Consider the following 113,201-nt stretch of genomic DNA (forward strand, 5'->3'; position numbering starts at 1 on the left):
GGCCTCGGCCAGGTCGGCGATGAACGTGTCGGGGTCCAGCGGCGTCCCGGTGCCGTCCTGCACCTGCTCGATCGGCACGAGCCGGCCCGTCACGCCGTCGACGACGACTTCGGGGATGCCGCCGGTCGCGGTCGCCACGACAGCTGCGCCGCACGCCATCGCCTCGAGGTTGACGATGCCCAGCGGCTCGTAGATCGACGGGCACACGAACGTGGTCGCCACCGAGTTCAGCGCGCACAGCTCATCGCGCGGGAGGAACTCGTCGATCCAGACGACGCCCTCGCGCGTGGACTGCAGGCTCCGCACGAGACCCTGCACCTCCGCCATGATCTCGGGCGTGTCCGGCGCGCCCGCACACAGGATCACCTGCACGCCCTCGGGCAGGCGCTCCACGGCCCGCAGGAAGTACGGCAGCCCCTTCTGCCGCGTGATCCGCCCCACGAACACGATCGACGGACGCGACGGGTCGATGCCGTAGCGCTCCAGCACGGCAGGATCGTCGACCGGCCGCCACGCCTGCGTGTCGATGCCGTTGTGGATGACCCTGACCTTCTCGGGATCGAGGGCCGGATAGCTGCGCAGGATGTCGCGACGCATGCCGTCGCTGACCGCGACGATCGCGGCGGCCCCCTCGTACGCGGTCTTCTCGATGTAACCGGACACCGCATAGCCGCCGCCGAGCTGCTCGGCCTTCCACGGCCGCAGCGGCTCGAGGGAGTGCGCCGTCACGATGTGCGGGATGCCGTGGAGCAGCGATGCCAGATGCCCGGCGAAGTTCGCGTACCACGTGTGACTGTGCACGACATCGGCCCCGGCGACGTCGCCGACGATCGTCAGGTCGGTGCCGAGGGTCTGGATCGCGGCGTTCGCCCCCGCCAGTTCTGCCGGCACGCCGTACGAGGTCGTCGCCGCCTCCTCGCGCGGTCCGCCGAACGCCCGCACCTCGACGTCCATGCGCTCGCGCAGCGCCCTGACGAGTTCCGTCACGTGCACTCCGGCACCGCCGTAGATCTCGGGCGGGTACTCCTTCGAGATGATGTCGACGCGCATGCCACGAACGCTAGTACAGAGGCGACGGCGGGGCATAGTGTGGTGCCATGCCAGCAGCGCCCAAGGTCTTCGGAATCATCCTCGCCGGTGGTGAGGGCAAGCGTCTGATGCCCTTGACTGTGGACAGAGCCAAGCCCGCCGTGCCGTTCGGCGGGCAGTACCGGCTGATCGACTTCGCGATCTCCAATCTGCTCAACTCAGGGCTTCGCCAGATCGTCGTGCTCACGCAGTACAAGTCGCACAGCCTCGACCGTCACGTGTCGCAGACGTGGCGCATGTCGGCTCTGCTGAACTCCTACGTGGCCACGGTCCCCGCTCAGCAGCGGCTCGGCAAGCGCTGGTTCTCGGGCTCGGCCGACGCGATCCTGCAGTCGCTGAACCTCATCCACGATGAGAAGCCCGACATCGTCGCCGTCATCGGCGCCGACCATGTCTACCGCATGGACTTCCGTCAGATGATCGACGCGCACATCGAATCCGGCGCGCGGGCGACGGTCGCCGGCATCCGTCAGCCGATCGGGCTCGCCGATCAGTTCGGTGTGATCGACGTGGACCCGGCCGACAGCGTGACCATCCGCGAGTTCCTCGAGAAGCCGCAGAACCCGACCGGACTGGCCGACAGCCCGAACGAAGTGCTCGCGTCGATGGGCAACTACGTCTTCGACGCCGATGCGCTCATCGAAGCCGTCGAGACCGACGGCGAACTGCCGACGTCGAACCACGACATGGGCGGCGACATCATCCCCTACTTCGTCGGACGGGGCGAGGCGGCCGTGTACGACTTCCTGCGCAACGCGATTGCCGGATCGACGCCGCGCGACCGCGACTACTGGCGTGACGTCGGGACGATCGATTCGTTCTTCGACGCCCACATGGACCTGATCTCGACGCTGCCGATCTTCAACCTCTACAACATGGACTGGCCCATCCAGTCGCAGGCGATCAACTCGCCCCCGGCCAAGTTCGTGCGCGACAGCGTGGGCCGCATGGGCAACGCCATCGACTCGATCGTCTCGCTCGGCTCGGTGCTCTCCGGCACCCACCTCGAGCGCTCGGTCGTGGGACCCTGGACGCTGTCGGGCGGCGGATCGACCATCACCGATTCGGTCCTGTTCGACCACGTGCAGGTCGGAGCCGGGGCGCGGGTCCATCGCGCGATCCTCGACAAGAACGTCGCACTCGACCCGGGAGCGACCGTCGGGGTCGACCGCGAACGCGACCTCGCCCGCGGCTTCACGGTGACCGATTCGGGCATCACCGTCGTCGGCAAGGGCGTGCACGTCGAGCAGTGATCGGCCCGCTACCGTGGAAGCGTGCCTGTCGCCCGCTTCCTCGTCGTATTCGACGCCGATTCCACGCTGATCCGCAACGAGGTCATCGAGCTGATCGCCGATGAGGCCGGGCGCGGCGCCGAAGTGGCCGCCGCCACCGAGGCGGCCATGCGCGGCGAGGTCGATTTCGCCACCAGCCTGCGCTCGCGCGTCGAGCAGCTGCGGGGTGTTCCCGTGTCGGGTTTCGCCCGGGTGCTGGAGCGCATCGAGCCCACGCCCGGCGTGCGCGAGCTCATCGCCGCGATCCACGAGCGCGGCGGCATCGCGGCGGTCGTCTCGGGCGGGTTCCACGAGATCCTCGACACCGTCGCTCCGTCGCTGGATGTCGATGTCTGGCGCGCGAATCGGCTGAGTGTCGAGAACGGCGTCCTGTCGGGCGTCGTCGACGGCGTGATCGTGGATGCCGCGGGCAAAGCCGCCGCCCTGCGGGAGTGGGCGGCGCAGTACGGCGTGCCCCTGTCGCGCACGATCGCTATCGGCGACGGTGCGAACGATCTGCAGATGATGGATGCCGCGGGCCTGGGCCTCGCGTTCAATGCCAAGCCCGCCGTGCGCGCGCAGGCGGACCTCGTGGTGGGCCCGGTCGATCTGGCCGAGGTCATCGCGCTGCTGCCCTGAGCGTGCCGCCACGCGGATGACCTCCATCGACAGTGTCGGAGGCAGCACGTAGCGTGGCCGCCATGGACATCATCCTCATCCCGGGACTCTGGCTCGACGCGTCCTCATGGGACGACATCACCCCGGCACTGCGCGACGCCGGCGTGAATCCGCGGCCGCTGACGATGCCCGGAACGGGCGCATCGGGCAGCGACTCCGCCGCCGTCGGCATCGACACCTGGGTCGACGCCGTCGTCGCCGAGATCGACGCATCCGAGGAGCCCGTCGTGCTCGTCGGCCACAGCGGCGGCGGCAATGTCGCCTGGGGTGCGGCCGATCGCCGGCCCGATCGGGTCTCGCGCGTCGTCTTCGTCGACACCGTGCCACCACCGGACGGCGCCCAGATCTCGGAGTTCCCCCTGTCCGGTGGCGTCGTCCCGTTCCCCGGCTGGGACTTCTTCGACGACGAGGACGTCGCGGACCTCGACGAAGCCACGCGGCTGCGCACGGCGCCGCTCACTCACAGCGTTCCCGGCAAAGTGCCCACCGACCCGATCGCCCTGGGCGACGACAGCCGCCACCGGGTTCCGGTCACCCTGCTGAACGGCCGGATGGACGAAGCGACATTCCGCGCGGAGATCTCGCAGTGGGGACCGTTCGCTGCGGAGTTCGAGGCGATCGCCGATGCCGAGGTGGTGAGGCTGGGCACCGGACACTGGCCGCAGTTCTCGGCGCCGGAACGTCTCGCTCAGGCCCTCGTGGCTGCCATCCGGCGATGAGCCGGGCTCAGTGCCCCATGCCGAGGCCGCCGTCGACGGGAATGACGGCACCCGAGATGTAGGCGGCGTCATCGGATGCGAGCCATGAGACCACGCCGGCGACCTCGTCGACACCGCCGAATCGGCCCGCCGGGATGTTGCGCTTGTACTCGGTCTGGGTGTCTTCGGGCAGGACCGCCGTCATGTCGCTCTCGATGAATCCGGGCGCCACGACGTTCGCGGTGATGCCGCGCGAGCCGAGTTCACGGGTGAGCGAGCGGGCGAAGCCCACCAGTGCGCTCTTGGACGACGCGTAGTTGATCTGCCCGGCCGACCCGTACAGGCCGACGACGCTCGAGATGAGGATGACCCGGCCCCACTTGGCGCGCAGCAGCCCCTTCGCGGCGCGTTTGACGACGCGGAACGCACCACCGAGGTTGGTGGCCACGACGGAATCGAAGTCGTCCTCGGTCATGCGCAGGAGGAGGGTGTCCTTCGTGACGCCGGCGTTGGCGACGACGATCTCGACGGGGCCCAGCTGCTGCTCGACCTCGGTGAATGCGGCATCGACCGCGGCGGCGTCGGTGACGTCGGCGCGGACGGTCAGGGTGCCCGCCGGGCCTTCACCGGAACGCGCGGTGACGGCGACCTTGTAGCCGGCCGCCACGAACCGTTCGGCGATGGCGCGGCCGATGCCGCGGTTTCCGCCGGTGACGAGGACGACGCGATCGCTGGACATGAGTTCTCCCGGGGGACGAAGGTCTGGAACCGCACCAGCCTATCCGGCGCACCGCCGGCGCCCGATAGGCTGGACAGACCTGCCCAGAAGGAGTCCGACGTGAGCAACCCGACCCCCGGGAACCCCGAGCCCGGTCAGCCGCAGCCCCCCGCCTACGGCGCGCCGCCGCAGACTCCGCCGTATGCCGCACCCGGCGCCTACCAGCCCCCCGCATACCCCGGCGCGGCCCCGCAGTACCCCGGCGCTCCGCAGTACCCGGCCTACGGCTACGGTGGGTACCCGGTCCAGAAGAACAACGTCCTCGCGATCGTCTCGATGATCGCCTCGATCCTCGGCTTCATCTGGGTCCTGCCGTTCATCGGGTCGCTCGCCGGTGCGATCATGGGCCACATCTCGCTGAACCAGCTGAAGACCTCGGGCGAGAAGGGTCGCGGCATGGCCCTGGCCGGCGTGATCGTCGGCTGGATCGGGGTGGCCTTCGCCATCCTCGGCGTGCTCGCCTTCTTCGCATTCGTGGTCGCGACCAGCACGACCCGCGTGAACTCCTGAAGCGGCCGTCCTGAACCGCCGCCGCGGCCAGCCGCGAGCCTCGGTGAGGCGTACCCTGGAAGCACCGTGAAGACCAGCCATACGCCGCAGTCGGCGACGTCGCTCCCCCGCGCACCGCGCGATGAGGCGCACACCAGGATGACGAAGTACTTCGTCATGATGTCGGTGCGCGTCGCGTGCTTCGTGCTGATGGTGGTCGTCACCCCGTACGGCTGGTACACGTGGCTGTTCGCCCTCGGTGCGATCATCCTCCCCTACCTCGCGGTCGTCGTCGCGAACGTCAGTTCGGGCCGCGGGCAGGGCGGTGCCGTGTCACCCGAGCGTTCCCTGCCGGCCGCGCCGGCGGCATCCACCCCGCCGCCGAGCGGCGTGATCCGCATCCAGGAGTCCGACCCGACCGGGCCGGACCCGCAGTGAGCGAGCACATCTGCTCGCGCGCCGGCTGCCGGACCGACGCGCGTTGGCAGGTCATCTGGCGCAACCCCCGCATCCACGCACCCGAACGGCGCAAGATCTGGCTCGCGTGCGATGAGCATGTCGACTACCTGCGCGACTACCTCGCCGCACGGAGCTTCCCGGTGCAGGTCGAAGCCTTCGACGGAGCTGCCCCGTGAACCGCAAGAACCTGACCCGCTGGGCGGGCTACGTCGGCGTCGCGATCGTGTTCGCCATCGCATGCGGGTTCCTGTCGAACTGGCAGTTCACGCGCAGCGCCGAGCGCAACGCGCAGCTCGAACTGGTCGCGGACAACTACGACGCGGAGCCGGTTCCGCTCGCCGATCTCATCCCGGTGGACGGCGAGGTGGATGCCGGTGACATCTGGCACCCGGTCATCGTCACCGGCGAGTACCTCGCCGACCGGCAGGTGCTGGTCCGCAACCGGCCGCACGGCGGGACGAGCGCGTTCGAGGTGCTGGTGCCGCTGCGCACCGATGACGGGCGCGTGTTCATCGTCAACCGCGGCTGGGTGCCGCCCGGCGACGACCAGCCCGAGCCCGACGAGATCCCCGCGCCGCCGACCGGCGAGGTGACGGTCGTGGCGCGCCTGCAGGCCGGGGAACCGGCGCCGCGCTCGGGGCGGTCGGCACCCGACGGCCAGGTGCCCACGATCAACCTCCCCATGGTCGCCGACGCCATCGGCGAGCCCGACGCCACGGTCACGAGCGCCTACGGCCTGCTCGTCTCCGAGGATCCCGCGCCGGCCACCCGGCCGGCCGCGCCGGACTCGCCGTCCGAAGACCCCGGTCCCCACCTGTCGTATGCGATCCAGTGGATCCTGTTCGCGATCATGGGGTTCGCGTTCATCTGGTACATGATCCGCACCGAGCTGCGCCACCGGAAGGAGGATGCCGCCGAGCGCACTGCCGCGGCATCCACCCCTCGCCGCCGCGATCGCGACATGGAAGCCGAAGACGCCCTCCTCGACAGCGCCGGACGCTGATCAGGCCGGCGCGGCGGACCGCGTCACGCCAGGGTGATCAGGTCGACGTAGTCGCGACCCCAGATGTCTTCGACGCCGTCGGGCAGGATGAGCACGCGCTCGGGGTTGAGCGACTGCACGGCGCCTTCGTCGTGCGAGACGAGGACGACCGCGCCCTCGTAGTGCGCGAGCGCGTCGAGGATCTCCTCGCGCGAGGCCGGGTCGAGGTTGTTGGTGGGCTCGTCGAGCAGCAGCATGTTCGCCGACGAGACGACGAGCGTCGCCAGTGACAGCCGGGTCTTCTCGCCGCCGGAGAGGACGCCGGCGGGCTTGAGCACGTCGTCGCCGGTGAACAGGAACGATCCGAGCACCTTGCGCGCTTCGGTCGCGGTGATGTCGGGCGCGGCGGACATCATGTTCTCGAGCACCGACCGGCTGACGTCGAGGTTCTCGTGCTCCTGCGCGTAGTAGCCGATCTTCAGGCCGTGGCCGGGCTCGATGATCCCGGTGTCGGCTCTGTCGACACCCGCGAGAATGCGCAGCAGCGTCGTCTTTCCGGCACCGTTGAGGCCCAGTACGACGACCTTGGAGCCGCGGTCGATCGCGAGGTCGACGTCGGTGAAGATCTCGAGCGAGCCGTACGACTTCGACAGGTTCTTGGCCATGAGGGGCGTCTTGCCGCAGGGTGCGGGCTTGGGGAACCGCAGCTTGGCGACGCGGTCCTGTTGCCGCACCTCGTCGAGCCCGGACAGCATCTTCTCGGCGCGCGCGACCATCTGGTGGGCCGCCGCGGCCTTGGACGCCTTGGCCCCGAAGCGGGCAGCCTGCAGCTGCAGTGCGGTGGCCTTCTTCTCGACGTTGGCGCGCTCCTTCTTGCGGCGCTCCTCGTCGGCCACCCGCTGACGCAGGTAGTTCTTCCAGTTCATGTTGTAGACATCGATGACCTGGCGCATCGCGTCGAGATAGAAGACGCGATTCACGGTCTCGCCGACGATCTCGATGTCGTGGCTGATGACGATGAGGCCGCCCTTGTATCCCTTGAGGAACTCGCGCAGCCACACGACGCTGTCGGCATCGAGGTGGTTGGTGGGCTCGTCGAGGATCATCGTCCCTGCGTCCGAGAAGAGGATGCGGGCCAGTTCGATGCGGCGCCGCTGACCACCGGAGAGGCTCCTCAGCGGCTGGTCGAGAATGCGGTCCGGCAACGAGAGGTTGTGGGCGATCGATGCCGCTTCGGCTTCGGCCGCATAGCCGCCGAGTGCCTCGAACCGCTCGGTCAGGTTGCCGTAGCGCTTCATCGCCTTCGCAGCGACGACGGCGTCGTCATCGGCCATAAGCTGCGACGCCTCGTGCATGCCGAGGGCGAGGGTGCCCAGGCCCCGAGCGTCGAGGATGCGGGTCCGCGCGAGCATCTCAGGGTCGCCCGAACGCGGGTCCTGCGGCAGGTAGCCGAGCTCGCCGGACCGATCGACGCGGCCGTCGGCGGGCAGCAGGTCGCCGGCGAGCACCTTGGTCAGCGTCGTCTTTCCGGCGCCGTTGCGACCGACCAGGCCGATCTTGTCGCCGGCCGAGACGCGGAACGACACGTCCGACATGAGCGTGCGGGCGCCCACGCGGATCTCTAGGTCGTGCACGGCGAGCACAGCGAACGTCCGTTCTGGTGGAGGTGGGGGTGGCCGAAGACGGGCCAGCCTCCCATTATAGGTCGGCCGCCTGGAGGCGGACTGCGAGGCAAGACCCCTCTGCGGTATGACGCGCTCGATACCGCGGAGGGATGTGGGGTGGGCACGCCGATACGTAGGTTCTTCGGGTGGACGTCATCAACGAGCTCATTGTGCAGGCCGCAGCCTCGCCCTGGCTGTATCTCGTGATGTTCGCGACGGCCGTGATCGACGGGTTCTTCCCGCCGATCCCCAGCGAGACGGTGCTGGTGGCGGCGTCCGCCGTGGCCGTCTCGTCGGGCGGCACGAATCTCATGCTGCTGGCCGGCGTCGCCGCCGCCGGTGCACTGATCGGCGACAACATCGCCTACGCGATCGGACGCGGCGTCGGAACGACGCGGTTCCGGTGGATGCGCCGGCCCCGGGTGGCCGCGGTCTTCGACCGTGCCGAGCGGACGCTGCGGCACCGCGGGGCTGCGCTGATCCTCGGCGCGCGCTACATCCCGGTCGGGCGCGTCGCCGTGAACATGTCGGCGGGCGCCCTCGCCTATCCGTGGCGCCGCTTCCTCCCCCTCAGCGCGCTCGCCGCGGTCATGTGGGCCGTGTACAGCGCGGCCGTCGGCATCTTCGCCGGGCAGTGGCTGCACGATCAGCCTCTCCTCAGCGTGCTGCTGGGAGTCGGCCTCGCGCTGGCAGTGGGCATCGTCATCGACCGCGTCGGCGCCCGTCCCCGGCAGCAGGCCGAACCCACGACCTCGAACACCTCGGTGGGCGAACCCCTCCGGGCGCCGGTGGCAGGATGACGGACATGGCACGGACGAAGCGACGCCCCGGCGCCCGCACCATCGCGCAGGTGACGGTGCTGCCGGCCGTCCTCGTGCAGTACAGCGTCCTCGTGCCGATCCACGCCGCGGCGTACGGGGTGCCGGTCGCCCTGTCGTTCCTGCTCGGCGCGGCCGTCTGCGGGGCGCCGCTGCTGGCGATCACCCGGCCATGGTGGGCGATCGCCGTCTTCGCCGCGGGTGCCCTCACGCTGCCGCTGCTCGTCTCGCCCGGGCGCGACCCGTCGCTGCCGTGGCCGTGGTCAGTGCCCACGATGATCGCCTTCGCGATCCTGGTGGCCGTCGTCACCCTGCTCCACGGCTGGCGCCCGGGGCTGGCCGCGTATCTGGTGAACGTCGGCGTCTCGCTCATCGTGCTGCTGCTGCACCCGACCGCCGTCACCCCGAACGCGGCCACGGCCGACGTGATCGTCGCCACCTCCGTCGCCGGGCTCGTCTACCTCGTCGCCGTGCTCCTCGCCGGCCGGCTGCGCATCGGTCAGGAACTCAGCCGCGAACGCGAACTGTCGGCCGCCGAGCAGTCCCGTCGCGTGCAGGTCGAAGAGCGCGCCCGCATCGCACGCGAACTGCATGACGTCGTGGCCCACAGCCTGTCGGTCATCCAGGTGCAGGCCTCCACGGCCCGCTACCGGCTGCCCGGCCTCCCCGACGAGGCCGTCCGCGAACTCGACGACATCGCCGCGAACGCGCGCGCGTCGCTGACGGAGATGCGGCGTCTGCTGGGGGTCCTGCGCACCGAGGATCAGGCCGCCGAGCTCGCCCCGCAGCAGGGCATCGACGACATCGCCGCGCTGGTCGACAGCGTCCGGCGCGCGGGGGTCCAGGTCGGTCTGGGCATCACCGCCGCAGACGTGTCGGAGATTCCCGCGAGCGTCCAGATCGCGACGTTCCGCATCGTGCAAGAAGCCCTGAGCAATGCGGTCCGTCACGCGCCCGGCGCCGCCATCGCCGTCTCGGTGAGCGCCGACGACACCGCCGTGCGGCTGCGGATCCACAACGACGTCGGCGACGCGGCATCCGGTCAGGGCACCGGTCACGGACTGCGTGGGATGCGGGAGCGCGCGACACTGCTCGGCGGTACGCTGGACGCCGGCCCAGGCTCGGACGGCGGCTGGACGGTGAGTGCCGTGCTCCCCTGGCCCCGACAGGAGAATCCGTGACCATCGAGGTCCTCATCGCCGACGATCAGGCGATGGTGCGCGCCGGGTTCGCCGCGCTCCTCGACGCCCATGACGGCATCCGGGTGACCGGGCAGGCCGCCGACGGGTCGGAGGCGGTGACGCTCTCGGCACGGCTCGACCCCGATGTCATCCTGATGGATGTGCGGATGCCGCACCTCGACGGCATCGAGGCGACACGGCGCATCGTCGGGCCGACGTACCCGGCGGCGAAGATCCCGCGGATCCTGATGCTCACCACCTTCGACATCGATGACTACGTCTACGACGCGCTCGAAGCGGGCGCGAGCGGCTTCCTGCTGAAGGACGCTCTGCCCGAGGAGCTCGTGCACGCCGTCCGCGTCATCGCCGCCGGTGATGCCCTGCTCGCGCCCAGCGTCACGCGCCGCATGATCTCGCGGTTCGCCGCGCAGAAGCCCCGCACGTCCCTCGCCGCCGGCCGGCTCGCCGAGCTGACCGAGCGCGAGCGCGAGGTGCTCGTGCTCATCGGGCAGGGACGCTCGAACAGCGAGATCGCCTCGGCGCTGTTCATCGCGGAGCAGACCGTGAAGACCCACGTCGGCAAGGTGCTCGCCAAGGTCGGCGCGCGCGACCGGGTCCAGGCCGTGATCTTCGCCTACGACGCCGGCCTGGTCGAGCCGGCCTGAGCCGGACCTCACCCCTGGGTAGGGGTGCGGACGGCACCCCGGTGTGATGCGGCCGCCACCACGGCATCCATAACCTCGTCGGACATCCACCGAGGAGGACGCACATGTCGACGGTCCAGGCGGACACGCGCACCACGCCCCACATCCGGCGCGGCGCCACGCGCGACACCGGCATCGACTTCGTGCGCGCGCTGTGCGTCACGGCGGTGGTGGTCCTGCACGCGATGATGGTCGGCGTCACCGTCACAGGCTCCGGCCCCGTGTTCGAGAACGCCGCCGACGGCTCGACCTGGATCGCACCGCTGAGCTGGATCCTGCAGGTGATGCCACTGTTCTTCGTGATCGGCGGCTTCTCCGGACTGCTCGCCTACCGCCGGCAGCGCACGGCAGGCGGCACCGCCGCGAGCTTCGTCGCGGCACGGCTGCACCGGCTGCTGCGCCCCGCACTGGTCACGGTCGGGGTCGTCGGCGTGGTGCTCGTCGCACTCGCCGTCGCGGGCGTGCCGGCCGACCTGATCGCCGTCGCCGGGCACCGGTACGGCCAGCCGCTGTGGTTCCTGGGGGTGTTCCTGCTGTGCCAGGCTCTGCTGCCCGCGCTCGCCGCCGCGCACGAGCGTGCACCGGTGCGCACGATCGCGATCCTCGTGGTCGCCACCGTCGCCGTCGATGCCGTCCGCGCCGCGACGGGCCTCGACGCGGTCGGGTTCGTGAATCTGGCGTTCGCCTGGCTGGCGCTGCAGCAGCTCGGGTTCTTCCTCGCCGACGGCAGCCTCGACCGCATCCCGGCCGGGGTTCGCGTCGTCGCCGGCGTGACCGCCGTCGCCGCGTTGGTCACGAGCTGGGTCTCGGGGATCTACTCCCCCGATCTGATCGCGCACATCAACCCGCCCACGGCGGCGCTGCTGCTGGTCGGCGTCGCGCACACGAGCGCCCTCACGCTCCTGCGTGGGCGACTGCGGCGCCTCAGCCGCCGACCGCGTGCGGCGGCGTTCACCGACTTCGTCACCGCCCGCACGATGACCGTCTACCTGTGGCACATGCCGGTGCTGCTGGCGATGGCGGGCCTGTGCGCCGTGTTCGCGCTGTCCACCGGGGCCGCCCTGCCCACGCCCAGCAGCCTCGGCTGGTGGCTGACCCGGCCGCTGTGGCTGGCCGTCGCCCTCGCCTCGACCGCCGTGGTCGCCGTTGCGCTGGCCCGCTTCGAGGCGGGGCGGCTGCCCGCGACGACCGAGTCCGCCTGGCGCACCGGCGGCGAGGTGCTCACCGGACTGATCGCGATCGTGATGCTGCTGGTGCTCGGCACATCGCCGTCGACCGCGGCCATCGCGGTGCTGCTGATGGGCGCCGCCCTCGGCGGCGTCGGGGTCCTTCAGGCGCGTGCGACCGGCTGGCGCAGCACGGTGCGCAGTTTCTCCGGAGCCGTGCGGCGGGCGTCGCTCAGGTAGATCTCGTGGTGGATGCCGGTCATCCGCAGCCCCCGCCCCGGGATCACCCGCTCGTGCATCTCTGCCAGGACCGGCTCTTCGTCGTCGTAGGAGCCGATGTGCAGTGTCTGCACGCACAGACCCTCGTCGAGGACCTCGCACCGGAGGCGGTGGACCGCGGGTGCGCCCCCCGCCGCGGCCTTCGCACACGCGGCATCCACCTGTTCATCGGGAAGCCACTCCGGGACGAGGTTGAGCAGCGTCCAGCTCCAGCGGCTCTTGTCACGCTGCGTCGTGAACGCCATCGGGTCATCGGCCCACCAGAGGCCCTCGAGCGGCATGACGGTGTAGTCGCGGTCGAGTTCACGCTTGCTGAAGAACTTGAGGGCGTACGCCACCGGGTACAGCGTCTGCAGCGACTCCTGATACGCGGGCGCGGTGTTGGGATCGCCCGCGCCGTCGATCATCAGGTACCGCAGCGGCGGGACGGTCACGGTGTCGAAGCGGCCGCGGCGGGCCGAGTAGGTGGGAATCTCCGCCTTGAGGTCGACCTTCATGGGTTCAGGATGCCACCGAATCCCACAACGGATGCGGGATCTCCTGTGCGTCCTCCTACACCCCGCCCCGGGAGCGCCTCCCCATAGGATGAGTCCCGACGCACGACTGAACGCCCCTCGACGCCTAGGAGACCCGCATGTCCCTCACCGCCGCGACCCGCCGTCCGGTCCTCGCCGACCTGATCGCCCGACCGTCCGACCGCGCTCGCGCGTTTGCCGTCGACGCCAGCCTCGTTCTCGCCGGGGTGGCTCTGGTGGCCCTGCTGGCGAAGGTCTCGTTCTGGATCGGCCCGGTGCCGATCACCGGGCAGACGCTCGGCGTCATCGTCGTCGGCGCCGCGCTCGGTGCACGCCGCGGTGCGGCAGCGCTGACGACCTACATGCTGGTCGGACTCGCCGGGCTGCCTGTGTTCGCCGGCCCGATCGCCGGCCCCGCCTACGTGCTCTCCCCCTCGTTCGGGTTCGTCCTCGGCTTCATCCCCGCGGCCTTCGCCGCCGGGTGGTTCGCGGAACGGGCGTGGGACCGCAAGCCGTGGCTGGCCTTCATCGGCTTCGTCGCAGCGAGCATCATCCCGTTCCTGATCGGCGTCCCGTACATGGCGCTCATCCTCAGCACCGTCCTGGGTGCCGAGATCACCTTCCTGTCGGTCATGGAGGCCGGCGTGTTCCCGTTCATCGCAGGCGGCATCATCAAGGCGGCGGTCGCCGCCCTGGTCATTCCGCTGGCATGGGCGGGCGTCCGTTCTGTGGAACGGGCCGCGAACCGCCGGCAGTGATTCGCCGCACCTGACACCTTCAGTCGCACTGCAGCGAACTCGCGCGAAAAGGCATCGGGGCTATAAGGTAAGGCTGCCCTTATCGGCAGTTCCCGAATCCTTCTGGAGGCTTTCCCGTGCCACGTTTCCGCATCGCCGCCCTCGCCGCCGCAGGTGCTCTCCTGCTCGCCGGCTGCGCCACAACGTCGGCTCCCGCCGCTGACGGCGACACCGACGGCGCCGCGTCGGACGCCTTCCCCGTCACGATCGAGCACGCGCACGGCGAGACCACGATAGGCAGCAAGCCCGAGCGCGTCGCCACGATCTCGTGGGGCAACCAGGATGTCGCCCTCGCGCTGGGCATCGTCCCGGTCGGCATGGACACCCAGGTGTGGGCCTGGAGCGGTACGGCCGACCCGGGCGTGTACGAGTGGACCAGCGACAAGCTGACCGAGCTCGGCGCCGAGCTGCCCGTGCTGTTCGACGTGACCGACGGTCTCGACTTCGAGGCGATCGCCGACACCACGCCGGATGTCATCCTCGCCGCCCAATCCGGTCTCAGCGAGGAGGACTACACCACCTTGAGCGGCATCGCACCCGTCGTCGCCTACCCCGACATCGCCTGGTTCACCCCGTGGCGCGAGCAGATCACCCTCAACGCCGAGGCACTGGGCCTGAAGGCGGAGGGCGAGGCGCTGGTCGCCGACCTCGAAGGCCAGATCGCCGATGCCACCGCCGACGCCGGCTTCGAGGGAAAGACCGCCGCGTTCTTCTACGCTAGCGCCGCCGACCTGTCGACGGTGTCGCTCTACACCGGCGGCGACTCGCGCACCGCACTGCTGCACGATCTCGGCTTCGACCTGCCCCAGGTGGCCGTCGACGCCGCGTCGGAAGGCTCGTTCTACCTGGACTTCAGTGCGGAGAACGCCGACCAGCTCGCCGATGTCGACGTCATCGTGACCTACGGCGACGAGACGCTGCTGCCCGCGCTGCAGGCCGACCCGCTGTGGAGCACCCTCCCCGCCGTGCGCAACGGCGCCGTCGTCGCCGTCGGCGAAGGCGACGACTTCAGCGCTGCCGTGAGTCCCACCGCCCTGTCGATCCCGTGGGTGCTCACCGACTACGTCGCCGCACTCGAGGAAGCGGCAGCGAAGGTTCAGTGACAGGCACTGTCGCCCCCCTGCGCCGCGCGTCCACCAGACCGGTGGGCGCGCGGCGCCGCGTCGTGGTCCTCGTCGTCGGCGTCGCCGCGGTCGCGGTGTCGATCGTCATCTCGCTGTCGTTCGGCTCCCGCCCTGTCAGCGCGGACCAGGTCGTCTTGGGAATCTCCACGTGGCTGCGCGGGGAGACCCCGGCCGACATCGGAGCACTCGCCGTGCAGAGCCGCATCCCGCGTACGGTCCTCGCGCTCCTCGCCGGCGCGGCCCTGGCCCTGTCGGGCGCCCTCATGCAGGCGATCACCCGCAATCCCCTCGCCGACCCCGGCATCCTCGGCGTCAACACCGGGGCGGCGCTGGCCGTCGTGATCGGCATCGCGTTCCTCGGCGTCTCCAGTGCCTTCGGCTATCTCGGTCTCGCCCTCATCGGCGCGTTCGTCACCGCCTTCTTCGTCTACTTCGTCGGCTCGGTCGGTGCGGGCGGAACGACGCCGATCAAGCTCGCGCTCGCCGGGGCTGCGACCACCGCAGCGCTCTCCTCGCTCGTCGCAGCGATCCTCCTGCCGCGTCAGGCCGTCATGGACGAGTTCCGCTACTGGCAGATCGGAAACGTCGGCAGGGCCGATTGGGACACGATGAGCGTCATCGTCCCCGTGCTGCTGATCGGCACGGTCATCGCTCTGCTCTGCGCGTCAGCGCTCAACGCCCTCGCGCTCGGCGACGACGTCGCGGTCGGCCTGGGGGTTCACGTCGGCCGGATCCGCATCGTCGCCGCCGTCGCGGGAGTCTCGCTGTGCGCCGCCGTCACCGCGGTGGCCGGCCCCATCGGCTTCGTGGGCCTCATGGTGCCGCACGCGGTGCGATTGGCCGCCGGTTCCGACCAGCGCTGGCTGCTGCCTCTGTCGGCACTCGGCGGCGCGGTCCTGCTCACCCTCGCCGATACGATCGGGCGCGTGCTCGGCTCTCCCGGTGAGGTCGAGGCCGGCATCATCACCGCTTTCCTGGGCGCACCCGTGCTCATCGCGATCGCCCGCCGCACCCGGATGAGGGCGCTGTGATGTCCCAGGTCACCGCCACGGCGCTGCCGGCGGTCACTGCCGCACATTTCGACCGCATCCGCGCCGGCCGCCGCCACCGCTCGCGCCGCAGGGTCGTCGCGATCTCGGTGATGAGCGTGATCATCGCCGTGCTGTTCGGCGCGATGCTCATGCTGGGCAACACGATCTATCCGGTCTCGGACGTCCTGGCCGTGCTGACCGGCCAGCAGGTGCCGGGCGCCTCGTTCACCGTCGGCACGCTGCGCCTGCCCCGCGCGCTCACCGCCGTGCTCGCCGGCATCGCGTTCGGCGTGGCGGGATCGACATTCCAGACGATGCTGCGCAATCCGCTCGCGAGCCCCGACATCATCGGCATCACCTCCGGGGCGAGCGCCGCGGCGATCTTCTCGCTCCTCGTGCTGCACTGGAGCGGTGCTGCCACGATGGCACTCGCGCTCGCCGCCGGCATCGTCACCGCCGTCGTCATCTACCTGGCCGCTCGCGGCGGCGAGTCGACCGGCGGTCGGCTGATACTCATCGGCATCGGCGTCGGCGCGATGCTCGACGCCGTCGTCGGCTTCATCCTGCTGCGCGCAGCTGTCTGGGATCTCTCCGTCGCCGCCCGCTGGATGACCGGCAGCCTCAACGGCTCGCGGATGGAAGACGTCCCGCCGCTGGCGATCGCCGTCATCGTGCTCGTGCCGGTCGTGCTGATCCTCGGTCGCGATCTGCGAGCGCTCGAACTCGGCGATGCCTCCGCCATCGCGCTGGGCGTGCGCGTCGATCGCACACGGGTCCTCCTGGTGGTGGCTGCCGTCGCCCTCGCCTGCTTCGCCACGGCCACCACCGGCCCGATCGCCTTCGTCGCCTTCCTCGCCGGTCCCATCGCCGCGCGCATGGTCGGCCCCGGCTCGTCGGTGATCATCCCGGCCGCCCTGACCGGCGCCTGCCTCGTGCTCGCCGCCGATCTCCTGGGCCAGTTCGCGTTCGACACGAAGTTCCCGGTCGGCGTCATCACCGGCATCCTCGGTGCTCCGTATCTCATCTACCTGCTCATCCGAACCAGCCGCCGCGGAGGATCGTCATGACCGCACAGCACGTCATTCGCACCGAGGGGCTGGTCTCCGGATACGGCAGCCGGAAGGTCATCGACGGGATCGACATCGAGATCCCGGCGGGACGGATCAGCGTCATCGTCGGCGCCAACGCGTGCGGCAAGTCGACGCTGCTGAAGACGATCTCGCGTCTGATCCCCGTGCACAGCGGCGCCGTCGTCCTCGACGGCAAACGCATCGACCAGATCCCCACCAAAGAGCTCGCCCGCACCCTGGGCCTGCTCCCCCAGCAGCCGATCGCCCCCGAGGGCATCGTCGTCGCCGACCTGGTGGGCCGCGGTCGGCACCCGCACCAGAAGCTGTTCCGATCGTGGACCGCCGACGACGACCGCGCCGTTGCGGAGGCACTCACGGCCACCGGGGTCGTCGAGCTTGCCGACCGTGCCGTCGATGAGCTCTCCGGCGGGCAGCGGCAGCGCGTCTGGATCGCCATGGCACTCGCACAGGAGACCGCCGTGCTGCTGCTGGACGAGCCCACCACCTTCCTCGATGTGTCCCACCAGATCGAGGTGCTCGATCTGCTCACCGACCTCAACGCCGCTCGCGGTACGACCATCGTCATGGTGCTCCACGACATCAACCTCGCCGCGCGCTACGCCGATCACCTGTTCGCTCTCCGTGACGGACGGCTGATCGCCGGCGGCGCCCCCGCGGACGTCGTGACGAGCGAACTCGTCCGCGACGTGTTCGACCTCGATTCCGTGGTGATCTCCGACCCCGTGTCGGGATCGCCCATCGTGCTGCCGCGCGGCCGCCACCACGTGCTGCCCGACGGCATCGTCCGCGACGGTCACAGGCCCGCCGACCACCCCCTTCCCGGCACACCGACAGGAGAAACCCGATGACCGATGAGCGCCCGACGAGTCGCTTCTTCCGCGCCCGCGTCACCTCGATCACCGATCTGACCCCGAGCTTTCGACGGTTCACCTTCGGCGGCGACGACCTCGCCGACTACGGCGACCCCGGGTTCGACCAGCGCATCAAGGTGATCTTCCCCACGGCCGGGCTGAGCCTCGATGACATGCCCACCGGCGAGGACTGGTACGCGCAGTGGCGCGAGCTGCCCGAGCACGCGCGCCCGCCGATCCGCACCTACACGACGCGCTACGTACGCAACGAGGTGAGCGAAGTGGACATCGACATGGTGGCCCACGATGTGCTCGGACCGGCGTCGGACTGGATCGCGCGGGCCGTGGTCGGTGACGAAGTCCTCATCTTCGCCCCGACGACCGCACACCCCGATCTCAGCTACGGCATCGACTTCGTCCCGCCGGCCCGCAGTGAGCAGATCATGCTCGTCGGCGACGAGACGGCCGCCCCCGCGATCGCGGTGATCCTCGAGCAGCTGCCCCGCGACGCCCGCGGCGTCGTGGTCGTCGAGGTCCCCCACCCCGGCGACGCCGCCTACCTCCCTGTCCACCCCGGCTTCGAGTACCGCGTCGGGGCCCGCACCGACGGCGATCGGCACGCGCACCTCGTGTCCGTCGTCGAGGAGACGGCGGGCGTGATCGTGCCGGCAGGACGCGGCGCCGAGGTCGAGGAGATCGACATCGACCACGACATCCTGTGGGAGGTGCCGCGCACGGCGAAGGGCGGTGCGGCGCTCAAGAGCGCCCCGCTGTACTCCTGGCTCGCCGGCGAGGCGGGCGCCATCAAGGCGCTCCGCCGCCACCTCGTCTCAGGACTCGGCGTCGACCGGCGCGCCGTCGCCTTCATGGGCTACTGGCGACTGGGCAAAGCCGAGAACTGACCTTCGCGCGCGCCGAGCCGCAGCCCCGGCACCAGCGCCAGCAGCGCCAGGGCGGTCGCGATGAGGAAGACCGCCGGGTATCCGGCATCCGTCCCCGCCAGGGCGACGAAGGTGAGCCCCATCACGGCGATGGATGCCGCGGCTCCCACCGCGTCGAAGATCGACAGAGCCGCCGAGTTGAACCCCTGATTGTGAGGCGTCGAGTAGGCGAGCGTCAGCACGGTGAGGCGCGGATACATGAGCCCCATGCCGCCGCCGGCGAAGGCCCAGGTCACGATGACCACCCACGCCGGCAGGTGCCAGGCCGCGCTGAGTGCCGCTGCGGCCGTCGCCATCACCAGCAGTGCGACGCCGATGATCGCGATCCGGGTGCTGCCTATCCGCTCGCCGAACCTGCCCTGCACGTCGGCGCCGAGCGCCCACAGCAGGGCCGCCGCGGTGAGGCCGAGGCCGGCCCAGGTCGTCGAGAAGCCGTAGTCCTCGATCAGCAGGTACGGCACGTAGATCTCGGCGCCGAACAGGCACCCGGCGATGAGTCCGCGCATGAGCACGACGCTGGGCAGGCCGCGCCGAGAGAACAGCGTTCCAGGCGGCACGAGCGGGCGCACCGCCACGACGATGAGGACGATCGCGACGAGCACCACCAGCGGCGCGAAGGCGCCCGTCGTGCCGGCCAGGCTCAGTCCCAGTGCCCCGACCGCCAGGAGGGTGGCCCACGCCAGTCGTCCGGTGAACGGCTCGCGCGACGGATCGGCCGTCCTCAGCGGCAGGCCGTGCAGCCGCAGATAGACGATCGTGAACGCGATCAGGGTGAGAGCGGCGACCCCGAGGAACACCCAGCGCCAGTGCAGGTACTCGGCGACGGCGCCCGCCAGGAACGGCCCGACCAGCGAGGGCACCACCCACGCGGCGGAGAACGCCGCGAACACGCGGCCGTGCAGGGCACCGGGATACACCCGGGCGACGATGACATAGAGGGCGACGGTCTCTCCCCCGGTGCCGAGTCCCTGCAGCAGCCGCCCCACGACGAGGATCTCCATGGTGGGCGCGAGTCCGGCTATCACCAGGCCCACCGCGAACAGGGCGACCGCAGTGGCCAGCGGCAGCACCGGGTCGCGGCGGTCGCTCCACGCGCCGATGGCGACCATGCCGATGACGCTCGTGGCCAGCGTGCCGGCGAAGGCCACCGCGTAGAGCCCTGCACCGTCGAGCTCGGCGCTGACGACCGGCATGACGGTCGTCACGGCGAGCGACTGCATCGCCGCGAGGAAGATCATCGCGACCGCGCCGGCGGTCACCCATGCGAAACGTGGATGCCAGATCCCCGCCGCGCGGGTCGTGGTCACCGGCCGACGAGCGACCCGATGCGGGTCACCGCCTCGCTCAGCAGCTCGGGCGAGCACCCGAAGTTGAGGCGGACGTGGCCGCTGCCCTGGGTGCCGAACTCGGGGCCGTGGTGCAGCGCGACGCGCGCGCCGGCCAGGATGTGGCGCGCCGGGTCGTCACCCCAGCCGTAGGCGGAGAGGTCGATCCACGCCAGGTAGCCGGCATCCGGTTTCCGGTACCGCGCGAGCGGCAGGTGCTCGGCCAGCAGATCGCCCAGCAGGTGCCCGTTCTCGTCGAGTGTCACCAGCTGCGCGTCGAGCCACGGATCCGACTCCGGCGAGAACGCTGCGACGCCGGCGAGGGCCCCGAACAGGCCCGTGCGCCACTCGACCTCGGGAGACAGTCCGCGCAGCACCGCGGTCGTCCGGTCGGACGCGGTGATCATGAGCGCGCACTTCAGACCCGCGAGGTTGTACGCCTTCGACGCGCTCGTGACCGCGTATCCCACTTCGGCGGCGGTGGTCGATGCCGCAAGGAACGGCGTGTAGCCGATGCCCGGCTGCACGAGCGGCGCGTGGATCTCGTCGCTGATCACGACCGCACCGAAGCCGGCGGCGAGGTCGGCGAGGGCCGCGAGGCTCTCACGGGAGTGGACGGTGCCGGTGGGGTTGTGCGGGTTGCACAGCAGCACGGCCCGCGCACCACCGGCCAGGGCTGCTTCGATGCCGAGCAGGTCGAGTTGCCACGCCGCACCGGTGTCGACCAGCGGCACCTCCTCGACCACGCCGCCGGCTTCGGGGATGCAGATCGCGAACGGCGGATAGACCGGGGGCGCGATGACCACGCGGTCGCCGGGTGAGATCGTGGCGCGGAGCAGCTCGACCACGCCCATCATGACATCGGCCGTCGACCGGATGCGCGCCGGATCGATGTCCCACCCGAACCGGCGGGAGGCGAACGCGGCGTAAGCGTCGCGCAGGCCGGGGTCCGGGGGCGTGTAGCCGGTGTCGCCGATGGCGATCGCGTCGGTGAGCACGCCGGTGATCGGCTCGGCGAGCGGGAAGTCCGTCTCGGCCACGAACATCGGGATCACGTCGTCCGGGTACGCGCGCCACTTCGTGCTGTGCCTGCGGCGCAGCACATCGAGCGGCAGCGCACGCAGCGCCGTCAGCGGCGAGGTCGACACAGGAGGTCCTCCGAGTGATCAGATGGCGAAGCCGAGCGCGCGCATCATGTCGCGCCCGTCGTCGGTGATGCGCTCGGGGCCCCACGGCGGCATCCACACCCAGTTGATGCGGAACTGCTCGACGACGCCGTCCAGCGACTGGGCGGTCTGCTCTTCGAGCACGTCGGTCAGCGGGCACCCCGCCGACGTCAGGGTCATGTGGATGACGAGTGCGTCGTTCTCGTCGTCCCAGCCGAGGTCGTAGATGAGTCCCAGGTCGACGACATTGATCCCCAGTTCGGGGTCCATCACGTCTTTGAGCGCCTCGGTGACCTCGTCGTACTTCTCGGGAGTGAGGGTGGCGGTCATGGCTTGATCCTAGACCTCGGCGGAGGCGACGGCGTCGTCCTCCTCGGGCAGGAACCGGTCGTAGCCTTCGTCCTCGAGCCGTGCGGCCAGCTCGGGCCCGCCCTCTTCGGCGATGCGGCCGTTCACCATCACGTGCACGAAGTCGGGCGTGATGTAGCGGAGGATGCGTGTGTAGTGCGTGATCAGCAGCACGCCGAGGTTCGTCTCCTCCTTGGCGCGGTTCACACCCTCCGACACGATCTTCAGCGCGTCGACGTCCAGGCCCGAGTCGGTCTCGTCGAGCACGGCCAGCGCCGGCTTGAGAAGCTCGAGCTGCAGGATCTCGTGACGCTTCTTCTCCCCGCCCGAGAAGCCCTCGTTGACATTGCGCTGGGCGAACTTCGGGTCCATGCGCAGGTTCTTCATCGCGCCCTTGACGTCCTTGGTCCACGTGCGGATCGCGGGTGCTTCGCCGTCGATCGCGGTCTTCGCGGTGCGCAGGAAGTTCGTCACCGTCACGCCGGGGATCTCGACCGGGTACTGCATCGCCAGGAACAGGCCGGCGCGCGCACGCTCGTCGACGGACATCGCCAGGACGTCCTCGCCGTCAAGCGTGATGGTGCCGGAGGTGACCGTGTACTTCGGGTGACCGGCGATCGTGTACGCCAGCGTCGACTTGCCCGAACCGTTGGGGCCCATGATGGCGTGGGTCTCACCGGTGCGGACCGTGAGGTCCACGCCGTTGAGGATCGGGATCACTCCGGCATCCGTCTCGACCGTCACGTAGAGGTCGCGGATCTCGAGAACAGACATTGCTGCCTTCCTTCTTCAGTTCACTTCTTTGGTCACGGTCGGGTCGATGAGGATCTCATCGCCGTCGATCGTGACGACATATACGGGAACCGGCTCGTAGGCCGGCAGGTTCAGCGGACGGCCGGAGCGCAGCGAGAACTGCGATCCGTGTGCCCAGCATTCGAGCGTGTCGCCCTCCACGAAGCCCTCGGACAGCGAGACGTCGCCGTGGGTGCAGGTGTCGCCGATCGCATGCACTTCGCCGCTCGAGTCGAGCACGACCGCGATCGGCACGTCGTCGATGACGACGCGCACGGCGGTGTCCTGCTCGAGGTCGCTCAGGTTCAGCACCTTCTGTGCGGTCATGCCTCGGTGCCTTCGGCGAGTTCTGCCTCGACGGCGGCGAAGAGCTCGGCCTCGAACTCGGGGATGCCGAGCTTCTGGACGATCTCGCCGAGGAAGCCGAGCACGACGAGGCGTCGCGCCTCGTCTTCGGCGATGCCGCGGCTCTGCAGGTAGAACAGCTGCTCGTCGTCGAAGCGACCGGTGGCGCTGGCGTGCCCGGCGCCGACGATGTCGCCGGTCTGGATCTCGAGGTTGGGGATCGAGTCGGCGCGTGCACCCTCGGTGAGCACCAGGTTGCGGTTCGCCTCATAGGAGTCGGTGCCCACGGCATCCGGCCCGATCAGGACGTCACCGATCCACACGCTGCGCGCATCGGTGCCCTGCAGGGCGCCCTTGTACAACACGTCGCCGGTGGTGTGCGGTCCCTTGTGGTGCAGGAAGACCTGGCTCTCCAGGTGCTGTCCGGCATCGGAGAACGACAGCCCGTAGAGCTTGCCGTTCGCACCGGCGCCGGCGAGCTCGACCGAGGGGTTCACCCGCACGACGCCGCCGCCGAGACTGATGACGGCGTGCGTGAGGGTGGCGTCGCGGTCGACGCGCGCCTGGTGCGCCGCCACGTGCACGGCGTCGTCCTCCCAGCGCTGCGCCGTGATGACGGTGAGCTGTGAGCCGTCGCGGGCGATGATCTCGACGTTCTGGGCGTACTGCGCGCTGCCCGAGTGGTAGAGCAGCACGGTGCCACGCGACTGAGGCATGGCCTCGATGACGATGTGCGCGTTGCCGTGCCGGTCGGCACCGAGGCCCCGGATCGGCACGATGACGGGCTCGGCGAGCTCCGCCTCGGCCGGGATGCGCACGTGCAGGGCATTCGCGCCGCGCTTCCAGGCGATCGCGCTGACGAGGTCTTCGGGTGTGAACACCTCGCCGCGCACGTCCGCGTCGTGGCCCGTCGAATCGACGAGGTGGTCGGCGATCGCGTCGACGTCGTAGGCGACGCCGGCCTCGGTCTCCTCATCGACGAACAGCGCGGCCAGGCGCGCGACGGGAGTGTGCTTCCAGTTCACCTCGCGGCCGGTCGGCTCGCCGAAATCAGTGGGGTCGAACGATCGCGGGCGCTCCGAGCGGGTCTGCACGGGAACGAACGCGGCCGCAGGGTCGATGTGACCCTCCGCCGAGGTGGCGGGGGCCTGAGTCGCTGTCGTCATCAGCCGACGGATCCTTCCATGCCCATCTCGATGAGCTTGTTGAGCTCGAGGGCATACTCCATGGGCAGTTCGCGTGCGATCGGCTCGATGAAGCCGCGCACGATCATGGCCATCGCCTCGTCTTCGGGCATGCCCCGGCTCATCAGGTAGAACAGCTGCTCCTCGCTGACCTTCGAGACGGTCGCCTCATGGCCCAGCTGCACGTCGTCGACGCGGATGTCGATGGCCGGGTAGGTGTCGGAGCGCGAGATGGAATCCACCAGGAGCGCGTCGCAGCGCACGGTGTTGGCCGAGTGGTGGGCATTGGCATCGACGCGCACCTCACCGCGGTAGCCGGCCCGGCCGCCCCCGCGGGCGATCGACTTCGAGACGATCGAGGACTGCGTGTGCGGGGCCATGTGGACCATCTTGGCGCCGGCGTCCTGGTGCTGGCCGGGACCGGCGAAGGCCACCGAGAGCGTCTCGCCCTTGGCGTACTCGCCCATGAGGAAGATCGACGGGTACTTCATCGTCACCTTCGAGCCGATGTTGCCGTCGACCCATTCCATCGTGGCGCCCTCGTGGGCCACGGCACGCTTGGTGACGAGGTTGTAGACGTTGTTCGACCAGTTCTGGATCGTCGTGTAGCGGACGCGGGCGTTCTTCTTCACGATGATCTCGACGACCGCCGAGTGCAGTGAGTCCGACTTGTAGATCGGTGCCGTGCAGCCCTCGATGTAGTGCACGTACGAGCCTTCGTCGGCGATGATGAGCGTCCGCTCGAACTGGCCCATGTTCTCGGTGTTGATGCGGAAGTAGGCCTGCAGCGGGATCTCGACGTGGACGCCCGGCGGGACGTAGACGAACGAACCGCCCGACCAGACCGCGGTGTTCAGTGCCGCGAACTTGTTGTCGCCCGCGGGGATCACGGTGCCGAAGTACTCCTCGAAGAACTCGGGGTGCTCGCGCAGCGCGGTGTCGGTGTCCATGAAGATGACACCCTGCTGCTCGAGGTCCTCACGGATCTGGTGGTAGACCACCTCGGACTCGTACTGCGCGGCGACGCCGGCGACCAGGCGCTGACGCTCGGCCTCGGGGATGCCCAGCTTCTCGTAGGTGTTGCGGATGTCTTCGGGGAGGTCCTCCCACGATTGCGCCTGCTTCTCGGTCGAGCGCACGAAGTACTTGATGTTGTCGAAGTCGATGTCGCTGAGGTCAGCACCCCACGTCGGCATCGGCTTGCGACCGAACAGCTGGTAACCCTTGAGCCGGGTCTTCAGCATCCACTCCGGCTCATTCTTGAGAGCAGAGATGCCGCGCACGACCTCTTCGCTGATGCCACGCCGCGCGACGGCGCCCGCAGCGTCCGTGTCGTGCCAGCCGAACTCATACACGCCGAGGCTGTCGAGTTCGGGTCTGTCGATCAGGACATCCGACATGGAATTACCTCCTCTGGGCCCGGACGGTGTCATCCGCTCCGGCATTCCCGGTCCTCGTGGAGTGTGCGAGGGCAGGATGCCGCTTTCAGGGCCACATTGAATTCGTTGTCCGAACGCGCAGGGTTCGCGCGCCTAGACTTGGGGGGACGATCAGCGGCTCGAGCCGCGTCATCTCACCCCTCAACTCTACAGGCAACGCCCGACCCTCGGCGTGCCACCGCCCGCCTCACGGGTGCCACTCAGGAGGAAGCGCATGACCACCGCGCCGACCACGCCGACCGCCTCGACCGCGCCATCGCGGGCCGCGTGGCTCCCGGACCGCATCGATGGCCGCATCACGGTCGTCGCATGGCTGAACTTCATCGGCAACGTCCTGATCATCGCCACCGGCGGGGCCGTGCGGCTCACCGGCTCGGGTCTGGGCTGCCCGACCTGGCCGCTGTGCACTCCGGACTCGCTCGTCCCCACGCCGGCGCTGGTCGACGACGGCATCCACTCGCTCATCGAGTTCGGCAACCGGCTCATGAGCCCGCTGCTGGGGATCCTGGCCCTCGTCCTGCTCGTGCTGGTGTGGCGGCTGCGCCGCACCCGGCGCGACGTGTTCGTGCTGGCCTGGGTCGTCATGGGCGGCGTCCTCGCCCAGGCGGTCGTGGGCGGCATCACGGTCTGGACGGGCCTGAACCCTTTCATCGTCGGGTTCCACTACGTCGCCTCGCTCACCCTGGTCTGCGTCACCGCGGCCCTGCTCGTGCGGCTGCACACCGCACCCGGCCCGCGCGAGCGCGCGGTGCCGGCCTGGTACGCGATCACGACCCACGTGACCACACTCGTGCTGGCCCTCACGATCGCCTTCGGAGTGCTCACCACCGGCGCCGGCCCGCACTCCGGCGACGCGACCGCCGGCCGCAACGGCTTCGACGCGACGATCCTCGAGCACGTGCACGCCTGGCCCGGCTACGCGCTGCTCGTGCTGACCCTGGTGCTGACCGTCGCCGCCTGGCTGCGGCGTCTGCCCACGCGTCGCTGGATCACCGCGCTGCTGATCGTCGAGTTCGTCCAGATCGCCGTCGGCCTGTACCAGGCGCGCAACGGCCTGCCCGAGCTTGCGGTCGGCGTGCACATGGTGCTGGCGGCCCTGACGGCCGCGGCGATGACCGTGGTCGTGATGCGCCTGACGGCTCCGCGCACAGCGCGCTCATAGGAGTCACAAGGGGTTCACCCGGATCTGCGGGAGAGAGTGTCCGCAGCCGCTCTCCGCGGCTCCGCATGCCCCCGAGCGACCCCTGAGGAGTCTCATGAACACCCGTCCCCGCCTGATCCGCCGCATCCCCTTCTGGGTTCTTATCGTCGGCTCCCTCGCCTCCGCCGCCGGCGGCGCGTATCTGCTGGTGACCAAGCTCGGCACGATGGATGCCGGGCTGCTCGACGGCACGGCCACGACCAGCGATGTGTATGTGGGCCAGATCTGGGGCGTCACCGGTGCGATCCTCATCGGCGCGGGCATCGTGGGCCTGCTGCTCGCCCTGAGCGTCGCGTCGCTGCGTGCGTTCGCCCCGCAGGCGCCGGCAGTCGACGAGCCTGTCGCCGCGGCATCCACCGACGACGAAGGCGCCGATGCCACTGACGACGACAGCGCCGAGCCCACCGCCGACGCAGGCGAGAGCCTCGGTTACGACAGCGAGCTCGGCTACACGCCGGCCGAGACCGTCGCGACGCGCTGACTCAGTCGGCCCCGTCCGCTCACCGCAGTTCGCGGAAGGGCGACGGGGCCGCGTCGGTCGTCAGCCCGAACAGGCGCACGACCCGGCCGGAGTCCCGCTCGTAGGTGCGATAGCCCGGCCACTGCGCGACGGACGCCCACGCGATCAGAACGGCAGCAGCGGGTCGATCGCGATCGCGAGGAAGAGCAGGGTCAGGTAGGTGATCGACGCGTGGAAGACGCGCATCGGCTTGACCCGCTCGCCGCGCACCGCGCGGTTGTAGAGGACATGCGACTCGTAGATGAACCAGCCGCCGAACACGACCGACGAGACCGTGTAGACCAGGCCCATGTCGGCGACCGGGACCAGCAGCAGCGAGCACGCGACGGTCGCCCATGCGTAGAGGATGACCTGCAGCCCGACCTGCGAACCGTTCCGGGTCGCGCCGAGCATGGGCACGTCGGCCTCTTCGTAGTCGCCCTTGTACTTCATCGACAGCGGCCAGTAGTGCGGCGGCGTCCACAGGAACACGAGCACGAACAGGATCAGCGGCGCCCAGTCGAGCGATCCGGTCACCGCCGACCAGCCGATCAGCACCGGGAAGCACCCGGCGATGCCGCCCCACACGATGTTCTGCTCGGTGCGGCGCTTGAGGATCATCGTGTAGATCACGACATAGAAGAAGATGGCGGCGGCCGACAGGGTCGCGGCGAGCCAGTTGGTCGTCAGGAGCAGCCAGACGGTGGATGCCACGGCGAGCACCCACGAGAAGATGAGCGCCGCGCGCGGCGAGATCTCGCCGGTCACCAGCGGCCGGCCGGCCGTGCGCTTCATATGCGCGTCGATGTCGCGGTCGAGGTACATGTTGAACGACGCCGCCGAACCGGCGCTCATCGAGCCGCCGATCACGGTCGCGAGTACGAGCCACAGATTCGGGATGCCGCCCTCGGCGAGGATCATCACCGGAACGGTCGTCACCAGCAGCAGCTCGAGCACGCGCGGCTTGGTCAGCGTGACGTAGGCGGCGATGGTGCGCCGGATGCCCTTGCGCTGATCGGTCGTGGCGGGTGCCGCCCCTGAGACCGGCTGAGTGATGTCCATGACCCCCGCAATCGCTGCTCGCACAGTTCATTTCATTCTATGTCATCGGGTCGCAGCGGCCGGCGCGCACCTCACAATGCCCGGGCCGGACACGTGAGCACAACGTCACCGGCGGGAAACGGCGCCGACATCGCCGTCGCCCGGCGGTCGGCAAGACTCGTGGCAACACGGTGCACATGGCCGGGGCAGCATGCCCCTTCGCTATGCTGAGACCACACGCGCGCCCTGCGCCGACTCCTCCTTTTCCGCCCCGGACGAGGCCGCGGATCGGTTGGGTCTGGGCGCACTCTTGATGAAAGGCTGCCCGAGTGTCGGAACTGCTTTGGGATGAGATCGATCGGCGCGCGGTGGACACCGCTCGCGTACTGGCTGCGGATGCCGTGGAGAAGGTCGGCAACGGCCACCCCGGCACCGCGATGAGCTTGGCGCCGGCGGCGTACCTGCTGTACCAGCGGGTGCTGCGGCACGATCCGACCGACACCGGCTGGCTGGGCCGCGACCGGTTCATCCTGTCGGCCGGGCACTCGTCGCTGACGCAGTACGTGCAGCTGTACCTGGGCGGCTTCGGTCTCGAGCTCGACGACCTGAAGTCGCTGCGCACCTGGGGCTCGCTGACCCCGGGCCACCCCGAGTACGGGCACACCAAGGGCGTCGAGATCACGACCGGCCCACTGGGCCAGGGTCTGGCATCGGCGGTCGGGTTCGCGTATGCATCACGGTACGAGCGCGGTCTGTTCGATCCGGATGCCGCGGCGGGCACCTCGCCGTTCGATCACTTCGTGTATGTCGTCGCCGGCGACGGCGACCTGCAGGAGGGCGTCACCAGCGAAGCGGGAAGCCTCGCCGGTCACCAGAAGCTGGGCAACCTGATCGCGATCTACGACTCGAACCAGATCTCCATCGAAGACGACACCAACGTCGCGTTCTCCGAAGACGTCGCCGCCCGGTATGAGGCGTACGGCTGGCACGTGCAGACGGTGGACTGGAAGAAGACAGGCGAGTACGTCGAGGACGTCGCCGCCCTGCACGCCGCGATCGAGGCGGCCCAGGGCGAAATGGACAAGCCCTCGCTGATCGTCCTGAAGACGATCATCGGCTGGCCCTCGCCCGGCAAGCAGAACACCGGCAAGATCCACGGCTCGGCGCTGGGCGCCGACGAGCTGGCCGCCACCAAGAAGGTCCTCGGCTTCGACCCCGAGCAGAACTTCGTCGTCGCCGACGACATCCTCGCCCGCACCCGGGCCCTCGCCGACCGTGCCGCCGAGGCGCGCGCAGCCTGGCAGACTTCGTTCGATGCGTGGGCCGCCGCCAACCCCGAGCGCAAGGCGCTGCTGGACCGCCTCGAGTCGGGCGTGCTGCCCGAGGACGTCACCGTGCCGAGCTTCGAGGCCGGCAAGGACGTGTCGACCCGCGCCGCGTCCGGCCAGGTCATCAACGCCCTCGCCGACCAGCTGCCCGAGCTGTGGGGCGGCTCGGCCGATCTGGCCGAGTCGAACCTCACCACCATCAAATCGGCGAAGAGCTTCATCCCCTCCGAGTGGTCGACCCACGAGTGGTCGGGTGACCCGTACGGCCGGGTGCTGCACTTCGGCATCCGCGAGCACGCGATGGGCGCGATCGTCAACGGCATCAAGCTGCACGGTCCGACGCGTCCGTTCGGCGGCACGTTCCTGATCTTCAGCGACTACATGCGCCCCGCCGTGCGGCTGGCTGCCCTCATGGACATCGCGTCGGTGTTCGTGTGGACGCACGACTCGGTCGCCCTCGGCGAGGACGGCCCCACGCACCAGCCCATCGAGCAGCTGGCCACCCTGCGCCTGATCCCGAACTTCACCGTCGTCCGGCCGGCCGACGCGAACGAGACCGCCGCCGCGTGGCTCGAGATCGTCCGGCGCCAGGGCGGCCCCACCGGCATCGCACTGACTCGCCAGAACATCCCGACCTTCCCGCGCGGCGAGGACGGGTTCGCGACCACCGACGGCGTCGCCAAGGGCGCGTATGTGCTCATCGACGCACCGGACGGCGCGCCCGACGTGGTTCTCATCGCCACCGGCTCCGAGGTGCAGCTCGCCGTCGCGGCGCGAGAGACCCTGGCCGCCGAGGGCATCAATGCCCGCGTCGTGTCGGCGCCGTCGCTGGAGTGGTTCGCCGAGCAGGACGAGGACTACCGTGAGAGCGTCATCCCGGCATCCATCCGCGCCCGTGTCTCGGTCGAAGCCGGCGTCACGGGCCTGTGGCGCAGCATCGTCGGCGACACCGGCCGCACCGTCGGCATCGACCACTTCGGCGCTTCCGCCGACTACAAGACCCTGTTCCAGAAGTTCGGCGTCACCGCCGACGCGGTCGCCGACGCGGCCCGCGCAACCGTCAAGGAGAACGCATGAGCACCCCCACCCAGGCTCTGTCCGACGCAGGCGTCAGCATCTGGCTCGACGACCTGTCCCGCGCGCGGATCACGTCGGGCAACCTCGCCGATCTGATCAAGACGCGCAATGTCAGCGGTGTGACCACGAACCCGACGATCTTCCAGGGCGCGATCGGCAACACCGATGACGACTCGTATGATGACGCGATCGCCGCTCTCGCTGAGCGCGGCGCATCGGCGGACGAGGCGATCTTCGAGCTCACGACGAACGACGTGCGCGACGCGGCCGACATCTTCCGCCCGGTCTTCGACGCCACCGGCGGCGAGGACGGCCGGGTGTCGATCGAGGTCTCCCCCGACCTCGCCCACGACACCGAGGCGACCGTCGCCGAGGCGAAGAAGCTGTGGGCGAAGGTCGACCGCCCCAACGCGCTGATCAAGATCCCGGCGACCAAGGCCGGCATCCCGGCGATCACCGCGACGCTCGCCGCCGGCATCCCGGTCAACGTCACCCTGATCTTCAGCCTCGAGCGCCACGCCGACGTCATCGAGGCCTATCTCGCCGGCATCGAGCAGGCCCGCGAGAACGGCCACGACATCTCGAAGATCCACTCCGTGGCCTCGTTCTTCGTGTCCCGCGTGGACACCGAGGTCGACAAGCGACTGACGGCGATCGGCACCGACGAGGCCCTCGGCCTCAAGAGCCTCGCCGGCGTCGCCAATGCGCGCCTGGCCTACGAGCTGTTCGAGCAGAAGTTCGCCGAGGCGCGTGCAAAGTCGCTGACGGATGCCGGGGCGAACCTGCAGCGGCCGCTGTGGGCGTCGACGGGTGTAAAGGACCCGAACCTGCCCGACACGCTCTACGTGACCGAGCTCGTCGCCGGCGGCACCGTCAACACGATGCCCGAGAAGACGCTCGAGGCCACCTTCGACCACGGCGAGATCGCCGGCGACACCGTGACCGGCACGTACGCCGGTGCCCACGACGTGTTCGCCAGGCTCGCCGCCGTCGGCGTCAACTTCGACGATGTGACCCAGGTGCTCGAGGACGAAGGCGTCGACAAGTTCATCGCCTCGTGGCACGACCTGCAGCAGACGGTCGTGGCCGCCCTCGAGGGTGCGCGGTGAGCTTCGAGATCCACGTCTCGGGGCACGCCAAGCGTGCCGTCGAGCAGTCGCTGCCGGGGCTGGTCGACAGCCTCGTCGCGAGTGGGATCACGGCCGGCGACGCCGACCTCTGGGGCCCCGGGGCCGCGGCCGAGGCCGCCCAGCGCCTCGGCTGGGTGCAGGCCGTCTCGGTCTCCCGTCCGCTCGTGGCCGAGATCGTCGCGCTGCGCGAAGAGCTCATCGCCAAGGGGATCACCCGCGTGGTGCTGGCCGGCATGGGCGGCTCGTCGCTCGCGCCCGAGGTCATCACCCGGACAGCGGGCGTGCCGCTGGTCATCCTCGACTCCACCTCACCCGGTCAGGTGCTCGCCGCGATCGACGGCGACGCCGAGGCCGGCGGGCTGGAGCAGACGGTGCTCGTCGTGGCATCGAAGTCCGGCTCCACCGTCGAGACCGACTCGGCCCGCCGGGCTTTCGAAGCGGCGTGGACCGATCTGGGCATCGACCCCGCCGAGCGCATCGTCGTGGTCACCGACCCGGGTTCGCCCCTGGAGGAGTCCGCCCGCACAGCGGGCTATCGCGTGTTCTCCGCCGACCCCGCGGTCGGCGGTCGCTACTCGGCGCTGACCGCCTTCGGGCTCGTCCCGTCGGGCCTGGCCGGAGCCGACATCGAGGAGATGCTCGATGAGGCCGAGGCGACGCTGCTCGAGGTGGCGATCGACGACCCGAAGAACCCGGCGCTCGTGCTCGCTGCGGCCATCGCCGGCGGCGAGCCGCGCCGTGACAAGCTCGGCCTGATCACCGACGGCACCCACATCGAGGGCCTGCCGGACTGGATCGAGCAGCTGGTCGCCGAATCGACCGGCAAGAACGGCACCGGCATCCTGCCCGTCGTCCTGCTGCCCGTCTCCCCCGAAGTCGACCAGACCCCCGATGACCTCCAGCTCGTGCGCATCGTCGACGACGCCGTGCACTTCCAGATCATCGAGCAGCACCCCGGCGAGATCCTGATCTCAGGCTCGCTCGGAGCCCAGTTCGTCGTCTGGGAGTACGCGACCGCGATCGCCGGGCGGGTCCTGGGCATCAACCCCTTCGATCAGCCCGACGTCGAGTCGGCGAAGGAGGCGACCCGCGGTCTGCTCGACGCCCGACCCGACACCCCCGCTCCGGCCTTCGTGGAGCAGGGTGTCGAAGTGCGCGTCTCGGACCCGGCGCTGGCCGCGTCGGGCACCCTCGAGGGCGTGTTCGACGCCCTCTGGAACACGGTGCCCGCCGACGGCTATGTCGCCATCCAGGCGTACGTCGACCGTGTCTCGCTGCCGCACCTGTCGGGGCTGCGCGAGATGGTCGCCGCGGACTCGGGCCGGCCGACCACGTTCGGGTGGGGGCCGCGGTTCCTGCACTCGACCGGCCAGTACCACAAGGGCGGCCCGGCGCACGGCGTGTTCCTGCAGATCCGCGAATCCACCGATGTCGACCTGGAGATCCCCGGCCGCCCGTTCACGTTCGGCGAACTGCTGCGCGCGCAGGCCGACGGCGATGCCCAGGTTCTCGCCGCCCATGGCCGTCCGGTCATCACCCTGACCCTGACCGACCCCCAGGTCGAGGTCCTGACGCTGTTCGAAGCAGCACAGTAGGAGCACCCCGCCCCATGTCATTCGACACACCCGGAACGCTCGGAACCTCCGAGCCGGACGGCGTCGAGATCTCGCGTGGCAGCAACCCGCTGCGCGATCCCGACGACCGTCGACTCAGCCGCATCGCCGGCCCCAGCGCCCTCGTGATCTTCGGCGTGACAGGCGATCTGTCGCGCAAGAAGCTCATGCCCGCCGTGTACGACCTCGCCAACCGCGGCCTGCTGCCCCCGGGCTTCGCACTCGTCGGGTTCGCTCGCCGCGACTGGAAGGACCAGGACTTCGCGAAGGTCGTCTACGACGCCGTCCGGCAGCACGCGCGCACGCCGTTCCGCGAGGAGACCTGGAAGCAGCTGCTGCAGGGCATCCGCTTCGTCTCCGGCGAGTTCGGCGACCCGGCGGCCTTCCTGCGGCTGCGTGAGACCGTCGAGAAGCTCGACGTCGAACGCGGCACGATGGGCAACCACGCCTACTACCTGTCGATCCCCCCGAAGGACTTCCCGACCGTCGCCACCCAGTTGAAGAACTCGGGGCTGGTCGATGACACCGACGACGACAGCTGGCGGCGCGTGGTCATCGAGAAGCCGTTCGGCCACGACCTGCCCAGCGCCCGCGCACTCAACGAATCGCTCGAGGTCGCCTTTCCCGCCGACTCGATCTTCCGCATCGACCACTACCTCGGCAAGGAGACGGTCCAGAACATCCTGGCGCTGCGCTTCGCGAACGAGTTCTTCGAGCCGCTGTGGAACGCGAACTACGTCGACCACGTGCAGATCACGATGGCCGAGGACATCGGCGTCGGCGGTCGTGCCGGCTACTACGACGGCATCGGCGCAGCACGCGACGTCATCCAGAACCACCTGCTGCAGCTGCTGGCGCTGACGGCCATGGAAGAGCCCATCACCCTCGACGCCACGCAGCTGCGGGCCGAGAAGGAGAAGGTCCTCGCCGCCGTCAAGCTCCCCGACGACCTGTCCACCGCCACCGCGCGCGGTCAGTACGCGGGCGGCTGGCAGGGCGGCGAGCAGGTCACCGGCTTCCTCGACGAAGACGGCATGAATCCGCAGTCCACGACCGAGACGTACGCGGCCGTGAAGCTCGAGATCGCGACCCGCCGCTGGGCCGGCGTCCCGTTCTACCTGCGCACCGGCAAGCGCCTCGGCCGCCGCGTGACAGAGATCGCCGTCGTGTTCAAGGAGACCTCGCAGCACCTGTTCCGGCGCAGCCAGACCCTCGAGCACAGCCAGAACGCCCTGGTCATCCGCATTCAGCCCGACGAGGGCGTGACCATCCGGTTCGGATCGAAGGTGCCCGGAGCGGCGAACGAAGTGCGCGACGTCACGATGGACTTCGGCTACGGACACGCCTTCACCGAGTCGAGCCCCGAGGCCTACGAGCGCCTGATCCTCGACGTGCTGCTGGGCGACCCGCCGCTGTTCCCCCGTCATCAGGAGGTCGAGCTCTCGTGGCGCGTCCTCGACCCGGTCGAGCAGTACTGGGCCGCGCAGGGCGGACCGCTCGAGCAGTATTCCCCCGGTTCGTGGGGCCCATCGTCCGCCGACGAGCTGCTGGCTCGCGATGGCCGCGTCTGGAGGCGCCCATGATCATCGACCTACCCGACACCACGGTCTCGAGGATCGCCCGTTCGCTGGTCAGTGTGCGCGAAGAGGGCGGCGCCGTGGCCCTCGGCCGCGTGCTGACCCTGGTCATCGTCTCCTCGAGCGGACTCGAGGAAGACGTCATCGAGGCGGCCAACGACGCCTCGCGCGAGCACCCCATGCGCGTCATCGTGCTGACCGCCGACACGGCCGGTGAATCGAAGCTCGACGCCCAGATCCGCGTGGGCGGCGACGCCGGCGCGAGCGAGGTCATCGTGCTGCGCGCCTCGGGCGACGCGGCCGGCAGCGAAGAGGCTCTCATCACCGGGCTGCTGCTGCCGGATGCCCCGGTCGTCGCCTGGTGGCCCGACCATCCGCCGCTCGAGCCGGCGCGCTCGCCCATCGGGCGCATGGCGCAGCGACGGATCACGGATGCTGCGACGCGGCCGTACTCGCCCGATCGACTGGCGCAGCTGGCCTCCGGGCACGCTCCCGGCGACACCGATCTGGCATGGACGCGCCTGACCCACTGGCGCGAGCAGCTCGCCGCAGTGCTCGACCAGCCCCCGTACGATCGGGTGACCGCGGTCGAGGTCGTCGGCAGCGCGAGCTCGCCGTCGACGGCGCTGCTGGCGGCCTGGCTGCGGCTCAAGCTCGACGTGCCCGTGGAATGGCACTACGCCCAGCGCGAGAACTGGGAGCACGGCATCCAGAAGGTCCGCCTGACCCGCGCCTCCGGCGATATCGTCCTGGAGCGGAGCAACCCGATCGACGCGACGCTGACCCAGCCCGGACAGCCGTCGCACGACATCGTGCTGCCGCGTCGCACCCTGCGCGAGTGCCTCGCCGAAGAGCTCCGCCGTCTGGATCCGGACCTCCTGTATGGTCGAGTGATCACCGAGGGGTGGGAGCTTCTGGAGCCCCCGACGACCGCGGAGTAGGGCACAGGAGGCACCGTCGCATGGCTGAGTTCTGGACCGAGAAGCGTGTCGTCATCAGTCCGGACGCGGCCGAGCTGGTCACCTCCGTCGCGGCCCGCTTCTTCGACCGCATCGGCAAACGCACCGGCGCGGGCAAGACGGCGCATATCGCTCTGACCGGCGGTGTCATCGGCACCGAGGTGCTGCGTGCCATCGGCGCCGACCCGGCTCGCCATGACATCGACTGGTCGTCGGTGCATCTGTGGTGGGGCGATGAGGTGTTCGCGCCCTGGGACAGCGCCGAGCGCAACCATCACGCCGCCCGGGTGCTGCTGGATGCCATCGATATCCCGACGGCGAATGTCCACCCGATGCCGTCGTCCGACGACGTTGCGGACATCGACGACGCCGCGTCCGCCTACGCCGCCGAGCTCGCCCGGTTCGGCGACGACGAGCGGGCCTGGCCGACCTTCGACGTCTGCTTCCTCGGCGTCGGGCCGGATGCGCACATCGCCGCGCTCTTCCCCGATCGCGCCGAGATCCAGGTCGTCGATCGCGCGGTGGTCGCCGTGCGCGACTCCCCCAAGCCGCCGTCGCTGCGCCTCACGCTGACCCGCCCCGTCCTGAACTCGTCACGACGGGTGTGGATGGTGATCGCCGGAGACGACAAGGCTGCCGCGCTCGGGCTGGCGCTGGCCGGAGCGAGCTATGAGAGCGTGCCGGCAGCCGGGGCGAAGGGGCGCAAGCGCACCATCCTGTTCGTGGACCGCGCGGCTGCGGCTCAGGTCCCGGCCGAGCTCATCGACCAGGAATACTGACGCTCAGGCCTGGCCGCGGCGCTCGCGCAGCTGCTGCAGCGCGTCGTCGAGAAGCTGTTCGGCCTCGTCGTCGGAGCGACGCTCCTTGACGTAGGCGAGATGCGTCTTGTACGGCTCGGCCTTCGCGACGGCCGGCGGGTTCGCCTTGTCGCGGCCGGCCGGCAGCCCCGAGTGCGGGGAGTCGATGGTTTCGGGGATCTCTTCCTCGGCGATGCCCGCCGCGAAATAGCGGACGGTCTCGTTGCCGAGGGCGTCCCAGTAGGAGACGGAGACACGGTCGGCGTGGTGGCCGTGGTCCTGCTCGCCCATCGGGCCGGCACCCACGCGGGTGCCTCGGATTGCGTTTCCGCCGGTTGCCATCAGATCCCCTGGAACTTCGTGATGAGGCCGAGTGCGACGACCGTGATGAACCACACGAGTGCGAGCACGATCGTGAAGCGGTTGAGGTTGCGCTCCGCGAGCCCCGACGATCCCAGTGACGAGGTCATGCCGCCGCCGAACATGTCGGACAGGCCGCCGCCGCGTCCCTTGTGAAGGAGGATCAGGAGGGTCAGCAGGAGGCTGGTGATGCCCAGCAGCACCTGCAGGACGAACTCGATGGTCTGCACAGTCGTAGAAGCCTTTCGCTGCGACCGGTTCAGGTCGCACAAGGGTCGAGTATACCGGGTGGTGTGGCGCGGCACCGCGTCTGCACGACGGCGGGCCGCGCCACGCACTCACACGCCGACGTGCTTCTGGTAGCGGATGATCGCGGCGAACTCATCGACGAGGAGGCTGGCCCCGCCCACGAGCGCACCGTCGACATCGGGCTCGCGCATGAAGCTCGCGATGTTGCCGGACTTGACCGACCCGCCGTAGAGCACGCGGGTGCGCTCGGCGGCGTCGGCGCCGAGCTTCTGCCCGATCACCTCACGCAGCTTGGCGCACACGTCCTGCGCCTGCTGCGGCGTGGCGGCCTGGCCCGAGCCGATGGCCCACACCGGCTCATAGGCGACGACGATGTCGGCATCTGCCGGCACGCCGTCGAGCGCCTTCTCGAGCTGACCGACCGGCACGGCCGCCGCGCCGAACTCCTCGAGATCTGCAGCGGTCTCGCCGACGCAGATGACCGGAACGAGGCCGTGCCGGAGCGCGGCCTGCACCTTCTCGGCCACGATCTCGTCGCCCTCGTGGTGGTACTCGCGACGCTCGGAGTGTCCGATGATCACGTAGCGCGCGCTGAGCTTGGCGAGGAACGCCCCCGACACCTCGCCGGTGTAGGCACCGGCATCCTTCGTCGACAGATCCTGCGCGCCCAGGGCGAACGGGATCTTGTCGGCGTCCAGCAGCGTCTGCACGGTGCGGATGTCGGTGAACGGCGGAAAGACCGCGACTTCGACGCTGCCGTCCTCGTGCGCGGCGTCCTTGAGCGTCCAATGCAGCTTCTGGACGAACGCGACCGCCTGCAGGTGGTCGAGGTTCATCTTCCAGTTGCCGGCGATGAGCGGCGTCCGGCCGCCACCTGTCACTGCTGCCATCCGAGGACCTCCAGTCCGGGGAGTTTCTTACCCTCGAGGAACTCGAGGCTCGCACCGCCACCGGTGGAGATGTGCCCGAAGGCGTGGTCGGAGAAGCCGAGCTGGCGCACGGCCGCCGCGGAGTCGCCGCCGCCGACGACCGACAGGCCCTCGACCTCGGTGAGCGCCTGCGCGACCGTCTTCGTGCCGCTCGCGAACGCGGGCATCTCGAACACGCCCATGGGGCCGTTCCAGAACACCGTCTTCGCGGTGCGGACCGCGTCGGCGAACAGCTCGGCGGTTGCCGGCCCGATGTCCAGGCCCAGGCCGTCGGCGCCGAAGGCGGTGTCCTCGAGTGCGTCGGCGGGCGCCACGACGTGATCGGCATCGGCGGCGAAGGCGGCTGCCATCACGGCATCCACCGGCACGACGATGTCGATCCCGCGCTCCTGCGCGGTAGCGATGTACCCCTTGACCGTGTCGATCTGGTCTTCTTCGAGGAGGCTCTTGCCGACCTTGTGGCCCTGCGCCGCGAGGAAGGTGAACATCATGCCGCCGCCGACGAGGATTGTGTCCACGCGCGGCAGCAGGTGCTCGATGACACCCAGCTTGTCGCTGACCTTCGATCCGCCCAGGACGACCGCGTACGGTCGCTCGGGGTTCTCGGTGAGGCGGTCGAGGACGTCGACCTCCTTCTCGATGAGGAAGCCGGCAGCCGAGGGCACCAGCTCGGCGAGGTCGTAGACCGACGCCTGCTTGCGGTGCACGACGCCGAAGCCGTCCGACACGAGCACATCGCCCAGCTCCGCGAGCTGCTCGGCGAACGCACGGCGCTCTGCGTCGTCCTTCGCCGTCTCGCCCGGGTTGAACCGCAGGTTCTCGACGACGGCGATGTCACCGTCGCGCAGGCCGGCGACGACCTCGGTCGCCGACGGACCGACGGTGTCGGTGGCGAACGCGACCGGCGCGTCGAGCAGCTCGGCCAGGCGATCGGCTACCGGCTTGAGGCTGTACTTCGCGTCGGGCTCGCCGTCCGGGCGGCCGAGGTGCGAGCACGCCACGACCCGGGCGCCCTGATCGCGCAGGTGCTTCAGGGTGGGCAGGGCCGCGCGCACGCGGCCATCGTCGGTGATGACTCCGTCCTGGAGAGGAACGTTGAAGTCGCAGCGGACGATGACCCGCGTGCCGGCGAGCTCACCCAGTGAGTCCAGGGTGCGCAGAGCCATGATCGTCAGAGCTTCTCGGCGACCAGCTCGGTGAGGTCGACGAGGCGGTTCGAGTAGCCCCACTCGTTGTCGTACCAGCCGACGACCTTGACCTGGTTGCCGATGACACGGGTCAGGCCGGCGTCGAAGATGCACGAGTGGTCGTCGGTGACGATGTCGCTCGAGACGATCTCGTCCTCGGTGTACTTCAGGATGCCCTTGAGGGGACCCTCGGCGGCCGCCTTGTAGGCCGCCTTGACCTCGTCGACGGTGACCTCGCGCGAGAGCTCGACGGTCAGGTCGGTGGCCGAGCCGGTGGGAACGGGCACGCGCAGCGCGAAGCCGTCGAGCTTGCCCTTGAGCTCGGGCAGCACGAGGCCGATGGCCTTGGCAGCGCCGGTCGAGGTGGGGACGATGTTCAGGGCTGCGGCGCGGGCGCGGCGCAGGTCGCTGTGGGGGCCGTCCTGCAGGTTCTGGTCGGCGGTGTACGCGTGCACCGTCGTCATGAGTCCCTTGACGATGCCGAACTCGTCGTTGAGCACCTTGGCCAGCGGCGCGAGGCAGTTGGTGGTGCAGGACGCGTTCGAGATGATGTTGTGGTTCGCCGGATCGTAATCCTGCTCGTTCGCACCGATGACGAACGTCGCGTCCTCGCCGCTGGCGGGGGCCGAGATGAGTACCTTCTTGGCACCGCCGTCGATGTGCTTCTGGGCATCCACGGCCTTGGTGAACCGGCCGGTCGACTCGATGACGATGTCGACGCCGAGCTCGCCCCAGGGCAGGTTCGCGGGGTCGCGCTCTTCGAAGACCTTGATGGTCTTGTCGCCCACGGTGATCGAGTCGCCCGTGTACGAGACCTCCTGGTCGAGCCGGCCCAGGATCGAGTCGTACTTGAGCAGATGGGCGAGGGTCTTGTTGTCGGTGAGGTCGTTCACCGCGACGATGTCGAGGTCCGCGCCCTGCGCGAGTGCCGCGCGAAGGTAGTTGCGTCCGATGCGGCCGAAGCCGTTGATGCCGATCTTGACAGACACGTTGTCTCCCGTTTCCTGTCGCGCCGGCAACGCCCCATCGGCGCACCTGGAACGCGATTCCTCTTGTTCTTTACAGACGAATGAGGATGCCGGTCCCGACCAGAGGCCGGGAGGAACCCGGCATCCTCACCTTTCTTGCGACACTACTACGCGAGCAGGCCCGCCGTCTTGTCACGGGCCGTGGCAAGTCGCTCTGCGACGTTCTGCCAGTTCGCGATGTTCCAGACGGCCTTCACGTAGTCGGCCTTGACGTTCAGGTAATCGAGGTAGAAGGCGTGCTCCCACATGTCGAGCTGGAAGACCGGCACGGTTCCCTGCGCGGTGTTGGACTGCTGGTCGAACAGCTGCTGGATGATCAGCTGCTGGCCGAGCACGTCCCAGCTGAGCACGGCCCAGCCGGAGCCCTGGATGCCGGTGGCGGCAGCAGTGAAGTGCGCCTGGAACTTGTCGAAGCCGCCGAAGAACTCGTCGATGGCCGCACGCAGCTCGCCCTCGGGCTCGCCGCCGCCTTCGGGCGACAGGTTGGTCCAGAAGATCGAGTGGTTGACGTGGCCGCCCAGGTTGAACGCGAGATCCTTCTCGAGCTTGTTGACGTTCGCCAGGTTCCCCGACTCGCGGGCCTCGGCCAGCTGCTCGAGCGCGGTGTTCGCGCCGGTCACGTAGGCCTGGTGGTGCTTGTCGTGGTGCAGCTGCATGATCTTGCCGCTGATGTGCGGCTCGAGCGCTGCGTAGTCGTATGGGAGGTCGGGCAGTGTGTACTTCGCCATGCTCTCTTCTTCCTGTCGGAGCCGCGCCGATCCACTCAGCGCGGCGAGGGGACTGTTTCCATCCTATTGACCGGCAACGCGGATGGCACCGGGTTGCTTCCCCGGATGACGAGGTGTACCGGCTCAGTCTTCGAGGCCGGCGGGCACGGCCGATTCAGTGTCGGGAACACCGTCGGTGGCGGCCTTCTTGTCGGCCATGGCGAGGAGGCGCCGGATGCGTCCGGCGACGGCGTCCTTGGTCAGCGGCGGGTCGGCGTGGTGGCCGAGCTCGTCGAGGCTGGCGTCGCGATGCGCCAGGCGCAGGGTGCCGGCCTCGCGGAGGTGGTCGGGCACCTCGTCGCCGAGGATCTCGAGGGCACGCTCGACGCGGGCGCATGCGGCCACTGCCGCCTGGGCGGAGCGGCGCAGGTTGGCATCGTCGAAGTTGACGAGTCGATTCACGCCCGCGCGCACTTCGCGGCGCTGGCGCAGCTCTTCCCAGGACGCGGCCGTGCGCGCAGCGCCCATCTCTGCCAGCGCGACGCGGATCGCCTCGCCGTCGCGGACCACGACACGCGGGACGCCGCGGACTTCGCGGGCCTTCGCGGCGATGCCGATGCGGTGACCCGCACCCACGAGGGCCATGGCGGCCTCGCCCGACGGGCAGGTGATCTCCAGAGCCGAGGAGCGACCGGGCTCGGAGAGGGATCCGGATGCCAGGAAGCAGCCGCGCCACACGGCGGCAAGGTCGGGGCGAGCGCCGGTCGTGAGCTTGTTGGGCAGTCCCCGCACCGGACGGCGGCGCTGATCGAGCAGACCGGTCTGCCGGGCGAGCGTCTCGCCACCCTCGATCACGCGGACGGCGAAGTGGCCGCCGGCACGTCCGCCGGAGCCCTGCACCCGGTGCAGTTCGGGGCGCACGCCGTACAGCTCGACGAGGTCGCGGGCCACGCGCCGGGCGAGGATCTCGCTCTCAAGCTCGGCTTCGACGGCCACGCGGCCGGCGATGGCGTGCAGTCCGCCGGAGAAGCGCAGCAGGGCGGTCAGCTCTGCCACCCGGGCCGTGGGACGAGGGTCGCGGACAGCGGCCAGCTCCATCTTCACGTCAGCGGTCAACGGCACGGCGATCCTTCGTTCGAGGGGCGGGGAAGTGCGCTGCGCGTGGCGCGGCGACGAACGTCCAGCCTACTCGCGACCGAGGTCGCGGTGTTTCACGCGGACGGCCACCCCCGGCACCGATCTGAGTCGCTCGGCGAGCTCGATCGCCGTCACGACCGACCGGTGCTTGCCGCCGGTGCAGCCGATCGCCACGACCGAGTGCCGCTTGTTCTCGCGCTGGTAGCCCTCGAGCACCGGGCGCAGCGCAGTGGCGTAGGCATCGATGAACTCCGTCGCCCCGGTCTGACGCAGGACGTAGTCGCGGACCTCCTCGTCCTCGCCCGTGTGCGCCTTCAGCTCGGGCTCCCAGAACGGGTTGGGCAAGAACCGCATGTCGGCGACGAGGTCGACGTCGGGTGGCAGTCCGTATTTGAACCCGAAGCTCATGACGGTGACGGTGTGACGGGCTTCGCCGTCCTCGCGGAACAGGTCCACGACGCGCGTGGCGAGCTGGTGCACATTGTTGTGGGAGGTGTCGACGATGATGTCGGCGGATTCGCGGATGGATGCCAGTTGGGCGCGTTCGCGGCGGATCCCATCGACGATGGTGTCGTCGCCCTGGAGCGGGTGTGGGCGCCGCACCGACTCGAAGCGTCGGACCAGGACGTCGTCGGATGCGTCGAGGAACATCACGCGCACGGGGCGCCCGTCGCGCAGCGCGCGCGTCACCTCGGGCAGCTCGCCCAGCAGGCCCCGCCCGCGCACGTCGACGACGGCGGCGATCTTCGGAAGCGCGTCGGCGGCGAAGCCGGTGACCTCGAGCAGGGGCTTCAGCATCTGCGGCGGCAGGTTGTCGACGACGTACCAGCCCAGGTCCTCGAGTGCGTTGGCTGCGGTGGTGCGACCGGCGCCCGACATGCCGGTGACGATCAGGACCTCGCCTGCCGGCTGCTCGTCCGCCACCGTGACCTCCCCAGTCGTCGAGACCAGCCTAGCGACTGCGCAGGTGCTGATGGATCGTCTCTGCCAGCTTCGGTCCGATTCCGGGCAGTTCGGTGATCTGCGCGGGGCTGGCCTGGGTGAGTTTCGTGACCGAGCCGAAGTGTTTGAGCAGCGCCTTGATGCGGGTGGGCCCGAGGCCCGGGACTTCGCTGAGCACCGAACTGATGTCGCGCTTCCGGCGCTTGCGCTGGTGGGTGATCGCGAACCGGTGCGCCTCATCGCGAAGTCGCTGCAGCAGGTATAGGGCCTCCGAGGTGCGCGGCAGGATCACCGGGTACTCCTCCCCCGGCAGCCACACCTCCTCGAGGCGCTTCGCGATGCCGCACAGGGCGATCTCGGTGTGGCCGGCGTCGCGCAGCGCACGGGCGGCGGCCTCGACCTGCGGCTGCCCGCCGTCGACGACCAGCAGCTGCGGGCGATACGCGAAGCGCGGCTTGCGGCGCGTGGTCACCACGTCGCCGTCGGCGAGGGGGTCGGCCGAGACCACGGCATCCATCTCCTGCTCCTCGGGGCGATCGAGGTATGCGAGCCGGCGCATCAGCACCTGATGGAGCGAATCGGTGTCATCCGTGGTGTCGGTGACCCCGAACGACCGGTACTGGTCCTTGCGCGGCAGGCCGTCTTCGAACACGACCATCGAGGCGACGACGTTCGTGCCGGACAGGTGCGACACGTCGTAGCACTCGATGCGCAGCGGCGCCTCGTCGAGGTCGAGTGCCTCCTGCAGATCGGTGAGGGCCTGCGAGCGGGCGACGTAGTCGCTGGTCCGACGGGTCTTGTGCAGCATGAGGGCCTGCTGCGCGTTACGGGTGGCGGTCTGCATGAGTTCGGCCTTGCGGCCGCGCTGGGCGACCTGGACGCTGACCTGCCGGCCACGGCGCTCGCGCAGCCACTCCTCGAGCTCTGTGGCGTCGTCGGGCATCGAAGGGACGAGCACCTGGCGAGGGATGTCGGATGCCGGGGCGTCGCCGTACGTACGCTGCAGCACCTGGTCGATGAGGTCGGCACTCGAGATGTCGAGTTCCTTGTCGATCGTGGTCGCCCGGACACCGCGGATGCGGCCGCCGCGGACGACGAAGTGCTGGACCGCGGCGGACAGCTCGTCCTCGGCGACACCGAACAGGTCGGCGTCGGTGTCGGGTGCCAGGACGAGAGCGCTGCGGGTCAGGACGGCGTCGATGGACTGCAGCTTGTCCCGGTAGACGGCGGCGGACTCGTAGTCCATCGCGGCCGCGGACTCCTTCATGCGCGCGGTGAGCGCGCGGGTGAAGCGCTGGTCGCCGCCCGACATGAACGCCACGAAGTCGTCCACGATCGCGCGGTGCTCCTCGACGGTGACCTTCATCGAGCAGGGCCCGCCGCAGCGTCCGATCTGCCCGGGGAAGCAGGGCCGGCCGGTCGCCATCGCCTTCTTGTAAGACGCATCGCTGCACGTGCGGATCGGGAAGACCTTGATCATCAGGTCGATCGTGTCGTGCACCGCCCACACCTTGGGGTACGGGCCGAAGTACTTCGCCCCGCGGATCTTCCGGTTGCGGGTCACGATGACGCGCGGGGCCTCGTCGGCGAGCGTCACCGCCATGTACGGGTAGGACTTGTCGTCCTTGTAGCGGACGTTGAACGGTGGCGAGAACTCCTGGATCCACATGTACTCGAGCTGCAGCGAGTCCACGTCGGTGTCGACGACGGTCCACTCGACCGATGAGGCCGTGGTGACCATGCGCCGGGTGCGCTCGTGCAGTGTGTGCAGCGGCGCGAAGTAGTTCGACAGCCGGGAACGGAGGTTCTTCGCCTTGCCGACGTAGAGCACCCGGCCGTCGGCGTCGCGGAACCGGTAGACGCCGGGCTCGGTCGGGATCTCGCCCGGTCGGGGCTTGTAGGGCAGCTGCGCGGCCATCAGCCGGCCTTGCGCGCGGACGCCGTCCCCAGGATCTCGCCGAGGAAGGCCCCGGTGTGGCTGCCGGGGACCGTGGCCACCTGCTCGGGGGTTCCGGTCGCGACGATCTCGCCGCCGCCGGCGCCGCCTTCGGGTCCGAGGTCGATGACCCAGTCCGCCGACTTGATGACGTCGAGGTTGTGCTCGATGACGATGACGGTGTTGCCCTTGTCGACGAGGCCGTTCAGGACCTCGAGCAGGTGCGACACGTCTTCGAAATGCAGACCGGTGGTCGGCTCGTCGAGCACGTAGATGCTGCGGCCGTTGGAGCGACGCTGCAGTTCGGTGGCGAGCTTGACGCGCTGCGCCTCGCCGCCCGACAGGGTCGTAGCCGACTGGCCGAGCCGGACGTAGCCGAGGCCGACGTCGACGAGCGTCTTCATGTAGCGGTGGATCGCCTGGATCGGCTCGAAGAAGTCGGCGGCCTCGCTGATGGGCATGTCGAGCACTTCGGCGATGTTCTTGCCCTTGTAGTGCACGGCGAGGGTGTCACGGTTGTACCGCTGGCCGTGGCAGACCTCGCAGTCGACGTACACGTCGGGCAGGAAGTTCATCTCGATCTTGATCGTGCCGTCGCCCGAGCACGCCTCGCAGCGCCCGCCCTTGACGTTGAAGCTGAAGCGTCCCGGCTGGTAGCCGCGGGCCTTCGCCTCTGGGGTCTCACTGAAGAGTGTCCGGATGCGGTCGAACACGCCGGTGTAGGTCGCCGGATTCGAGCGGGGGGTGCGCCCGATGGGCGCCTGGTCGACGTGCACGACCTTGTCGAGGTTCTCGAGGCCCGTGACGCGGGTGTGCTTGCCGGCGACGCGACGGGCGCCGTTGAGACGGGTGGCGAGGACTTCGTACAGGATGCCGTTGACCAGTGAGGACTTGCCCGACCCGCTGACCCCGGTGACGGCCGTCAGCACGCCGAGCGGGAAGTCGGCCGTGACGCTCTTGAGGTTGTTCTCGCGGGCGCCGACGACGGTGACCATGCGCTTCTTGTCGATCTTTCGACGGCGGGCGGGGGTCGGGATCGCGCGGCGTCCGCTGAGGTAGGCACCGGTGATGGAGTCGTCGTCGTCGAGCATCGGCGCGAGCGGGCCGGAGTGGACGACCTCTCCCCCATGGACGCCCGCGCGCGGTCCGATGTCGACGACCCAGTCAGCGGCGTGGATGGTCTCTTCGTCGTGCTCGACGACGATGAGGGTGTTGCCGAGTTCCTTCAGCCGGACGAGGGTCTCGATGAGACGCCGGTTGTCGCGCTGGTGCAGGCCGATCGACGGTTCGTCGAGGACATAGAGCACGCCGGTGAGGCCCGACCCGATCTGCGTTGCCAGGCGGATGCGCTGGGCTTCGCCGCCCGAGAGCGACCCGGCGGAGCGGCTGAGGCTCAGGTAGCTCAGGCCGACCTGAATGAGGAAGTCGAGGCGCGCGCGGATCTCGCGCAGCACGGCCGCGGCGATCTGAGCCTCGCGGTCGGTGAGCTGCAGGTTCGCGAAGTACTGCTGCGCGTCGCCCAGGCTCAGCTGCGAGGCCTCGGCGATCGAGTGCCCGTGGACCTGGACGGCGAGGACTTCGGGCTTGAGGCGGGCGCCGTTGCACACCGGGCACGGCACCTCGCGGAGGTATTCGCCCCAGCGCTGGCGCTGCGTGTCGGACTCGGCGCCCGCGTACTGCCGCTCGATGTACGGGATGACACCCTCGAAGCCGGAGGTGTAGCGCATCTCGCGGCCGTAGCGGTTGCGCCACTTGACGGTGACCTTGAAGTTCTCACCGCGGAGCACCGCGTCCTGCACGCGGGACGGAAGGTCCTTCCAGGCGGTGTCGAGCGAGAAGTCCAGGTCGTCGGCGAGGCCGACGAGCAGCCGCTCGTAGTACTGGAACAGGCCCTTGCCCTGTGTCGTCCACGGGATGACGACGCCCTCGTTGATCGAGAGCTCCTCATCGCCGAGCATGAGGTCGACGTCGACCGACATGCGCGTGCCGAGCCCCGAGCAGGCCGGGCAGGCGCCGAACGGGGCGTTGAACGAGAACGTGCGCGGCTCGATCTCGGTGAGCTGGAGCGGGTGGCCGTTGGGACAGGCGAGCTTCTCACTGAAGCTCTGCCACGCGGCATCCCCCTCTTCGTCGACATAGTTGACCTGCATGATGCCACCGGCCAGGCTCAGCGCCGTCTCGACGGAGTCCGTGACGCGGCTGAGGATGTCGGGAGCGGCGACCAGGCGGTCGACGACGACGGCGATGTCGTGCTTGTAGCTCTTCTTGAGGGTGGGCGGCTCGGCCAGCTGGACGAGGTCGCCATCGACGACGGCGCGGGCGTAGCCCTTGGCGCTGAGCTCCTTGAAGAGGTCGACGAACTCGCCCTTCTTCTGCGAGACGACGGGCGCCACGATCTGGTAGCGCGTGCGCTCGGGCATCTCCATGAGCTGGTCGGCGATCTGCTGCACCGTCTGGCGCTGGATCTGCTCACCGCACTCGGGGCAGTGCGGGATGCCGATGCGCGCCCACAGCAGGCGCATGTAGTCGTGGATCTCGGTGATGGTGCCGACGGTCGAGCGAGGGTTGCGGTTCGTGGACTTCTGGTCGATCGACACCGCGGGGCTCAGACCCTCGATGAAGTCGACGTCGGGACGTTCGACCTGACCGAGGAACTGCCGCGCGTAGGAGCTCAGCGACTCGACGTAGCGGCGCTGCCCTTCGGCGAAGATCGTGTCGAAGGCGAGGCTCGACTTGCCCGATCCGGACAGCCCGGTGAACACGACGAGAGCGTCTCGCGGAATGTCGAGGTCGACGTCCTTGAGATTGTGGACGCGAGCTCCGCGGACGCTGAGTTTCGAGGGGGTGACGACGGGGACAATGGGCACCAGACAAGTGTAGGTCGACCCTCCGACACGGGATCGGGAGACCTCTGTGAGGGGTGCGCTGTGAGCGAATCCGACGCTCAGGCCACGGCGGTCCGGACTCCCGCGAAGGGCGCGAGGCCGTCACGCAGCGCCACAAGGGCCTCCTCGCTCACGCCCACCCGCGCCATGATCTGCCCGGGAACGTCCAGGGCCTTCGCGCGCAGGGCCCGGCCGGCCTCGGTCAGTCCGATGTCGAGGACACGCTCGTCCTCGGCACGCCGGGTGCGGACGACTCGCCCCTGTGCCTCGAGGCGCTTGACCAGCGGCGACAGGGTCGCCGGCTCCATCGCGAGTTCGGCTGCCAGCTCCCCCAGTGACCTCGGCGACTGATCCCAGAGGGTGAGCATGACCAGGTACTGCGGGTGGGTCAGCCCGAGCGGCTCGAGCACCGGGCGGTAGATCGCCACCACGTTGCGTGCGGCCGTGACCAGCGCGAAGCACAGCTGGTTGTCCAGCTTGAGGAGGTCGTCGCGCGAAGTCATGGAGTCATCGTACCAATTCATTTAGTACACTAATGATTATGGCGCGAAATGATTCCGAGAGACCCCCGCTCCGCGAACGCGTGCGTGAGGCGGGCGGGTGGTACGCCTATTGGAACTCGCGGCTCATCCGTTTCGCGGGGCCGGCATCCGTCGGTCCCTACGACACCGAACCGGAGCCGGTGCGCACCGAGCGGGCGTGCCCGCTGTGCGGACATCCGATGTCGGCGCACTCGTTCGATCGTTCCGGCCCGAAACCGCTGATGACCTGCCCGTAGCAACCTCCGCAACCCCTGGATCCCCGGGCCGGCGCCCGCCGCTGGACCCGCCGTCGTGATCCGTCAAGGCACTTCGTCGACCTCCACCCTCGGCCTACCGGCGGCCAGAGCCGACCGACGAGGAGCCGACCATGACCGCAGCCGACGACCCGCAAGGCATTGACATCCCGGGCGCACCCGCTTCACAACCCGCTTCGAAGACCGAACCGAGGGCGCCACGAGACCCTCTCGCGCCGAAACCCGACCAGGCCGGTCCCCACCCGCGCACGCCCACCGGCGCCGCCTCGTCCGACAGCCCGGCCGACGCCGCGCAGCAGGGCGCATACCTGACCACCCAGAGTGCGCGACTGCGCGAGACGGACACGTCGCTCACGGCAGGGCCTCGCGGACCGGTGCTCCTCCACGGCCATCACCTGCGCGAGAGGATCACGCACTTCGACCATGAGCGGATCCCCGAGTGGACTCGATCGTCGAATTGCTCGGCGGGCATCGTGTGTGGGAACGTCTCGTGCCCCGCTGAGTCGTCGGGCCGGTCGGTGAAGCAACCGGGTGACGGTCAGCCGAGCGAGACCGTACCGTCCGGGTTCACGGGCCAGCCGGGGTTGACGGCGACTTCCCACGGATGGCCGTCGGGGTCGACGAAGATGCCGGAGTATCCTCCCCACGGCGTGGGCGCGCCTTCGCGACCGATCATGCCGCCGGCCGCCCGTGCGGTGGCAAGGATGTCGTCGACCTCCGACTCGCTCGTCACGTTGTGCGCGAGGGTGATTCCGCCCCAGCCCCCGGGGTCGGACACCCGGGAGTCGGCGGCGAGCTCGGCGCGCGACCACAGCGCCAAGACCATGCCTCCGGCCTGGTAGAACGCCACGTCACCGGGGACGGATGCCGAGTGCGGCTCCCACCCCAGCGCGCGGTAGAAAGAGATGGCGCGCTCGAGGTCGCCGACGCCGAGGGTGATGAGGCTGATGCGCTGCTGCACGGCGGTTCCTTCCAGGATCGTCCACCCCGCTTACGCGTGGCCGGCGCGCTCCATGGCGCGCAGTTCCTTCTTGAGGTCCTGCACTTCGTCGCGCAAGCGCGCGGCGAGCTCGAACTTCAGCTCGGCTGCGGCTGCGAGCATCTGGTTGGAGAGGTCTTCGATCGTCGCCTCGAGCTGGTTCGCACCCTCAGCGGCGATGCCCTCGCGCTGCAGTCGCGGCGTGGGGCTCTTGCCCTTGCCCGACTTGTTCTTCCGCGACAGCATGTCGGCGGTGTCGGAGGCCTCGCGGGCGAGGGCGTCGGTGATGTCGGCGATCTTCTTGCGCAGCGGCTGGGGGTCGATGCCGTGCTCGAGGTTGTACGCGACCTGCTTCTCGCGACGCCGATCGGTCTCTTCGATGGCCGTTCGCATCGAGTCGGTCATGTTGTCTGCGTACATGTGCACCTCGCCCGAGACGTTTCGCGCGGCGCGGCCGATCGTCTGGATCAGCGAGGTGCCGGACCGCAGGAACCCCTCCTTGTCGGCATCGAGGATGGCGACGAGCGACACTTCAGGCAGGTCGAGGCCCTCGCGCAGCAGGTTGATGCCGACAAGCACGTCGTACACGCCCGACCGCAGCTCGGTGAGCAGCTCGACGCGGCGCAGCGTGTCGACATCGGAGTGCAGGTAGCGCACGCGCACGCCGTGCTCGCCGAGGAAGTCGGTGAGCTCTTCGGCCATCTTCTTGGTGAGCGTCGTGACGAGCACGCGCTCATCGCGCTCGGCGCGCACCCGGATCTCTTCGAGCAGATCGTCGATCTGACCCTTGGAGGGCTTGACGATGATCTGCGGGTCGACCAGACCGGTCGGGCGGATGATCTGCTCCACGATGCCGTCGGCGATGCCCATCTCGTAGCGGCCCGGCGTGGCCGAGAGATACACGGTCTGCCCGATGCGTTGCTTGAACTCGTCGAAGCGCAGGGGGCGGTTGTCGAGCGCGCTGGGCAGGCGGAAGCCGTGGTCAACGAGGGTGCGCTTGCGCGACGCGTCGCCTTCGTACATGGCGCCGATCTGCGGCACCGTCACGTGCGACTCGTCGATGACCATCAGGAAATCGTCGGGGAAGAAGTCGAGCAGCGTGTGCGGTGGCTCCCCCGGTTCGCGTCCGTCGAGGTGGCGCGAGTAGTTCTCGATGCCGGAGCAGAACCCGAGCTGCTGCAGCATCTCGAGGTCGAAGGTCGTGCGCATGCGCAGTCGCTGCGCCTCGAGCAGCTTGCCCTGCCCCTCAAGCTCTTTCAGCCGGTCGGCGAGCTCGGCTTCGATCGTGCCGATGGCGCGCTGGACGGTGTCGGTGCCGGCGACGTAGTGGGATGCCGGGAAGATCGGCACGCTGTCGAGCTTCTGCACGATGTCACCGGTGAGCGGGTGCAGCATGTACAGCGCCTCGATCTCGTCGCCGAACAGCTCGATGCGCACCGCGTACTCCTCGTACACGGGGATGATCTCGATCGTGTCGCCGCGCACGCGGAAGTTGCCGCGCGAGAAGTCGACATCGTTGCGGTTGTACTGCATGGCGATGAACTTGCGGATGAGGGCGTCGCGGTCGTACCGCTCCCCCACCTGCAGCGCCACCATCGCCCGCAGGTACTCTTCGGGCGCACCGAGGCCGTAGATGCACGACACAGTCGACACCACGACGACGTCGCGTCTGCTGAGCAGGGAGTTGGTCGTCGAGTGCCGCAGCCGTTCGACCTCGGCGTTGATCGAGGAGTCCTTTTCGATGAAGGTGTCGGTCTGCGGGACATACGCTTCGGGCTGGTAGTAGTCGTAGTAGCTGACGAAGTACTCGACGGCGTTGTTCGGCATGAGATCGCGGAACTCGTTGGCCAGCTGAGCCGCGAGCGTCTTGTTGTGCGCGAGCACCAGGGTGGGCCGCTGCACCTGCTCGACGAGCCACGCGGTCGTCGCCGACTTGCCGGTACCGGTCGCACCCAGCAGGACGACGTCGGTCTCACCTGCGTTGATGCGCGCGGCGAGCGCTGCGATCGCCTGCGGCTGGTCGCCGCTGGGCATGTACTCGCTGACGACTTCGAAGGGCCGCACGGATCGCGTGGTCTGCATCACTCCAGCGTATGCGTGACGTCCGACACACGGGCCGTCACGTGTCACCGACGCTGCCGCGGCTCCCGATCGTGCCGCGCTCCACGTTCAGGCGCTCCATGTTCAGATCAGGCGCTCCATGTTCAGAACGGTGCGGGACCGCCGTATGTTCAGAACGGCGCGGGACCGCCGTATGTTCAGAACGGTGCGGGACCGCCGTCATCTTGCCGTGCCAGGCCGTCGCGGCGATGCTGCGCTTGGAAGAAGGAGTCGGGAAGGAACCCGACCGTGGGTGCCGGCCTGTCGCGGTAGCGGCGACCGCCAGGATCAATCCACTCGAACACGCCGTCGGCTCGAGGGATCACGATCCATTCGCTGTGATGTCGGAGGGGATGATGTCGCTTGCATTCGTCGGCCAGACATCGCACGTCGGTCGGCCCGCCACGGGAGTATTCGATGGTGTGGTCATGATCGCATTCATGGACGGGCCTGGTGCAGCCGAAGAACCGGCACTGCATGTCGCGCGCATCGAGGTAGCGCCGCTGCGCGGCCGTCGGACGATAGCGGTCGACCGCGAGCACCATTCCCGTGACGGGATGGGTGAGCACACGGTCCCACCCCGACGCCTTCGCGACGAGGCGCCGCGCGGTGGCCGGGTCGATGGGGACGCGACCGGCGAGTTCGGCGGGTGCGAGCCCAGGCTCGACGTCGTCGCCGACGAGCGTGAGGACCGGCACCGTGACCCGGACCGTCGTGGTGATGTTCAGCGCTGACTCGGGGTCGATGCCGATCGGGATGCCGGTGAGCAGCAGTTCTGCCGCGACATCGACGCGACGCTGATCGAGGGTACGCGGGTCCTTGACGCGCGGGACGGGGCGATCTGTCGCGCGCTCTCCGGCGCTGGCGGCCGGCGCCTCACCAATCGACGCCTCACCAATCGACGCCTGGCGCGGCGGGACCTCGTCGATCGGCGCTGCGCCGGTCGTATCTTCGTTAGGCATCGCGCCTTCGCGGACGAACTCGACAGTCCCGACGGACAGCGCGACGAGGTCCGTCCTCACTCGTACGGTGAGAGCGACTTCGAGCATCGACTGCTTCTGGGCCAGCTCACGCACCACATTCCCGTCGAACTGAAACCGTTCCGTCTTGGCGAGCTGTGTCGCGCGGTCGAAGATGCCCTGGCCGATGACCGTCGGCACGTCGAGGGTCAGGCGTGACATCGCGTCACGCAGCGGGCGCAGCTGCATCGTGCGTCGTGCGCGCGCATACGCGTGACGTTCGGCGAAGGGTACGGGGTTGAGGCGCTCGGCCATGATCTCGGCGACCGGTCGCGTGCGGGCGACACTCTCTTCCTCGGCGACGCGCAGCAGATGCTGTTCGAATGTCGCCCGCACCTCGGGGTCGCTGAGGCGCTCGCCGGCTTCGGTGATCACACGCACATGACCGCGCGAGATGCGCCCGTCGTGCCATGCCTCCACGATCGTGGGGTACTCGTTCAGGAGAGTCTGGGCGGTGAGCATGCGCCCCTGGATCGTCCTGTCCGAAACGCGCAAGCGGGCGGCGAGACGCGCGCAGATATCGCGCAGCGGGATCTCCGCCGCCTGCCGATCTGACGGGAGGCGGCGGATCGCCTCGTCCATCTGATCGGCGAGCGCCGCCATCGACTTCTCGATCGACGCTTCGATCGTCGCCTTCTGGGTCTCGAGTGCGACGATCTCGTCCATGAGGGCACGGGTCGTGGCCGTGGTGACCGTGGCATCCACCCCCATCACTCCCCCTTAGATCTTCTACGCCCAGTGTCGCATCGACCTCAGACATTGGTTCGACACTGTCGGGCTCTGGCTGCACCCATGATCGCAGTCACCACCGACATTGCGCATTGAGCGCGGGCGCATGCACCTAGGCTGGGCGCGTGGAGTTCCTCGTCGGCACCGGCCTGGCGGCCGCCGCCGGCCTGAATGCGTGGATGCCGCTGTTCATACTCGGGCTGGTCGATCGATTCGTCCCGGGGTTCGAGCTGCCTGCCGCGTGGGCGTGGCTGTCGAGCGATGTCGCGCTGTGGATCACCGGCATCCTGCTCATCGTAGAGATCATCGCCGACAAGGTGCCGGCGGTCGATTCGATCAATGACGTACTGCAGACCGCGGTTCGTCCGGTGTCGGGCGGAATCGTGTTCGGCGCCGGGTCGAGCGCGGAGTCGCTGCAGCTGGACGATCCATCCGCGCTGTTCGCGAACCATGCGTGGGTGCCGATCGCGATAGGGATCGTGATCGCCTTGGCCGTGCACTTCGTGAAAGCCGCAGTTCGACCGGTGGCGAACGTAGCCACCGCGGGACTGGCGGCGCCGCTCGTATCGACAGCGGAGGATGTGTCATCGTTCGGCTTGGCGGTGACGGCGATCTTCGTACCGGTCATCGCACTGCTGCTGCTGGTCGGGCTGATCGTCGTCGTGGTGTGGCTGCTGCGTCGTCGGGGCCGCATACGGCAGGAACGCCGCCAGCCGGCCGTCTGATCGGGTCAGCCGGCGGCGCCGGTCAGGCGCGCCCACAGCCGATCGGTCTGTGCGAGGGTGTGCTCGATCGCGCCGGAGGTGTCGATGATGACATCGGCGATCGCGCGGCGTCGCTCGTCGGACACCTGTGCCGCGATGCGGGCGGTGGCCTCTTCCGCCGTCATGCCACGCAGCTCTACGAGCCGGCGGTGACGCAGGTCGGCCGGCGCGTCGGCGACCACGACGTGCTCCCAGGGATCGTCGACGCGTGCCTCCACGAGCAGGGGGACGTCGTAGACGACCACGGCATCCGGATCAGCGGAGAGGGCTTCGTCGAAGCGGCGCTGTGATGCGACCCGGACGGCGGGATGCACGATTCCGTTCAACTGCGCCAGTGCCGCCTCGTCACCGAAGACGATCGCACCGAGCGCGGCGCGATCGAGCGCGCCGTCGCGGATCACTGAGGGTCCGAACACCTCGGCGATCTCGGTCAGTACCGGCGATCCGGGCGACTGCACGTCGCGCACGATCTGGTCTGCGTCGACGATGACCGCACCATGCTCGGCGAGCCGGCGCGAGATCGTGGATTTACCGGACGCGATTCCACCGGTGAGCGCGACGAGGGGCATGCCTTCATCGTGCCATGCAGGCGAACGATGAGCAGAACCTCAGGTGAACTTGAGGTTGGACTGCGGGGGCGTTGAGGCGCTGTCCATAGCTTCGAAGTGTCGCCGGAACACAGCGACCGAGCGGGGCGTGGGACCCCGACGATTCCCCCCGAACTTCGGAAGGTCACATGATGATCGAGAACACCACCACCCCGGTCGCCACTGCCGACGAGCCGCGCAAGAACAAGCGTCGCCCCATCATCGCGTTCGCGCTCGCCGCGCTCGCCGTGGGCGGCATCGGCGCAGCCGCCACCAGCGCCGCATGGACCGACAACGTCTTCTTCTCCGCGCAGGCCGAGGCGGCGACCTTCAACCTGCAGGGCTCGACCGACGGCGGGACCACGTGGAAGGAGAGCAAGACCGAGTCCAGCATCGAGCTGACCATCCCGGCCGGTAAGCTCGCCAACCTGCTCCCCGGCGAGGTCCGCACCATCGACCTGGCCGTACTGAACGACAGCTCGGTCGGCGCGGCAATCACCTCGTCGGTGAGGTTCACCGGTACGACGTTCGCCACCAACCCCACCGCGTCGGTGGTCGGCTTGGCCGGCAGCCTCGCAAGCGGCGCAAATGACGACTTCCAGCTCGTCGTGACCGCGCCGGAGAACTGGGATGTGGCCAACCAAGGTAAGACGGCGACCATCATCGTGACCGTCTCCGGCGAAGCCACCAACGACTGATCCTCCCGGCGGCGGGACGCACACAGCGTCCTGCCGCCGCTCGCACGACAAGCACGTACGCACATCCCAGACAAGGACACGCCATAATGCAGCTGCTTCGCCGCCTCTCCCTCGGCCTGCTGTGGTTGCTCGCGGGCGTCGGTATCCTCTGCGGACTCGTCTGGGGCGCCACCGCCGCCGGCGTGATCAAGCCGCTCGTGGTCATCTCAGGCTCGATGGAGCCCGGCATCATGACCGGTGATCTGCTCATCGCGACGAAGGCCGACACCGCCGACCTGCGGGTCGGTGACGTCGTGAGCCTGCCGTCCGAGCTCACCGAATCGCTGGTCACCCACCGCATCGAGAGCATCGAACAGACCGGCACAGGTCAGTTCGCAATCTCGATGAAAGGCGACAACAACGAGTTCTCCGACGCGCTGGACTACGCCGTCGGGGCCTCGGTCTGGAAGCCCACCGCACAGCTCGCCGGCATGGGAACCGTCGTCACCCGCATCACCACTCCCGCGGTGGTCATGCCGCTCCTCATCGGCCTCGGCTCGCTGCTCGGGCTCTCGCTCCTCATTCCGCCGGCGCCCCAGCGCCGGGCACATTCCGCCGTCGCGGTGAACCCATGACCATCTGCTTCCGTCGCGCACTCGGCACGCTCGTGCCCGCGATGATCATCGGTGCGGTGCTCGGCGCAGCATCCATCGCCCCTGTCGCCGCGACCGTCGCACAGCCGGTCGACGTCAACCTCCAGACCATGCTTCCCGGCGAAAGCCGGGCAGTCATCCAGGAGGTCACGGTGTCCCAGCGTGCGCGCGTGGCCGCGACGGAATGGACCACGGCCGGCGTCGACGCCGACTGGAACATCCGACTCTGCACCGACACCGACTGCACGCGGTGGCAAGACCTCGTCGGCACGACCTTGGCATCCGGAACCCACGAGATCCGCGCCACCATCACCATGCCCAACCAGCTCGACCAGGGTGCAACCGCGTCCGCCAGCGGGTCCATCACGTTCATCGAAGCGGATGCCACGCTTCCGTCGACCGGCGCAACACTGGCCTCAGGAGCACTCGGCGCCGGAATCGCCGCGATCGTCGGCGGCTTCGTCATCGTGCTCATCGCGCGGCGCCGCAGAGCTCAGGAAGAGGACGAATCATGACACGGGGCCGGTTTGTCGCCTTCGGTCTTGCTGTGCTCGCTGTCGTCGGCATCGCTGCGGGGACCGGAGCGACTTCCTCAACTCAGGCCGCTTGGACCGACCGGGTCTATGTCACCGCGACCGCCACTTCCGGTACATGGGCCGCGGCTAAGGGCACCTGCACCGCGTGGGGGCAGGGAGGCGTCAAGCTGTCCTCGTGCGAGGTCGCAGGGATCAGAGTGGAGGGTTGGAATGACGGCGCCAAGGTCATCCGCAACTACTACATCACCTTCGCCACACCCTCACAGGCTGAGTACGTAGATTTCACCGTTGACCTGACCGCAGCCACAGGCAGCACGCCGCCGATGTCATGGTCGAATGCCGGCGTCCGCACCGGAGCACAGTTCACCCCCGCCGGCGGCTGGACGTGCGCGAGTCTCCCGACGGTGAAGGGCCGCACCACGCAATGGAACACCGGGATCATGTATTTCGTCGTTGTCAGCGACAAGACCGGTGAGTCGGTGGTATGCCCGTGACCGGCCGGAGTGGGGAGCACCTGGTTCACGCGGGGTCCCGTCCCGGCCGGGCGACCGCGGTGAGCCACGCATTCGACAGCGGCTTCTGGGATATCATCACGGGTGCCGGTGCCCCGCACGCGTCGTCTCACCGGCAGACGGAGGAACTGCCGGTGCCGGACTCACAAGTCGCCGTCGTCATCGAAGATGATCCCGACATCCGTTCCCTCATCACCGACGTCCTCGATCAGGCGGGGTTCCGGGTCTACCCAGCGGGAACCGGGATCGACGGACTGGAACTCATCCGGCAGCATCAGCCCATCGTCACGACATTGGACATCAGCCTGCCCGGCATGGACGGCTTCGAGACCGCCAAACGCATCCGCTCGATCAGCGCGACCTACATCGTGATGCTCACCGCGCGCGCCGATGAGATCGACACCCTTCAGGGCTTGCAAGCCGGTGCCGACGACTACCTCACCAAGCCCTTCCGCCCGCGCGAACTGCGCGCACGCATCGAAGCGATGCTGCGGCGTCCGCGCACACTCGGCCCCGGCGAGGTCGCGCCTCCGGAATCGGTCGCCGACACGTCACCGTCACCCGACGAACCCGGGTGGCTGGAGCACAAGGGGCTGCGGCTGCATCCGGACATGCGCGTCGCCACCGCCGATGACGCCCCGCTGGATCTCACACGCAGCGAGTTCGACGTCCTGGAGGAGCTGCTCAGCGCCGGACGACGCGTCATCGGCAAAGACGCACTGGCACTCATGCTGCGCGGTGACAGCCACGCGGGCGGCTTCGTCAGCGAGCACGACGCGCGCGCGATCGAGGTGCACGTGGCGAACCTGCGACGCAAGCTCGGCGAGTCAGCCGCACAGCCACGCTGGATCGAGACCGTTCGCGGCGTCGGCTACCGCCTCACCCTCTGATCGGCGCAGCCCGGTCGTCGCCAGCCTCAGCGACGATCACCGAGGCGTCCGGACTCGTCGAGGAGCGCCGGGCGGCATCCTGAGCCGCATCGATCAGCGCGCCCGGGTCGTAGCCGACGTCATCGCTGAACGCGATCCCGACCCCCACCGCCGGGATCACGGCACTTCCTCGCTCGGCGAAGTCGTCGAGCAGCCGACGCTGAATGCGGCCGGCGACGCGGCGCGCGTCACCTGGCGAGGCGGGCTGCCACGCGATCAGCACGGACGCCTCGTCACCGTCGCCCACCAGCGCGAATACGGGTGCATATCGCCGGATGCCGGTATGCCACTGCGTCGCGATCGACTCTTCCTCGACGGTGCCGAACGCCACCCCGATCTGCGCCAGATCGTCCATGCGTACAGAGGCCACGGCACACGATGCCTCCTCTCCGCGTGCACGCGACAGGACGCTGCCCACAGCCGTCTCGAATGACGGCGCGCTGAGAACGCCCGCAGGGGTGACTTGAAGCGTCGCGTGCTCCGCATCTTGGCGCACGGTGACCCGGCCGGTGCGGAGCATCGTCGCCGTCGTCAGCGCGACGATCGTGAGCACGATCGAGACGATCCCCGTGATGCTGGAGTTGAACCATGTCGTGAACAGCGATCCTTCGGGCCCCTCCACCCACAGGACGATCGCTCGCACGAAGTAATAGGCGGCCACGAAGGCGAACACGATCGTGAATCCCAGCGAACTCCAGATCGCACCCATGCCGGCGCGCCGTGACTCCACGGATGCGAGCCCGGCGAAGACCGCGACGCCGAAGAAGAGAAGGACCGCGCCCGCCCAGTCACCGCCGTCCGGCCCCGCGGCCAGCGTCACAACCAGCTGCACGATCGCCACCGCGCCGACCACCGCACCGGCGGGGCGCACCCGGTGGGCGTTGAAGCTCCGGCATCCCAACCAGAAGCAGCCCAGCGTCGACACCAACGCTGCGTTGCCGATCGCGATCGCGACCCACGGGTCGGCGGTGCCCTGCCAAAGCAGATAGGCGACGACGGTGAGCATGCCGCTGAGGAAGCCGAGGGCCCACACGCGACCTGGCCCGACTTCGCGACGCAGCATGGTCTCGAGAAGGTAAAGCGTGCCGGCGGTCATGGTGACGATGGCCACGAGCATGTTCACGGTGAAGGCGTCGATCGTCATCAGGGGGCCTCTTCCTCGGCCGAAGCCGGTAGCCGGACGACGAAGGCGGCCCCTTCGCCGATCGCGGTGCGCACGGTGATCTCGCCGCCGTGCGCTCGGACGATCTCACGGCTGATCGCCAGCCCCAGCCCGCTGCCGTGCGTGGTCGATCGGCGGACGAGTTCGGAGCGGAAGAACCGCTCGAACAGTCGTGGCAGTTCACTCTCTGAAATGCCCGGCCCGTCATCGCTCACCACGATCCAGACGTGAGTGCCGTCGTCGGTGAGTCCGACTTCCACGCGACCGGCGATCCGGTTGTACTTGATCGCGTTCGACAGCAGATTGTCGACCACCTGTCGCAGCCGGTGCGGATCGGCGCGCGTGTGTACGGTGTCGACGGCCTTGGTGTCGATCGTGACCCGACGCTCTGCCGCCCGCGGCCCTGCCGCCTCAACGGCTGCCATCACGATGGCCGATACGTCGGTCGACTCGAGGTGCAATGACAACGCGACGCCCATGCGAGAAGCTGCCGATGCAGTGAGCAGATCCGATACGAGGTCGAGCAACCGGCCGGCATTGCGCTCGACCACCTCCAGACTGCGCCGCGTGGCCGGCGAGAGGCTCGGGTCGTCGAGGGCGAGCTCCACGTATCCGGTAATCGAGGTGAGCGGGGTGCGCAGCTCGTGCGACACCGACGCGATGAGATCCTCACGCGAGCGCAAGGCGAGCTCCTCGGCGGTCACGTCAAGCGTGACGATGAGCATCCCGGCATCCGACAGATCCTTGTCGATGAGCCGTCGTGCCGTGGATCGCAGGGCGCGGCGCTCTTCGGCACCCGGATCGCCGTGCCAGACCAGCGCATTTTCGAACTCCTCCCCGCGACGCGCACGCGCGAGGGGAAGGTCTTCGGGGTCGAGCAGGGTGATGCCGTCTGCCGCGTAGGCCCGAACGTCGCCCTCGACAGCCCGCTGCAGCCGCGCATGGGCCTCATTGGTGACCACCAGCGAGCCGTCGGGCGTCAACCGGATGACTCCGAAGTCCACGGCCTGCAGCACTTCGGTGACGAGGTCTTCCTGGCGACGCGCACGATCGACCGAGCGCTGCAACAGCCGCGACTGCTTGTCGAGGAGGACGCGCTGGGCGAACGCACGCCGTGACCCGAATGCGGCGCTGATCGCGAGCCCGGCGATCATGACGGGGAGCAGGATGGTGGAAGGGGTCATGGACTGGGTCGGCTCGGTGGCGACGAGCGTCCAGTAGGTGACCGAGATCACGACCACCCCGAACAGCGCGCCCCATACCCCGAACGCCGCCGCGATCCACATCACGGGAAACGCCCACAGCAGGCCGAGACCGCCCGCCGGTGCAGCGCCCCGCATCATGGCGATCGCGGCGATGTCGATGAGCGGCAGAACCAGCATCAGCGTGGGCGGCGTTCGGGTCCACGGCACGACGAACGCGGCACCGGTCGCAATGAAGACGAGCGTGACGCCCACGGTCATGAGGGTCACGTCCTGCACCACGCCGAACAGCGACACGACGACGGCCGCGAATACCACGACCGATCCCAGCAGCACCTGGTTCAACAGGATCGAACGGTCACGACTGGCGCCGAGGACCCGCTTGGGCACGGCCACCCGTCCGGTCATCGTCACCCTCTGACGTTATCGCCTGGGTGGCAGGATTCTGTGCCCCGCCGCGGCGCGTGGTCCCCACGAACGCAGAGACGGCCGGAACCCGAAGGTCCCGGCCGTCTGTGCGGTTCAGTGCTGGATCAGCGACCCGACAGCTTCTCGCGCAGTGCGGCGAGAGCCTCGTCGTCGGCCAGCGTGCCGGCCGAAGCCGAGTCGCTCGAGAACGTCGAGCCACCGGTCTCCGCCGGAGCAGCTGCCTCGGCCTCGGCGGCCTTGGCGACAGCGGCCTTGTGCGCCTCCCAGCGACCCTGGGCGGCGGCGTACTCCTGCTCCCACTTCTCGCGCTGGGCGTCGAAGCCTTCGAGCCAGGCGTTGGTCTCCGGGTCGAAGCCCTCGGGGTACTTGTACTCCCCGTTCTCGTCGTACTCGGTGACCATGCCGTAGAGGGCCGGGTCGAACTCGGTGCCGAACGGGTCGACCGACTCGTTGGCCTGCTTCAGCGACAGCGAGATGCGCCGACGCTCGAGGTCGATGTCGATGATCTTGACGAAGACCTCTTCGCCGACCGACACGACCTGCTCGGCGAGTTCGACGTGCTTGCCCGACAGCTCGGAGATGTGCACGAGGCCCTCGATGCCGTCCGCGACGCGCACGAACGCACCGAACGGAACGAGCTTGGTGACCTTGCCCGGAGCGACCTGACCGATCGCGTGGGTGCGGGCGAAGACCTGCCACGGGTCTTCCTGGGTCGCCTTGAGCGACAGCGAGACGCGCTCGCGGTCCAGGTCGACCTCGAGGATCTCGACGGTGACCTCCTGGCCGACCTCGACGACCTCGCTGGCGTGCTCGATGTGCTTCCACGACAGCTCGGAGACGTGCACGAGGCCGTCCACGCCGCCCAGGTCGACGAACGCACCGAAGTTGACGATCGACGAGACCGTGCCCTTGCGGACCTGGCCCTTGTGCAGGTTGTTGAGGAAGTTCGAGCGCGACTCGGACTGCGTCTGCTCGAGCAGCGCACGGCGCGAGAGCACGACGTTGTTGCGGTTCTTGTCCAGCTCGAGGATCTTGGCCTCGATCTCCTGACCCAGGTACGGGGTCAGGTCGCGGACGCGGCGCAGCTCGATGAGCGATGCCGGCAGGAAGCCGCGCAGGCCGATGTCGACGATGAGACCGCCCTTGACGACCTCGATCACGGAACCGGTGACAACACCGTCGTTCTCCTTGATCTTCTCGACGTCACCCCAGGCACGCTCGTACTGCGCGCGCTTCTTGGAGAGGATGAGGCGGCCTTCCTTGTCCTCCTTCTGGAGAACGAGCGCTTCGACCTCGTCGCCGACCTTGACGACCTCGTTGGGGTCGACGTCGTGCTTGATGGAGAGCTCACGCGAGGGGATGACACCCTCGGTCTTGTATCCGACGTCGAGGAGGACCTCGTCGCGGTCGATCTTCACCACGGTGCCTTCGATGAGGTCGCCGTCGTTGAAGAACTTCAGAGTCTTTTCGACCGCGGCCAGGAAGTCCTCAGCAGATCCGATGTCGTTGATGGCGACCTGCTTGGTGGCCGGGGCGGTCGTTGCGGTAGTCATATAGTGGGTTGTCCTTGTTGGGTTTGGGTGTCGGGCCATGGACTTGGTCTCCGGCATCCACTCACCCGAAGGCGAGCAAACACCACCGAGCCCGAGGCGGATGGTCATGGATTGCGTGTCACGAGAGCATGGCGATAGAGCCACACGAGTGACATCTCAGGCTATCAGAATCGGCGCCTGCCGTGTGGGGCCGGTGTGCGCTCACCTGTCGACGTCGCCGTCGAGGTACCACCAGCGGTCGCGGCGGTGGATGAAGCGGCTGCGCTCGTGCAGCGAGCCGGCCGCTCCATCCGCGTCACGGAAGTGCGCCCGGAACTCCACGGTGCCGCGCCGGTCGCCTTCTGCACCGGCATCCGTGGCGAGGATCTCAAGGTGCTGCCACCGCACACCGTCATCGAGATCGATGTCCGAAGGACGAGTCGATGGATGCCAGGTGGCCTCGAGATGGACCGCGTCACCGATCGCGAATGCCGTGTACCGCGAACGCATGAGCGCTGCGGCCGTCGCGGCCCGAGTGCCATCGAGGACCGGTCCGCAGCACTCGCCGAACGCGACGCCTCCGCACGGGCACGGAGCATCGGCTGGCGGACGGATGCCGCGCTGCGCAGCCGCCTGACCGAATGACATGCCTCCATCGTCGCAGAGCGGGTGCGGCGAACGCGCAGCTTCCTCCCCAGCGTTTGATTCGGGATGCCGTGGCTGGGCGCCTGTGGATAACGCGCTCCGCGTCGGGGGCCGCGCGATAGCGTGTCACCCATGCCGGGCAAGAAGTGGAGTGCCGCCGTCGCCATCGCCGCCGTGCTCGTACTGGCCGGCTGCACGCCCGAGCCGACCCCGACTCCCACCCCGACCGGCTTCGCGTCCGAGGCCGAAGCGTTCGCCGCCGCCGAGGAGACCTATAGGGCGTACGTAGATGCCGGGAACCAGATCGATCTCTCCGACCCAACCACGTTCGAGGCCCTCTTCGCATGGAGCACCGGCGAACTAAACGAACTCGACCGCCAGGCCTACTCGGAGTTTCATGCCGAGCAAGTCACGATGTCGGGCGACGCACGAGTGATTCGCGTTAAACCTCAATCGTGGGACACGAGCAGCACGGTAACGCTGACGGCGTGCGTGGACGTCTCAGAAGTCCTCTTCTTCAACGCTGACGGCTCCCCTCGTACGAACTCCGATCGAGAGCCGCTTCAGGCCCTGTCAATCGATCTAGTTGATGCAAGCTCATCGCCAACCGGGCTCCTTGTTCAAGGAGTCAGTACCGCGCAGGACGGTGCTGTGTGCGCACGTTAGGTATCGGCATAGCAACCGCGATAGTCGTACTGGCCCCAGCGATGGCCATGGCTGCCCCCTCCGCCAGTGCTCCAAAATGCACAAATCTCGAGGTGCTCAATGGGGAGTGTCCCGACATAACGAATGAGGGTCAGCAACTCAGAGTTGAGGGCTCTTCCACTACCCCCGGCGAATCCGATCAGGGCGGTGGCGGTGGCTGGTACAGCGCGCCGGAACGCCAGCCCGGCTGGAACCGCGATCCGGTGGCACCTTCCATCCGAACCGAGGACGGACGGACCCGGCAGGTCTGCGACAACGGCAATACCCGGTGCCTGAGTGACGAGGTCGGCACCGCAGCCGACCCCGAGGTCGACGACGAGACCGAGATCCCCGAGATCACCATCGAAGACGTCGCGATCTTCGCGCCTGCGACTCCCGTGCTCGACGCCGAGCCCGCGGGCGTCGGCATCGTGGGCATGCCCGTCAACTTCGTCGTTCCCGCCACCACCCACACGGTCGCCGGCGAACTGTTCGACATCCCGTTGCACGTGCGCTTCTCCCCCACCTCCTACGACTTCGACTACGGCGACGGCAGCACGGGTCACACGACGACCGGCGGCAACACGTGGCCCGCACTCGGACAGGCTCAGTTCACCGCCACCCCGACCAGCCATGCCTACGGCACCCGCGGCACGTACACGACGTCCGTGGACGTGCACTACGCGGCATCCATCGACCTCGGCGGCGGGTTCTTCGACATTCCGGGCACCCTCACGCTGACGACCGCCGGCGCGACCACCGAGGTCCTCGAACTGCACACCGCCCTCGTCGAGAACACCTGCATCGAAGACCCCACCGGTCCGGGCTGCTGAGCACCACCCCACGGCGTCGGCGCCCCATGTCAGGATGAACCGTGGCCGACCGACTCATGCTTCTCGACACTGCGTCCCTCTACTTCCGCGCGTTCTACGGCGTGCCCGACAAGGTGACCGCGCCCGACGGCAGTCCCATCAACGCCGCTCGCGGTCTGCTCGACATCATCACCAAGCTCGTCACGACCTACGAGCCCACGCACGTCGTCGCCTGCTGGGACGACGACTGGCGCCCGCAGTGGCGCGTCGACCTCATTCCCAGCTACAAGGCGCACCGGGTGGAGACCCCGGTCGAGAACGGCGCGGACGTCGAAGAGGTGCCCGACCTGCTCGAAGCACAGGTGCCGGTGATCCGCCAGGAGCTCGGCGCGCTCGGCATCCCCATCGTCGGCCGCCCCGAACACGAAGCCGACGACATCATCGGCAGCCTCGCCACCCAGGCGACCCTCCCGGTCGACGTCATCACCGGCGACCGCGACCTGTTCCAGCTCGTCGACGACGCCCGCGACGTGCGGGTCGTCTACACCGGCCGCGGCATGAGCAATCTCGAAGTGCTGACGGATGCCGTGGTCGTCACCAAATACGGCATCCTGCCCACACAGTACGCCGACTTCGCGGTCCTCCGCGGCGACCCGTCCGACGGTCTGCCCGGCGTCGCCGGCGTCGGCGACAAGACGGCCGCGTCGCTCCTCGCGCGCCACGGCGACCTCGCCGGCATCATCCAGGCGGCGCAGGACGGCGACGGCATGGCCGCCGGCGTGCGCGCCAAGATCCTGGCATCCCTCGACTACCTCGCCGTCGCCCCCACCGTCGTCGAGGTCGTCCGCACCCTCGACCTCGGCCCGGTCGACTCGCGCCTGCGCGCACCAGACACGACCGTCACCGACGCCCTTGCAGAGAAGTGGGGACTCGGTACCTCCATGACCCGCGCGGTCGCCGCGATCACCGCCCGCGCCTGACGGCCGGCTCAGGCCCGTCGCGTCCACTCCCGCAGCCGGTCGAGCGGCCACGTCGTGACGATCCGCTCTGCAGGCACCCCCGCGCGCTCTGCCCGGGCCGCCCCCTCGTCGAGCAGCGACAGCTGCCCGGGCGCGTGGGCGTCCGAGTCGATGGAGAACAGGCATCCCTCCGCCAGGGCGACAGCGATCAGCTCGTCCGGCGGATCCTCACGCTCTGGACGCGAGTTGATCTCGACGGCGACCCGGTGCTCCGCGCACGCGGCGAACACCGCCTGCGCATCGAACTCCGAGGGCGGCCGCGTTCCCCGGGACCCCGCGATCAGCCGGCCCGTCACATGCCCGAGCACATCCACTCTCGGATTCGAGACGGCCGCGACCAGACGCCGTGTCATCGGGCGGCTCTCCATGCGCAGTTTGGAATGGGCGGATGCCACGACGACATCGAGTTCGTCGAGCAGGCCGTCCTCCTGATCGAGCTCCCCCTCGTCCAAGATGTCGACCTCGATACCGGACAGCAGCGTGAACCGGTCATCGCGGAAGCCCGCCACGACCTCGAGCTGCTCACGCAGACGCACTGCCGACAGCCCTCGCGCCACGCGCAGTCGCGGGGAATGATCGGTCAACGCCAGGTACTCGTGTCCGAGAGCACGGGCTGCATGGACCATCAGATCGATCGGGGTGAGGCCGTCGGACCATTCGGAGTGGCAGTGCAGGTCGCCGCGGAGCAGCCCGCGAAGCTGCGACTGCTTCTGGGGAGCGATCCGCTCGCGCAGATCCTGCAGGTAGTCGGGCACTTTGCCGGCGACCGCCTGCTGGATCACCGCGAGCGTGGACTCGCCGATCCCCTTGCGTCGCCGCAGTGCGGCGGTGTCGACCAGTTGCGCGTCGCTGAGACCTGCAATCGCCTCCGCCGCCGCACGGAACGCCTTCGACTTGTACCGAGACGACCGCTCCCGTTCGAGCAGCGTCGCGATCTCGGTCAGAGCCGCGGTGGGATCCATGGCGTCCGCAGGGATGTGGGCCTATACGACGGTCGAGCGCCGCACGACCACCGGGACGTCTGCGAGTCGCCGGAATGCCAGTCCGAACAGGATCGCCAGAACGCCGATGCCCATCGCGAACGCCGCGACGCCGAACGACACCACCGACGTGAACAGCGAGGCACGCAGGAACGACGCGTTCATCATCGTCGCCCGCACCGGGTCATCCTGCGGTAGCTCGGCGTATGTCTTGCCACCCGACGCTTCGAGGGCGTGGTGCTGGATGATGTCGGCCTGCACGAACGCCGTGAGCGGACCGGAGACCGTCTGCCCCTGGAATGCCATCGCGTCGTCCGGGACAGTGATGTTCTCAGCGCGCAGCTGGCTCGAGACCATGATCCACACGACGATTCCCACGACGATCAGGGCGATACCGCCCAGAATCCCCAGGACGCCGACGACCTTGACCAGTCCGACGCTCTTGGCGGGCGGTTCGATGGTGTCTACGGTTTCCGGCTGGTCTGACATAGTGCGCTCCTTCGACTCATTGGGGCGAATGGCATCAAGCTATCGCCCTCGACGCACCCGTCACCAGAGACCGGGCAGTAATTAACCTGCGCGTGACGTCGCCGCCACCCAGGCCTCGAGCTTGGCGGCGGCAGCCCCACTGTCGATCGCCCCGGCGGCCAGATCGCGCGCCTCGGTCAGTCGCTGCACGATCGGCCGCTGCACCTCTGAGGGGTCGCGGAACAGCCGATACGACACGATGCCTGCGGCCGCATTGAGCAGGACGATGTCGCGCACGGGCCCGCTCTTGCCGGCCAGCACGTCACGCACCACCTGCGCGTTGTGCGCGGGGGCACCGCCGATGAGGTCGTCGATCTTCGACAGAGGGATGCCGAGGTCGCGGGGATCGAGGTCGTGCTCGTGCACATCGCCGAGGCTGACCTCCCACAGGCGGCTGTGGCCGGTGGTCGTCAGCTCGTCAAGGCCGTCGTCACCGCGGAACACCAAAGCGGTCGCGCCGCGGGTGCGGAAGACGCCGGTGATGAGCGGCACCCGGTCCAGCTGCGCCACGCCGACGGCGTTGGCCTCTGCGCGGGCCGGGTTGCACAGCGGGCCCAGGAAGTTGAACACCGTCGGAACACCGAGTTCGAGACGCGTCGCGCCGGCATGGCGGAAGCCCGGGTGGAATGCCGAGGCGAATGCGAAGGTGATGCCGACCTCGGCCAGCACTTCGGCGACGCGCTCGGGGGGCAAGGACAGATCGAGGCCGAGCGCGCCGAGGACGTCGGACGCGCCTGACGACGAGCTGGCCGCCTTGTTGCCGTGCTTGACCACCGGGACTCCGGCGGCGGCGGCGGTGATCGCCGACATCGTCGAGATGTTGACCGTGCCGTACCGGTCACCGCCGGTGCCGACGATGTCGAGGACCTCTGCCGGGACAGGCAGAGGCACCGCGGCTTCGAGAATGGCATCCCGGAATCCGACGATCTCGTCGACCGTCTCGCCCTTCGCGCGCAGTGCGACGAGGAAGCCGGCCAGCTGCGAAGGCGTAGCCTCGCCGGCCATGACCTGCTGCATGGCCCACGTCGATTCCGAGACGCTGAGATCGCGCCGTTCCAGGAGATTCGTAAGGATGTCGGGCCACGAGTAAAGCTCTGCCATGAGCATCGATCCTATCGGCACCCTCGCGGCTGGCTCCGGGCACACTCACGGCCACCTCTTAGGTGTGCCTAAGTTCACTCAATCTTCGAACCACCTTCAGGGATGCGAAAACCTCGGCCCGAAATCGGCCATAATGGGGGACGTGACGACTCCAGCGACATACCCCCAGGCTTTGCGTTCCGTGAAGCGGCCGGACCCGGTCGCCGTCGGCACGATCGTGTGGCTCGGCAGCGAAGTCATGTTCTTCGCGGGCCTCTTCGCCATCTACTTCACGATCCGCAACGCGTCCCCCGAACTGTGGGCCGAACGCACCGAGCTGCTGAACATCCCGTTCGCCGCCGTGAACACGCTGATCCTGGTGCTCTCGTCGTTCACCGCGCAGGCCGGCGTGTTCGCCGCCGAGCGCTTCCAGCCGTACCGCAAGGGCTCGTTCTGGCAGTTCCGCCAGTGGGGCATGGTCGAGTGGTTCTTCCTCTCGTTCGTCATGGGCGCCATCTTCGTGTCGGGTCAGGTCTGGGAGTACGCCACGCTCGTCGCCGAAGGCATGCCGATCTCTGCGGACTCCTACGCCTCGGCGTTCTACCTCACGACCGGCTTCCACGCCCTTCACGTGACCGGTGGCCTCGTCGCCTTCCTGCTCGTGATCGGCCGCGCGTTCGCGGTCAAGAACTTCGGGCGCAAGGAGATGACCTCCTCGATCGTCGTGTCGTACTACTGGCACTTCGTGGACGTCGTCTGGATCGTCCTGTTCTTCGTCATCTACTTCGTCAAGTGACACCCGGAGCTGATACTTCCATGGCACTCAAGACCTCACGCCGCTCCGGCGGTCGCCGCAGCAAGTGGGCAGCCGCCGCCCTGATCGGCGTCGGACTTCTCGTCACCGGAGGCGTCTATGCCGGCGCAACCGCGGCGATGGCGTCCACCGAGTCCACCGCCGTCTCGACGGCGCTGACCGTCGACGACGGCAAGAAGCTGTTCCAGGCCAACTGCGCGACCTGCCACGGCATGAACATGGAGGGCACCCCCGACGGCCCGTCGCTGTACGGCGTCGGCGAGCTCGCGGTCGAGTTCCAGGTAGCCACCGGACGCATGCCGCTGCAGATGCAGGGCCCGCAGGCCCCGGTCAAGCCGGTCCAGTTCACGCAGGAGCAGATCGAGGCCATGGCCGCCTGGGTCCAGTCCGTCTCCCCCGGCCCGTCCTACCCCTCCGAGGAGATCCTCGACGGCGGCGGCGACGTGGCGGCCGGTGCCGAGCTGTTCCGCATCAACTGCGCGATGTGCCACAACGTGGCCGCCGCCGGTGGCGCACTCACCGAGGGCAAGTACGCCCCCGCGCTGACCGAGACCAGCCCGCTGCACCTCTACGCGGCGATGGTCACCGGCCCGCAGAACATGCCGGTCTTCGGCGACATGAACATCAGCGCAGAAGAGAAGCGCGACATCATCTCGGCGCTGATCTGGATGCAGGAAGACGCGTCAGTGGGCGGCTTCACGCTCGGCTCACTGGGTCCGGTCTCGGAAGGTCTGTTCATCTGGATCTTCGGCATCGGCACCCTCATCGGCATCACCGTGTGGATCACGGCGAAGTCGAACTGATCGAACACTGACGTACGGAACGGACGAGGAGCACCATGGCACACGAGGAAGACCCACTCGAGCACGAGAGGGCTTCGTGGAAGCCTTCTGACGGGCTCGCCGTTGTGGTCAGCGACCCCGTGGAGAACCCCGGGCTGCCGCCCCACCGCGCGCGGATGACCGACAAGGACCCCGCCGCGATGACGCGCGCCGTGCGCACGGTCTACACGCTGTTCTACCTGTCGCTCGCCGGCAGCATCTGGGCCATCGCCGCCTACATGCTGTTCCCGATCGAGAGCGGCCGCACGATCGATATCCGCCAGAACAACCTGTTCATCGGCCTCGGCATCGCCCTCGCGCTGCTGGCCATCGGCGTCGGCGCGATCCACTGGTCCAAGGCGATCATGTCGGACAAGGAGTTCATCGAGCCCCGACACGCCACCCGCGGCCGGGACACGACGCGGGAGGCTGCCGTCCAGGCGTTCCGCGACGCGAACGAGGAGTCGGGCTTCGGCCGTCGCACCGCGATCCGCGGGTCCCTCATCGCCGCACTCGTGGCATCCGTCCTCCCGGGCATCGTGCTGTTCCGCGGTCTGGCTCCGCACAGCACCGAGGCCAACCCGATCGCCGGCGACCCGGTCGCGCTGCTCAAGCACACCATGTGGGACACTGGCATCCGCCTGGCGCGTGACCCCAGTGGCGAGCCGATCCGCGCCGCCGACGTCACGATCGGCTCGGCGATGCACGTCATCCCCGAGACCCTCGCCGAGGTCAGCCACCACGACGGCTACCTCGAGGAGAAGGCCAAGGCGATCGTGCTGCTCATGCGCCTGCTGCCCGAGCAGCTGCCGGCAGAGCACAACAACCTCGACTGGGCCTACAACGGCATCGTCGCCTACTCGAAGGTCTGCACCCACGTCGGCTGCCCCGTCGCCCTGTACGAGCAGCAGACGCACCACCTGCTCTGCCCCTGCCACCAGTCACAGTTCGACGTGTCCCGCAGCGCGGCCGTGATCTTCGGCCCGGCGGCCCGTCCGCTGCCGCAGCTGCCGATCACCGTCGACGACGAGGGCTACCTCATCGCGCAGAGCGACTTCGAAGAACCTGTCGGCCCGAGCTTCTGGGAGCGCCATTGAGTACCGCGACTGCCACCGAAACGGGCCACGACCCGGCCCCCGGCGCACGTGACGAGAAGCCGCTCGGCGGACGCTTCGTCGCGGGCGCGGCGAACTACATCGACGAGCGCACCTCGCTCTCCGGCTTCGTCAAGGAGCTCGGCCGCAAGATCTTCCCCGACCACTGGTCGTTCATGCTGGGCGAGATCGCACTGTGGAGCTTTGTCGTCGTCCTGCTGTCGGGAACGTTCCTGACGTTCTTCTTCGACGCCGCGATGGTGGAGACCCACTACAACGGCGCCCACGTACCGATGCGCGGCATCGAGATGTCGGCCGCCATGGCATCGACGCTGGAGATCTCGTTCGACCTCCGCGGCGGTCTGCTCGTACGGCAGATGCACCACTGGGCCGCTCTCGTGTTCGTCGCCGGCATCGGCGTGCACATGCTGCGCGTGTTCTTCACCGGTGCGTTCCGCAAGCCCCGCGAGCTCAACTGGGTGATCGGCTTCATCCTGTTCATCCTCGCGATGGGTGAGGGCTTCACCGGCTACTCGCTCCCCGACGATGTGCTCTCGGGCAACGGACTGCGCATCATCGACGGGATGGTCAAGGGCATCCCCCTGATCGGCACCTGGACGTCGTTCCTGCTCTTCGGCGGGGAGTTCCCGGGCTCGGACATCGTCGGACGCCTCTACGCGCTGCACATCCTGCTGCTGCCGGCGATCCTCGTCGCCCTGCTGGGTCTGCACCTGATGCTCATGATCGTCAACAAGCACACGCAGTTCGCGGGCCCCGGCCGCAAGAACAGCAACGTCGTGGGCTACCCGATGATGCCGGTCTACATGTCGAAGATGGGCGGCTTCTTCTTCATCACGTTCGGCGTGATCGTGCTGATCGCCTCCCTCTTCCAGATCAACCCGATCTGGAACTACGGCCCATACGACCCCTCACCCGTCTCGGCGGGCACCCAGCCGGACTGGTACATCGGCTTCGCCGACGGCGCCCTGCGCCTCGTGCCGCCGCACTGGGAGTTCGTGTGGCTCGACCACACCTGGTCGTTCAACATCATCGTGCCGCTCGTCGCGCTCGGCCTGTTCATCGTGCTCGTCGCGATCTACCCCTTCATCGAGGCGTGGATCACCGGCGACAAGCGCGAGCACCACATCGCCCAGCGCCCGCGCAACGCGGCGACCCGCACCGCGATCGGCGCCGCGGGCGTCACCTTCTACGCGGTGCTGTGGGCCGCGGCATCCTCGGACATCATCGCCACGCACTTCCATCTCACGATGGAGGGGGTCATCCACGCCCTGCAGGCGCTCCTGTTCCTCGGGCCGATCTTCGCCTACTTCATCACCAAGCGGATCTGCATCGCCCTGCAGAAGAAGGATCGTGAGATCGCGCTGCACGGCTATGAGTCGGGTCGCATCGTGCGCCTGCCCGGCGGCGAGTACATCGAGGTCCACCAGCCGGTGGACGAGTACGAGCTCGTCAAGCTCGTCGACTTCGAGACCAACGAACCGCTGGTCGTGCGCCCCAACGACAAGGGCCGCATCCCGTGGCACGAGAACCTGCGCTCGTCGCTCTCGCGCTGGTTCTTCGAGGACCGACTGACCACGCTCACCCAGTCCGAGGTCGAAGCGGCCCGTGCCCACCAGCACCACACGCTCGACCACATGACCGAGGTGGAAGAAGCCGAATTGCAGGGTGCGCACGAGCGGGCCGGCGTCCCGGACGCCCCACTGCACCCCATCGATGACGGCAAGGGCGGGGAGACGGCCAACCGTCCTTCGAACCTCATCGTCCCCGACGACCGCGCAGAGCCTGAGAAGGACTGACAGCAAAGCTGGCCGAATAGCGGCGAGGCCTGACCGTCACGGTCGGCCTCGCCGCTTTCGTCTTGGCGTAGCGTCGAAGCATGACCGATGCGCTGTCCTACTTCACCGCCAAACTGACCCACGAGACCGACGCCTCCGACGCCTACGCCGCGCAGAAGGCCGGCGAGAGCCTGGTGATCGTCGATGTCCGCAGCGACGACGCATGGACCCAGGGGCACATCGTCGGTGCGATCCATATCCCGTACCGGGACATCGCAGAGCGGGCTCCCAAGGAGATCGACCCGGCCGTACCCGTGGTCGTGTACTGCTGGAGCCCCGGCTGCAACGCCGGCGCCAAGGGCGCGGTCGAGTTCGCGAAGCTCGGCTACCAGGTCCGGGAGATGATCGGCGGCTACGAGTACTGGGTCCGCGAAGGACAGCCCACCGAGAACGCCGACGGGCCGCTCCCCCGCACCTTCGATCCGCTCACGATGTACGTGCGCCCGTAGCGCTCACGCCGTCGCGGCTAGTCCCTCTTCGAAGACCTCGGGGAATCGCTCCGTCGCCGAACCGGCCACGAGCGGCACAGCGTGCGACGGCTCGGGCCCATCGGTGAGATCGCACACGACCGCTGTGACGTTGTCGCGTGACCCCGCTTCGAGGGCGAGCTCGACGAGGCGTCGCGCCGCTGCCGAAGGATCCTGGATGCCGGTGACGAGAGCTTTGATGTCCTCATCGGGCAGATAGTCGCTGATCCCATCGCTGCACAGCATCCACCGGTCGCCGACGCGCGCCTCGCGCTCGTCGACGCGGACCAGATCGGTCTCCTCGCCGCGCAGCGAAGCGGTGATCATGTTCCGCCGGGGGTGCGACGCGGCATCCTCAGCCCGCACCAGCCCCTGATCGACCAGCGCCTGCACGAACGAGTCGTCCCTGGTCTCGCGGGTCAGCCTGCCATCGCGGGCCAGATAGGCGCGCGAGTCGCCGGTGTGCGCGAGCAGGAGCACGCCCTCGGGAGTGAACCAGAGGCCTGTGAACGTCGTCGCCATGCCCTGCAGGGTCGGATCGCGACGCACATGCGCCCCGAGATCCCAATTGGCCATGCGGACACGCGTGGCCAATTCCACGGCATCCTCGCACCGGCGTCCGCCGGAGATCAGTCCGTGAACGAGCGCCGCCGACGCCAGATCGCCGGCCGGGCCGCCGCCGACGCCGTCGGCGACACCGGCCGCCCAGGGCGCAGCGAACGCGGCGTCCTGGTTGTTCTCCCGGAACGTGCCGACGTCAGAACAGACGCCCGCCTGCAGTCGCAGGGTCATATACCTCAGTGGGCGAAGTAGCCGCGGTAGTACTCGTACACCCAGCCGACGATGGCGACGATGAAGACGGCCGCACCGATCGGCAGCAGGAACTGGCCGACTGCGAGACCGATCATGAACAGCGCCGCCGCGAAGGCGAGCACGATCGGCCACCATGACCACGGGCTGAACTCGCCCAGCTCGGGGTCGCCGTCATCGATATCGGCGGTCAGCACGTCCTCGGGCAGCTCACCGCCCTGGGCGCGGTGCACGCGGTGGACGTAGAAGGCGATCAGTGCCGACATGGCCGAGGTGAACAGCAGCGCCACGGTGCCGACCCATTCGATGGCGGTATGCCATTCGAGCTGGGGGTGGGCGATGATGTTCCAGCCGGTGTAGAGGACCGCGACCACCAGGAAGAACCAGGTGAGGATCCACCACAGGTTGACGTTGGTCTTCACTTACTTGACCTTTCCATCCGCCGTGTCGACAACCGGCGCATCGGGGGCGTCCTTCGCGGGCCCCACTCCGACGGGCACGCCGGCCTCGGGGTGGTTGAGGTCGAAGGCCGGACGCTCGCTGCGGATGCGCGGGATCGACGTGAAGTTGTGACGCGGCGGCGGGCAGCTGGTCGCCCACTCGAGCGAGCCGCCGTAGCCCCACGGGTCGTTGACCGTCACCTTGGGCGCCTTGCGTGCGGTGATCCACACGTTCAGGAAGAAGGGGATCATCGAGGCGCCGAGAATCATCGCACCCACGGTGGAGACCTGGTTGCCCCACGTCCAGCCGTCAGCTTCCGAGTAGTCGGCGTAGCGACGTACCATGCCGTCCACTCCCAGCCAGTGCTGGATGAGGAACGTCATGTGGAATCCGACGAACAGCATCCAGAAGTGCACGACTCCCAGGCGCTCGTTCAGCATGCGTCCGGTCCACTTCGGCCACCAGAAGTAGAAGCCGGCGAACATGGCGAACACGACCGTGCCGAACACGACGTAGTGGAAGTGGGCGACGACGAAGTACGAGTCCGACGTGTGGAAGGTCAGCGGCGGGGATGCCAGGATGACGCCGGTCAGACCGCCGAAGACGAACGAGACGAGGAAGCCGAGCGAGAAGATCATCGGCGTCTCGAACGTCACCGATCCTCGCCACATCGTGCCGATCCAGTTGAAGATCTTCACACCGGTGGGCACGGCTATGAGCATGGTCATCAGCGCGAAGAACGGCAGCAGGACGGCACCGGTGACGTACATGTGGTGTGCCCACACCGACACCGACAGCGCGGCGATGGCGATCGTCGCGTAGACGAGCGTCTTGTAGCCGAAGATCGGCTTGCGGCTGAACACCGGGAAGATCTCGGACACGATTCCGAAGAACGGAAGCGCGATGATGTAGACCTCGGGGTGGCCGAAGAACCAGAACAGGTGCTGCCACAGCAGGGCGCCGCCGTTGGCGGGGTCGTAGATGTGGGCGCCGAACACGCGGTCGGCCGCAGCGGCCAGGATCGCGGCGGCCAGCACCGGGAAGGCCATGAGGATCAGGATGCTGGTGACCAGCGTGTTCCAGGAGAAGATCGGCAGACGCCACATCGTCATGCCCGGCGCGCGCATCGTGATGATGGTCGTGATGAAGTTCACGGCACCGAGGATCGTGCCGAAACCGCTCATACCGAGCCCGAGCATCCAGAGGTTTCCTCCGATGCCCGGCGAGAAGCTCGCTCCCGCCAGCGGCTGATAGGCGAACCAGCCGAACGCAGCCGCCCCCTGCGGGGTGAGGAAGCCGGCGACGGCGATCAGCGAGCCGAAGGAGAACAGCCAGAACGCGAACGCGTTCAGACGCGGGAAGGCGACGTCGGGGGCGCCGATCTGCAGGGGCAGGATCGCGTTGGCGAAACCGGCGAACAGCGGCGTCGCGAACATCAGCAGCATGATCGTGCCGTGCATCGTGAACAGCTGGTTGTACTGGTCCTTGGTCGGGACGATCTGCATGCCGGGCTCGAACAGCTCGGCACGGATGATCAGCGCCATCACGCCACCGAGCAGGAAGAAGAGCACCGAGGCGATCAGGTACATGTACCCGATGGTCTTGTGGTCAGTGGAGGTCATCCACTTGACGACGATGTTGCCCTTCTGCTCGACGCGCGACGAGCTCAGCAGAGCGGCCTGGCGCGGCGGCAGCGTGGTGGGACGCGCGTGCGTGTCCTCTTGGGGAGGAAGAGTCGTGGCCATCAGTTGCCCTCCTCGGCGTCTGCGGTGCCGCCCGTGCCGGGCAGGTTCTGCTGACGGTCGTATGCGTCGTCGATGTCACCGGTCTGGCCCGCGTCGCGCAGCGACTCCAGGTAGTCCTGGTACTCGGCGTCCGAGACGACCTCGACATTGAAGAGCATCATCGAGTGGTACTGGCCGCACAGCTCGGCGCACTTGCCCTCGTAGCTGCCCTCACGGGTCGGGATGAAGGACCAGTAGTTGTCGTGCCCGGGGATCATGTCCTTCTTGTACAAGAAGTCGATGATCCAGAACGAGTGGATGACGTCGCGCGAGGCGAGCTTGATCTTCACTTCCTTGTCGACCGGCAGGACGAGCGTGGGCACCTCGTTGGTGACGTTGCCCTGCTCGTCGGTCTGCGCCTGCACACCCATCGTCCAGACGGAGTCGTCGGAGTCTTCGCAGTCGCCGCCGTTGTACTGGAAGTCCCAGGCCCACTGCTTGCCGATCGCGGTCACGCAGACATCAGGGTCTTCGTACTGCGTCTCGAGGATGGTCTGGTCGCGGGCGGTGAAGGCGAAGAAGCCCAGCACCAGGATCAGCGGCACGACCGTGTAGAAGATCTCGATCGGCATGTTGTAGCGCAGCTGCACCGGCAGGCCGCTCTGGCCGCGACGGCGGCGGTACACGATGGCCGCCCAGCCCATGAGGCCCCACGTGACAAGGCCCACGACCAGCAGCACGATCCACGAGGTGGTCCACAGGCCTGACACCATCTCGGTGCGGTTTGTGGCCGGCTCAGCGCCCTCCTCGAACCCGGGGAGGAAGCCGTTCAGCTCGGTCGGGCTGCAGGCTGCCAAAGCGATGGCGGTCGCAACGCCCATCGGCACAATGGCCCAGCGGAGTCGCCGTTTTGCGCGCACGGTTCACCTTTCGGGATCATGAAGGTCGTCACTGGCCAGTCTAGGGCAACCTCTCACCTGATTCAGGCCAACCGCCCAGCACGATCGCAGGTTTATCGCGCCCGATCAGCGAGAAACGCCCGTGATCAATGGAAGCTGTCGCCGCAGGCGCAACTGCCGGCAGCGTTGGGGTTGTCGATCGTGAACCCCTGCTCCGAGATCGTGTCCTTGAAGTCGATGGTCGCACCGTCGAGATACGGCACCGACATGTCGTCGATGATGACCTCGACGCCGTCGAAGTCCACGGTCTTGTCGCCATCGAGGTAGCGCTCGTCGAAGTAGAGCTGGTAGATCAGTCCCGAGCATCCGCCGGGCTGGACGGCGACGCGCAGACGCAGATCGTCGCGGTTCTCCTGTCCGAGCAGATTCTTCACCTTCAGCGCGGCGGCATCGGTCAGTCCGACGCCGTGGGCAGGGGTGGTCGGGGCGGCTGTCGTGGCGATGTCGGTCATGGCTCTCCCTGAGGTCGTGCCGTTATCAGACGGCTGGATGCCACGATTCTACGCCCGGGCACTGAAGCGCGGGTCGTTCAGCGCGCCGTATCAAGTCGCTCGAGCAGCAGTGCCTCAGAGACCAGCGCGTGACGGAACGTGTCCAGATGCAGGGACTCGTTCGGGCTGTGCGCACGGGCGTGCGGGTCCTCGACACCCGTGACCAGGATCTGCGCTCCGGGGAACTCGCGGACGAGGTCGGCGATGAACGGGATCGAACCGCCCACCCCGATGTCGACCGGATCGACGCCGTAGCCCTCGGCGAGGGCCTCACGGGCGGCCGTGACGGCGTCACCGCCGGTGTCGACCAGGAACGCGTCGCCGCGGTCGGCATCGCGGAACGTCACCTGCGCCCCGAAGGGCGCGTGCGCGCGGAGGTGTGCCATGAGGGCGGCTTCCGCCTCGGCGGCGCTCTGCCCGGGTGCGATGCGCGCACTGATGACGACCGATACCTCGGGGCTCAGCGTGTTGGAGGCGTTGCGCACGCTGGGCGCGTCGATGCCCGTCACCGTGATCGACGGCTTGTTCCAGATGCGGCTGAGGATCGTGCCGCGCCCGATCGGACTCACTCCTTCGGGCAGGCCCGCTTCGCTGCGGAGGGTCTCCTCGGTGTAGTCGGGCGTCTCGGCGTCTCGCTCGGCCAGCCCGGCGACCGCGACGGCACCCGCGTCGTCCCACAGGGTCGCCAGCAGCTTCACGGTGGCCATCATGGCGTCGGGTACCGCGCCGCCGAACATGCCGGAATGCGAGGCGTGGTCGAGCGTGCGCACCGTCATCGTGAAGCGCACGTTGCCGCGCAGCGACACCGTCAGCGCCGGGGTGACGGCATCCCAGTTGCCTGAATCGGCGACCACGATCACGTCGGCGCGCAGCGCGTCGGCGTTGTCGCTGAGGAACGGGGCGAACGAGGCGGAACCGGCCTCCTCCTCCCCTTCGATGAACAGGTTGACGCCCAGGTCGAAGTCGGTGCCGAGCGCCTCGATGAGCGCCCGCAGCGCGCCGACGTGCGCCATGATGCCTGCCTTGTCGTCGGCGGCGCCGCGGCCGTACAGCCGTCCGTCGCGCACGGTCGGCTCGAACGGCGCCGACTCCCACAGTGCCTCGTCGCCGACCGGCTGAACGTCGTGGTGGGCGTACAGGAGGATCGTGGGAGCACCCCTTCGGGCGGGGCGGGTGGCCAGCACCGCCGGCATCCCCTCCTCCCCCGTCTCGTGGATCACTGCGGTCTTCACCTCGACCCGTTCGAAGATGCCGAGCGCGTCGAGCAGCCCCCGCACCGCTTCGGCGCTGCGGGCCACCTCGGCACGGTCGAACCCGGGAAACGCGACCGACGGGATGCGCACGAGGGTGCCCAGATCGGCGAGAGCGGCGGGCACGGCCGCCTGCGCGGCCTCGCGGACGGCGTCACTGCGGGAGAGCTCAGAGTTCATGCGGGTAATCTTAGAGGGCAGCTCACCCGCCGAACCGAGGATCCTTCCTGTGGCCAAGACCCCTCCCGCTTCCGAATCCGATGCCGCCGCGGACGCCGTGTCCGGCCCCGGCAAGAACCGCCCGACGCCGTCGCGCGCCGAGCAGGAGGCCGCGCGCAAGCGTCCGCTGGTCGCCGACACCAAAGAGGCCAAGGCCAAGGCGAAGGCCGACCTGAACGTCGCGCGCGAGCGTGCGCGCGTGGGCATGGCCAACGGCGAGGAGAAGTACCTCCCGGCTCGCGACAAGGGTCCGCAGCGGCGCTTCGCGCGTGATTTCGTGGATGCCGGATGGCACCTGGGCGAACTGCTCATGCCGTTGATGGTCGTGGTCATCCTGCTGAGCCTGTTCCCCAACCCCGCGGTGACGTACTACTCTTTCGTGGGCCTGTGGATCTACATCCTCCTGGCGATCGCGGACATGATCATCACCGGTCAGCGCGTCAAGAAGAAGGTCAAGGCGAAGTTCGGCGAGACCCGGATGGAGAAGGGCCTGGCCTGGTACTCGGCGATGCGCACCGTGCAGATGCGGTTCATGCGCCTGCCCAAGCCGCAGGTCAAGCGCGGCCAGTACCCGGTTTGAGGGCCGGGCGGCCGCACTCAGGCGGCCGGGAGCCCTCGTCAGCCCGCCGCCCGCAGTGCGCTCAGGCCGCGGTTGATCTGCCGCGCCCAGAGCGGGCCACGGTAGAGGAACGCCGTGTAGCCCTGGACGAGGTCGGCACCGGCATCCACCCTCTCCTGCACATCGGCGGCCGTCTCGACGCCGCCGACGGAGATGACGCAGAAGGATGCCGGGACGACGGTCCGCACGATGCGCAGCACCTCCAGCGCACGGGCCTTCAACGGGGCCCCGGACAGTCCGCCGGCACCTGCCGCTTCGACGACGGCGGCGTCGGTCTGGAGGTTCTCGCGCGAGATGGTCGTGTTGGTGGCGATCAGTCCGGCAAGCCCCAGGTCGACGGCGAGGCGCGCGACGGCCTCGACCTCGTCATCGGGCAGGTCGGGGGCGATCTTGACGAGCAGGGGCGTCGGCCCGGCGGCGGCGTGCACGGCTTCGAGCAGCGGGCGGAGCGTCTCCACCGCCTGCAGGCCCCGCAGTCCGGGGGTGTTCGGTGACGAGACGTTGACGACGAGGTAGTCGGCCAGCGGCGCCAGCAGGTGGGTGCTCGCGACGTAGTCGCCGGTCGCCTGCGCGACGTCGACGACCCTGCTCTTGCCGATGTTGACTCCGAGCACCGGCCGGTGCCGGCGACGCCGCAGCTTCTCGAGGCGCTGGGCGGCGGCGGCGGCCCCGTGATTGTTGAAGCCCATGCGGTTGATCACGGCGCGATCGGCGACGAGGCGGAACAGGCGCGGACGCGGGTTGCCGTCCTGGGCGATCGCGGTCACCGTTCCCACCTCGACGTGCCCGAAGCCGAGTGCTCCGAGCCCGCGCGCGCCGGCGACGTTCTTGTCGAAGCCGGCGGCCACGCCGAACGGCGAGGGGAAGTCGAGCCCGAGCGTGCGGACGCGCAGCGTCGGGTCGGGGCGGGTGAAGGCCCGCGACAGAGGAGCGAACGGCCAGGCGCCGAGGACGCGGATCACCAGCATGCCGGCGTGGTGCGCCGTCTCGGGGTCCATGCGCGAGAGGACATGCCGGAAGAGGAAGGGATACATCCCCTCCAGCGTATCGGCGCGCTCAGTCGGTCGCGGACGCCGCCTCGCGGGCCGCGCCGTCTGCGCGCAGCTGCGCGATCGACGACTCGAAGTCGTCGAGGGACTCGAACGCCTGGTAGACGCTCGCGAACCGCAGATACGCGATCTCGTCGAGCTCACGGAGGGGGCCGAGGATCGCGAGCCCGATCTCGTTCGTGTCGATCTGCGACGAGCCGGTCTGGCGCACGGCCTCTTCGACCGCCTGGGCGAGCACGGCGAGGTCGGCTTCGGTCACCGGGCGGCCCTGGCACGCCTTGCGCACGCCCGACATCACCTTCTCGCGACTGAACGGCTCGATGACACCGGAGCGCTTGATGACGTTGAGGCTCGCCGTCTCGATCGTCGAGAAGCGGCCCCCGCATTCGGGGCACTGACGGCGGCGGCGGATGCTGAGTCCGTCGTCACTGGTGCGCGAGTCGATGACGCGAGAGTCGGGGTGGCGGCAGAACGGGCAGTGCATGGCGCTCCAGCCTACGCGTCAAACCGGGCCGTGATCGCCTCGCCGTGCGCGGGCAGGGCTTCGGCCGTCGCGAGGGCGACGATCTGGTCGTGCACGGCGTGCAGCGCGGGGCGGTCGTAGACGATGACCTGCTGCGGCCGCAGGAAGGTCGACGCCGATAGTCCGGCCGCGTAGCGGGCCTGTCCCCCGGTCGGGAGGACGTGATTACTGCCGGCCAGGTAGTCGCCCAGTGAGACGGGTGCGTACGGGCCGACGAACACGGCGCCGGCATTGGTGAAGTCCTCCACGCGGGGGCTCTCGAGGTGCAGTTCGAGGTGCTCGGGCGCGTAGGCATTGCTGAACGCGGTGGCCGCGGCGATGTCGTCCACCAGGACGATCGCCGACTGCGGGCCGGTCAGCGCCGCGGTGATGCGTTCGGTGTGGGTGGTGGATGCTGCGCGGGCGCCGATCCGGCCCGCGACGGCATCGGCGAGTTCGGCCGAGGTGGTGACCAGCACCGCGGCTGCCTGCTCGTCGTGCTCGGCCTGGCTGATGAGGTCGGCGACCACGAGGGCAGGGTCGGCGGAGTCGTCGGCGACGATGAGGATCTCGGTCGCACCGGCCTCCGCGTCGATGCCGACGCGGCCTGAGACGACGCGCTTGGCGAGCGCCACGAAGTTGTTGCCGGGGCCGGAGATCACGTCGACCGGCTCGAGCCCGAGCGACTCCACGCCGTGTGCGAAGGCGCCGACGGCGCCGGCGCCGCCCATGGCGTAGACCTCGGTCACCCCGAGCAGCTTCGCCGCGGCGAGGATCACCGGGTGCACGCGTCCGTCCTGGTCGCGCTGCGGCGGTGAGGCGAGGGCGACCTCGCGGACGCCGGCGACCTGGGCCGGCACGACGTTCATGACGACGCTGGACGGGTAGACGGCCTTGCCGCCGGGAACGTAGACGCCGACGCGGGTGACCGGGCGCCAGCGCTGCTCGACGCGGGCCCCGGGGGCGATCTCGGTGACGACGCCGGCGGGGACCTGGGCGGCGGACGCCACGCGGACGCGACGGATGGCCTCCTCCAGCGCCGCACGCACTGCCGGGTCGAGCGTGGCGAGCGCCTCGTCGAGGTGGGCGGCCGGCACGCGGAGGTGGTGGCCGGACACGCCGTCGAACTGCGTGGCCTGTTCCCGCAGTGCGGCCTCGCCCCGTTCGGCGACGTCGGCGACGATCCGCTCCGCGGTGGCCAGGGCCGCGTCGCGCGCGGCGGTCGCCCGCGGCACGGCGTCCAGCAGTTCGCGCGGCGTCAGGTCGTGGCCGCGCAGGTCGATCGTGCGGAGCATCAGCCGCGCGTGACGCCGGAGACGTCGGTGAGGTAGCCGATGCGGCCGTCTTCGTGACGCACGACGAACGTGTCTCCGCGGTCTTCGATCACCAGCGCCCACGCGGTGGGTCCGACGGCGAACAGGGGCAGCCCCTGCTCGTCGACGACGTCGCGCTCGACGGGCGCGAGTGCCCAGAAGGCCTGCGTCGCCGCGGGTGCGGCGGCCTGCGGCTGCTCCTGCTGACCCTGCTGGTCGAGGACGGTGGTGTCGTCGAGCGACTGGAAGGTCTGCGCATCGCGCGCGTACGGGTCCTCGGAGGGCGCGTAGGGGTTCGCACCGGCGTCGTAGGCGTTCGCGGTGGTCGCCGCTGCTGCCGCGTAGGGATCGGCGGCGGCGGGCACCGCGGCCGGGCGTGCCGTCACCGGTCGCGCGGGACGCGCCGAGCGGTGGGCCGTGATCTCGGGGCGGTGGCGGAAGTCCTCGTTGAACGGGGCGATGAACGGGGCGAGCACGGTCAGGAAGACCCCGGCGAGCATGAGGAAGAACTCGAGCCAGACGACCCACGTCGCGATGAACACGCGGCCGCCGGCGAACGAGACGAATGCGCCCCACAGGATGCCGAGCCAGACGATGGTCGACACCGAGAACGCGACCGAGGCGAACTGGTCGATTCCGAGCGATCCGACCCGGCGGATGCCCTGCGGTGAGAGGCGGCGCAGTGCGATCAGGAACACCGCGACAGTCGGGACGCCGATCGTGAGGACCCAGTCGATCCCGCCGTTCCACACCGAGGGGCCCGATCCGAACGCGCCGTAGATGGGGAAGAACGACACCACGAAGGCGAGCAGCCACACGCCACCCAGCACGACCTCCCGCAGCGAGAACGGGCCGATGCCGTAGTGTGGCGCGGTGCCGTCCGCCGTGGCGTCCGCGGTCGTCGCCGGTTCTGCTGCGGTGGCCGCGTCGTCGGCGACGAGGGCCTCGTCGAGCGGCGAGGCCGCGGCCTCGGCATCCGTCCCCAACGACGTCTCGACGTCGTCGACGTCGTCCGCGACCGGAGCGTCGCTCTCGGTCACCGCGACCTCGGCCGCATCGGCGTCGGTCACTCGGACCTGGGTGACGTCGACATCGATCTCTTCACCGTTCGAGGTGAGATCGTCTGCGTTGTCGGGGGTGGTCTTCTCGTCGGTCACGATGGTCCTTCCGGCTCCGGGGGTCAGACGCGATCCTACTCGCGATGGCTATGACGGCTCAGCCGAGACACTGCGGACCGAGCAGTCCCTTCAGCTCGCCGTAGAGGTCGACGGTGACACTCACGGGGATCGGCACCTCGAAAACCTTCGCCGCGCCGGCCCTGTGCAGTTTCAGCGTCACCTCGGTGTCGCCGCGGTGACGGCCGAGAACCTGCGCGAGCTCACCGATCGTGGTCTCCGTCGCGCGATGTTCGGGGATCATCAGGATCAGTGGGCCACCGGCATCCACCGCCCCCAGGTCGGGCGCGAACGCGGACTGACCGTGCAGGTTGAGTCCGTCGTCACGAACCGACACACGCCCGCGCACGGCGAGGATCGAGTCGGCGACGAGCATCGACTGGAACTCGGTGTACGTCTTGCCCATGAACATGACGGTCACCTCGCCGTCGAAGTCCTCGACGGTGATCATGCCGTACGGGTTGCCGCTCTGCTTCGCGACGCGGTGCTGGACGCTGGTGACCAGACCCGCCACGGTGACCTGGTCGCCGTCGTTCACGTCATCCGAGGCCAGCAGGTCGTGGATCGACGTGGAGGCGTGCTTGGCGAGCGGGATCTCCAGGCCCGCCAGCGGGTGGTCGGAGACGTAGAGACCGAGCATCTCGCGCTCGAAGGCGAGCTTGTCCTTCTTGGTCCACTCCGGCCGCTCGGGTACTTTCTGCACGGCGTGCGGCTCGTCGTCGCCCCACAGGCTGTCGAAGTCGAACCCGACCTCGCCGTTGGCCTCACGGCGCTTGTCGAGGACGGCCTGCTCCGTGGCGTCCTCGTGGATCTCCATGAGGGCGCGGCGGGTCGAGCCGAGGGAGTCGAACGCCCCGGCCTTGATGAGCGATTCGACCGTGCGCTTGTTGGCGACGTGGACCGGGACCTTCGTGAGGAAGTCGTGGAAGCTCGTGAAGGACTCTGCGGCGCGGGCGGCGATGATGCCGTCCACGACGTTGGTCCCCACGTTGCGCACGGCGCCGAGCCCGAAGCGGATGTCTTCGCCGACGGCGGCGAAGTAGCGGATCGACTCGCCCACATCGGGCGGCAGCACCTTGATGCCCATGCGGCGGCACTCGTTGAGGTAGACGGCGAGCTTGTCCTTGGAGTCGCCGACGCTCGTCAGCAGCGCAGCCATGTACTCCGCGGGATAGTGGGCCTTCAGGTACGCCGTCCAGTACGACACCAGGCCGTAGGCGGCCGAGTGCGCCTTGTTGAAGGCGTAGTCCGAGAACGGCAGCAGGATGTCCCACAGCGACTTGATCGCCGCTTCGCCGAAGCCGCCTGCCACCATGCCGCCGTGGAAGCCCTCGTACTGCTTGTCGAGCTCGGACTTCTTCTTCTTGCCCATCGCGCGGCGGAGGATGTCGGCCTGACCGAGGCTGAACCCGGCCACCCGCTGGGCGATCGCCATGACCTGCTCCTGATAGATGATCAGGCCGTAGCTGGTGTCGAGGATGTCGCGCAGCGGCTCCTCGAGCTCGGGGTGGATCGGGGTGATCTCCTGCTGCCCGTTCTTGCGCAGCGCGTAGTTGATGTGCGAGTTCGCACCCATCGGACCCGGCCGGTACAGCGCGATGACGGCCGAGATGTCTTCGAAGTTGTCGGGCTTCATGAGCCGCAGCAGCGACCGCATCGGGCCACCGTCGAGCTGGAACACGCCCAGCGTGTCACCGCGGGTCAGGAGGTCGTAGGCGGACTGATCGTCCAGCGTGAGATCTTCGAGCACGAGCTTCTCACCGCGGTTGGCCTCGATGTTGTCGAGCGCGTCATCGATGATCGTGAGGTTTCGCAACCCCAGGAAGTCCATCTTGATGAGCCCGAGCGACTCGCACGCCGGGTAGTCGAACTGCGTGACGATCTGGCCGTCCTGCTCGCGCTTCATGATCGGGATGATGTCGATCAGCGGCTCGGACGACATGATGACGCCGGCGGCGTGCACGCCCCACTGGCGCTTCAGGTTCTCCAGGCCCACGGCGGTGTCGAAGACGGTCTTCGCTTCGGCGTCGGTCTCGATCAGCGCACGGAACTCGCTGGCCTCTTTGAAGCGCGGGTGCTCGCGGTCGAACATGCCGTTCAGCGGCATGTCCTTGCCCATGACGGGCGGCGGCATCGCCTTGGTCAGCTTCTCGCCCATGCTGAAGGGGAAGCCGAGGACGCGACCGGCGTCCTTCAGCGCCTGCTTGGCCTTGATGGTGCCGTACGTGACGATCTGTGCGACGCGCTCGTCGCCGTACTTCTCGGTCACGTACTGGATGACCTCGCCGCGGCGACGGTCGTCGAAGTCGACGTCGAAGTCGGGCATCGAGACGCGGTCGGGGTTGAGGAAGCGCTCGAAGATCAGACCGTGCTGCAGCGGGTCGAGGTCGGTGATCCGCATCGCGTAGGCGGCCATCGAGCCGGCACCCGAACCGCGGCCGGGGCCGACGCGGATGCCGTTCTCCTTGGCCCAGTTGATGAAGTCGGCGACCACGAGGAAGTACCCCGGGAAGCCCATCTGCACGATGACGCCGGTCTCGTACTCGGCCTGTTTGCGCACATCGTCGGGGATGCCGGCGGGATACCGCACCTGGAGACCGGTCTCGACCTCCTTGATGAACCAGCTCTCCTCGGTCTCGCCGTCGGGCACCGGGAAGCGGGGCATGTAGTTCGCCGATGTGTTGAACTCGACGTCGCAGCGCTCAGCGATCAGCAGCGTGTTGTCGCACGCGATCTCGCGATCGCGGAAGACCTGGCGCATCTCGGCCGAGGTCTTCACGTAGTAGCCGTCGCCGTCGAATTTGAACCGCTTGGGGTCGTCGAGGGTCGAGCCCGACTGCACGCACAGCAGCGCCGCATGGCTTGTCGCGTCGTGCTGGTGCGTGTAGTGCAGGTCGTTGGTGGCCACGAGCGGGATGTCGAGGTCGGCCGCGATCTTCATCAGGTCGGTCTGGACGCGTCGCTCGATCGACAGACCGTGGTCCATGATCTCGCAGAAGTAATTGTCTTTGCCGAACAGATCCTGGAACTCGGCGGCGGCGGCCCGCGCCGCGTCGTACTGGCCGAGCCGGAGGCGGGTCTGGATCTCACCGGACGGGCAGCCTGTGGTCGCGATCAGGCCCTTGCTGTACTTCTGCAGCAGCTCGCGGTCCATGCGGGGCTTGAAGTAGTAGCCCTCGAGGCTCGCCTTCGAGGAGAGCCGGAAGAGGTTGTGCATGCCCTCGGTGGTCTCCGACAGCAGCGTCATGTGGGTGTAGGCGCCCGAGCCCGACACATCGTCGTCGGACTGGTCGGGGCCGCCCCACTTCACTCGCGATTTGTCGGAGCGGTGCGTGCCGGGGGTGACGTACGCCTCGATGCCGATGATCGGCTTGATCCCGGCATCCTTCGCCGTCTTGTAGAACTCGTAGGCGGCGAAGGTGTTGCCATGGTCGGTGACGGCGATCGCGGGCTGCTCGAGCCGCGCCGCCTCTTGCACCATCGAGCCGATGCGCGCTGCGCCGTCGAGCATCGAGTATTCGCTGTGCACGTGCAGATGGACGAAGGAATCGGATGCCACCGTTCGAGTCTACGGACGGGTCCGACATCGTCGGCCGGGCACGCGGGCTTCCCCCGCGCCCGCGGGTCCAGGTCGATTCACGCTCCACATGAAGGTGAAGGTTCAGGGTTTTCTCCGGCTCGTCGCCGTCGTCACGCGCCCGCAATGGCGCACACTCGTGTCATGACGGATGCTGTCGTCCCTGTCCCCGGTCACGCCCGCACGGCGTCGACGATCAGCCCCGGCCGCGGGCTGGCGGTGTTCTGGATCGTCGCAGCGGTCCTCGGCGGCGTCGTGTCGTTCCTGCTCTACCTGGAGTACATCGGTCAGCTGACCGGCGGCACGCCGATCGTGAGCTGCGACGTCAGCCCGCTCGTCACATGCGGGCCGAACCTGCTCTCCCCCGGCGGCAATCTGCTCGGGTTCACGAACTCGATCATCGGCATCACGATGTTCCTCGGGCCGATCTATGCGGCCGTGGCCTCGTTCGCCGCCCCCGGAGGCCTCCGACCCTGGTTCTGGCGCGTGTACACGATCGGCCTGACCGCCGCCTTCGCCCTCGTGCACTTCTTCGCGTGGCGCAGCGTCTTCGAGTACGGGTCGCTCTGCCCGTGGTGCATGATCGTGTGGCTCGTCACGATCCCCCTGTTCTGGTTCACGCTCGGCTGGTCGTTGCGCGACGGTGTCTGGGGCGAGAAGGTGCGCGGAATCGGGGCCGGCCTGTTCTCCTGGGCCGTGCTCATCACGATCCTCGACTACGTGCTGATCGCCGGCACCGCGCAACTGAGGCTGGACGTGCTCGGCTCGCTGTTCTGAGTCACCGGTCGCGCCGCATCAGCACCCTGGGAACCCGCCGAGCACCGATGCCGTGTCGGCGGAGCATCGGGTTGTCCTTGCTGGGGATGCGGCAGCTCGGTGCCGGAACGCACCTAGGCTGGCAGGCATGGCCACCCCCGAGTTCGTCCTGTCGCTGCGTGAACGGATCGGACACGATCCACTCCCGCTGGTCGGCGTCACGGCCGTCGTCTTCAAGGACGAGAGGATCCTGCTCGGCAAGCGTGCCGACAACGGCCGGTGGCAGTGCGTGTCGGGCATCGTCGACCCGGGCGAAGAGCCCGCCGACGCCGCCGTGCGCGAGTGCCTCGAAGAGGCGGGCGTCGTCGCTCGCGCCACGCGGCTCGCGCTCGTGCAGCAGATCCCCCGGATCGTGTACGCGAACGGCGACCAGGTCGACTACCTCGATCTGGTCTTCCGCTGCGAGTGGGTCTCGGGCGAGCCGCATCCCGCCGACGGCGAGTTGACCGAGGTCGGCTGGTACGGGCTCGGTGAGCTGACCGAGGTCGACCAGTCCCACGTCCGCAAGATCGCCCTCGCCGTCGCTGAGGACGATCCGTCGGCCTTCCGAGGGGGTCGCTGACGGTGGCCGAAGCGCACTCTGTCGCCGATTTCTGGCGACGCGCGGCCTCTGCTGCCGGAGCCGACCCCACCGCGGCCGTCCCCGAGGCGTGGGGCTTCGCCGACACCCCCGCCCTGGCCGATGCCCTGCTGGCAGCGGTGATCTCGGGACGCAAGACCGGCACGTCTACGAGTCTCGCCGAGCTCGAGGCCGACGGCGAGGCCGTCCCGCGCGAGGGTGAGTTGTCGATCCTGATCGACGGCTCCCGCATCCCGCGTGCGCTCATCCGCACGACGCGCATCGAGATCCGCACCTTCGATGAGGTGGATGCCGCGTTCGCGGCCGCCGAGGGCGAGGACGACCTCTCGCTGGAGGCGTGGAGGGCAGGGCACGCGGAGTACTTCGAGCGGGTGCTCGCTCGTCGCGGACTGCCGGTCTCGCAGCTCAGCTCGCTGCCGCTCGTGCTCGAGCGCTTCGAGCTGCTGTACTCGGAGCCGTAGCCGATCAGTCGCCGCGCAGCACCTCGAGCGCGTGGGCGAGGTCGGCGGGATAGTCCGATGTGAACTCGACCCAGTCGGACGTGCCCGGGTGCGCGAACGCGAGCCGGTGCGCGTGCAGCCACTGCCGCGTCAGTCCCAGATGCGCCGCGACGGTGGGGTCGCCCCCGTAGAGCGGATCGCCGATGCAGGGATGCCGGTGGGCGGCCATATGCACGCGGATCTGATGGGTGCGCCCGGTCTCGAGGTGGATCTCGAGCAGCGCGGCCCGCGGGAACGCCTCGATCGTCTCGTAGTGGGTGGTCGACTCCTTGCCGTCGGGGACGACGGCGAACTTCCAGGAGTGGCTCGGATGCCGGCCGATGGGAGCCTCGATCGTGCCCACCAGCGGGTCGGGGTGTCCGTGGACCACGGCATGGTAGATCTTCTCGACCTCGCGCTCTTTGAACGCACGCTTGAGAGCCGTGTAGGCCCGCTCGCTCTTGGCCACGACCATCAGCCCACTCGTGCCGACGTCCAGGCGGTGCACCACGCCTTGGCGCTCGGCCGCACCTGTGGTGGCGATGTTCACGCCGCCCGCGGCGAGGGCGCCGAGGACCGTCGGGCCCTCCCACCCCAGCGAGGGGTGCGCCGCGACGCCGGCCGGCTTGTCGACCACGACGATGTCGTCGTCGTCGTAGACGATGCCGAGGTCGGGAACGGCCAGCGGCACGATCTCAGGCTCGCGCTTGGCCTGCCACGACACGTGCAGCCATGCGCCGCCGACCAGCTTGTCGGATTTGCCGAGCGTGCGGCCGTCCTGCACGGCGCCACCGGCCTCGGCGATCTCGGCCGCGAACGTGCGGGAGAAGCCGAAGAGCTTGGCGAGACCGGCATCCACCCGGACACCGTCCAGCCCATCGGGCACCGGAATTGCGCGCGACTCCATCAGTCGCGGGGCTGTTCTGCGTCGTCGTCGGCGACCGCGTCCGTGACGATGTCGGCGTCGGCGTCGGGGACGGATTCGACCATCTTCGGCTCGCGCGTACCGTCGAGGTGAAGGCCGATGAGCACCAGGATCGCGACGCCGATCATCATCGTGACGATGAACATGTCGGCGACGTTGTAGATCGCCGAGGGGAACCACAGCCACATCCACGGCGTGTGGATGAAATCGATGACCTCGCCCACCGGGAACCCGGGCGCGCGGATCAGCCGGTCGACGAAGTTGCCCAGGATGCCGCCCAGCAGCAGTCCCAGCACGATCGCCCACGCACGCGAGCGCACCCGAGTGATGCCGAGGAAGATGATCGCCCCGGCGGCGACGGCCAGCACGATCGTGAAGATCCAGGTGTAGCCCTCAAGGAGAGAGAACGCCGCACCCGGGTTTCGGGTCAGGTAGAACTGCAGGAACTCGCCCCACACCTGAACCGGCTCCTGGAAGGGCAGGTTCTGGAGGGCGAGATACTTCGTGAACTGGTCGGCGACCAGCACCAGCACCGCAAGAAGCGCGATGATGCTGCCGGCCGCCGCCGCACGGAGGGGGGCCCGGCCTGTCAAAGGCGAAGCCTAGGAGGCTGCGATCGGAGTGGCACCCGACGGCGAACCCGACACATCGAGGTCGCGGAGCTTGCCCTCGATGAAGCCGCGCAGCTGCACGCGGTAGTCGTGCTCGAAGTTGCGCAGCTCGGTGATACGGGACTCGAGCTTGGCGCGCTCGCCCTCGAGTCGGGCGACCTCGTCACGGCCACGGGCCTCGGCCTCGGCGAGGATCGATGCGGCCTGGGCCTGTGCCTCGGAGACGAGCTTCTCCTTCTGCGCGATACCCTCGGCGACGTGCTCGTCGTGCAGCCGCTGTGCCAGCTCGATGATGCCGGCCGACGCGGCCGCGGGTGCTGTGGCCTCGGCGACGGGCGCTTCGGCGGGGGTCTCGACGGCGGCCACCGGAGCGGGCACCTCCTCGACGACGACGGGCTGCTCGGCCGGCTCCTCGGCGACGGGGGCGGCGGCAGGCGCGGGCGTCGCACCGGACTCGTACGCGGCGAGCTTCGCCTTCAGTTCCTCGTTCTCGGCGATGGTCTTGCGCCACTCGACGACGATCTCGTCGAGGAAGTCATCGACCTCATCGGGGTCGAATCCCTCCTTGAACCGAACGTGCTGGAACTGCTTGGTGACGACGTCTTCGGGGGTCAAAGCCATGGTGTTTCCTCTTTCGGGGCTCACTGCGCGGGGCGATGCGGGTGACCCGCGACACCCGCGAGCCGTACCCACTCAGCATAGTGCGCACGTTCACGGCGCGCGAGAATCGACCGACCTGCGGCGACTCAGACGCTGCCGATGACCCGCACGATCGACAGCAGGATGAAGCACGAGAGCATGGTCAGCGGGAACCCGAGGTCGATCGCGATCGTTCCCAGGCGCAGCGGAGGGATCAGGCGCCGGAAGAAGCGGATCGGAGGATCCGTGATCGTGTAGACGATCTCAGCGAGCACCAGGCCGAAGCCCTGGGGGCGCCATTCCCTGTTGAACAGCGGGATGTACTCCATGATGAGCCGCGCGAGCAGCACCAGGATATAGATCAGCAGGAGGAAGTTCGCGAGGGCGGCGACGAGCCGTACGATCTCCACGGTTACTGCGGGAAGGCGGCAGCCTCGGGCTCGGCCTGCGCAACGGCGCCGTCTCCCGACACCGCGATGTTCTCGGGCGAGAGCAGGAAGACCTTGCTCGTGACCCGCTCGATCCGCCCGTACAGTCCCAGCGACAGCCCGCTCGCGAAGTCGATGAGGCGGCGCGCATCGGCGTCGCTCATCTGCGAGAGGTTGATGATGACGGGGATGCCGTCACGGAAGTTCTCCGCGATGACCTGCGCGTCGCGGTACTGCTTCGGGTGCACCGTGAGGATCTCGCTGACCGTGCCCGCGGTCGGCTGACGCACGACGGCGGGGCGGTGGATCGGGGTCACCGGAGCGGGCTGCTTCTCGACGGAACGCTCGCGCCGCACCGGGGTCTCGGCCGCCGGCTCGTCGTAGACGTCTTCTTCGTCGGCCAGGCCCAGGTACACCATGGTCTTCTTGAGCGGGTTCGACATCGCATCCTCCGTTTGCTCGTCTGTTCCGAGGTTAACCGTGCACGGGCCTCGGACCCGTGATTGCCGAGCCGATCCGCAGGTGTGTCGCACCTGCAGCGATCGCCTCGGCGAAGTCGCCTGTCATTCCCGCCGAGATCCAGCGTGCGTCCGGGACCACCCGTCGCACCGACTCGCCGGTTGCGGCCAGCCTCGCGAACGCCGCCGCGGGCTCTTCGTCCAGGGGCGCGACACCCATCACGCCGCGCACGCGCAGTGTGGGGCAGGATGCCGCGACGTGCGCCGCGAGCTGTTCGACGCCATCCGGCGCGACGCCGCCCCGCCCGGGGTCGGCGGTCAGGTTCACCTGCAGCAGCACGTCGAGGACAGGGGCGCCCTCGTCGCCGGCGCGGTCGAGCGCATCGGCGAGCCGGGCGCGGTCGACCGAGTGCACGACGTCGGCCGCGGCGCGGATCGCGCGGACCTTGTTCGTCTGCCCCTGGCCGATGAAGTGCCAGCGCAGGCCCAGTGCGGCGACGGCCGGGTCGCCTCGCTTGGCGGTCAGCTCCTGCTGGCGGTTCTCGCCCACGTCGCGCACGCCGAGGGCGCGTAGTTCGGCGATGAGCGATGCGGGGTGGAATTTCGTCACGACGATGCGCGTGAGCTCGGAAGGGTCACGGCCCGCCGAGCGCGCGGCATCCACGATGCGCGCGTCGACGTCGGCGAGCCGTGCCTTCAGATCCACCGGGATTACTTGAGGAAGTCGGGGACGTCGAGGTCGTCGTCGCCGAACACCGAGTCGTGGTCACTCGAGGACGAGACCGGCGCGCTGACCGAGACGGTCTCGCGCAGGTCGGCGGCCTCGGGGACCTCGATGCCGCGTGCGGCCTCGTCGGCCGGCACCGAGGGCAGCACCGGTGCAGACACCGGACGCTGGGCGGTGATCGGCTCGACCTTCAGCTGCGGCTCGCCGCCGTCGAAGCCGGCCGCGATGACCGTGACCCGCACCTCGTCGCCGAGCGTGTCGTCGATGACGGTGCCGAAGATGATGTTCGCCTCGGGGTGGGCCGCTTCCTTGACGAGCTGGGCGGCGTCGTTGATCTCGAAGATGCCGAGGTTCGAGCCACCCTGGATCGACAGCAGCACGCCGTGCGCACCCTCGATCGACGCCTCGAGCAGCGGCGATTCGACGGCGAGCTCGGCCGCCTTGATCGCACGGTCGGCGCCGCGTGCCGAGCCGATGCCCATGAGCGCGGAGCCCGCACCCTGCATGACCGACTTGACGTCGGCGAAGTCGAGGTTGATGAGACCCGGAGTCGTGATGAGGTCGGTGATGCCCTGCACACCGGCCAGGAGCACCTGGTCGGCGGTGGCGAACGCCTCGATCATCGAGATGCCGCGGTCGCTGATCTCGAGCAGGCGGTCGTTCGGGACGACGATGAGAGTGTCGACCTCTTCCTTCAGCGAGGCGACGCCGATCTCGGCCTGCTGCTGACGGCGGCGGCCTTCGAACGAGAACGGCTTGGTGACGACACCGATGGTCAGGGCGCCGATCGACTTGGCGATGCGGGCCACGACCGGAGCGCCGCCGGTGCCCGTGCCGCCCCCTTCGCCGGCGGTGACGAAGACCATGTCGGCGCCCGCGAGTGCCTCCTCGATCTCCTCCGCGTGGTCTTCGGCAGCGCGACGGCCCACCTCGGGGTCGGCTCCCGCGCCGAGGCCGCGGGTGAGCTCACGACCGACGTCGAGCTTGACGTCGGCGTCGCTCATCAGCAGCGCCTGCGCGTCGGTGTTGACGGCGATGAACTCCACGCCGCGCAGACCGAGCTCGATCATCCGATTGACGGCGTTGACGCCGCCGCCGCCCACACCCACGACTTTGATAACCGCGAGGTAGTTCTGGTTCTGGCTCATGCCGGCCTCCGTCTTCGTCCGAACCGTTGTCTAAACCTTTAACCTCAAGTAGAGGTTTAAAGAATTGCCGAGTATGCAATTCCTTGGATTGAAAGTAAGCGGCGCGGATGCCGGTGGTCGCCAGGCCGTGGGCGTGTCGCGACATCGGCCTGAAAGGTCGTGTCGGAGGCGCCTGATAAGGGGTGGATCGCGGGTCTGCCGGCAGCCCCGAGCCCGAGCACGGGGGTTCGGTTGGCCCTCGCGCCGGGTTCAGTTGGCGCTCGCGCCGGGAACCACGTCGATGTTTCCGGCACACGCGCCAACCGAGCCCGAGCGCGCCAGCTTCTGTTTCCGGCACACGCGCCAACGAATGATCGCGTCAGCTGACGACGAGGGCGCCGGGTGAGGAGACGTCATAGGTGTCGACCCCGTCCGGGGGCAGCTGGGCCATCGCCGTCTCGAGCACGATCGCCTTCTGCGCGGACTGGTCGGCCGTCCCCCACACGACGGTCGTATCGGTCTCGCCGAGCACGAAGGATACGTCGCTGGCCGTCGTCGCCGACAGCTCGGTGATCTGCGCGCGGATGTCGTCGGGCAGCGAGCGGAACACGGTGCCCACCGCCGCGAACGCGCGCGAGTCGACTCCGCCGCGGACGTCGAGCAGCGGATGGCCCTCGGGGGGCTCGGGAGTCGTCGACAGCGCCACGCCGGCGGCGTCGACGAGGGTGTAGCCGGCCGGCGACTCGATCGCACCGATCGGCGTGCGCTCCACAACCCGCACGACGAGCTCGTGCGGCGGGCGGGCTTCGAGCGTGTAGGACTCCACGAGCGGGAAGGCGACCAGCGCGGCCTTCACCTCGCTGGAGTCGACGAGGGGCAGCGGGGTGCCGACCTGGCCGGCCAGCGCCTCCTCGACCGCGGCGCCGTCGAGTGTGGATGCTCCGACGACCCGGACTCGTTCGACCGCGAACAGGGGGCTGTAGGCGGCGCCGAGGGTGCCCAGCACGAGCGCGGCGACGGCGATGCCGGCCGTCAGCCAGATCCGGCGCCGGCGCCGCTGCCGCGCGGTGAAGCGACGTACCTCCGCGCGCAGCGCTCTGCGCCGGGCGCGTGCCGCCGCCCACACCTCGCGCACGCCGATCTGGCCGGGTTCGCCGTCGGCGCCCCGTCCGGGCACCGTGCCGCCATCGCGGTCAGGATCGGTCCCGGCGGGGCGCGAGGACAAGGGCGTGTCGGCGACGGTGGCGGAAGGGCGGCGCGCCATCGGGCCGATGGTGTCGTAGAACTCGACCGGCGCGGTGGCCGGATCGTGCGGGCCGTCCGCGTCGTCACCGCTGTCAGTGCCGGATGCAGGTGCGTCTGCCTCGCCGTCGGCATCCATCGCCCACGGATCGGTGGTCAGTGTGTCGGGCTCGGCGGCCCCGGCATCCACTTCTTCGAAATCGGTGAAGCCGGGGTCTCGCCGCGGCGGGGGTGCCGGCAGCGGACCGGGCCGGCGCATGTCAGTCCTCGCTCCGGGTGAGCGAGTCGAGCACCTGCGGGATGATCAGGTTCACGTTGCCGCAGCCGAGCGTGATGATGAAGTCGCCCTCACGCGCGACCGCGGCGGTGTAGTCGGCGGCCTGCTGCCAATCGGCCACGAAACGCACGTGGCCGGCGTCGCGGAACGCTCCGCTGACGAGCTCGCCCGTCACACCGGGGATCGGATCCTCACGCGCGCCGTAGACGTCGAGCACGACGGTGTGGTCGGCACCGGTCTCGAGGACGTCGGCGAACTCGCCGTACATCTCCTGCGTGCGCGAGTAGGTGTGCGGCTGGTGCAGGGCGATGAGGCGGCCGTCGCCGACGACGGTGCGCGCGGCTGCGAGAGCCGCGGCGACCTCGGTCGGATGGTGCGCGTAGTCGTCGTACACCGCGACGCCCCGCTCGACGCCGTGGAGCTCGAACCGGCGCGCGGTGCCGCCGAAGCTCTCGAGGGCACGCGCGGCGAGTTCGAGCGGGTGCCCGAGGGCGACGAGCACGGCGACGGCACCGGCGGCGTTGATCGCATTGTGGATGCCGGGAACCTTCAGCCACATGGCCTCGCGATGCCCGGCGTGCGTCAGCGTGAACGAGACCGGGCCGTCGGCGGTGATGTCGGTGATGCGCACGTCGGCGGTGGGGGCCTCACCGAACGTCAGCACGTGCGGGTGGGTGAGCTGTGCCGCCACGCGCTGTGCGCCGGGGTCGTCGGCCGAGATGACCACCGCCTCGCGGGCGTCGTTCCCGAACTGCACGAACCCGTCGTAGAACGCGTCGCGCGTGCCCCAGTGGTCGAGGTGGTCGGGGTCGACGTTGGTGATCAGTGCGACCGAGGTGTCGTAGAGCAGGAACGTGCCGTCGGACTCGTCGGCCTCGATGACGAACAGTTCGTCCGAGCCGGTCGCGCTCGAGACGCCGAGGTCGGCGATCACTCCCCCGTTGACGAACGTGGGTGCCGTGCCGAGGCCTCGGAGGGCCGTGACGATCATGCCGGTCGAGGTCGTCTTGCCGTGGGCGCCCGCGACGCTCACGAGGCGCCGCCCGCCGATGAGCCAGTGCAGGGCCTGCGAGCGGTGGATGACGTGCAGGCCGCGCTCCTTGGCCAGCAGGAACTCGGGGTTCTCGGGCCAGATCGCTCCGGTGTGCACGACGGTGTCGGCATCGAGGGGCAGGTTCGCGGCGTCGTGGCCGACGAACACGGTCGCGCCGCGCTCGGCGAGGGCGCGCAGCCCGGGACTGTCGGCGCGATCCGAACCCGACACCCGGATTCCCCGGTCGAGGAACATCCCGGCGAGGCCGGACATGCCGGAGCCGCCGATGCCGATGAAGTGCGCGGCGGTGATGTCGTCGGGGATCGGCAGGCTCAGGTCGGGTCGAATCATGGCCCGTCAAGTCTAGGTCGGCGCTCCTGCGAGGAGCCTGCGGCGCGCTGGCCGGTGCGCGTCCGTCGGACGCATCCCGGCATCCGGAGCAGACACCCTCAGCGACTGTTGCAATATTCCCACATGCGGTATCGGCTGGGGGTTGATCGCCACGCTCCCGCTTGTCTGGTGCCTCGGCTTCCGGCGCGCGCGTCCGCTGCACCGGTGGGGTCCGCCGGCGTCCATCGCGCTCGGGATGCTCGTCCTCGCGCTCGAGAACCTGTTCGGCTCGGGGGCCGACGGAATCTTCCCCATGCTCCTGATCGCGGCGGCCCTCACAGCCGGCGGCATCGCCTGGCTGATCGGCACGATCGACCGGCTCGGCAGCGCACGCCTCGTGGTCGCCGTGTCGGCCGGCATCGCCATGCTCGTGCTGAGCGGGATGCTGCAGGCGCTTCCGTTCGTGCTGCCCTTCGCCGCGGTGGCCGTCGCCGCGCTGCCCCGCGGCCACCGGGCGCGTCCTCCGGCATCCAGAGCTCAGATCGTCAGCCCCTGAAACCGGAAGTCCCGTCGAGATTGCGGACACTGTCTCGCCCAGTAGACCCGACGCGCAGTCTCTGCGATCACGGCGCCCGCGCGACGCCCGGCGGCGCGCGACGCCCCGGCGCCGCCGACCGCAAGTGCGCAGAAGCGCAAGTTCGCAAGATCGCACGAACGTCGCATCGATTCGGCGATTTCGGTGCGGACTTGGCGCGAATCTGCGAAGTTGACGAGGCGACCGTCAGCGCGCGAGGGCCTCGTCGATCATCGCGATCACGTTCTCGGTGCCCGTGCGGGTGCCGACGGATGCCGCGGCCTCGCGCATGCGCGTCAGCGCGGCCTCGTCGGTGAGCAACGGCACCACCTCGCTGCGCACGCGGCCGGGGGTGAAGTCGGCATCCGCGATGATCCGGGCGGCACCGGCCTCCACCGCGGAGGCGGCGTTGAGCGCCTGCTCGCCGTTGCCCACGGCGTAGGGCACGTAGACAGCCGGAATGCCGAGCGCGCTGATCTCGCTCACGGTCGCCGAGCCGGCCCGTGAGACGATCGCGTCGGCCAGGGCGAACGCGAGGTCCATCCGGTCGATGTACGGCACGGCGACGTAGGCCGCGTCGTCCGAGGCGACGACCTCGTTGCGCTCCCCGGTCGCGTGCAGCACCTGCCACCCCGCGGCGACGACATCGCGCCATGACCCGGTCAGCGCCTCGTTGAGCCGCCGGGCGCCCAGCGACCCGCCGAACACCAGCAGCACGGGGCGCGCGGCGTCGAGCCCGAAGAAGGCCGCGGCCTCGATGCGCGATCCTTCGCGGTCGAGGTCGACGATCTCGCGGCGCAGCGGCATCCCGACCACGCGCGCACCCTTCAGTGGCGTCCCGGCGAACGCGACCCCGCTGAGCGCGCCGCTGCGGGCGCCGAGGATGTTCGCCAGACCCGGTCGAGCGTTGGCCTCGTGCACCACGAACGGGATCTTCTCCCGCCGCGCGGCGACGTATGCGGGCGCCGAGGCGTAACCCCCGAAGCCGACCACGATGTCCACGTCGTGCGCGCGGATGTGCGCACGCACCTGCGCGATCGCGCGCGAGAACCGCGCCGGGAACCGCAGCGCGGCGCCGTTCGGCCGTCGCGGGAAGGGCACCTTGTCGACGATCAGCAGCTCGTAGCCGCGCGCGGGCACGAGCCGGGCCTCGAGGCCCTCCTTCGTGCCCAGCACGAGGACGTCGTCGTGCGCGTCACGCGGGCGCAGCCCGTCCGCGACGGCGAGCAGGGGGTTCACATGGCCGGCGGTGCCGCCGCCGGCCAGCAGGTAGGTGGTCACCGAGTCGAGGGTACCCGCTGCCGGCCCGGGCGCTGCGCGACGGGCGGGATGGATGCCGGTGTGATCGTGCGCGCCAGCGACAGCAGCACGCCGCACGCGAGCAGCACCGACAGCAGCGAGGTACCGCCCTGCGACATGAACGGCAGCGGCACGCCGAGCACGGGGAACACGCGCAGCACGACGCCGATGTTGATGAGCGCCTGACCCACGATCCACACCGTGATGCCGCCCGCGACGATGCGGATGAACGGATCGTGCGTCTTGCGGATGACGTGGAACGCGCCGACGGCGAACAGCGTGAACAGGGCGAGCACCACGGCGCAGCCGATGAGGCCGAGCTCTTCGCCGACGATCGCGAAGATGTAGTCGTGCGAGGCGGCCGGCAGCCACGAGTACTTCTCACGGGAGTTGCCCAGGCCCAGGCCGAACACCCCGCCGTTGGCGAGCCCCCAGATGCCGTGCAGCGGCTGGTAGCAGCCGTCGGCGTAGTCGGCGAGACAGTCCGGGTTCAGGAAGCTCATGATGCGGGCCATGCGGTTCGGGCTCGTGACCGCGAGGAACGCGACGATGCCTGCCGCGGCGATCAGCGGCAGCACGAAGATCCGCAGCTTCACCCCCGAGAAGAACAGCGCGCCCAGCATGATGAGCACCAGGATCATCGCCGTGCCGAGGTCTTCACCGGCGACGACCGAGCCGATGACGAGCGCGCCGACCGGCACCACCGGGATGAACACGTGCTTCCATGAGCCCAGCAGCGTCTGCTTGCGGTACAGGACGTATCCCAGCCACAGCGCGAAGGCGAGCTTGAGGAACTCGGACGGCTGCATCTGGAAGCCGCCGACGATGATCCAGTTGCGGTTTCCGTCGTTGACGTCGCCCAGCGGCGTGAACACCAGCATCTGCAGCGCCAGAGCGGCCAGCAGCGCGATCCACGAGATGCGCTTCCAGAACGCGATCGGAAGACGGCTCGCGATGAACATCAGCGGAATGCCGAGGATGGCGAAGACGGCCTGCTTGAGGACGACCTCGAACGGGCTCTCGCCCTGCGCGGTCGATGTGGCCATCGTGGCCGACAGCACCATGACGAGGCCGAATCCGGTCAGCAGCAGCGCCGTGGAGGCCAGCAGCAGGAACTCGCTGGGGACGGGCGCGAAGGCCCGTCCGAGTGACACGCGCGCCGAGAAGCCGTGCGGGGAGTCAGCCGAGGCCGGAGGGGTCGTCGTCGTCGCCACCGGCACCCTCCCCATCCGTTCGGTCCATCCGTTCGCGCACCGCGGCTGCGAAGCGGTGCCCGCGGTCCGCGTAGGACGCGAATTGATCGAAGGATGCCGCTGCCGGAGCGAGGAGGACCACGTCTCCGTCTTGTGCGATACCCGCCGCCAGCTCGACGACCTGTGCCATGACGTCTTCAGTCTGAGCCGCATCGACCTCGAAGACCGGGACCGCCGGCGCGTGTCGTGCGAACGCCGCGGTGATGGCCGTGCGCTCGACACCGATGACGATCGCCGCCTTGGCCGACGCGCCGCGCCCGGCGACGAGGCCCGTGATGTCGACGCCCTTGAGCAGCCCGCCGACGACCCACACGGCACCGGGAAAGGCGGTCAGCGACGACGCGGCGGCATGCGGATTGGTCGCCTTCGAATCGTCCACCCACGTGACGCCGCCGGCGACGGAGACGACCTCGATGCGGTGCGGGTCGAGGCGGAAGGACGCCAGGGCGTCGCGGATCGCGGCCGGGGCCACATCCAGTGCGCGAGCGAGGGCGCTCGCGGCGAGGATGTTCGCGACGATGTGCGGCGCGGCAAGGCCCCGCGCGGCGAGATCGGCGACCGTCGTCAGCTCGAGGGCACTGTCGCGGCGCTCGTCGAGGAACGCCCGGTCGACCACGATGCCGTCGACGACGCCGAGGTCGCTCGGCCCGGGCACGCCGAGGTCGAACCCGATCGCCCGGCATCCTTCGACGACATCGGCGTCCTCGACCATCTCGCGCGTGGCGACGTCGGCCTTGTTGTACACGCAGGCGACGCGGGTGTTCTCGTAGACGAACGCCTTCGCGTCGCGGTAGGCGGCGAACGAGCCGTGCCACTCGAGGTGGTCGTCGGCCAGGTTCAGGCATACGCTCGCGTACGGCGAGAGCGGCTCGGGACCGGTCTGCAGGCTCAGATACCAGAGCTGGTGGCTCGACAGCTCCACGACCAGCACGTCGAAGCCGCCCGGGTCGCGGACCGCGTCGAGCACCGGCACGCCGATGTTGCCGCACGGCGCGGCGCGCAGCCCGCCGGCGACGAGCATCGTCGCGGTCAGCTGCGTCGTCGTGGTCTTGCCGTTGGTGCCGGTGATGAGCACCCAGTCGGCGGGACGCCCGTCCGGGCGGCGCACCTTGTCGCGCACGCGCCAGGCCAGTTCGACGTCGCCCCACACGGCGATGCCGCTTTCGCGCGCCCACCGGATGACGGGGTGGTGCGGCGGGAACCCCGGCGAGGCGATGATCACATCTGCGCGGTGCGCGACCACGGCATCCGCAACCTCGGTGAGGGGTCCCGTCCACAGCTGCGCGCCGATCACGGGGATCAGGCGCTCGTACTCCTCGTCGGCGGTCTCGGTGGCCACCAGCACGTCGGCGCCGAGCTCGGCGAGGGTGTCGGCGACCGAGAACCCGGTGACCGACAGGCCCAGCACGACCGCGCGCAGCCCCTTCCAGTCGGCGTGCCAGCTCGTCAGCGCGTCGAGGCGGGGCTCGGTCACAGCGCTGCCAGCCAGGCGACGTAGAAGAGGCCGACGCCGGTGACCGCGAGCATGCCGGCGATGATCCACATGCGCACGACGATGGTGATCTCGGGCCAGCCGCGCATCTCGAGGTGGTGGTGGAACGGGCTCATCAGGAACAGCCGCTTGCCGCCGGTCGCCTTGAAGTAATACCGCTGCAGGATCACCGATCCGGGGCCGATGATGAAGATGCCGGCGACGACGATCGCGAGGATCTCGGTGCGCGAGAGGATCGACATGGCCACGACGACGCCGCCGATGGCCATCGAGCCGACGTCGCCCATGAAGATCTTGGCCTTGGGGGCGTTCCACCAGAGGAACCCGACCAGGGCGCCGACGAACGACGCCGCGATGATCGTGAGGTCCATCGTGTTGGGGGTGTCGTAGCAGGCGTTGCGGTACGCGCCCACCAGCGCCTCGTTGCTCGAGCAGCGCTGCTGGAACTGCCAGAACGTGACGAGGCTGTATGCCGAGATCGTGAAGATGCCGGCGCCGGTGGCCAGGCCGTCGAGGCCGTCGGTGAGGTTTGTCGCGTTGGACCACGCCACCGACAGGAAGGACACCCAGATCAGGTACAGCACCCAGCCGACCACGGCGCCCAGCGCCATGAACGAGAGGGCGTCGATGTCGCGGAAGAACGAGATGTAGGGGGATGCCGGGGTGTGGCCGAGCGCATTGGGGAAGTTCAGCGCGAGAACACCGAACACCACCGCGACCAGCACCTGGCCGACGATCTTGCGCCAGCCGGACAGCCCGAGACTGCGCTGCTGACGCACTTTCATGTAGTCGTCGATGAACCCGACGGCACCCAGGCCCACCATCATCCAGATGACCAGGAGCCCGGAGATCGTCGGCGGCGCACCGCCGGTGAGGGTTCCGGCGAAGTAGCCGACGATGGCGCCGAGGATGAAGATGAGCCCGCCCATGGTGGGCGTGCCGCGCTTGGCGTGATGACTGGGGTTCGTCACGTCGTCGGGGGTGCGGATGACCTGGCCCCAGCCCAGCTTCTCGAACAGCCGGATGAACAGCGGAGTGAGGAACAGGGTGAAGGCCAGCGAGATCGTCGCGGAGGCTAGCAGGGATCTCACGAGAACGATTCTCCCAGACGATCCCCGAGATGACGCAGACCCGCCACGTTCGAGGATTTGACCAGCACGCGGTCGCCGTCGCGCAGCTCGCCCATGAGGTAGCCGTAGGCCTCGTCGGCGGTCTCGAAGAAGACGGCCTCGCCGTCCCACGAGCCCTCGCCGATGGCCGAGATGAACAGACGCCGGGCGTCGGCGCCGATCACGACGATGCGCTCGTACCGCAGCCGCACCGCGAGCAGCCCGACGCGGTCGTGCTCTTCACCGGCCTGGTCGCCCAGCTCGCTCATGGCGCCGAGCACGGCCACCTTGCGCTGCCCGGGCTCGGTGATCTGCGCCAGGGTGCGCAGGGCCGCGGCCATCGAGTCGGGGCTCGCGTTGTACGCGTCGTTGATGATGCGCACCCGGTCGGATCCCAGCGGCTGCATACGCCAGCGCTCGGCGATCTCGAGCGTCTCGAGGCGTGCGATCGCGTCGGCGGCGGGCACCCCCAGGACACCTGCGGCAGTGATGGCGGCGAGGGCGTTCATGACGTGGTGGGCGCCCAGCACCTGCAGGCGCAGAGCGTGGGGTTCGCCGTCGACGGTGATCTCGCTGATGGTTCCGGATGCCGTGACCTCGACATCGTCGGCCCGCACGTCCGCCGTCGTGCGGTGACCGAACCACCGCACGGTCAGATCGCGTGCCGCCGCGACGGTGGCCATCGATGCGACGCGGGCGTCGTCGGCGTTGAGCACGACGACGCCGCCGGGCCGGACGGCTTCGACCAGCTCGGTCTTGGCCTTGAGCGTCGCCTCGACTCCCCCGAAGCCGCCGGCGTGGGCCAGGCCGACCATGAGCACGACGCCCACATCGGGGGTGACCAGGCCCGCCAGCCGGGCGATCTTTCCTGGTGCGTCGGCGCCGAACTCGCTGACGAGGTATCGCGTGGTCTCGGTGACGCGCAGCATGGTGAGCGGCGCCCCGACCTCGTTGTTGTACGAGGCGCGCGGCGCGACCGTCTCGCCCTCGTCCTGCAGGATGCGGGCGAGCATGTTCTTGGTCGTCGTCTTGCCGTTCGAGCCGGTGATGCCCACCACCCGCAGGTCACCTGCGGCACGCACGCGCGCCACCACTTCGCGCGCCAGGTCGGCCAGGGCCGCCACGGCGTCGGCGACGACGATCTGGGTGACGTCGGCCTCGACGGTGTGCTCGACGATCGCCAGCACGACGCCCGCCTCGGCGGCGCCGGCGACGAACCGGTGCCCGTCGGTGACCTCACCCGGCTTCGCGACGAAGATGTCGCCCGCGCCGAGGTTCCGCGAATCGGTGTCCACTGTCCCCGAGACGACCGTCTCGGGAGTGTCGGAGCCGGCGGTGTGGAGCGCACCTGAGACGGCTGCGGCCACCTCTGCGAGCGTCATGCGGATCATGGTGCGGGTACCTCATGTGCGGGCGCGTCGGCCGGCCGCATCATTTCGTGACGGGGAGCAGGGGGGTCTCCGACTCCGACGGCATGACGCGGTAGTGCGTGAGCACCTGCGTCATCGCCTTCTTGAAGACGGAGCGGTTCGCCGACGACATCCGCTGCTTCATCGGTTCGTTGAAGACTGCAATGACAACGTACTGCGGATCGTCGGCGGGTGCGTAACCGACCAGCGACGTGAAGAAGATGTTGTTCTTGTACTTGTTCGTGCCCGGGTCGATGACCTGCGCCGTTCCGGTCTTTCCCGCCACGCGGTAGCCGTCGATCTTGATGTCGTCGGCGAGCGTGCCCTGCGCGAACACGTTCTCGAGCATGAGGCCGACCGTCTCGGCCGTCTCCTTCTCGATGACCCGCTCGGGCTCGGGCAGGTCGGGCTCCACGACGGTGCCGTCGGCCAGCGTGCACGACTCGACCAGCGACAGCGGCTCGCGCACGCCGCCGTTGGCGATCGTCTGGTAGACGCTGGCCACCTGCGGCACCGTGACGGTGAACGCCTGGCCGAACGTGGTCGTGTAGTACGTCTGGTTGTCCCACTGCTCGGTGGGGAGGTAGACGCCGTCGGGCTCTCCCGACCAGTCCAGGTCGGTGCCCTGCCCGACGCCGAACTTCTGCAGGTACTCGAGGCGGGTCGCGGGGTCGACGGTCGTGCCGAACTGCGACAGCGCCACGTTCGACGAGGTGACCAGGCCCCCGGTGAGCGTCAGGTTCTGGGTGGCGTGGTGCTCGGAGTCGTTGATGACGGCGCCGTTGTCGAACACCATGCGGTCGGGGGCGACGACGGTGGAGTACGGCGTGAGGCCGGCCTGCTCGATCGCGGTGGCCGCGGTGACCGGCTTGAACGTCGATCCGGGCTCGTACGAGTACCGCAGCAGACGGGTGGCCCGGTCTTCGGGCTCGGAGGCGCCGACGTCGTTGGGGTCGACCGTGGCGGTCTCCGCGGCGGCACGGATCTTGCCCGTGGCGACCTCGACGACCATGATGCCGCCCCAATCGGCATCCATTCGATCGGTCTCCTCGGCGATCAGCTGCTGCATGTACCACTGCAGGTCAGTGTCGACGGTGAGCTTCAGGGTGCCGCCTTCGACGGCGGGATCTTCGACGACGGTGCCCGGGATGATGACGCCGTCCGCACCGCGCTGGTAGACGCGTTCGCCGTCGCTGCCGGTCAGGCAGTCGTTCTGGAGCGCCTCGATGCCCTCGAGCGGTTCGCCGTCCGAGCCGACGAACCCGAGGATGTTCCCGGCGACGGCGCCGTCCGGATAGGTGCGCGAAGGCACCTGCGGGAAGGACAGGAAGGGCATGCCGAGCACGGCGAGGTTGCGGTACTCCTCGGTGGAGACCGCCTTCTTGATGAGGGCGTAGCGCTTGTTCGGGTCGACGGCGACCGCCTCGTCGACGATCGCCTGGACCTCTTCGGCGCTCTGGCCGGTCACCTCGGCGATCTGCGCCGCCAGCTCGGGCCACGGCACGTTGATCGGTTTGCGGTCGTCGTCGTAGACGATGTTCCCGGCGGCATCGGTCTCGTTGATGCCCTTCGCGGCGAGCATGGGGTCGATCTGCACGTTGTAGAGCATCGTGCTCGTGGCCAGGACCTCGCCGTTGGTGTCCACGATGTCACCGCGACCGCCGTGCAGGGCGATGGCCATGCCGGTCTTGCCCCGCGAGTCGGCGATGTGGCCGTTGGCGTTGACGACCTGGATGTCCACGAGCCGGATGACGAATGCCGCCAGGATCACCAGGACGACGGCGAGGGCGACGACGGTGCGACGGCGGGGGCTGCGGGTGGCTCGGGTCGTCATGTTCTCAGTGTGTGTCGGGGGTCGGCAGACCGTCGGTGATCGGCGGGGGTGTCGGGATGTTGAGCAGGGCGTCGTCGACGGCGGTGCCGCTGTCGAGGCTCGACTGCGGGTCGGTCACCAGCGGCACGCCGTTGATCAGCTCGTTGCCGACGGCGGCGCGGGACAGCGCCCGGATCGAGGAGCTGTCGCCGGCGGCCTTGCCGGTGCCGGCGATCGCTCCGTCACTCAGTCGCAGGTGGTTGGGTATCTGCCCCACGACCATGCCGAGCGCCGACGCGTTCGCGGCGAGGTACTGCGGCGAGCTCAGGCCGGCGACGTCGTCGGCGAGCATCTGGCGCTGCCAATCGAGCTCGCGCTGCTGACTGGTCAGCGACGCGACCTCGTATGAGCCCTGGGTCGTGAGGATCGACAGGCCCATCTGCGCGGCGGCGATCGCCAGGGCGCCGCCGACGGCGATGATGCCGTACAGCAGCCGCGGCCGGCGCGCCGGCTGCGGCTGTTCGAGGGCGCGGAGGCCGCGCCGGGGGTCGGATGCCGGGGACGGCGCCGGGGCGGCGATGCGCGGCGAGGTCGGTGCCGGGTAGATCGGCAGCGCGGGCAGGCTCATGCCGCCTCCCTGATCCGTTCGAGCGCGCGCAGGCGCACGGGGGTGGCCCGGGGGTTGCGGGCCTTCTCGTCGTCGGATGCCTGCTCGGCGCCGCGGACCAGCAGCCGGAAGCGCGGAGCGTGCTCGGGAAGTTCGACGGGGAGTCCGGCGGGCGCCGTGGACGCCACGGCATCGGCGAATGCGCGCTTGACGAGCCGGTCCTCGAGCGACTGGTACGACAGCACGACGATGCGCCCGCCGACCGGCAGCAGGTCGAGGGCGGCCGGCAGTGCGCGCTCGAGGGCGGCCAGTTCGCCGTTGACCTCGATGCGCAGGGCCTGGAACACGCGCTTTGCGGGGTGGCCCGAGCGCTCGCGCTGCACGGCGGCGGGGGTCGCCGCGATGAGGATGTCGACCAGCTGTCCCGATCGTGTGATCGGCTGGGTGAGTCGCGCCTGGAGGATCGCGCGGGCGTAGCGGCCTGCGAGCTTCTCCTCTCCGTAGCGCTCGAAGATGCGCCTCAGGTCGCCCTCGCCGTAGGTGGCGAGGATGTCGGCGGCGGTGGTGCCCGCGGTCTGATCCATCCGCATGTCCAGGGGCGCGTCCTGTGCGTAGGCGAAGCCGCGGTCAGCTTCGTCGAGCTGCAGCGACGAGACGCCGAGGTCGAACAGGATGCCGTCCGCGCGGTCGCGACCGGTCGAGGCGACGGCGTCCGCGATCCCGTCGTAGACGGTGTGGACGAGGGCGACGCGGTCGCCGAAGGGGGCGAGCCGCTCCCCCGCGATGCGCAGGGCGTCGGTGTCGCGGTCGAGTCCGATCAGGTGGACGTTCGCGAAGCGCTCGAGGAGGGCCTCGGAGTGTCCGCCCATGCCCTCGGTGGCGTCGACGAGCACGGCGGAATCGCGCTCGAGCGCGGGGGCCAGCAGCTCGACGCAGCGGTCGAGGAAGACGGGGGTGTGGATGTCGCGGAGGTTCATGATGTGTCGGGGTGACCGGGGCTCTGATCCCCATCCGCCTCGACCTGGCACCGGGGAAGTGTGTCAGGGCGTGCGGCTGGGAGTCACAGCCACGGTCAGAACAGTCCCGGAATCACCTCCTGCTCCATGTCCGAGTAGATGTCTTCGTTGCCTTCGGCGTACGCGTTCCACGCCTCGGCGTTCCAGATCTCGGCGTGCGCGCCGACGCCGGTGACGACCAGTTCGCGGCCGAGGTCGGCGTAGGTGCGCAGGTGCGGCGGGATGGTGATACGGCTCTGGCTGTCGGGCTTCTCGTCGCTGGCTCCCGAAAGGAACATGCGCTGGAAGTCACGCGCCTGCTTGTTCGTCAGCGGGGCCTCGCGGATCCGCTCGTAGACCCGCTCGAATTCCTTCGTGCTGAAGACGTAGAGGCACCGCTCCTGACCGCGGGTGACGACCAGGCCGTCGCCGAGGTCGGTGCGGAACTTCGCCGGGAGGATGACCCGCCCTTTGTCGTCGAGCTTGGGGGTGTACGTGCCCAGCAACATCGGCCACCACCCCCTTTCGACCCGGCCGTCTCAATTGCGCGCCACTTTACTCCACTTTCCTCCACTTCACTATCCATTCCGGAAGGTCGTCTCCACTCGGGCACAAAAAAAGCACCGACCCGAAGGTCGGTGCTCTGTATCCGGTGCGGCGGCGGGGCGATCAGCCCTTGTCGTTGCGGCGATCCCAGCGTTCGTTCATGCGGTCCATGAAGGATCCGGACGACTGCGGCGCCGGGGATGCCTTCTTCGTGCCCGCGTCCGCCCGCGGCGCGGAGGCGGTCCGCGACGGCGTGACCGCGAGGATGACTCCGGCGACCATGATCAGGAAGGCGATGACGCCGACGATGATGAGACTGCTGGAGATGCCCACGATCAGGGCGGCGATGCCGACCAGCACGAGGATCGAACCGTAGACGATGTTGCGGTAGCTGAGGGACTTGCCGGCGCGCGATGCGCTGACGACGTCTGCGTCGTTGTGCATGAGATGGCGTTCCATCTCATCGAGCAGCCGCTGCTCCTGCTCTGACAGTGGCATGCTTCCCCCTCTGGAGTGTTCAGTCCATTCGATTCTAGCCGTCCCGACGAGAACTAGGCTAGGCCCGTGTACTCCGACGGCGACCCGATCGAGGCGGTTTCCCAGCGACTGGATAGCTTCGTCCAAGATCAGCGGGCGGTCGTGGGCGATTGGGGCGACGAAGCCGCCCGGTTCGTCGATGCGGGAGCTGCGGCTCTCCGCGGTGGAAAGCGCCTGCGTGCGCGTTTCTGCCTCACCGGCTGGCAGGCCGTGGCCGCGCACCGCCGGCCTGCGACGCCCGGCGCCGATGTGATCACGGCGGCGGCCGCGCTCGAGGTGTTCCAGGCCGCGGCACTGGTGCACGACGATCTCGTCGACAACTCCGACACACGCCGAGGCCGGCCCGCCTCCCACCGTGCCCTCGAGGCCGCGCACCGCTCGAGCGGATGGGACGGCGACGCCGCCGAGTTCGGTCGCTCCGCCGCGATCCTGCTCGGCGACCTGCTCGTGGCGTGGAGCGACGATCTGCTCGAGACGGGGCTGAGCGAATCCGCGCACGCCGCCGCCGCCCGCGGCGTCTACGCGACCATGCGTCGCGATGTGACCATCGGGCAGTTCCTCGACGTGGCCGAGGAAGCGGCATTCCGGTCGGCGCCGGAGTCCGAGCATGCGGCGCGCGCCCTGCGCGTGGCGTCGCTGAAGTCCGCCCGGTACAGCGTGCAGCAGCCGCTGCTGCTGGGTGCTGCGCTCGCGGGGGCGGATGCCGCGCAGAACGACGCGCTGGAGGCCTTCGGCCATCCGGTGGGCATGGCGTTCCAGCTGCGCGACGACGTGCTGGGCGTGTTCGGCGACGCCGCCGTGACCGGCAAGCCGTCCGGCGACGATCTGCGCGAGGGCAAGCGCACTCTGCTGGTCGCCTACGCGCGAGAGAATCTCGCACCCGGCGCCCGCCGGGTCTTCGACGAGCTCGTCGGCGACCCGGCCCTCGACGACGAGCAGGTCGCCAGCCTGCAGTCCACGATCATCGACACCGGTGCGCTGACTCGCGTCGAAGCTCACATCGCGGCCTACGCCGGCGACGCCGACCGCGCCCTGCGCGGCGCTCCGCTGGACAACGCCGCCGTCAGCACGCTGCGCGATCTCGCGCGCGCGGCGACCGCACGGGTCTCCTAGCTCGGCTCAGGCGCTCAGGCGCTCAGTCGTGCAGTCGCTCAGGCGAGCGTCTGCGCGACCCGGCGCACTTCGCTCTTGCGCCCCTGCCGCAGCGCCTCGATCGGAGCGATGCCGATCGAGTCGTCGGCCGCGAGGAGCCAGTCGATGACCTCGTCGTCGCCGAACCCGGCATCCTGCAGCACGATCACCGTGCCCCGCAGCGAGCCGAGCGGCTCGCCGTCGACGAAGAACACCGACGGCACCTTGAACGCGCCGTCGCGGCGGGAGCCGACCAGATGCCGTTCATCGAGCAGGCGACGCACGCGCCCGAGGGACTCGCCGGTCAGGGCGACGACCTCGGGAAGGGCGAGCCATTCGGTCGGGACTGTCGGAGTGGTTTCACCGGTCACGAGTTCCACTATTCCACCCGGAGCACGCCCGCGTTCGCCATCCTCCGGGGTCGGCGTCTGATCACTTTCGTCACATCTGTCACTCCTATATCACTGGTTGACACGAATTTACTTCCGTGACACGGTGGCTGAGTCTAAAAAAGAGGGGGAAGCTCTTGCGACGACACCATCACCGCGGCCGCCCATCGGCCCCGTCCCGCTTCGGATTGCCGGCCGCCATCCTCGGATCGATAGCGCTCTCGCTGTCGGCGATTCCCGCTCACGGCGCAACGGAGCCGACGCGCGACGCCGATCACGAGTCGCACCGGCAGCCCGTCTCGCTTCGCGACACGGTCACCGTCACCGGCGCCGGCGCGGCGACCCCGGCATCCACCTCCACCTTCTCGGCGGCGTCCGTGGTCGGCGCGGCCGCGGCATCGACGACCTACACGGTCAAGCGCGGCGACACGATCAGCGCGATCGCCGCGCGGCACGGCCTGCGCACGAAGGATCTGCTCGCCTGGAACGGACTCGGCTGGTCGTCGACCATCTTCCCCGGTCAGACGCTGAAGCTGTCCGGGACGGCCGCCGCCTCGGCACCCGCCGCTCCGAAGGCCGCGACATCGGCCGGCAACACCTACACGGTCAAGCGCGGCGACACGCTGTGGGCGATCTCGCGCACCCAGGGCACCTCGGTGGCGAACCTGATGAAGCTCAATGGGCTCAGCGCCGGGTCGATCATCCACCCCGGTCAGAAGCTCGCACTCTCGGCCGGGACCACCGCGCCCGCCTCGGCGCCCGCGGCGTCGAAGCCCGCGGCATCCACTCCCCCGGCATCGACGGGAAGCGCATCGAAGACCCACACCGTCGCCAAGGGCGACACACTGTGGGCGATCGCGAACACGCACGGCGTGTCGGTATCGACGCTGCTCACCCTCAACGGGCTGAAGAGCTCGTCGATCATCTACCCCGGGCAGAAGCTCTCGGTCAAGATGGCGGCGGCGCCGGCGTCGTCGTCCGCTGCGCCTGCGCCGAGTGCACCCGCACCGAAGCCCGCCGCCCCAGGCGGAGCCTCGCACACCGTCGCCGCCGGCGAGACGGTGTGGGCGATCGCGCAGAAGCACGGCACGTCGGTCGCCGCTCTGCTGAGCGCGAACGGGCTCGGCGATGCGTCGATCATCTACCCCGGGCAGAAGCTGACGATCCCGTCGGCGACGGGGCTGGATGCCGAGCAGACCGCGAACGCACAGCTCATCATCAAGGTCGGCCGCGACCGCGGCGTTCCCGAACGCGGCATCGCGATCGCCCTCGCCACCGCGATGGTCGAATCCGGCATCCGGAACCTCGACTACGGCGACCGCGACTCGCAGGGACTGTTCCAGCAGCGGCCGAGCCAGGGCTGGGGAACGGTGGCGCAGATCACCGACCCGTATCGCTCGACGGCGACGTTCTACGGGGGACCACAGGACCCGAACGGCGCGACCACGCGGGGGCTCTTGGATATCGCGGGGTGGCAGTCGATGGCGTTCACCGACGCGGCCCAGGCGGTGCAGATCTCGGCGTTCCCGGATCGTTATGGACAGTGGGAGACCACGGCCTTCGGCTGGCTGGCCGCGCTCGGCTGAACGTTTCCCCGGGTGAACGCCCGATTTCGCCGCGCGGACACGGGCATCTCCGTGCCCGCGAGGGGTGAGCCGCTCCCCGGGGTGGGGGTATCGGCTCCGTAGACTCTTCGCGTGAGCACGAGCCAGCAGACCGACCCGCTGATCGGCCGTCTGGTCGACAGCCGGTACCGGGTGCGCGCTCGCATCGCCCGCGGCGGGATGGCGACGGTGTACGTCGCGACCGACCTGCGGCTCGAGCGCCGCGTCGCGCTCAAGGTCATGCACAGCCACCTGTCCGACGACACCGTGTTCCAGGGCCGGTTCATCCAGGAGGCGCGTGCCGCGGCGCGGCTGGCCGACCCGCACGTCGTGAACGTGTTCGATCAGGGCCAGGACGGCGAGATGGCCTACCTGGTGATGGAGTACCTGCCGGGCATCACGCTGCGCGAGCTGCTGCGCGAGCAGCGCCGCCTGTCGATCCCGCAGACGATCACGATCATGGATGCCATTCTCTCGGGCCTGGCCGCCGCTCACCGCGCCGGGATCGTGCACCGCGACGTCAAGCCCGAGAACGTGCTGCTGGCCGAGGACGGCCGCATCAAGATCGGTGACTTCGGCCTCGCTCGCGCGACGACCGCGAACACCGCCAGCGGACAGATGCTGCTGGGCACGATCGCCTACCTGGCGCCCGAGCTCGTCACCCGCGGCACCGCCGACGCCCGCAGCGACATCTACGCGCTGGGCATCATGCTGTACGAGATGCTCGTGGGCGAGCAGCCGTACAAGGGCGAGCAGCCCATGCAGATCGCCTACCAGCACGCGACCGACTCGGTGCCGCGCCCGAGCGCGAAGAACCCGGGCGTACCCGAGCAGCTCGACGAACTCGTGATGTGGTCGACCGAGCGCGAGCCGGACGATCGCCCCCTCGACGCGCGCGCGATGCTCGATCGCCTGCGCGAGATCGAGAAGGATCTCGGCGTGTACCCGCAGGTCGTCCGGCAGGCGCCTGCGGGCGGCGTGGTGGGAGTGGTGGGCGTGGACGACGCCCTCGACTCCGACGAGCTCACGAAGGTGATGCCCGGAACCTTCACCGCTCCGACGGTCACCGAGGACGTCGACAACGCGACACTGCTGCGTCGCCGCACGCGCCGCAACGCGAACAAGGGCATCTGGCTGCTGCTGATCGTGCTCCTGCTCGCCGGACTCGCCGCCGGGACAGGCTGGTGGTTCGGCTCCGGTCCGGGTTCGCTCGTCGCGGTGCCGACGATCGAGGGCGGCACGTTCGACCAGGCCCGGGCGACGCTCGAGGAGTACGATCTGGTGGCCGTCGAGGGCAGCGACACCAGCCTCGAGGTCCCGGCGGGCACCGTCATCCGCACCGACCCCGGCGCGGGCGTCCGGCTGGACAAGGGCGCCGAGGTCACGGTCGTGGTCTCTGCCGGCCCCGCCTCGCAGGACATCCCGCCACTGGCGGGCGCGACGCTGGAC

The 113,201-nt window shown here is 69.0% G+C and carries 113 protein-coding genes and 1 pseudogene (2 of these 114 only partly in view); 49 read left to right on the top strand and 65 right to left on the bottom strand.

Annotated features, from left to right (window positions below; translation table 11 throughout):
- Positions 1 to 1,050, bottom strand: the 5' portion of a protein-coding gene (gene glgA, locus BKA10_RS05475) for a glycogen synthase (RefSeq protein WP_183498960.1). Its footprint begins 144 nt before the window's first position; 1,050 of the gene's 1,194 nt are visible here — the first part of the coding sequence; it begins with the start codon at positions 1,048 to 1,050; its stop codon lies beyond the left edge, outside the window.
- Between the two features lie 47 nt (positions 1,051 to 1,097).
- Between glgA and BKA10_RS05480 the strand changes: the two genes are divergently transcribed.
- The 3 genes from BKA10_RS05480 to BKA10_RS05490 all read left to right on the top strand — a co-directional run bounded on the left by BKA10_RS05480 (position 1,098) and on the right by BKA10_RS05490 (position 3,757).
- Complete coding sequence (locus tag BKA10_RS05480) at positions 1,098 to 2,342, top strand: glucose-1-phosphate adenylyltransferase (protein ID WP_183498961.1); 1,245 nt, start codon at positions 1,098 to 1,100, stop codon at positions 2,340 to 2,342.
- Between the two features lie 21 nt (positions 2,343 to 2,363).
- Positions 2,364 to 2,999, top strand: coding sequence for a phosphoserine phosphatase SerB (gene serB, locus BKA10_RS05485; protein WP_183498962.1), 636 nt, complete (start codon positions 2,364 to 2,366; stop codon positions 2,997 to 2,999).
- Positions 3,000 to 3,061: 62 nt separating this feature from the next.
- Complete coding sequence (locus BKA10_RS05490; RefSeq protein ID WP_183498963.1) at positions 3,062 to 3,757, top strand: alpha/beta fold hydrolase; 696 nt, start codon at positions 3,062 to 3,064, stop codon at positions 3,755 to 3,757.
- 7 nt (positions 3,758 to 3,764) lie between these two features.
- Here BKA10_RS05490 and fabG read toward each other — a convergent pair whose 3' ends face one another.
- Complete coding sequence (gene fabG / locus BKA10_RS05495; RefSeq protein WP_183498964.1) at positions 3,765 to 4,475, bottom strand: 3-oxoacyl-ACP reductase FabG; 711 nt, start codon at positions 4,473 to 4,475, stop codon at positions 3,765 to 3,767.
- Positions 4,476 to 4,574: 99 nt separating this feature from the next.
- Here fabG and BKA10_RS05500 point away from each other — a divergent pair, with 99 nt between their 5' ends.
- From BKA10_RS05500 to BKA10_RS05515, 4 genes are all read left to right on the top strand, one after another.
- Positions 4,575 to 5,024 carry a DUF4190 domain-containing protein gene (locus BKA10_RS05500; protein WP_183498965.1) on the top strand — a complete coding sequence of 150 codons (450 nt, stop codon included), beginning with the start codon at positions 4,575 to 4,577 and terminating at the stop codon, positions 5,022 to 5,024.
- Between the two features lie 66 nt (positions 5,025 to 5,090).
- Positions 5,091 to 5,441 (top strand): DUF3099 domain-containing protein, encoded by a 351-nt coding sequence (locus BKA10_RS05505; RefSeq protein ID WP_183498966.1) that lies wholly within the window; start codon positions 5,091 to 5,093, stop codon positions 5,439 to 5,441.
- Entirely contained in the window at positions 5,438 to 5,638 is a 201-nt protein-coding gene (locus BKA10_RS05510) for a hypothetical protein (protein WP_183498967.1), read from the top strand. The genes BKA10_RS05505 and BKA10_RS05510 overlap by 4 nt, the downstream gene beginning before the upstream one ends.
- Entirely contained in the window at positions 5,635 to 6,465 is an 831-nt protein-coding gene (locus tag BKA10_RS05515; protein WP_183498968.1) for an SURF1 family cytochrome oxidase biogenesis protein, read from the top strand. The genes BKA10_RS05510 and BKA10_RS05515 overlap by 4 nt, the downstream gene beginning before the upstream one ends.
- A gap of 23 nt (positions 6,466 to 6,488) precedes the next feature.
- On the opposite strand, the gene BKA10_RS05520 is transcribed toward BKA10_RS05515, so the two are convergent.
- Complete coding sequence (locus BKA10_RS05520) at positions 6,489 to 8,087, bottom strand: ATP-binding cassette domain-containing protein (RefSeq protein WP_183498969.1); 1,599 nt, start codon at positions 8,085 to 8,087, stop codon at positions 6,489 to 6,491.
- A gap of 167 nt (positions 8,088 to 8,254) precedes the next feature.
- Here BKA10_RS05520 and BKA10_RS05525 point away from each other — a divergent pair, with 167 nt between their 5' ends.
- From BKA10_RS05525 to BKA10_RS05540, 4 genes are all read left to right on the top strand, one after another.
- Entirely contained in the window at positions 8,255 to 8,908 is a 654-nt protein-coding gene (locus BKA10_RS05525; RefSeq protein ID WP_183498970.1) for a VTT domain-containing protein, read from the top strand.
- Between the two features lie 5 nt (positions 8,909 to 8,913).
- Complete coding sequence (locus BKA10_RS05530) at positions 8,914 to 10,107, top strand: sensor histidine kinase (RefSeq protein ID WP_183498971.1); 1,194 nt, start codon at positions 8,914 to 8,916, stop codon at positions 10,105 to 10,107.
- On the top strand, positions 10,104 to 10,772 hold the full coding sequence (locus BKA10_RS05535; protein ID WP_183498972.1) for a response regulator: 669 nt from the start codon (positions 10,104 to 10,106) through the stop codon (positions 10,770 to 10,772). Before BKA10_RS05530 ends, BKA10_RS05535 begins: the two co-directional genes overlap by 4 nt.
- Positions 10,773 to 10,876: 104 nt before the next feature.
- Entirely contained in the window at positions 10,877 to 12,217 is a 1,341-nt protein-coding gene (locus BKA10_RS05540) for an acyltransferase family protein (protein WP_183498973.1), read from the top strand.
- Here BKA10_RS05540 and BKA10_RS05545 read toward each other — a convergent pair.
- Positions 12,142 to 12,753 carry a GyrI-like domain-containing protein gene (locus BKA10_RS05545; RefSeq protein WP_183498974.1) on the bottom strand — a complete coding sequence of 204 codons (612 nt, stop codon included), beginning with the start codon at positions 12,751 to 12,753 and terminating at the stop codon, positions 12,142 to 12,144. The genes BKA10_RS05540 and BKA10_RS05545 overlap by 76 nt on opposite strands.
- Before the next feature lie 137 nt (positions 12,754 to 12,890).
- Between BKA10_RS05545 and BKA10_RS05550 the strand changes: the two genes are divergently transcribed.
- The 6 genes from BKA10_RS05550 (at position 12,891) to BKA10_RS05575 (ending at position 18,567) form a co-directional block, all read left to right on the top strand.
- Positions 12,891 to 13,529, top strand: coding sequence for a biotin transporter BioY (locus BKA10_RS05550; RefSeq protein ID WP_183498975.1), 639 nt, complete (start codon positions 12,891 to 12,893; stop codon positions 13,527 to 13,529).
- A 116-nt stretch (positions 13,530 to 13,645) separates the two neighbouring features.
- Complete coding sequence (locus tag BKA10_RS05555) at positions 13,646 to 14,671, top strand: ABC transporter substrate-binding protein (RefSeq protein ID WP_183498976.1); 1,026 nt, start codon at positions 13,646 to 13,648, stop codon at positions 14,669 to 14,671.
- Positions 14,668 to 15,723 carry a FecCD family ABC transporter permease gene (locus tag BKA10_RS05560; protein WP_248198939.1) on the top strand — a complete coding sequence of 352 codons (1,056 nt, stop codon included), beginning with the start codon at positions 14,668 to 14,670 and terminating at the stop codon, positions 15,721 to 15,723. Before BKA10_RS05555 ends, BKA10_RS05560 begins: the two co-directional genes overlap by 4 nt.
- Positions 15,723 to 16,790, top strand: coding sequence for a FecCD family ABC transporter permease (locus BKA10_RS05565; protein WP_183498977.1), 1,068 nt, complete (start codon positions 15,723 to 15,725; stop codon positions 16,788 to 16,790). The genes BKA10_RS05560 and BKA10_RS05565 overlap by 1 nt, the downstream gene beginning before the upstream one ends.
- On the top strand, positions 16,787 to 17,662 hold the full coding sequence (locus tag BKA10_RS05570) for an ABC transporter ATP-binding protein (protein ID WP_183498978.1): 876 nt from the start codon (positions 16,787 to 16,789) through the stop codon (positions 17,660 to 17,662). Before BKA10_RS05565 ends, BKA10_RS05570 begins: the two co-directional genes overlap by 4 nt.
- Complete coding sequence (locus BKA10_RS05575) at positions 17,659 to 18,567, top strand: siderophore-interacting protein (RefSeq protein WP_183498979.1); 909 nt, start codon at positions 17,659 to 17,661, stop codon at positions 18,565 to 18,567. Before BKA10_RS05570 ends, BKA10_RS05575 begins: the two co-directional genes overlap by 4 nt.
- Here the strand turns inward: BKA10_RS05575 and BKA10_RS05580 are convergent.
- From BKA10_RS05580 to sufB, 7 genes are read right to left on the bottom strand one after another with little or no spacing between them, the layout of a single operon-like run.
- Positions 18,537 to 19,913 (bottom strand): MFS transporter, encoded by a 1,377-nt coding sequence (locus BKA10_RS05580; RefSeq protein ID WP_248198935.1) that lies wholly within the window; start codon positions 19,911 to 19,913, stop codon positions 18,537 to 18,539. The two genes, BKA10_RS05575 and BKA10_RS05580, sit on opposite strands and share 31 nt — an antisense overlap.
- Positions 19,910 to 21,079 (bottom strand): MalY/PatB family protein, encoded by a 1,170-nt coding sequence (locus BKA10_RS05585; protein WP_248198934.1) that lies wholly within the window; start codon positions 21,077 to 21,079, stop codon positions 19,910 to 19,912. Before BKA10_RS05585 ends, BKA10_RS05580 begins: the two co-directional genes overlap by 4 nt.
- 18 nt (positions 21,080 to 21,097) lie before the next feature.
- Positions 21,098 to 21,427 (bottom strand): metal-sulfur cluster assembly factor, encoded by a 330-nt coding sequence (locus BKA10_RS05590; protein WP_183498980.1) that lies wholly within the window; start codon positions 21,425 to 21,427, stop codon positions 21,098 to 21,100.
- Positions 21,428 to 21,436: 9 nt separating this feature from the next.
- Entirely contained in the window at positions 21,437 to 22,219 is a 783-nt protein-coding gene (gene sufC / locus BKA10_RS05595; RefSeq protein ID WP_183498981.1) for a Fe-S cluster assembly ATPase SufC, read from the bottom strand.
- Positions 22,220 to 22,234: 15 nt separating this feature from the next.
- Entirely contained in the window at positions 22,235 to 22,564 is a 330-nt protein-coding gene (locus tag BKA10_RS05600) for a non-heme iron oxygenase ferredoxin subunit (protein WP_183498982.1), read from the bottom strand.
- Positions 22,561 to 23,748, bottom strand: a complete 1,188-nt coding sequence (gene sufD / locus BKA10_RS05605) for a Fe-S cluster assembly protein SufD (protein WP_183498983.1) — start codon at positions 23,746 to 23,748, stop codon at positions 22,561 to 22,563. Before sufD ends, BKA10_RS05600 begins: the two co-directional genes overlap by 4 nt.
- A complete protein-coding gene (sufB, locus tag BKA10_RS05610; protein ID WP_183498984.1) occupies positions 23,748 to 25,166 on the bottom strand; it encodes a Fe-S cluster assembly protein SufB in 1,419 nt (472 codons plus the stop codon). The genes sufD and sufB overlap by 1 nt, the downstream gene beginning before the upstream one ends.
- Before the next feature lie 253 nt (positions 25,167 to 25,419).
- Between sufB and BKA10_RS05615 the strand changes: the two genes are divergently transcribed.
- Together BKA10_RS05615 and BKA10_RS05620 are read left to right on the top strand one after the other, a co-directional pair.
- Positions 25,420 to 26,367, top strand: a complete 948-nt coding sequence (locus BKA10_RS05615) for a COX15/CtaA family protein (protein WP_183498985.1) — start codon at positions 25,420 to 25,422, stop codon at positions 26,365 to 26,367.
- A 94-nt stretch (positions 26,368 to 26,461) separates the two neighbouring features.
- Entirely contained in the window at positions 26,462 to 26,887 is a 426-nt protein-coding gene (locus tag BKA10_RS05620; RefSeq protein WP_183498986.1) for a dinucleotide-utilizing enzyme, read from the top strand.
- A gap of 144 nt (positions 26,888 to 27,031) precedes the next feature.
- Here the strand turns inward: BKA10_RS05620 and BKA10_RS05625 are convergent, their stop codons facing one another.
- Entirely contained in the window at positions 27,032 to 27,967 is a 936-nt protein-coding gene (locus BKA10_RS05625) for a heme o synthase (protein ID WP_183498987.1), read from the bottom strand.
- A 308-nt stretch (positions 27,968 to 28,275) separates the two neighbouring features.
- Here BKA10_RS05625 and tkt point away from each other — a divergent pair, with 308 nt between their 5' ends.
- The 6 genes from tkt to pgl are packed head-to-tail and all read left to right on the top strand — an operon-like array spanning position 28,276 to position 36,409.
- A complete protein-coding gene (tkt, locus tag BKA10_RS05630; RefSeq protein ID WP_183498988.1) occupies positions 28,276 to 30,351 on the top strand; it encodes a transketolase in 2,076 nt (691 codons plus the stop codon).
- Positions 30,348 to 31,460: a transaldolase gene (tal, locus tag BKA10_RS05635; RefSeq protein WP_183498989.1), complete on the top strand. Its 1,113-nt coding sequence runs from the start codon at positions 30,348 to 30,350 to the stop codon at positions 31,458 to 31,460. Before tkt ends, tal begins: the two co-directional genes overlap by 4 nt.
- Entirely contained in the window at positions 31,457 to 33,076 is a 1,620-nt protein-coding gene (locus tag BKA10_RS05640; protein ID WP_183498990.1) for a phosphoglucose isomerase-related protein, read from the top strand. The genes tal and BKA10_RS05640 overlap by 4 nt, the downstream gene beginning before the upstream one ends.
- Before the next feature lie 14 nt (positions 33,077 to 33,090).
- On the top strand, positions 33,091 to 34,677 hold the full coding sequence (zwf, locus tag BKA10_RS05645) for a glucose-6-phosphate dehydrogenase (RefSeq protein ID WP_183498991.1): 1,587 nt from the start codon (positions 33,091 to 33,093) through the stop codon (positions 34,675 to 34,677).
- Positions 34,674 to 35,612, top strand: coding sequence for a glucose-6-phosphate dehydrogenase assembly protein OpcA (locus tag BKA10_RS05650; RefSeq protein WP_183498992.1), 939 nt, complete (start codon positions 34,674 to 34,676; stop codon positions 35,610 to 35,612). Before zwf ends, BKA10_RS05650 begins: the two co-directional genes overlap by 4 nt.
- Before the next feature lie 20 nt (positions 35,613 to 35,632).
- Positions 35,633 to 36,409 carry a 6-phosphogluconolactonase gene (pgl, locus tag BKA10_RS05655; protein WP_183498993.1) on the top strand — a complete coding sequence of 259 codons (777 nt, stop codon included), beginning with the start codon at positions 35,633 to 35,635 and terminating at the stop codon, positions 36,407 to 36,409.
- Positions 36,410 to 36,412: 3 nt separating this feature from the next.
- Here pgl and BKA10_RS05660 read toward each other — a convergent pair whose 3' ends face one another.
- The 11 genes from BKA10_RS05660 to BKA10_RS05710 all read right to left on the bottom strand — a co-directional run bounded on the left by BKA10_RS05660 (position 36,413) and on the right by BKA10_RS05710 (position 48,290).
- Positions 36,413 to 36,769 carry an RNA polymerase-binding protein RbpA gene (locus BKA10_RS05660; protein WP_183498994.1) on the bottom strand — a complete coding sequence of 119 codons (357 nt, stop codon included), beginning with the start codon at positions 36,767 to 36,769 and terminating at the stop codon, positions 36,413 to 36,415.
- The gene (secG, locus tag BKA10_RS05665) at positions 36,769 to 37,017 is read right to left on the bottom strand and encodes a preprotein translocase subunit SecG (protein WP_183498995.1); all 249 of its coding nucleotides are present in this window, start codon (positions 37,015 to 37,017) and stop codon (positions 36,769 to 36,771) included. Before secG ends, BKA10_RS05660 begins: the two co-directional genes overlap by 1 nt.
- Positions 37,018 to 37,125: 108 nt before the next feature.
- Positions 37,126 to 37,926 carry a triose-phosphate isomerase gene (gene tpiA / locus BKA10_RS05670; RefSeq protein WP_183498996.1) on the bottom strand — a complete coding sequence of 267 codons (801 nt, stop codon included), beginning with the start codon at positions 37,924 to 37,926 and terminating at the stop codon, positions 37,126 to 37,128.
- Positions 37,914 to 39,131 (bottom strand): phosphoglycerate kinase, encoded by a 1,218-nt coding sequence (locus BKA10_RS05675; RefSeq protein WP_183498997.1) that lies wholly within the window; start codon positions 39,129 to 39,131, stop codon positions 37,914 to 37,916. The genes tpiA and BKA10_RS05675 overlap by 13 nt, the downstream gene beginning before the upstream one ends.
- 5 nt (positions 39,132 to 39,136) lie before the next feature.
- Positions 39,137 to 40,141 (bottom strand): type I glyceraldehyde-3-phosphate dehydrogenase, encoded by a 1,005-nt coding sequence (gap, locus tag BKA10_RS05680; RefSeq protein WP_183498998.1) that lies wholly within the window; start codon positions 40,139 to 40,141, stop codon positions 39,137 to 39,139.
- Between the two features lie 146 nt (positions 40,142 to 40,287).
- Positions 40,288 to 40,908 carry a superoxide dismutase gene (locus tag BKA10_RS05685; RefSeq protein WP_183498999.1) on the bottom strand — a complete coding sequence of 207 codons (621 nt, stop codon included), beginning with the start codon at positions 40,906 to 40,908 and terminating at the stop codon, positions 40,288 to 40,290.
- Between the two features lie 123 nt (positions 40,909 to 41,031).
- Positions 41,032 to 42,009 carry a DNA-binding protein WhiA gene (gene whiA, locus BKA10_RS05690; protein WP_183499000.1) on the bottom strand — a complete coding sequence of 326 codons (978 nt, stop codon included), beginning with the start codon at positions 42,007 to 42,009 and terminating at the stop codon, positions 41,032 to 41,034.
- Positions 42,010 to 42,072: 63 nt separating this feature from the next.
- Positions 42,073 to 42,948, bottom strand: coding sequence for an RNase adapter RapZ (gene rapZ / locus BKA10_RS05695; RefSeq protein ID WP_183499001.1), 876 nt, complete (start codon positions 42,946 to 42,948; stop codon positions 42,073 to 42,075).
- A gap of 28 nt (positions 42,949 to 42,976) precedes the next feature.
- The gene (gene uvrC / locus BKA10_RS05700) at positions 42,977 to 44,884 is read right to left on the bottom strand and encodes an excinuclease ABC subunit UvrC (protein ID WP_183499002.1); all 1,908 of its coding nucleotides are present in this window, start codon (positions 44,882 to 44,884) and stop codon (positions 42,977 to 42,979) included.
- A complete protein-coding gene (uvrA, locus tag BKA10_RS05705) occupies positions 44,884 to 47,769 on the bottom strand; it encodes an excinuclease ABC subunit UvrA (RefSeq protein ID WP_183499003.1) in 2,886 nt (961 codons plus the stop codon). The genes uvrC and uvrA overlap by 1 nt, the downstream gene beginning before the upstream one ends.
- A gap of 77 nt (positions 47,770 to 47,846) precedes the next feature.
- Positions 47,847 to 48,290, bottom strand: a complete 444-nt coding sequence (locus BKA10_RS05710; RefSeq protein ID WP_183499004.1) for a MarR family winged helix-turn-helix transcriptional regulator — start codon at positions 48,288 to 48,290, stop codon at positions 47,847 to 47,849.
- A gap of 32 nt (positions 48,291 to 48,322) precedes the next feature.
- On the opposite strand from BKA10_RS05710, the gene BKA10_RS16610 reads away from it, so the two are divergent.
- Together BKA10_RS16610 and BKA10_RS05715 are read left to right on the top strand one after the other, a co-directional pair.
- On the top strand, positions 48,323 to 48,565 hold the full coding sequence (locus BKA10_RS16610; protein ID WP_194425507.1) for a hypothetical protein: 243 nt from the start codon (positions 48,323 to 48,325) through the stop codon (positions 48,563 to 48,565).
- A gap of 131 nt (positions 48,566 to 48,696) precedes the next feature.
- Positions 48,697 to 49,014: pseudogene (locus BKA10_RS05715) on the top strand (catalase); the annotation flags it as partial.
- 107 nt (positions 49,015 to 49,121) lie between these two features.
- On the opposite strand, the gene BKA10_RS05720 reads toward BKA10_RS05715, so the two are convergent.
- From BKA10_RS05720 to BKA10_RS05730, 3 genes are all read right to left on the bottom strand, one after another.
- Complete coding sequence (locus BKA10_RS05720; protein ID WP_183499005.1) at positions 49,122 to 49,544, bottom strand: VOC family protein; 423 nt, start codon at positions 49,542 to 49,544, stop codon at positions 49,122 to 49,124.
- A gap of 30 nt (positions 49,545 to 49,574) precedes the next feature.
- Positions 49,575 to 51,644, bottom strand: coding sequence for an excinuclease ABC subunit UvrB (gene uvrB, locus BKA10_RS05725; protein WP_183499006.1), 2,070 nt, complete (start codon positions 51,642 to 51,644; stop codon positions 49,575 to 49,577).
- A 176-nt stretch (positions 51,645 to 51,820) separates the two neighbouring features.
- A complete protein-coding gene (locus tag BKA10_RS05730) occupies positions 51,821 to 53,392 on the bottom strand; it encodes a DUF222 domain-containing protein (protein WP_183499007.1) in 1,572 nt (523 codons plus the stop codon).
- A 143-nt stretch (positions 53,393 to 53,535) separates the two neighbouring features.
- On the opposite strand from BKA10_RS05730, the gene BKA10_RS05735 reads away from it, so the two are divergent.
- Complete coding sequence (locus BKA10_RS05735) at positions 53,536 to 54,135, top strand: DUF4126 family protein (protein ID WP_248198931.1); 600 nt, start codon at positions 53,536 to 53,538, stop codon at positions 54,133 to 54,135.
- Positions 54,136 to 54,140: 5 nt separating this feature from the next.
- On the opposite strand, the gene coaE is transcribed toward BKA10_RS05735, so the two are convergent.
- Positions 54,141 to 54,743 carry a dephospho-CoA kinase gene (coaE, locus tag BKA10_RS05740; protein WP_183499008.1) on the bottom strand — a complete coding sequence of 201 codons (603 nt, stop codon included), beginning with the start codon at positions 54,741 to 54,743 and terminating at the stop codon, positions 54,141 to 54,143.
- A 167-nt stretch (positions 54,744 to 54,910) separates the two neighbouring features.
- Here coaE and BKA10_RS05745 point away from each other — a divergent pair, with 167 nt between their 5' ends.
- From BKA10_RS05745 to BKA10_RS05765, 5 genes are all read left to right on the top strand, one after another.
- The gene (locus BKA10_RS05745; RefSeq protein ID WP_183499009.1) at positions 54,911 to 55,459 is read left to right on the top strand and encodes a hypothetical protein; all 549 of its coding nucleotides are present in this window, start codon (positions 54,911 to 54,913) and stop codon (positions 55,457 to 55,459) included.
- Positions 55,460 to 55,545: 86 nt separating this feature from the next.
- On the top strand, positions 55,546 to 56,073 hold the full coding sequence (locus tag BKA10_RS05750; RefSeq protein ID WP_183499010.1) for a signal peptidase I: 528 nt from the start codon (positions 55,546 to 55,548) through the stop codon (positions 56,071 to 56,073).
- A complete protein-coding gene (locus tag BKA10_RS05755) occupies positions 56,070 to 56,606 on the top strand; it encodes an LPXTG cell wall anchor domain-containing protein (protein WP_183499011.1) in 537 nt (178 codons plus the stop codon). Before BKA10_RS05750 ends, BKA10_RS05755 begins: the two co-directional genes overlap by 4 nt.
- Positions 56,603 to 57,121, top strand: coding sequence for a hypothetical protein (locus tag BKA10_RS05760; RefSeq protein WP_183499012.1), 519 nt, complete (start codon positions 56,603 to 56,605; stop codon positions 57,119 to 57,121). Before BKA10_RS05755 ends, BKA10_RS05760 begins: the two co-directional genes overlap by 4 nt.
- Positions 57,122 to 57,273: 152 nt before the next feature.
- Entirely contained in the window at positions 57,274 to 58,029 is a 756-nt protein-coding gene (locus BKA10_RS05765) for a response regulator (protein ID WP_248198928.1), read from the top strand.
- Here BKA10_RS05765 and BKA10_RS05770 read toward each other — a convergent pair.
- From BKA10_RS05770 to BKA10_RS05785, 4 genes are all read right to left on the bottom strand, one after another.
- Positions 58,019 to 59,212, bottom strand: a complete 1,194-nt coding sequence (locus tag BKA10_RS05770) for a nucleotidyl cyclase domain-containing protein (RefSeq protein WP_183499014.1) — start codon at positions 59,210 to 59,212, stop codon at positions 58,019 to 58,021. The two genes, BKA10_RS05765 and BKA10_RS05770, sit on opposite strands and share 11 nt — an antisense overlap.
- Positions 59,212 to 60,840: a sensor histidine kinase gene (locus BKA10_RS05775; RefSeq protein ID WP_241739980.1), complete on the bottom strand. Its 1,629-nt coding sequence runs from the start codon at positions 60,838 to 60,840 to the stop codon at positions 59,212 to 59,214. Before BKA10_RS05775 ends, BKA10_RS05770 begins: the two co-directional genes overlap by 1 nt.
- Before the next feature lie 125 nt (positions 60,841 to 60,965).
- Positions 60,966 to 62,414 (bottom strand): 30S ribosomal protein S1, encoded by a 1,449-nt coding sequence (rpsA, locus tag BKA10_RS05780; RefSeq protein WP_183499016.1) that lies wholly within the window; start codon positions 62,412 to 62,414, stop codon positions 60,966 to 60,968.
- Positions 62,415 to 62,615: 201 nt separating this feature from the next.
- Positions 62,616 to 63,041 (bottom strand): YchJ family protein, encoded by a 426-nt coding sequence (locus tag BKA10_RS05785; RefSeq protein WP_183499017.1) that lies wholly within the window; start codon positions 63,039 to 63,041, stop codon positions 62,616 to 62,618.
- A gap of 129 nt (positions 63,042 to 63,170) precedes the next feature.
- On the opposite strand from BKA10_RS05785, the gene BKA10_RS05790 reads away from it, so the two are divergent.
- From BKA10_RS05790 to BKA10_RS05800, 3 genes are all read left to right on the top strand, one after another.
- Entirely contained in the window at positions 63,171 to 63,704 is a 534-nt protein-coding gene (locus BKA10_RS05790; RefSeq protein ID WP_183499018.1) for a hypothetical protein, read from the top strand.
- Positions 63,705 to 63,946: 242 nt separating this feature from the next.
- The gene (locus tag BKA10_RS05795; protein WP_183499019.1) at positions 63,947 to 64,555 is read left to right on the top strand and encodes a hypothetical protein; all 609 of its coding nucleotides are present in this window, start codon (positions 63,947 to 63,949) and stop codon (positions 64,553 to 64,555) included.
- Between the two features lie 41 nt (positions 64,556 to 64,596).
- Positions 64,597 to 65,514 carry a 5'-3' exonuclease H3TH domain-containing protein gene (locus BKA10_RS05800; protein WP_183499020.1) on the top strand — a complete coding sequence of 306 codons (918 nt, stop codon included), beginning with the start codon at positions 64,597 to 64,599 and terminating at the stop codon, positions 65,512 to 65,514.
- Positions 65,515 to 65,522: 8 nt separating this feature from the next.
- Here BKA10_RS05800 and BKA10_RS05805 read toward each other — a convergent pair whose 3' ends face one another.
- From BKA10_RS05805 to trpD, 3 genes are all read right to left on the bottom strand, one after another.
- Positions 65,523 to 66,515, bottom strand: coding sequence for a PHP domain-containing protein (locus tag BKA10_RS05805; RefSeq protein ID WP_183499021.1), 993 nt, complete (start codon positions 66,513 to 66,515; stop codon positions 65,523 to 65,525).
- Between the two features lie 21 nt (positions 66,516 to 66,536).
- Positions 66,537 to 67,022, bottom strand: a complete 486-nt coding sequence (locus BKA10_RS05810) for an aromatic ring-opening dioxygenase LigA (RefSeq protein WP_183499022.1) — start codon at positions 67,020 to 67,022, stop codon at positions 66,537 to 66,539.
- Positions 67,023 to 67,103: 81 nt separating this feature from the next.
- Positions 67,104 to 68,162 carry an anthranilate phosphoribosyltransferase gene (gene trpD, locus BKA10_RS05815; RefSeq protein ID WP_183499023.1) on the bottom strand — a complete coding sequence of 353 codons (1,059 nt, stop codon included), beginning with the start codon at positions 68,160 to 68,162 and terminating at the stop codon, positions 67,104 to 67,106.
- A 133-nt stretch (positions 68,163 to 68,295) separates the two neighbouring features.
- On the opposite strand from trpD, the gene ctaE reads away from it, so the two are divergent.
- The 5 genes from ctaE to BKA10_RS05840 all read left to right on the top strand — a co-directional run bounded on the left by ctaE (position 68,296) and on the right by BKA10_RS05840 (position 73,175).
- Positions 68,296 to 68,937 carry an aa3-type cytochrome oxidase subunit III gene (gene ctaE, locus BKA10_RS05820; protein ID WP_183499024.1) on the top strand — a complete coding sequence of 214 codons (642 nt, stop codon included), beginning with the start codon at positions 68,296 to 68,298 and terminating at the stop codon, positions 68,935 to 68,937.
- A 20-nt stretch (positions 68,938 to 68,957) separates the two neighbouring features.
- Positions 68,958 to 69,758: a cytochrome bc1 complex diheme cytochrome c subunit gene (gene qcrC / locus BKA10_RS05825; RefSeq protein WP_183499025.1), complete on the top strand. Its 801-nt coding sequence runs from the start codon at positions 68,958 to 68,960 to the stop codon at positions 69,756 to 69,758.
- A gap of 35 nt (positions 69,759 to 69,793) precedes the next feature.
- Positions 69,794 to 70,873 (top strand): cytochrome bc1 complex Rieske iron-sulfur subunit, encoded by a 1,080-nt coding sequence (qcrA, locus tag BKA10_RS05830; RefSeq protein WP_183499026.1) that lies wholly within the window; start codon positions 69,794 to 69,796, stop codon positions 70,871 to 70,873.
- The gene (gene qcrB, locus BKA10_RS05835; RefSeq protein ID WP_183499027.1) at positions 70,870 to 72,687 is read left to right on the top strand and encodes a cytochrome bc1 complex cytochrome b subunit; all 1,818 of its coding nucleotides are present in this window, start codon (positions 70,870 to 70,872) and stop codon (positions 72,685 to 72,687) included. The genes qcrA and qcrB overlap by 4 nt, the downstream gene beginning before the upstream one ends.
- A gap of 80 nt (positions 72,688 to 72,767) precedes the next feature.
- The gene (locus BKA10_RS05840) at positions 72,768 to 73,175 is read left to right on the top strand and encodes a rhodanese-like domain-containing protein (protein WP_183499028.1); all 408 of its coding nucleotides are present in this window, start codon (positions 72,768 to 72,770) and stop codon (positions 73,173 to 73,175) included.
- Positions 73,176 to 73,178: 3 nt separating this feature from the next.
- Here the strand turns inward: BKA10_RS05840 and BKA10_RS05845 are convergent, their stop codons facing one another.
- From BKA10_RS05845 to BKA10_RS05870, 6 genes are all read right to left on the bottom strand, one after another.
- Positions 73,179 to 73,985 carry a PP2C family protein-serine/threonine phosphatase gene (locus tag BKA10_RS05845; RefSeq protein ID WP_183499029.1) on the bottom strand — a complete coding sequence of 269 codons (807 nt, stop codon included), beginning with the start codon at positions 73,983 to 73,985 and terminating at the stop codon, positions 73,179 to 73,181.
- A gap of 5 nt (positions 73,986 to 73,990) precedes the next feature.
- Entirely contained in the window at positions 73,991 to 74,425 is a 435-nt protein-coding gene (locus BKA10_RS05850; protein WP_183499030.1) for an aa3-type cytochrome oxidase subunit IV, read from the bottom strand.
- Entirely contained in the window at positions 74,426 to 76,189 is a 1,764-nt protein-coding gene (gene ctaD, locus BKA10_RS05855) for an aa3-type cytochrome oxidase subunit I (RefSeq protein WP_183499031.1), read from the bottom strand.
- Entirely contained in the window at positions 76,189 to 77,088 is a 900-nt protein-coding gene (gene ctaC / locus BKA10_RS05860) for an aa3-type cytochrome oxidase subunit II (RefSeq protein ID WP_183499032.1), read from the bottom strand. The genes ctaD and ctaC overlap by 1 nt, the downstream gene beginning before the upstream one ends.
- A 125-nt stretch (positions 77,089 to 77,213) precedes the next feature.
- Entirely contained in the window at positions 77,214 to 77,579 is a 366-nt protein-coding gene (locus tag BKA10_RS05865) for a HesB/IscA family protein (protein WP_183499033.1), read from the bottom strand.
- Between the two features lie 77 nt (positions 77,580 to 77,656).
- Complete coding sequence (locus tag BKA10_RS05870) at positions 77,657 to 79,048, bottom strand: dipeptidase (RefSeq protein WP_183499034.1); 1,392 nt, start codon at positions 79,046 to 79,048, stop codon at positions 77,657 to 77,659.
- A 49-nt stretch (positions 79,049 to 79,097) separates the two neighbouring features.
- Between BKA10_RS05870 and BKA10_RS05875 the strand changes: the two genes are divergently transcribed.
- Positions 79,098 to 79,667 carry a DUF3043 domain-containing protein gene (locus BKA10_RS05875; RefSeq protein WP_183499035.1) on the top strand — a complete coding sequence of 190 codons (570 nt, stop codon included), beginning with the start codon at positions 79,098 to 79,100 and terminating at the stop codon, positions 79,665 to 79,667.
- A gap of 38 nt (positions 79,668 to 79,705) precedes the next feature.
- Here the strand turns inward: BKA10_RS05875 and BKA10_RS05880 are convergent, their stop codons facing one another.
- Genes BKA10_RS05880 through dnaE form a run of 5 tightly spaced genes read right to left on the bottom strand, consistent with a single transcriptional unit; the run spans position 79,706 to position 87,256 of the window.
- Positions 79,706 to 80,740, bottom strand: coding sequence for a quinone-dependent dihydroorotate dehydrogenase (locus BKA10_RS05880; protein ID WP_183499036.1), 1,035 nt, complete (start codon positions 80,738 to 80,740; stop codon positions 79,706 to 79,708).
- Between the two features lie 22 nt (positions 80,741 to 80,762).
- Positions 80,763 to 81,239 (bottom strand): transcriptional regulator NrdR, encoded by a 477-nt coding sequence (nrdR, locus tag BKA10_RS05885; protein ID WP_183499037.1) that lies wholly within the window; start codon positions 81,237 to 81,239, stop codon positions 80,763 to 80,765.
- Positions 81,240 to 81,250: 11 nt separating this feature from the next.
- Complete coding sequence (gene hisD / locus BKA10_RS05890; protein WP_183499038.1) at positions 81,251 to 82,552, bottom strand: histidinol dehydrogenase; 1,302 nt, start codon at positions 82,550 to 82,552, stop codon at positions 81,251 to 81,253.
- Positions 82,552 to 83,727 (bottom strand): hypothetical protein, encoded by a 1,176-nt coding sequence (locus tag BKA10_RS05895; RefSeq protein ID WP_183499039.1) that lies wholly within the window; start codon positions 83,725 to 83,727, stop codon positions 82,552 to 82,554. The genes hisD and BKA10_RS05895 overlap by 1 nt, the downstream gene beginning before the upstream one ends.
- Before the next feature lie 58 nt (positions 83,728 to 83,785).
- On the bottom strand, positions 83,786 to 87,256 hold the full coding sequence (gene dnaE / locus BKA10_RS05900; protein WP_206686607.1) for a DNA polymerase III subunit alpha: 3,471 nt from the start codon (positions 87,254 to 87,256) through the stop codon (positions 83,786 to 83,788).
- A gap of 210 nt (positions 87,257 to 87,466) precedes the next feature.
- On the opposite strand from dnaE, the gene BKA10_RS05905 reads away from it, so the two are divergent.
- From BKA10_RS05905 to BKA10_RS05915, 3 genes are all read left to right on the top strand, one after another.
- Complete coding sequence (locus tag BKA10_RS05905; protein WP_183499041.1) at positions 87,467 to 88,099, top strand: vitamin K epoxide reductase family protein; 633 nt, start codon at positions 87,467 to 87,469, stop codon at positions 88,097 to 88,099.
- Positions 88,100 to 88,226: 127 nt separating this feature from the next.
- Complete coding sequence (locus tag BKA10_RS05910; RefSeq protein ID WP_183499042.1) at positions 88,227 to 88,700, top strand: NUDIX hydrolase; 474 nt, start codon at positions 88,227 to 88,229, stop codon at positions 88,698 to 88,700.
- Positions 88,701 to 88,702: 2 nt separating this feature from the next.
- On the top strand, positions 88,703 to 89,179 hold the full coding sequence (locus tag BKA10_RS05915; protein WP_183499043.1) for an ASCH domain-containing protein: 477 nt from the start codon (positions 88,703 to 88,705) through the stop codon (positions 89,177 to 89,179).
- Between the two features lie 4 nt (positions 89,180 to 89,183).
- On the opposite strand, the gene BKA10_RS05920 is transcribed toward BKA10_RS05915, so the two are convergent.
- The 9 genes from BKA10_RS05920 to murC form a co-directional block, all read right to left on the bottom strand.
- Positions 89,184 to 90,104: an RluA family pseudouridine synthase gene (locus tag BKA10_RS05920; RefSeq protein WP_183499044.1), complete on the bottom strand. Its 921-nt coding sequence runs from the start codon at positions 90,102 to 90,104 to the stop codon at positions 89,184 to 89,186.
- Entirely contained in the window at positions 90,104 to 90,715 is a 612-nt protein-coding gene (gene lspA / locus BKA10_RS05925) for a signal peptidase II (protein ID WP_183499045.1), read from the bottom strand. The genes BKA10_RS05920 and lspA overlap by 1 nt, the downstream gene beginning before the upstream one ends.
- Before the next feature lie 9 nt (positions 90,716 to 90,724).
- Positions 90,725 to 91,354 (bottom strand): DivIVA domain-containing protein, encoded by a 630-nt coding sequence (locus BKA10_RS05930; protein WP_183499046.1) that lies wholly within the window; start codon positions 91,352 to 91,354, stop codon positions 90,725 to 90,727.
- Between the two features lie 125 nt (positions 91,355 to 91,479).
- Entirely contained in the window at positions 91,480 to 91,782 is a 303-nt protein-coding gene (locus tag BKA10_RS05935) for a YggT family protein (RefSeq protein WP_183499047.1), read from the bottom strand.
- A 2-nt stretch (positions 91,783 to 91,784) separates the two neighbouring features.
- Positions 91,785 to 92,243, bottom strand: coding sequence for a cell division protein SepF (locus tag BKA10_RS05940; RefSeq protein ID WP_183499048.1), 459 nt, complete (start codon positions 92,241 to 92,243; stop codon positions 91,785 to 91,787).
- 31 nt (positions 92,244 to 92,274) lie between these two features.
- A complete protein-coding gene (locus BKA10_RS05945; RefSeq protein ID WP_183499049.1) occupies positions 92,275 to 92,964 on the bottom strand; it encodes a YggS family pyridoxal phosphate-dependent enzyme in 690 nt (229 codons plus the stop codon).
- Positions 92,965 to 92,969: 5 nt separating this feature from the next.
- On the bottom strand, positions 92,970 to 94,133 hold the full coding sequence (ftsZ, locus tag BKA10_RS05950; protein WP_183499050.1) for a cell division protein FtsZ: 1,164 nt from the start codon (positions 94,131 to 94,133) through the stop codon (positions 92,970 to 92,972).
- Positions 94,134 to 94,491: 358 nt separating this feature from the next.
- The gene (locus BKA10_RS05955) at positions 94,492 to 95,613 is read right to left on the bottom strand and encodes an FtsQ-type POTRA domain-containing protein (protein ID WP_183499051.1); all 1,122 of its coding nucleotides are present in this window, start codon (positions 95,611 to 95,613) and stop codon (positions 94,492 to 94,494) included.
- A gap of 1 nt (position 95,614) precedes the next feature.
- Positions 95,615 to 97,015, bottom strand: coding sequence for a UDP-N-acetylmuramate--L-alanine ligase (gene murC / locus BKA10_RS05960; RefSeq protein ID WP_183499052.1), 1,401 nt, complete (start codon positions 97,013 to 97,015; stop codon positions 95,615 to 95,617).
- A 142-nt stretch (positions 97,016 to 97,157) separates the two neighbouring features.
- Between murC and BKA10_RS05965 the strand changes: the two genes are divergently transcribed.
- Positions 97,158 to 97,550 (top strand): hypothetical protein, encoded by a 393-nt coding sequence (locus BKA10_RS05965; protein WP_183499053.1) that lies wholly within the window; start codon positions 97,158 to 97,160, stop codon positions 97,548 to 97,550.
- 225 nt (positions 97,551 to 97,775) lie between these two features.
- Here the strand turns inward: BKA10_RS05965 and BKA10_RS05970 are convergent, their stop codons facing one another.
- The 10 genes from BKA10_RS05970 to BKA10_RS06015 all read right to left on the bottom strand — a co-directional run bounded on the left by BKA10_RS05970 (position 97,776) and on the right by BKA10_RS06015 (position 108,589).
- Positions 97,776 to 98,849 carry a glycosyltransferase gene (locus BKA10_RS05970; RefSeq protein ID WP_183499054.1) on the bottom strand — a complete coding sequence of 358 codons (1,074 nt, stop codon included), beginning with the start codon at positions 98,847 to 98,849 and terminating at the stop codon, positions 97,776 to 97,778.
- A complete protein-coding gene (ftsW, locus tag BKA10_RS05975) occupies positions 98,846 to 100,081 on the bottom strand; it encodes a putative lipid II flippase FtsW (RefSeq protein WP_248198927.1) in 1,236 nt (411 codons plus the stop codon). Before ftsW ends, BKA10_RS05970 begins: the two co-directional genes overlap by 4 nt.
- Entirely contained in the window at positions 100,047 to 101,594 is a 1,548-nt protein-coding gene (murD, locus tag BKA10_RS05980) for a UDP-N-acetylmuramoyl-L-alanine--D-glutamate ligase (RefSeq protein ID WP_183499056.1), read from the bottom strand. Before murD ends, ftsW begins: the two co-directional genes overlap by 35 nt.
- Complete coding sequence (gene mraY, locus BKA10_RS05985; RefSeq protein ID WP_183499057.1) at positions 101,591 to 102,703, bottom strand: phospho-N-acetylmuramoyl-pentapeptide-transferase; 1,113 nt, start codon at positions 102,701 to 102,703, stop codon at positions 101,591 to 101,593. Before mraY ends, murD begins: the two co-directional genes overlap by 4 nt.
- Entirely contained in the window at positions 102,700 to 104,112 is a 1,413-nt protein-coding gene (locus BKA10_RS05990) for a UDP-N-acetylmuramoyl-tripeptide--D-alanyl-D-alanine ligase (protein ID WP_183499058.1), read from the bottom strand. Before BKA10_RS05990 ends, mraY begins: the two co-directional genes overlap by 4 nt.
- Before the next feature lie 40 nt (positions 104,113 to 104,152).
- Complete coding sequence (locus BKA10_RS05995; protein WP_183499059.1) at positions 104,153 to 105,964, bottom strand: peptidoglycan D,D-transpeptidase FtsI family protein; 1,812 nt, start codon at positions 105,962 to 105,964, stop codon at positions 104,153 to 104,155.
- Between the two features lie 4 nt (positions 105,965 to 105,968).
- The gene (gene ftsL, locus BKA10_RS06000; protein ID WP_183499060.1) at positions 105,969 to 106,571 is read right to left on the bottom strand and encodes a cell division protein FtsL; all 603 of its coding nucleotides are present in this window, start codon (positions 106,569 to 106,571) and stop codon (positions 105,969 to 105,971) included.
- Positions 106,568 to 107,527, bottom strand: coding sequence for a 16S rRNA (cytosine(1402)-N(4))-methyltransferase RsmH (rsmH, locus tag BKA10_RS06005; RefSeq protein ID WP_183499061.1), 960 nt, complete (start codon positions 107,525 to 107,527; stop codon positions 106,568 to 106,570). Before rsmH ends, ftsL begins: the two co-directional genes overlap by 4 nt.
- Before the next feature lie 95 nt (positions 107,528 to 107,622).
- On the bottom strand, positions 107,623 to 108,054 hold the full coding sequence (gene mraZ, locus BKA10_RS06010) for a division/cell wall cluster transcriptional repressor MraZ (RefSeq protein ID WP_183499062.1): 432 nt from the start codon (positions 108,052 to 108,054) through the stop codon (positions 107,623 to 107,625).
- A 160-nt stretch (positions 108,055 to 108,214) separates the two neighbouring features.
- On the bottom strand, positions 108,215 to 108,589 hold the full coding sequence (locus BKA10_RS06015; protein WP_183499063.1) for an SCO2097 family morphological protein: 375 nt from the start codon (positions 108,587 to 108,589) through the stop codon (positions 108,215 to 108,217).
- Positions 108,590 to 108,655: 66 nt separating this feature from the next.
- Between BKA10_RS06015 and BKA10_RS06020 the strand changes: the two genes are divergently transcribed.
- On the top strand, positions 108,656 to 109,741 hold the full coding sequence (locus BKA10_RS06020; protein ID WP_183499064.1) for a polyprenyl synthetase family protein: 1,086 nt from the start codon (positions 108,656 to 108,658) through the stop codon (positions 109,739 to 109,741).
- 38 nt (positions 109,742 to 109,779) lie between these two features.
- Here the strand turns inward: BKA10_RS06020 and BKA10_RS06025 are convergent, their stop codons facing one another.
- A complete protein-coding gene (locus BKA10_RS06025) occupies positions 109,780 to 110,130 on the bottom strand; it encodes an Rv2175c family DNA-binding protein (protein WP_183499065.1) in 351 nt (116 codons plus the stop codon).
- 206 nt (positions 110,131 to 110,336) lie between these two features.
- On the opposite strand from BKA10_RS06025, the gene BKA10_RS06030 reads away from it, so the two are divergent.
- On the top strand, positions 110,337 to 111,734 hold the full coding sequence (locus tag BKA10_RS06030) for a LysM peptidoglycan-binding domain-containing protein (RefSeq protein WP_241739906.1): 1,398 nt from the start codon (positions 110,337 to 110,339) through the stop codon (positions 111,732 to 111,734).
- A gap of 111 nt (positions 111,735 to 111,845) precedes the next feature.
- A protein-coding gene (gene pknB / locus BKA10_RS06035; RefSeq protein ID WP_183499066.1) for a Stk1 family PASTA domain-containing Ser/Thr kinase crosses the window boundary here: on the top strand, positions 111,846 to 113,201 show its 5' portion. The gene runs 585 nt beyond the window's last position; the window shows 1,356 of its 1,941 coding nt (coding positions 1-1,356); its start codon is at positions 111,846 to 111,848; the stop codon falls past the right edge of the window.

Source organism: Microbacterium invictum, from assembly GCF_014197265.1.
GTDB classification, from domain to species: domain Bacteria; phylum Actinomycetota; class Actinomycetes; order Actinomycetales; family Microbacteriaceae; genus Microbacterium; species Microbacterium invictum.

What these genes read in the sequence shown, in the direction of transcription:
- BKA10_RS05480 (WP_183498961.1), top strand. Translation starts at nt 1,098, where the DNA reads ATGCCAGCAGCGCCCAAGGTCTTCGGAATCATCCTCGCCGGTGGTGAG.
- BKA10_RS05490 (WP_183498963.1), top strand. Translation starts at nt 3,062, where the DNA reads ATGGACATCATCCTCATCCCGGGACTCTGGCTCGACGCGTCCTCATGG.
- fabG (WP_183498964.1), bottom strand. Translation starts at nt 4,475, where the DNA reads ATGTCCAGCGATCGCGTCGTCCTCGTCACCGGCGGAAACCGCGGCATC.
- BKA10_RS05530 (WP_183498971.1), top strand. Translation starts at nt 8,914, where the DNA reads ATGGCACGGACGAAGCGACGCCCCGGCGCCCGCACCATCGCGCAGGTG.
- BKA10_RS05540 (WP_183498973.1), top strand. Translation starts at nt 10,877, where the DNA reads ATGTCGACGGTCCAGGCGGACACGCGCACCACGCCCCACATCCGGCGC.
- BKA10_RS05545 (WP_183498974.1), bottom strand. Translation starts at nt 12,753, where the DNA reads ATGAAGGTCGACCTCAAGGCGGAGATTCCCACCTACTCGGCCCGCCGC.
- BKA10_RS05550 (WP_183498975.1), top strand. Translation starts at nt 12,891, where the DNA reads ATGTCCCTCACCGCCGCGACCCGCCGTCCGGTCCTCGCCGACCTGATC.
- BKA10_RS05565 (WP_183498977.1), top strand. Translation starts at nt 15,723, where the DNA reads ATGTCCCAGGTCACCGCCACGGCGCTGCCGGCGGTCACTGCCGCACAT.
- BKA10_RS05570 (WP_183498978.1), top strand. Translation starts at nt 16,787, where the DNA reads ATGACCGCACAGCACGTCATTCGCACCGAGGGGCTGGTCTCCGGATAC.
- BKA10_RS05575 (WP_183498979.1), top strand. Translation starts at nt 17,659, where the DNA reads ATGACCGATGAGCGCCCGACGAGTCGCTTCTTCCGCGCCCGCGTCACC.
- BKA10_RS05590 (WP_183498980.1), bottom strand. Translation starts at nt 21,427, where the DNA reads ATGACCGCCACCCTCACTCCCGAGAAGTACGACGAGGTCACCGAGGCG.
- sufC (WP_183498981.1), bottom strand. Translation starts at nt 22,219, where the DNA reads ATGTCTGTTCTCGAGATCCGCGACCTCTACGTGACGGTCGAGACGGAT.
- BKA10_RS05600 (WP_183498982.1), bottom strand. Translation starts at nt 22,564, where the DNA reads ATGACCGCACAGAAGGTGCTGAACCTGAGCGACCTCGAGCAGGACACC.
- sufD (WP_183498983.1), bottom strand. Translation starts at nt 23,748, where the DNA reads ATGACGACAGCGACTCAGGCCCCCGCCACCTCGGCGGAGGGTCACATC.
- sufB (WP_183498984.1), bottom strand. Translation starts at nt 25,166, where the DNA reads ATGTCGGATGTCCTGATCGACAGACCCGAACTCGACAGCCTCGGCGTG.
- BKA10_RS05615 (WP_183498985.1), top strand. Translation starts at nt 25,420, where the DNA reads ATGACCACCGCGCCGACCACGCCGACCGCCTCGACCGCGCCATCGCGG.
- BKA10_RS05620 (WP_183498986.1), top strand. Translation starts at nt 26,462, where the DNA reads ATGAACACCCGTCCCCGCCTGATCCGCCGCATCCCCTTCTGGGTTCTT.
- BKA10_RS05625 (WP_183498987.1), bottom strand. Translation starts at nt 27,967, where the DNA reads ATGGACATCACTCAGCCGGTCTCAGGGGCGGCACCCGCCACGACCGAT.
- tal (WP_183498989.1), top strand. Translation starts at nt 30,348, where the DNA reads ATGAGCACCCCCACCCAGGCTCTGTCCGACGCAGGCGTCAGCATCTGG.
- zwf (WP_183498991.1), top strand. Translation starts at nt 33,091, where the DNA reads ATGTCATTCGACACACCCGGAACGCTCGGAACCTCCGAGCCGGACGGC.
- BKA10_RS05650 (WP_183498992.1), top strand. Translation starts at nt 34,674, where the DNA reads ATGATCATCGACCTACCCGACACCACGGTCTCGAGGATCGCCCGTTCG.
- pgl (WP_183498993.1), top strand. Translation starts at nt 35,633, where the DNA reads ATGGCTGAGTTCTGGACCGAGAAGCGTGTCGTCATCAGTCCGGACGCG.
- BKA10_RS05660 (WP_183498994.1), bottom strand. Translation starts at nt 36,769, where the DNA reads ATGGCAACCGGCGGAAACGCAATCCGAGGCACCCGCGTGGGTGCCGGC.
- tpiA (WP_183498996.1), bottom strand. Translation starts at nt 37,926, where the DNA reads ATGGCAGCAGTGACAGGTGGCGGCCGGACGCCGCTCATCGCCGGCAAC.
- BKA10_RS05675 (WP_183498997.1), bottom strand. Translation starts at nt 39,131, where the DNA reads ATGGCTCTGCGCACCCTGGACTCACTGGGTGAGCTCGCCGGCACGCGG.
- BKA10_RS05685 (WP_183498999.1), bottom strand. Translation starts at nt 40,908, where the DNA reads ATGGCGAAGTACACACTGCCCGACCTCCCATACGACTACGCAGCGCTC.
- uvrC (WP_183499002.1), bottom strand. Translation starts at nt 44,884, where the DNA reads ATGGCCGCGCAGCTGCCCTACAAGCCCCGACCGGGCGAGATCCCGACC.
- BKA10_RS05710 (WP_183499004.1), bottom strand. Translation starts at nt 48,290, where the DNA reads ATGACTTCGCGCGACGACCTCCTCAAGCTGGACAACCAGCTGTGCTTC.
- BKA10_RS16610 (WP_194425507.1), top strand. Translation starts at nt 48,323, where the DNA reads ATGATTATGGCGCGAAATGATTCCGAGAGACCCCCGCTCCGCGAACGC.
- uvrB (WP_183499006.1), bottom strand. Translation starts at nt 51,644, where the DNA reads ATGCAGACCACGCGATCCGTGCGGCCCTTCGAAGTCGTCAGCGAGTAC.
- BKA10_RS05730 (WP_183499007.1), bottom strand. Translation starts at nt 53,392, where the DNA reads ATGGGGGTGGATGCCACGGTCACCACGGCCACGACCCGTGCCCTCATG.
- coaE (WP_183499008.1), bottom strand. Translation starts at nt 54,743, where the DNA reads ATGCCCCTCGTCGCGCTCACCGGTGGAATCGCGTCCGGTAAATCCACG.
- BKA10_RS05745 (WP_183499009.1), top strand. Translation starts at nt 54,911, where the DNA reads ATGATGATCGAGAACACCACCACCCCGGTCGCCACTGCCGACGAGCCG.
- BKA10_RS05750 (WP_183499010.1), top strand. Translation starts at nt 55,546, where the DNA reads ATGCAGCTGCTTCGCCGCCTCTCCCTCGGCCTGCTGTGGTTGCTCGCG.
- BKA10_RS05755 (WP_183499011.1), top strand. Translation starts at nt 56,070, where the DNA reads ATGACCATCTGCTTCCGTCGCGCACTCGGCACGCTCGTGCCCGCGATG.
- BKA10_RS05760 (WP_183499012.1), top strand. Translation starts at nt 56,603, where the DNA reads ATGACACGGGGCCGGTTTGTCGCCTTCGGTCTTGCTGTGCTCGCTGTC.
- BKA10_RS05770 (WP_183499014.1), bottom strand. Translation starts at nt 59,212, where the DNA reads ATGACGATCGACGCCTTCACCGTGAACATGCTCGTGGCCATCGTCACC.
- BKA10_RS05775 (WP_241739980.1), bottom strand. Translation starts at nt 60,840, where the DNA reads ATGACCGGACGGGTGGCCGTGCCCAAGCGGGTCCTCGGCGCCAGTCGT.
- rpsA (WP_183499016.1), bottom strand. Translation starts at nt 62,414, where the DNA reads ATGACTACCGCAACGACCGCCCCGGCCACCAAGCAGGTCGCCATCAAC.
- BKA10_RS05785 (WP_183499017.1), bottom strand. Translation starts at nt 63,041, where the DNA reads ATGTCATTCGGTCAGGCGGCTGCGCAGCGCGGCATCCGTCCGCCAGCC.
- BKA10_RS05790 (WP_183499018.1), top strand. Translation starts at nt 63,171, where the DNA reads ATGCCGGGCAAGAAGTGGAGTGCCGCCGTCGCCATCGCCGCCGTGCTC.
- BKA10_RS05805 (WP_183499021.1), bottom strand. Translation starts at nt 66,515, where the DNA reads ATGGATCCCACCGCGGCTCTGACCGAGATCGCGACGCTGCTCGAACGG.
- BKA10_RS05810 (WP_183499022.1), bottom strand. Translation starts at nt 67,022, where the DNA reads ATGTCAGACCAGCCGGAAACCGTAGACACCATCGAACCGCCCGCCAAG.
- trpD (WP_183499023.1), bottom strand. Translation starts at nt 68,162, where the DNA reads ATGGCAGAGCTTTACTCGTGGCCCGACATCCTTACGAATCTCCTGGAA.
- ctaE (WP_183499024.1), top strand. Translation starts at nt 68,296, where the DNA reads ATGGGGGACGTGACGACTCCAGCGACATACCCCCAGGCTTTGCGTTCC.
- qcrC (WP_183499025.1), top strand. Translation starts at nt 68,958, where the DNA reads ATGGCACTCAAGACCTCACGCCGCTCCGGCGGTCGCCGCAGCAAGTGG.
- qcrA (WP_183499026.1), top strand. Translation starts at nt 69,794, where the DNA reads ATGGCACACGAGGAAGACCCACTCGAGCACGAGAGGGCTTCGTGGAAG.
- BKA10_RS05840 (WP_183499028.1), top strand. Translation starts at nt 72,768, where the DNA reads ATGACCGATGCGCTGTCCTACTTCACCGCCAAACTGACCCACGAGACC.
- BKA10_RS05845 (WP_183499029.1), bottom strand. Translation starts at nt 73,985, where the DNA reads ATGACCCTGCGACTGCAGGCGGGCGTCTGTTCTGACGTCGGCACGTTC.
- ctaD (WP_183499031.1), bottom strand. Translation starts at nt 76,189, where the DNA reads ATGGCCACGACTCTTCCTCCCCAAGAGGACACGCACGCGCGTCCCACC.
- BKA10_RS05865 (WP_183499033.1), bottom strand. Translation starts at nt 77,579, where the DNA reads ATGACCGACATCGCCACGACAGCCGCCCCGACCACCCCTGCCCACGGC.
- BKA10_RS05870 (WP_183499034.1), bottom strand. Translation starts at nt 79,048, where the DNA reads ATGAACTCTGAGCTCTCCCGCAGTGACGCCGTCCGCGAGGCCGCGCAG.
- BKA10_RS05880 (WP_183499036.1), bottom strand. Translation starts at nt 80,740, where the DNA reads ATGTATCCCTTCCTCTTCCGGCATGTCCTCTCGCGCATGGACCCCGAG.
- nrdR (WP_183499037.1), bottom strand. Translation starts at nt 81,239, where the DNA reads ATGCACTGCCCGTTCTGCCGCCACCCCGACTCTCGCGTCATCGACTCG.
- hisD (WP_183499038.1), bottom strand. Translation starts at nt 82,552, where the DNA reads ATGCTCCGCACGATCGACCTGCGCGGCCACGACCTGACGCCGCGCGAA.
- dnaE (WP_206686607.1), bottom strand. Translation starts at nt 87,256, where the DNA reads ATGCTCGACGGCGCAGCGCGCATCGGCTCGATGGTGCAAGAGGCGGCG.
- BKA10_RS05905 (WP_183499041.1), top strand. Translation starts at nt 87,467, where the DNA reads ATGACGGATGCTGTCGTCCCTGTCCCCGGTCACGCCCGCACGGCGTCG.
- BKA10_RS05910 (WP_183499042.1), top strand. Translation starts at nt 88,227, where the DNA reads ATGGCCACCCCCGAGTTCGTCCTGTCGCTGCGTGAACGGATCGGACAC.
- BKA10_RS05920 (WP_183499044.1), bottom strand. Translation starts at nt 90,104, where the DNA reads ATGGAGTCGCGCGCAATTCCGGTGCCCGATGGGCTGGACGGTGTCCGG.
- BKA10_RS05930 (WP_183499046.1), bottom strand. Translation starts at nt 91,354, where the DNA reads ATGGCTTTGACCCCCGAAGACGTCGTCACCAAGCAGTTCCAGCACGTT.
- BKA10_RS05940 (WP_183499048.1), bottom strand. Translation starts at nt 92,243, where the DNA reads ATGTCGAACCCGCTCAAGAAGACCATGGTGTACCTGGGCCTGGCCGAC.
- ftsZ (WP_183499050.1), bottom strand. Translation starts at nt 94,133, where the DNA reads ATGAGCCAGAACCAGAACTACCTCGCGGTTATCAAAGTCGTGGGTGTG.
- BKA10_RS05955 (WP_183499051.1), bottom strand. Translation starts at nt 95,613, where the DNA reads ATGCGCCGGCCCGGTCCGCTGCCGGCACCCCCGCCGCGGCGAGACCCC.
- murC (WP_183499052.1), bottom strand. Translation starts at nt 97,015, where the DNA reads ATGATTCGACCCGACCTGAGCCTGCCGATCCCCGACGACATCACCGCC.
- BKA10_RS05990 (WP_183499058.1), bottom strand. Translation starts at nt 104,112, where the DNA reads ATGATCCGCATGACGCTCGCAGAGGTGGCCGCAGCCGTCTCAGGTGCG.
- BKA10_RS05995 (WP_183499059.1), bottom strand. Translation starts at nt 105,964, where the DNA reads ATGACGACCCGAGCCACCCGCAGCCCCCGCCGTCGCACCGTCGTCGCC.
- ftsL (WP_183499060.1), bottom strand. Translation starts at nt 106,571, where the DNA reads ATGAGCCTGCCCGCGCTGCCGATCTACCCGGCACCGACCTCGCCGCGC.
- rsmH (WP_183499061.1), bottom strand. Translation starts at nt 107,527, where the DNA reads ATGAACCTCCGCGACATCCACACCCCCGTCTTCCTCGACCGCTGCGTC.
- mraZ (WP_183499062.1), bottom strand. Translation starts at nt 108,054, where the DNA reads ATGTTGCTGGGCACGTACACCCCCAAGCTCGACGACAAAGGGCGGGTC.
- BKA10_RS06015 (WP_183499063.1), bottom strand. Translation starts at nt 108,589, where the DNA reads ATGCCACTGTCAGAGCAGGAGCAGCGGCTGCTCGATGAGATGGAACGC.